Origin of the sequence: Mucilaginibacter sp. PPCGB 2223 (assembly GCF_001705515.1) — a bacterium.
Lineage (GTDB): Bacteria > Bacteroidota > Bacteroidia > Sphingobacteriales > Sphingobacteriaceae > Mucilaginibacter.
Window position 1 is genome coordinate 288357 of sequence record NZ_MDJS01000003.1, and the last position, 115343, is coordinate 403699.

The window sequence follows — 115343 nt, forward strand, 5'->3', positions numbered from 1 at the left end:
GAAGGCAACCTTGGCCCCGTGTACGGCTACCAGTGGCGCAGCTGGCCCAAGCCCGATGGCGGGCATATCGACCAGATAAGCCAGGTGGTAAAAACCCTGAAGAACAACCCGGATTCGCGCCGCATTATGGTTTCGGCCTGGAACGTGGCCGATGTCGACCAGATGGCGCTGCCGCCCTGCCATAGTTTGTTCCAGTTCTACGTACAGCCCCCTAACCCCCTGAAGGGGGAACTGAAAGGCAAGCTGTCGTGCCAGCTATACCAGCGCAGTGCGGATATATTTTTGGGTGTGCCGTTCAATATCGCTTCTTATGCTTTGCTGACGATGATGATGGCGCAGGTGTGCGACCTGGACTATGGCGACTTTATCCACACCTTTGGCGATGCGCACATCTATAACAACCATCTGGAGCAGGCCACGCTGCAGCTGAGCCGCGAGCCGCGCCCGCTGCCGACTATGAAGATCAACCCGGATGTGAAGGATATCTTCGGTTTTAAATTTGAGGATTTTACGCTGGAGAATTATGACCCGTGGCCGCATATTAAGGGAGCGGTAGCGGTGTAGGAGTTTATGGGTATCTGGGCAGCGACAATATCATCAAACGATACTTATGCAGATACGTATTCGGAATTCTTCGACTTGTACAATAGTGGGCTGGAGGTAGCAGAAATTTCTGATAAGCTCGTTGCTAAAAATCAAGATACGATCAATAATCCCGAAGATTGCAATAATTTTTGGTTTGCGTTAGCAAAAGCGCAATGGGAATGTAAACAACTTGATGATGAATTATACTCGAAAGTAAGTTCAATAATTAATGATGATATTGACATTGCGGTTTGGAGAGATCTTGGGGTTACTGAAAAAGAACTTAAAATAAGAAAATTCTTTTTAGACAAGTTTCTTACCGAAATCAGTAAGGAAAGACCTAAAGCTAAACTCCGAAAAAAACCTAAAATCCAAGAGCCTGCATTCGCCAAAGGCGACTGTATAATTTTTAAATTAGATAACGAGAACTATGGCGGGGCTGTTATTTTAGAAGCCATCTATAACACCCAACACGGATGGAATTTGGTTGCAACAACCCGAATAAACCAAGCCATGAAACCAAGCATTAAAGATTTTATTAAAACGAATGTATTAATTCGAAATTTCGGTGCTTATGACGACAAAGCTGCGATAAATTGGATATTGCCAATCAGATTTAAAAACATAGCTCATCTTTTTGAGAAGGTAGGTAGCGTAGACATTGAATTTACTTACAGCACTAAAGATATTACATATGGTTTCGCAGGAGATTATGACAAGTGGATCATTGAGCAAGCTAATATGCAATTTCGATTTGAGGCCGAAGGCAACAAACCTAATCTAACGATGACGTTAAAATCATTTATACAAAAAAGCAAATGGAAGCTGTGGTAATGTGCATTTGAAGACTGTTTATTTGATAACCTGAGCAAAATTTCGTATTTTTATAGAGGCCTGAGGTAGTGAAATAGTTAACAGCGCAGTTTGAAACCGTTCTTAGAGATTGCTTTACCGAAACAAGTTTGGCACAGGCTGTACCTGGCAATAACATGGAGGGAAATGTTTGCGTTAGCGATTGCAGCGGATACCGGCCTGTGGATAAGGCCTGAAGGCGTATGAGCGGAAAGCGCGGGCTCAGATAGCTATCGGAGTAACGCCCAAAATAGAAGAAGCAAGAATCAAGATGCAAGAGTCAAGACAAAAAATGCAAAATGCTATTACAATTATGAACACACATGGGTATACCCATGAACACCCATGTGATACCCATGTGTTTGATGGGTGTTAAAAATGAAAAATGTGGCTATTTGGCTAAAAAACAAAGAAAGTATTAAAAAACTCATAAAAACACCCATAAATACCCATGTGTTTTAGTAGCAAGTATCAAGTAGTTAGTAGCAAGATTGCAAAAATCGTACTTGATACCTGATACTTGCGACTTGATACTATTGTTAAAAATACCGAAGAATACCTATTGCGCTTTACGAGAAGCAAGATGCCAGAAGCAGAAAGCAAAAAGCTTCTAATTTTAAAACATTACAACATTCAAACTTTTCAACTGCTATAATACCCATGCCCAAACATATCACCGCTGTAGTAGCCATCGCCTCCAATTACGCCATCGGCAAAAACAACCAGTTGCTCTGGCACCTGCCTAACGATCTGAAGCATTTTAAGAATATAACCGCCGGCGGTACAGTCATTATGGGGCGCAAAACGTTCGACTCTGTGGGTAAGCCGCTGCCTAAGCGCCGCAATATTGTAATAACCCGGCAGGATATGGCGATTGAAGGCTGCGAGGTGGTAAAATCGATAGACGAGGCGATAGCGCTGTGCAAAACCGAAGATGAAGTGTTTATCGTAGGCGGTGCCGAAATTTACCGGCAGGCCATGCACCTTACCAACCGTATTTATTTAACTATTGTGCACCACAGCTTTGATGCCGACACGTTTTTTCCGGAAATTGACTATAAACACTGGAAAGAGGTTGAGAGAGAGGATCACGAAACCGACGAAAGACACGCATTTAAGTACTCTTTTATCACGCTGGAGCGCATTTAACAAACAATGCATTATTTTGTGTGAATAAAAAATTCGTTTTGCGAAATTTTATTAGATTTGCCGTCTTGTTTAAAAAAGCTATATATAGACTATTAATTACAACATTTTTTGATTTACAATGCAAGGTAAAGGGATTATTAAATTTTTCGCCATACTACTGGCAGTAGTGTGCTTATACCAACTTTCGTTCACGTGGGTGGCGAGTAAAGTTGAAGATGATGCCAGCAAATATGCGAAAGGTAATTTGTTGAAGGAAAAAGCATACCTGGACTCGATGGACAACGTGGCGGTTTACCCCGTGTTGGGTTGGAAGTACCAGTATGTTAAAGAGAAAAAGCTGGCCCTCGGTCTCGACCTTAAAGGCGGTATGGATGTAACCATGCAGGTATCGCTTGTTGAGCTGATCAAGGCTTTGGCGAACAATAACCCCGACCCTGCCTTTAACCAGGCTTTGGCCAGCGCCGAAGAAATTTCGAAAACCAACAGTACCGATTTTGTGGTATTGTTTGTTAGGGAATATGAGCGCATTGCCCCTAACGGAAAATTAGCCGCTATCTTCTCGACCAAGGATAACGAATCGCACCTGAAGTTCAATGCTTCGGATGCACAAGTAACCAGCTACCTGCAGGACCAGGCCGCTGTTGCTGTAACCCAGGCTAAAACGGTATTGAATACCCGTATCGACCAGTTCGGCGTAGTACAGCCAAACATCCAGATACAACACGGCAACCAGATCCTGATCGAACTGCCGGGCGTATCTGACGAGGAGCGCGTGCGCAAGCTGTTACAGGGCTCGGCTAACCTGGAGTTTTACGAAACTTTTGAGAACCCCGACTTTTTCAGTTTCCTGAGCAATGCCGACAAGATATTAGCTGCAAAGCTCAAATCACAAAAAACAGATACCGCCAAAGTTGCAAGTACCGCTAAGGCAACTGCTGCTGCTACTGATACAAGCAAAAAATCACAGGCCTTATCGCTGATAAAGCAAGTGCAGAAAGCCGGTAAAACCGATACCTCGGCTTTAGCAAAGAAAAGCCAGTTTGCCAACCAAAACCCATTGTTCGCCGTATTGCAACCAAACTTCTACCGCGATCAGAACGGCCAGACTTTGCCGACCCCGGGCCCGGTTGTAGGTTACGCAGCACAAAAAGATACGGCAAAGGTTAATGCTTTGCTGAACACCCCGGAGGTTAAAGCCGCCATGCCGCACAATGTTAAATTATTGTGGGATGTAAAATCAAACGGCGATGCCAAGGTGTTCCCATTATATGCCATCAAACTAACCGGCGCCGATAACGGCCCAACCCTTTCGGGTGATGTGATCTCTGATGCCCGTGCCGAGAATAACCAATCGGGCAACCCCGAAGTGATCATGGTCATGAATTCGGACGGTGCCAGCAAATGGAGAAGAATCACAGCCGAAGCATCAAAAGATCCTAAAAACCTGAAATCGATCGCGATCGTACTGGATAACAATGTTTACTCGGCACCACGTGTACAATCCGAAATTCCGGGCGGTATATCAACCATCAGCGGAAGCTACACGACCGAAGATACCAAGGACTTGGCCAACATCCTGAAATCGGGCCGTTTAAAAGCTCCTGTTCGCATTATCGGCGAAGAAGTGGTTGGCGCCTCGCTGGGTGAAGAAGCGATCCACGCCGGCTTAATGTCGTGCGTTATCGGCTTTGTGGTAGTACTCATCTTCATGCTGTTCTACTACAACCGCGCGGGTACCGTGGCTAACGTTGCCGTATTGGTGAACGTATTCTTCCTGATGGGTGTACTGGCCAGCTTAAACGCTGTGCTGACCCTGCCAGGTATAGCAGGTATCGTGCTAACCTTAGGTATGGCGGTTGATGCCAACGTACTGATCTACGAGCGTATCCGCGAGGAGCTCGGTCATGGCAAGTCGATGCGTATCGCGGTTGCCGATGGTTTTAAACACGCCTTATCGTCGATCTTAGACTCGAACATCAGTACCTTCCTTACCGGTTTAATATTATATGTATTTGGCTCGGGCCCTATCCGCGGTTTTGCCACTACCTTAATGATCGGTATAGTTACCTCGTTGTTCTGTTCGATCCTGATCTCGCGTTTGATCTTCGAATGGATGCTGAAAAAGGATATCGAGATCAAGTTATCAAACCCATGGAGCTCGCATACCTTTAAAAACGCCAACTACCAGTTCGTTAAAAACCGTTTCAAATTCTACATTTTCTCGGGCTTGTTCATCACAGCCGGTATCGTTTCAATGGTTACTCAGGGCTTTAACTATGGTGTCGACTTCCTGGGAGGCCGCTCATACGTGGTTAAGTTTGAGCAACCTGTACCCGAGCAAAAGGTACGAGAGGTGTTAAACGCAACCTTCCACAAAGAGCCTGAAGTAAAAACTTTCGGTACCGATGGCCATCAGCTGCGTATCACCACCACTTACCTGATCGACGATAACTCGGCCAATGCCGAAGCTAAAGTAAGGGCAGAGCTAACCAAAGGCCTTTCGCAGTTAGGCCAAACTACCATCCGCAGCTCAGAAAAAGTGAGCCCGACCATCGCCAGCGATTTAAAAACCAAGGCTATCTATGCCGTATTGTTTGCCATTGTGGTGATCTCGGCCTACATTTTGGTACGTTTCCGAAAATGGCAGTTCAGCCTGGGTGCGATGGTGGCAACAGCTCACGATGCCTTGCTGGTATTATCGTTCTTCTCGATATTCAAAAACATCATGCCGTTCTCGCTCGATATCGACCAGGCTTTCATCGCGGCTATCTTAACGGTTATCGGTTACTCCATCAACGATACCGTAGTGGTGTTCGACCGTATCCGCGAGTTCCTCGAACTGCACCATTCAAAAACTGATAACCCTAAAGAGGTGATCAACCAGGCGATCAACAGCACACTGAGCCGTACCATTATTACTGCCTTAACCGTGATCTTCGTATTGCTGGTATTGTTCTTCTTCGGTGGCGATGTGATCAAAGGCTTCTCGTTCGCCTTATTGATCGGTGTGTGCTTCGGTACTTATTCGTCGATCTGTGTGGCTACGCCGGTTATTATCGACTTTGGTAAAAAGGACCTGAGGTAATCAGTTCTTCAGCATAAAGCGAGGCTCCCGGTTAACCGGGAGCCTTTTTTGCTTTTTTAGTGAAACATATCAGTGCCGGTTTGTTACTATGATATGGAAAAGAGCCGATCGAAGTTTCCGAAAGTGGTCGTCATAGGTGGTGGGTTTGGCGGTATTGAGCTGGCCAAGCATCTCAAAGACAAGCCTCTTGATGTGCTGATGCTGGATAAGCACAACTATCACACGTTTCAGCCGCTGCTGTACCAGGTGGCTACCGGTGGGCTGGAGGCCGATTCGATCGCCTTTCCGCTCCGCAAGATATTCGACGGGCAAAAGAATTTCCGTTTCCGCATTGCCGAGGTGACCAAGATACACCCCATCAAACAAACCATAGATACCACGATAGGCGAAATACCTTACGACTACCTGGTGATCGCAACCGGCTCAACCACCAACTTTTTCGGCAACAAGCGGGTGGAGCATTTTTCGATGCCGATGAAAAGCATCCCCGAGGCGCTCAACCTGCGCAGCATGATCCTGCAAAACCTGGAAGAGGCGTTATTGCAACCCAGCCGTGAGCTGCGTGAGCCTTACCTCAATTTTGTGATCGTTGGCGGCGGTCCAACCGGCGTGGAGCTTTCGGGCGCTATTGCCGAACTGCGCAACCATATCCTGCACAAGGATTATCCGGAGCTGAACAAGGACGAGATGCAGGTTTACCTGGTTGAGGGCCTGCCGAAAGTGCTGCAGGTCATGTCGCCGCAGGCATCGGCCAAAGCCGAAGAGTTTTTGAAGGACATGGGCGTAAAAGTGCTTACCAATGTAAATGTAAAGGATTATGATGGCAAACAGATCACCCTGGCCAATGGCAAAACCATCAGCACGCATAATGTCATCTGGTCGGCCGGTGTGCAGGGCCAGGTGATTGAGGGCGTGCCGAAGGACAGCATCATACGCGGCAACCGCATCCAAACCGACGAGTTTAACCGGGTAAAAGGTACCGAAAACATTTATACCATCGGCGATGTGGCTGCCGTCATTACCGGCGAAACGCCCAAAGGCCATCCCGGCGTAGCTCCCGTTGCTATACAACAAGGCAAACAGCTGGCTAAAAACCTGGTGCGCCTCGTCAATAACGAACCAATGCAGCCGTTCAAATATTTCGACAAAGGCTCGATGGCTACCGTTGGCCGCAATAAAGCGGTAGTCGATCTGCACAAATTCCGTTTTCAGGGTTTTTTCGCCTGGCTCACCTGGATGTTCGTTCACCTCATATCACTCATCAGTTTTCGCAACAAGGTGGTGGTGTTCATCAATTGGATTGGCAGTTACTTTAGCTATAATGGCGGTGCAAGGTTGATCATCCGTAAATTTATCCGCGAGGAAATTGTGAACGATGAACATTTACCTAAGGCCGAAGACTGACAATATCTCTTGATGCGGCTATTGCGATAGTACTGGCTTTAACGTATGTTTGGCTAAAATGAAGATAAGCTTATACATTATAGCCGCAGCCTGTTTGCTGCTCGCCGCATGCAATAACGATGATGACGGCAAGGCAAAAGAGATCGACAAGAAAGGCAGTATTGCCATTACGCTAAGCACCGCTCATATCGATTCGCTGCGCGACGAAGTAGTAACCCATTACCAGGTGTGGCGTAAAGGGGTGGTGATCAAAGAATATGATAAGCGCGATACCATCCAGAGTTTAGGTACAGGGGTTACCGAGGGCGAAGACGATAACGGCGATACCAAAACCATGAACGTGCCAAAGGATTATGATTTTTTTGTAACTGTTAAATAGGCCGGTATGAAAAAATCAAAAGCGATCACGCTGGTGCTGGTCACCGGTTTGCTGGGTTGCCATAGCAGTCATCCGCGGCACAGCAGGTTATATATGCGTACCGATACGGTCGGCGGTTATACACCGGCTACGCCGGGCTATTATGGCTACTATGTTTTCAGGGCCTACGGCACTTATTACGATCAGCCTTATTATGGTTCGGGGTATGGCGGTTCGGGAACAGTATACGGCGGCCGTGTCGGCTATATCAGGCAGGGTTATTCAAGTTCGTCGGTTCACAGTTCTGAAGGGTCGGTTTCGCGCGGCGGGTTCGGCGAATCGGGCGGGTTCCATGCTTCATCATCTTAAAACCAACTATGCATCGCCTGAAAATATCGCCGCGCAATAACTGGCAAAGAACCGTCGAAGGGCTGGGTTTCGGATTTCACACTACCGATGTCCCTTATTGGGACGAGTCTGCCTGTTATACTTTCAACCTGCCGCAGATCGAGCATATCGAAAGTGTTACTGCCGAACTTTGGGAAATGTGTGTTCAGGCTGTTCAGCATGTTATCGATAACCATCTTTTTGAAAGTTTCAAGATACCGGAGTTCATCATCCCGCATATCATCCGGTCGTGGAACGAAGATGTGCCCGCCATTTACGGCCGTTTTGACCTGTGGTACGATGGCTTGAACGAGCCCAAACTGATCGAGTTTAATGCCGATACACCGTCCTCACTTTTTGAGGCATCCATCATCCAATGGTTTTGGCTGAAGGATTATGACGAACCTAAGGACCAGTTCAACTCGCTGCATGAGAAACTGATCGAATACTGGCGGTACCTTAAAAGTTACCTTTACGATGACACCTTGTACTTTACCTGTTTAAGGGATACGCTGGAGGATTTTACCACCACCGCCTACATGCAGGATTGTGCCATGCAGGGTGGCCTCAACACTTCGTTTATCTATATCGATGATATTGGATGGGATAGCGGCAGGAAGCAATTTGTCGATCTGGATAATCAACCCATTCGCAATATCTTCAAGCTTTACCCTTACGAATGGATGCTGAACGAAGAGTTTGGCCGTAACATTGTGGCCGACTCGCAAAACGCATTCTGGATTGAGCCTACCTGGAAAATGCTGATGAGCAATAAAGCGATATTGCCCATCTTATGGCAATTGTTCCCTTATCATAAAAACCTGCTTCCGGCTTATTTTACACGGAGTAACCTACGCAACTATGTAAAAAAACCATTGCTCTCGCGCGAAGGAGCTAACGTAAGCCTGGTTGAGAACGAACAACTGATAGCCAGTACCGACGGCGAATATGGCGAGGAAGGGTTCATCTTCCAGGAGCTGTGCAAACTGCCTGATTTTGACGGCAACCACCCGGTCATTGGCAGCTGGATAGTCGGGCAGCAGCCCGCTGGAATGGGCATCCGCGAGTCGGATGGGTTAATCACGAACAATACCAGCCGTTTTGTCCCTCATTTGATTATATGATAATGCCCGGCCCCATTAAACTTACCGAATGCCCGCGCGATGCCATGCAGGGCCTGCACGATTTTGTACCGACCGATATCAAGGCGGTATACATCAACCTGCTGCTTAAGGTAGGTTTTGATACGATCGATTTTGGCAGTTTTGTATCACCTAAAGCCATACCACAGATGCGCGATACAGCCGGGGTTTTAGCCAAACTGGATATGAGCAGTTCGCGGTCGAAATTATTGGCCATTATTGCCAATTACCGCGGCGCCGAAGATGCGGTTAGGTTTGACGAGATCACTTACCTGGGTTTTCCGTTCTCCATCTCCGAAACCTTTCAGCAGCGAAATACCAATTCGAGCATTGCAGAATCTTTCGACACGGTAAAGCGTATCCATGACCTGTGCGGCAATTATAACAAGCAATTATTGGTTTACCTTTCCATGGGTTTCGGCAACCCTTATGGGGATGAATGGAGCACCGGGATAGTAGAGCAATGGGCCGAAAAGATGGTGAACGAGGGCATTGGCATCATTTCGCTGGCAGATACCACCGGCACATCCACACCCGAAAAAATACAGGCCATTTATCCGGCATTGGTTTCACGCTTTCCGCAGACCGAATTTGGTGTACACCTGCACTCCATACCAGCCACAAGCTTTGAAAAGATAAAAGCGGCTTTTGATAGCGGTTGTAAACGTTTCGACAGCGCTTTGAAAGGGTACGGCGGCTGCCCTATGGCAGCCGATGACCTGACAGGCAATATCGCTACCGAAAATGTGATCGGCTTTTTACAAGGTCAGGGTATCGAGTTGGGGTTGGATATGGATAAATGGAATGAGGCAATGGCTTATTCGGGGAAGATTTTTAGGTGATTTTTTGGCAATTAAATAATAGTATATTCGAGAATATGAAACCCACAAAAACATCTCTGTATTTAGGTTTTCTCACCGTACTTATTGCCTTTACTTCTGCAACTTATTTTTTCATTTGGAAGCCCGACACAGGTTATGGTTTCCCAATGCTGATTACTGCTGTTATATTGACATTTCGCGTAATTTACATCTTAATCGTACGCCGTAAGAAGCAGCAGGCCAAAACGCAAACGGCATTATATTAGATGGGAACACACATGACTGTGTATTAACCTATAAACCGCGGGTATTGACTATTTCCTTTTCTCCATCTTAAAATGCTGTATCCCGGCTTCCTCAAACTGCTCACCTACTTTTGCAAAGCCAAAACGCTGGTATAAGGTAACCGCGTCGATCTGCGCGTGCATGTAAACATAATCGGCATCAGCAGGCAGGTCATCCAGCACCGCCTGAACCAGTGCTTGCCCTGTGCCTTTACCACGATAAGGTTTTAACACGGCAAAACGCTCCAGCTTATAACCCTTATCGGTTTTGCGCCAGCGCGATGCCCCGGCGGGTTCACCGTTTACGGTAGCCAAAAAGTGAGTCGATACGTCTTCGTTCTCCCACTCCAGTTCGGGCGGGCAATTCTGCTCACCGACAAAAACCTCACGTCTGATTGCAAATACTTTTTCAAGATCATCCGGATTGCTAACCTTTTTTACTCTGATGTCCATTGGTAGTCTTTTCTATCTTTTTTACTGCAGGGCGCCTGATGTTTTTCGATTTAAACTGGTGGTTATCATCTGCCGCATCTATAGAATGTGTACACCCAAGGTCATCTTCCTGCTTGGCTAAGATAGATATTCTGACATAAAATTTATGCAGCTGGTCGAGTTCGGTTTCTGTAATGTCTTCAATATTCACCATGCGGTTGCTGGCGCCCTGGTGAGCGGCTATCAGCTCATTGAGTTTCAGGTGTATTGCTTTCGAATCCTTGTTTTGTGATTTCTGGATCAAAAACACCATCAAAAAGGTAATGATAGTAGTGCCTGTATTGATAATGAGCTGCCATGTTTCAGAGTATTTAAATATCGGCCCGGTGCCCGCCCATATCACAATAGTTGCCGATGCCAGGATGAACGCGGTAGAGCTACCCGTAGCGTTGGTCGCCCAGTTGGCAAATTTTTCGAAAAAGTTTTTCTTGTGATGCATATCTGTAAAGTTTATTTGCTAACAAAAAAACCACCTTAATGTTATATCGGTATTATAAATTGGGTATAATTGTACTGCTAACAAAAGGCCCCGCTGCTCTCTTTTAACCAATGCTTACCATATCCCAGCTACAAAATCTTTATACCAGCGAGCAGGTGTTGCTGATTTTGCTTTCGCGCTTGTATTTTTCGACATCGGATAAAACTGAGGTAGAAGATTACGTTAAAAACACCCCTATCGACTGGGTTAAGGTTTACAAAATTGCCAAGGCGCATGGTATACGGCCCTTTGTTTATTATAACCTTATCCAACACCAGATCGAAATAGGTAAAAAGGTTGAGCAGGCGCTAAAAAAAGATTATCAAGCCATCCGCCTGAAAAATCTCAAACAGGCGTCGGTCACCGTTAATCTGATCAATGCTTTAAAGCAGCAAAACGTTACCCTGATACCTTACAAGGGCGCTTTTTTTGCGCATAGTTATTACGCCGACCTTGCCCTGCGCGAAAGTTCGGACATCGATTTTTTTGTTTCCGTTGATGATGCCGAAAAGATTGAGAATTACTTTGTCGCCAATAATTTTGCAGCGAAAAAAACGGTATCGCAAAAGCATCTTAAGTTTTACCAAAAGCTATCAAAAGATATTGTTTACACCAGCCCCGCCGATGATATGGGGCATACTTTTTCAGTCGAGATCCATTGGCGGCTGATGGAAAACTTTTCGGGAAATTACCCCGGGTACAATTTTTTTAAAGATCATTTGCAGGATGTGAAATTCGCCGGTTCGGTAACACAAAAGCTGCAGCCTACTTACGATTTCCTGGCTGTAGTGTCCAACCATTTTATAAAGGATGTAAGCTCAAAATTCAAGTATCTGATTGATGTGGCCTGCCTTATAGATAAACAACCCGACCTGGATACCGGCCTGATTTTTTCTGTAGCAAGGCAATACGGTTTTTCGCGCAGGCTGAATGCGGGTTTATCCTTAACCGGCGATCTTCTGGGCATCGGTATCAAAAACCGGCAAACTACCGAACCTTTACCTGGCTTTTATCTGCAAACGCCCATCCGGTTCCCGTTAATAAACACCTATCTTACTGATAAAAACTTCCTGAAACACTCGCTTAGTTTGCAGGATAACCGGGCCAACAAAGTACGTTTTGTGTGCCGGGTGGCACAATATACTTTCATTCGCGGATATGTTGATGTGATGGCATTGAAACTACCCTTATCTTCACTTGTGGCATACTTTGCCAAAGCGCCGTTCAGGTTTGCAGGCAATATACTCAGGCGGAAGAAGTAAAAAAGCCGGTACAAATTGCACCGGCTCTTTAAAGTTTATCTATCCCGATTACAGCTTGCTGTAAACATCAACGCAGTTCAAATCGTCGAACGCTACTTTCAGGCGGCTAACAAAATTTTCTTCGCCTTTGCGCAGCCAAACCCGCGGGTCGTAGTATTTTTTGTTTGGCGAATCTGCGCCGTCAGGGCTGCCGATCTGGCTTTGCAGGTAGCCTTCTTTGCTTTTGTAGTAATCTTTAATACCTTCCCAAAATGCCCATTGCATATCGGTATCGATATTCATTTTGATAGCGCCGTATGATATCGCTTCGCGGATCTCTTCCTGGCTCGAGCCCGAACCGCCGTGGAACACGAAATTGATCGGTTTTTCGGCAGCAAGGTTAAATTTGTTTTTCACATACTCCTGCGAGTTGTGCAATATCTTCGGTTGCAGCTTAACGTTACCAGGTTTGTAAACACCATGCACATTACCAAAAGCAGCGGCTACTGTAAAACGCGGACTAACTTTCAGCAAGTGCTCGTACGAATACGAAACCTCTTCAGGCTGGGTATACAGGCGTGAACTATCCACATCCGAGTTATCAACGCCGTCTTCCTCGCCTCCGGTAACACCTAATTCAATCTCCAAAGTCATGCCCATTTTGGCCATTCGCTCCAGGTATTTGGCAGATATTTCGATGTTTTCTTCAATCGGCTCTTCCGAAAGGTCGAGCATGTGCGATGAGAACAAAGGTTTACCTGTTTCGGCAAAGAATTTTTCGCCGTGCTCTAACAACCCGTCAATCCATGGCAATAACTTTTTAGCGGCATGGTCGGTATGTAAAATCACACCAACCCCGTAGTGTTCAGCCAGTAAATGCACATGTTTAGCAGCCGATACACCACCCAAAATACAAGCCTGCAGTTTTGAGTTATCTAACGATTTACCTGCATAAAACTGCGCACCACCGTTCGATAACTGGATAATAACCGGCGAATTTACCGCTTTGGCGGTTTCCATTACTGCGTTGATGGAGTTGGTACCGATAACATTTACCGCCGGCAACGCAAACTGATGCTTTTTAGCAGCCTCAAAAAGCTCCTGCACCTGGTCGCCGTGCAAAACACCTCTATAATTTTTTATGTCCATGGTTTGATTTGTTTTGTATTTATTTTTGTTTCGAAGTTAGATAAAATACTGATAACATCAATACTTAGTGTATTTTTTACACCATAATTTATTTAACACCTATCACATTTAAAATCACTAATTAATAGTGTAATTTAAACACTATAGGGCTATTTTCAGCCTTGAATTATAACTACAATAAGCAGGGCGTTGCCTACGGCCCGCACTATCCCTGCCCATCCGGCAGGCGGGCGCTCATACTACACAAGGCCTTAGCCGCAAGGCCGGTATCCCTGTCTGCCGACAGGCAGGCGCTACTATCGCTAACGTAAAAACTTCGGTGTAATCAAAAAAACAAATCGGTGCAATCCTATTTCCCCAAACAACTGTTTAATTTTTTTTTGTTTCTTTGCAGGACATTTTGAAAGAGAAAGATAACTGAATGGCTTGGTTTAAAAGAGAATCCCAGGGGATAATTACCACTACCGAAGAAAAGAAAGAAGCGCCCGACGGCATCTGGAACAAGTGCCCGAACTGCAAAAAACCGCTTCACTACTCCGAACAGGTAGAAAATCAATACGTTTGCCACTATTGCGGATACCAGCTGCGTATCGGCTCAAAAGAATACTTTTCGATATTATTCGACGATAACAAGTTTAAAGAGCTTTTCGCCAATTTAACTTCAGGCGACCCGCTCAACTTTGTCGACACCAAAAAATACAGCGAGCGTTTAGAAGAAAGCATGGCCAAAACCGGCCTGAAAGATGCTATCCGCGCCGCGCATGGTAAAATCGAGGGTCAGGATCTGGTGATAGCCTGTATGGATTTCAACTTTATTGGCGGCTCGATGGGTTCGGTCGTGGGCGAAAAGATAGCACGTTCTATCGATTACTGCATCGAAAAAAGGATACCTTTCCTCATGATCTCCAAATCGGGCGGCGCACGGATGATGGAAGCTGCCTTTTCGCTGATGCAGATGGCTAAAACATCGGCCAAACTGGCTTTGTTATCACAGGCAAAAATACCTTACATATCATTATTAACCGATCCCACCACGGGCGGTGTAACGGCATCATACGCTATGCTTGGCGATATCAACATTGCCGAGCCGGGCGCATTGATCGGCTTTGCCGGCCCAAGGGTTATTAAAGAGACTATCAAAAAAGATCTGCCTAAAGGCTTCCAGACTGCCGAGTTCGTGCAGGAACACGGTTTCCTTGATTTTATCGTCGACCGCCGCGAAATGAAAGCCAAACTGGCTTCCTTTTTAAGGATGATGGCGAATTAAGTTGATGAATGGTGAGTGGTGAGTGAACTAATTCTTTAAAAAAACTTGTCATCTCGAACGATAGCGAGATATCTTCTACGTTAGACAGATATGGAAGCAGAAGATTTCTCAGTCGTTCCTCCTTCGAAATGACAAGAGGAGACGATTAAAATATCTTCTTCCGCTTTAAGCGCAGCGAATTACCGATAACCACCACATCCGAAAAAGCCATTGCGAAAGCGCCAACCATAGGGTTTAACAGGCCAATAGCAGCAACCGGGATAGCCACCACGTTATAGGCAAAAGCCCAAAACAGGTTTTGTTTAATAGTGATTAATGTGTGACGGCTTACCTGCAGAAACTTCACCACCGAATGGAGATCGGTGTTTAGCAGCACCACCCTTGCCGATTGTATGGCCACCTGGCTGGCATCGTTCATACTCACGCCCACATCGGCCTGGGTAAGCGCCGGGGCATCGTTAATACCATCGCCTATCATAATGGTTTTGCCCTTTTTCTTACACAGGTCAATAATCGCCAGCTTTTGCTCGGGTAGCTTTTCACCGTAAACTTTCTCGATGCCTATCGCTTTGGCTACCTGCTCACACTTGCGCTGTCTGTCGCCGCTGAGCAGAACAGGCACAATGCCCATTTTTTTCAAAGTGGTAATCAGTTCAGCTGCATCGGGTTTAATGTCATCTTCTATGGATATCTGAGCCAGCAAATTGTGGTTTTGATATAAAAACAGGTTAAAATCAGTTCCCTGTATAGCTTTATCTGATTTTAAAGCAGTACCCAAAAAGTATTTGTTACCATCAACATCTTCGGCACGCATACCCAAACCTTTCTCTTCTGTCGCCGATTTGAGGATTACTTTTTTTGAAGGCAGCGGCCTTAAACCGGCCACCAAAGATTGCGCTATCGGGTGATTCGACCGTTCTTCTATAGCCAGGATGATGCCGCGTACGGTTTCTATATCTTCAATCTCAGCTTTTATCTCCTTGATATTGAACTTACCGGTAGTAAGGGTACCGGTTTTATCAAACACCACATATTGGGTACTGGCTACCGCCTCAATCGTATCTCCGCCTTTGATCAGGATACCGTTTTTAGCCGCCCGGCCTAAACCCACCATCACTGCCGTAGGCGTAGCCAAACCCATAGCGCACGGGCACGAGATCACCAACACGGCGATCGCATTCATCAGCGCTTTCTGGAAGCTCACATCAAACGCATAAAAAGCTACAATGAAAGTGAGCAAGGCGATGCCGATAACAGCAGGCACAAACACCGCTGCTACCCTATCGCCCAGTTTTTGTACCGGAGGTTTAGCCGATTGCGCTTTTTTCATCAGTTCGATGATCTGCGAGAGTACCGTATTCGAGCCTACTTTGGTCGCCATCATGCGGATATTACCGTGCTGAACAATGGTACCGCCAATCACTTTATCATATTTTGCTTTCTCAACCGGGATGCTCTCCCCTGTCAGCATCGATTCATCTATCAAAGCTTCTCCCGATAACACTTCCCCATCAACCGGAACTTTATCGCCCGTATTAACCAACAGCGTATCGCCCGGTCTTACCTCTTTAGCGCTGATCACTTCGGTTTCGCCATTGATAACACGGATAGCATTAACCTGCTGAAATTTGATCAGATCCTTAACAGCCGAAGTGGTTTGGCTCACTGATCGCTTCTCGAACACGTTACCCAGCAACACCAGGGTAATAATAGTGGCACAGGTTTCATAAAACAAATAGTTATCGCCCAAATGCTGTACTGTACCGATCAAACTGTAAATAAATGCCGATGACGAACCTACAAAGATCAGTACATCCATATTAGGCACGCCGCCCCTCAGTGAGTTAATGGCGCTTTTGCCGAAATGCAGGCATCCCAGCACAAAAACGGGCAAACATAAAACAAGCTGAACTATCGGGTTATGTAAAAAATGCCAGGGCAGTACCATATGCAGCAAAAGCGGCACAGTAAACACCAGTGCGAAGAGAAATTTATTTTCGACCTTGTTGTAAAACGGTTCGTGATGGTTATGGATATCTTCAACTACTTTAAAACCCAGCCCTTCAATATCTTTGATCACACCGGGCAATACCGAAACATCCGGTGCGGCAAACTTGACTTCCTCGCTCGCAAAATCAACAAAAATATTTTGCAGGCCCTTTTTTTCCAAGAGCTTATGAACAGATAAGGCACAGTTATTACAGTGCATCCCTGTCACGTTCAATTCCACTAACTGTTCTTGAGCCATCATGTATCAAAAATACACTTATTTATATCCAGTATAAATAATTACAGTAAACACAATGTAATTTTAAAAAGGGTTTGACATTAGCCGGAAGATTTTTACATTTGCACTCTCCAAAACGGTAGGTATAGCTCAGTTGGTTAGAGCACCAGATTGTGGTTCTGGGGGTCGTGGGTTCGAGCCCCATTACTTACCCGCTAAAGTGCTTTTGTGATCACAAAGGCACTTTTTTTGTTTCTGTGCGAATTATCCCGATAAACTTTCATACTTGATGTGTGCACTAACGGTAATAAATTATTAATTTTAGGGTTACTAAGATTTACAGGTTATTGCGGGTAGTGGATGAAGAAATTTCTGCTTTTTATCATATTACAACTTGTTTTAATAAGCCCATCGTTTAGCCAGCTTTCTTTTGATCATGTTTCTGTAAATAACGGGCTTTCGCAAAGTACCGTTCTAACCATCCTGAAGGATAGCCGGGGCTATATGTGGTTCGGCACCCGCGACCGCCTGAATAAGTACGATGCCCGCAACATTAAAACCTACAATTACGATTACCGCGATACCACCAGCATCAGCTGTAACGATTATGTTTTTTTTGTTTTTGAAGACCGGCAGAAAAACCTCTGGATAGGTACCTCAAAAGGCTTGAACAGGTATATCCCCGAAAGCGACTCTTTTGAGCGCATCCTGCATAAAGATAATGATCGCAACAGCCTAACTACCAATAATATTTACTGTACTTATCAGGATCATAGTGGAAAGTTATGGTTTGGAAGCGATAAGGGCCTCAATATGCTAAGCTCCCCCGCTTCCAGAAAATTCACCCGTTTTTTTAAAGCTTCGCCAGGCCATCCGGGATTGTCCGGAAACCAGGTATATGCTATTTACGAAGACCGGGAGCAAAACCTATGGGTGGGTACAACCGAAGGCATAACTCGGATGAGCCTGAAAAACGGGAAATATATTTTCAAAACATTCAACAGTGCCAATGGCCTCGAGGGCAATTTCGTGCAGACCATTACGCAGGATCATGAGGGTAATATCTGTATCGGTACCCAAACCGGCGGGGTTAACATTTTCGACCCCAAAACCGCAACGTTCAGTCATCTCAAACACAACCCATCAAATACCAACAGCTTAATTAACAACGATATCCGAAAAATAGTGATCGATAAGGACGACAAGTTATGGATAGGCACCATGAACGGCCTGGATATTTATGACCAACACAGCAGGCAATTTAAACTTTACCAGCACGATGTCGAGAACCGCAACAGTTTGAGCGATAATTCGGTTAAGGATATCTACTTTGAAGATAACGGCACCGTATGGATCGGGACGATGTTCGGGGGCGTCAATATCATCCACCCCAATACCGTCCCTTTTAATATTTACCAGGCCAGTAAATACAAAAACAGCATCAGCGGCAATGTAGTGAGCACCATTATTGCCGACGCCAAACAAAACCTATGGATAGGCACCGAAGGCAACGGTTTAAATTATTACGACAAGGCTAAGCTCACCTTCACACATTACACCAATAACCCAAATGCGGAAGGGAGTATCCGCACCAATTTTGTGAAGGCAATTTACCGGGATAAGGCTAATAACCTTTGGGTAGGCTTGCATCAGGGCGGCCTCGAGCTGCTCCAGCCATCATCTGGCACGTTTAAACATTATCGTCACAACGATGCCGACCCGCATTCCATCAACAGCGATATCATCAGTTGTATCCTGGAAGACAGTGCAAACAGGTTTTGGGTAGGCACATCAAAAGGGCTGGATATTTTTGATCAAAAACAACAGCAGTTCCGCACCTACCTTAACGATCCGTCGAAGCCTCTTAAACTGAGCAGTATCGGTATCAGGTGTATTTATGAGGATTCGGGGCATAACATCTGGGTAGGTACTTCGGGCGGCCTTAACCTGCTCAAGGCAGGTACCACATCATTTATTTTTTTCAGGGCTAACGATCGTGATGAGAAAAGTATCAAAGCCGGTTACATCAATTGCATCAGGCAGGATAACGATGGTAACATTTGGGTGGGCTCATTTCACGGCGGCTTAAGCAGGTACAATCCCGGCGATGGCTCTTTTAAAACCTATCAGATCAAGGACGGGTTGCTGAGCGACAATGTTTTAAATATCATACCTGCCGATGCGCACGACCTGTGGATAAGCACCAATAACGGTTTAACCAAGTTTAATACCCTTACGCAAAAATTTAAAAACTATACCGTTGCCGACGGTTTGCCTACCAATGAGTTTAACTACAATTCATCGTATAAAGATGCCGATGGTATTTTGTATTTCGGGACATACAACGGGCTGATCAGTTTTGACCCGAAACAGATCAAAGAAAATAAGGTAACGCCGGCCGTTTTGTTTACCGGTTTAAAACTGTTTAACCATCCTGTAAACATATCCGATCAAACGGGTCTGCTCCAAAAACACATCAGCCTGACCAAAGCGATCATTTTCAGATCTGATCAAAACGTTTTCACGCTCGATTTTACCGCTCTGGACTATGACAAACCCGGCGAAAACCAATTTATGTACAAGCTGAAGGGTTTTGAAAAGAACTGGAACGTTGTAGATGTACCCTCGGCCACGTACACCAATTTACCCGCCGGCGATTATGATTTTTTGGTTAAGGCCAGCAATGCCGATGGCTATTGGAACAACAATACAACCGGTTTGCACATCGTGATATTACCGCCTTTATGGCGAACCTGGTGGGCTTATACCTTTTATGTACTGGCTTTTGCAGGCAGCCTCTTTTTAGTGATCCGCTTTTTCCGCAGGCAGGCCCGGCTGGAGCGCGATCTGTACTACGAGCATTTGAATTATGAACGCCAGCAGGAAGTTCATCAAATGAAGCTCGACTTTTTCACCAAGGTATCGCACGAGATCCGCACGCCGCTCACGCTCATCCTCGCACCCGTTGAAAAACTGATCGACACAACGTTGGATAACCCGCTGGTTAGCCGCCAGCTTACCTATGTTAAACAAAATGCCGACCGGCTGCTGCGGTTGGTTAACGAGCTGCTGGATTTCCGGAAAATAGAAACCGGGCACCTGCAACTGCATGTATCCGAACATGATCTGATCCGCTTTTGCGAAGACATCTTCTCCTCGTTCGAACGCACGAGCATACAAAAAAGCATAACATACCAGTTTAAACCGGCTATCGACTCGCTGCCCTTATACTTCGACCCGGCACAGTTTGAAAAAGTGTTGTTCAACATCCTGTCGAACGCCTTTAAATTTACACCGGATGAAGGCACCATCACCCTTTCGGTAACGGCGGATGCGCAATGGGTAAACATCATCATTGCCGATAATGGTGCCGGTATCGCTGCAGAGCAACAGGCACATATTTTTGAAAACTTTTACCAGGCCCGCAACAATACCACTTCGCCCGGCTGGGGTATCGGCCTGGCGCTGGTGAAGAACATTGTCGATCAGCACAAAGGAAAAATAAGCGTCGAAAGCGAATTAGCTACTGATGCTCAGCCCGGAAAAACGGTTTTTACCATTTCGCTGCTCAAGGGCAAGGCTCATTTTGATGCTGCCGATCTTGACGATACTCCGGCTCAAAGCTACGCCATACAGCAGGCCGTTGCCACACCGGTTATGGCAAATACTGAGTCGCTAAGTCCGATTGCCGAAAAGCAAAGTATTTTACTGGTAGAGGATAATAACGAAGTGCGGGGTTTAATCAGAGAATCGCTCGCGACATCATACAATATACACGAAAGCATAAACGGAGCTGAGGGCTGGGAAACGGCTTGCCAGCTTATCCCCGATCTCATCATCAGCGATGTGACGATGCCTGTGATGGACGGTCTGGAGTTTTGCTCAAAAATAAAGACCGACGAACGTACCAACCATATCCCGGTAATTTTGCTAACCGCCAAGGCTGCTTACGATCACCAGGTAAGTGGTTTAGAAAACGGCGCTGATGTTTATATCACCAAGCCTTTTAAGATGCAGTTGTTGGAACTCACCATCCGCAATCTGATGATGACGCGGCAATCCATGCGCGAAAAATTTGGTCAGCAGATAACGCTCATGCCCAAAAACAAAGTGATCGAATCGCCCGACGAAAAATTCCTGAACAAATTGATGACCATTGTTGAAACGCATATGGAGGACTCGGAATTTGATGTGGTCAAGCTGGTCAACGAGATCGGCATGAGCCAGTCTATCCTCTATCGCAAAATAAAAGCGCTCACAGACTTGAGCACCGGCGATTTCATCAAATCGGTAAGGCTTAAACAGGCGGCTTTGTTGCTGGCCCAGCAAAAACTAAGCATAGCCGAGGTGGCCTATGCGGTTGGCTTCTCCGACCGCAAATACTTTAGTAAAGAGTTTAAAAAGCAATTCGGCAAAACACCATCCGAGTATATCGAACAATAATAACTCAGGATCGATTACAGATCATCAAATACCACCCGGGTCATCATTTTGCGCAAATAAACTTGATTTTCCCCCTAAATAAACTTGATTTTCCCCCATCAATAAAGTACGTCACGCTCATATTCGCATTGGTAATAACTGTCATCCAAACATGGGTGAATGGTTTCGATAACCCGGTTATTACAGCTTAAACCTCAAAATACTTTAGTAAAAAATGGAATTGACTATTCGTTCGAAAGGTATGTTATTCAGCATGGCTACCTTGTTATTTCTTCTTACCTGCCTGTCGTTCAAAACGGATCCGCCTATCTACAAAAAAGGATGGATAGATCTGAACAAAAACGGCAAAAAGGATATTTACGAAGACAGCACACAACCCATCGAGGCCCGCATCAATGATCTGCTCAGCCAGATGACCCTGGAAGAAAAAACATGCCAGCTGGCTACTTTATATGGTTATAAACGAATATTAAAAGACAGCCTGCCTACGCCCAACTGGAAAAACGAGATCTGGAAAGATGGTATTGCCAATATTGATGAGCATTTAAACGGTTTTGTTAACTGGGATGTGATATCTAACTCGCCCCTGGTGACCGATACGCGCAAGCATATCTGGGCGATGAACGAAACTCAGCGCTTTTTTATTGAGCAAACCCGCCTGGGCATCCCTGCCGATTTTACGAATGAAGGCATCCGCGGCGTCGAGGCTTATCAGTCGACAGGTTTCCCGACAGAACTAAACATGGGCATGACCTGGGATAAAGCCCTTGTGCACCAGGAAGGTTTGATCACCGGGCAAGAAGCCAGGGCGTTGGGCTATACCAACGTTTATGCGCCCATTTTGGATGTAGCCCGCGATCAGCGCTGGGGCAGGCTCGAAGAAGTTTACGGCGAAGACCCGTACCTCGTAGCCCGCCTGGGCGTTGAAATGGCAAAAGGGATGCAGCAAAATAACCAGATAGCGGCTACCGCCAAACATTTCGCGGTATACAGCGCCAATAAAGGCGCCCGAGAGGGCCTTGCCCGTACCGACCCACAGGTTGCCCCGCGCGAGGTGGAGAACATATTGTTATACCCGTTTAAAAAGGTGATACAGGAAGCGGGTATTATGGGCGTAATGAGCTCGTACAACGATTACGACGGCATACCCATTTCGGGCAGCGATTATTGGCTGATACAACGCCTGCGTATAGAATTTGGCTTTAAAGGCTATGTGGTAAGCGATAGCGACGCGTTGGAGTACCTGTACAACAAACACCATGTTGCGGCAAATTTGAAAGATGCGGTGTTGCAGGCTTTCATGGCCGGCATGAACGTGCGCACAACTTTCAGATCGCCGGATAGCATTATTATTTACGCCCGGCAATTGGTTAAAGAAGGTAAATTACCCATCGATACCATTAACAGCCGCGTACGCGATGTGCTGCGGGTTAAGTTTAAGATAGGTTTATTTGATCACCCTTATGTTGAAGATACCGAAAACAGTGTGAAGACTGTTAACAGCGCTGCACACCAGGCTGTGGCTTTACAAGCATCGAAAGAGAGCATTGTATTGCTGAAAAACAAAAACAATATCTTGCCCCTGTCAAAACTGCAAACGGTGGCCGTAATTGGCCCTAACGCTACCGACGATAAGTACGCCCATACGCACTACGGCCCCTTAGGTTCAAAAAGTATCAATGTATTGCAGGGTATTCAAACTAAAATAGGCGCGCAACGAGTATTATATTCATTAGGCTGTAACCTGGTTGATAAGCACTGGCCCGAAAGCGAAATATTGCCACAAGAACCAGATAACGCCGAACAGGCTATGATAGACAGTGCCGCAGCTACAGCAAAACGTGCAGATATGGCCGTAGTAGTGCTGGGAGGCAACACGCAAACCGCCGGCGAAAATAAAAGCCGCACCAGCCTTGATCTGCCGGGCTACCAGTTAAACCTGATTAAGGCCATCAAGGCTACAGGCAAACCGGTTGTTGTGGTGTTGATAGGCTCGCAACCCATGACCATTAACTGGATAGACAAAAATATCGACGGGATAATCTACACCGGTTACCCGGGAATGCAGGGCGGTACGGCTGTAGCCGATGTTTTATTCGGCGATTATAACCCAGGCGGCAAACTAACCCTCACATTCCCAAAATCGGTAGGCCAGTTACCATTTAATTTCCCAACAAAACCCAACTCAGAAACCGATGAAGGCGAACTGGCGAAAATAAAAGGTTTACTGTACCCGTTTGGATTTGGCTTAAGTTATACCACATTTGCTTACAGCGATCTGAAGATAAGCCCCGAAGTTCAAGATATCGACCATAACGTTACCATAACTTTTAAGGTGACCAATACCGGTAAAATAGCGGGCGACGAAGTTGTTCAGCTGTATTTTCGCGATGTACAGAGCTCTGTAACTACCTACGAAAAAAACCTGCGCGGCTTTGATCGCGTAAGCTTAAACCCCGGCGAAACCAAAACGGTATCGTTTACCCTGGTGCCCGATGATCTGAAATTGTACAACCGCCGGATGCAGCATGTTGTTGAGCCGGGTGAGTTTAAGGTAATGGTCGGTTCATCTTCAGAGGATATTAAACTGACCGGTAAATTTGAAATGAGATAAATAATAAAAGACAGCTACAACAGTATAATGATATAATGAAAAAGGTAAAGAGCAGTTTTACAAGGTTCGGTTTGATGTTTTTATCCGGTCTTTTGATAGTGCAAGGCGTTAAAGCGCAAAAGGCATTATCTGCAAAAGAAGAGGCCGACCGTGTAAAGATGGAGCACGAGCAGATCGGTATAAACGACAATCAAAAATCAACCTATAAACATACCGAAAACCCGGGTGCGCAGTGGTTTCCGCAGGCAGGTTTTGGCTTGTTTGTGCATTGGAGCATCGCATCGATAAAAGAGGTCGACCTATCGTGGCCAATGATGGCGGGCACACAGATCGGCTGGAAAAGGCCCCTGCCCGATTCGGCTATGGTGGCCAAATTTTTAAAAGATGGCGATTATTTCGCAGGTCATCATTGCGAACTGGATAACTCATGCTTAACACCTAACCAGTACTGGGAACAGGCAAGGGATTTTAACCCGCAAAATTACGATCCGGATAAGTGGCTGAAAGCAGCTAAAGCGGCAGGCATGACTTACGCTGTACTCACCTGCCGTCACCACGACGGCTTTGCCATGTGGCCAAGTAAATATGGAAACTTCAGTACCAAAAATTATATGGGCGGCCGCGACCTGGTAAAGGATTTTGTTACCGCCTGCCGCAAATACGGCATAAAAGTGTGTCTGTACTATTCGGGGCCCGATTGGTACTTTAACCAGAATTACCAAAGCTTTATGTACTACGGCGTGGGCAAAAACTATCCCAACGTGCCCGAACTGGATGTAAACCTCCATCCCCGTGCAACCAAACACACCGATGCCGAAAAGCAGGCACATTACGAAGAGGTGGCGAAATACATCAAAGGGCAGGTAACCGAGCTGCTTAGCAATTATGGCAAAATAGATTATATCTGGTTTGATGGTTCGCCGGATATCCCTAAAGGGAACGTCGCCTGGAAGGATTGTATTACGATGGAGCAGATCCATCAGTTGCAGCCCGGTATTATAGTTAGTCCACGCTTTTTTGGCTATGGCGATTATAAAACATTCGAAGGGGATAAAAGTGTACCAACCACCAAGCAGGATGGCTGGGCCGAACTTTGCATGACGGCCGCCAACCCAGGATGGGGATATACCAAGGCTCCGTTAAAAACCAGCGCCTACATGATAGATAAACTGGTAAACTGTCGGGCGTTGAACACTAATCTGTTATTGAACTTCGGCCCTACTAAGGATGGCATATTTACAACAGAAGAATATCAAAAATTCGACGAGATCGCAAGCTGGATGAAAGTGAACAGCCGGTCTGTTCAGGCAACCGAGGCCATCAGCCAAACCGAATCATCTTCGGTACCGGCAACCGCGAAGGACAATTACCGCTACCTTTTTCTGTCGCCCGCAGCAAATGCAAAAAACACAAACTTTAAAGATGAGACGTTAACATTCAAAACAAGCGGCACTCCTAAAAATATTAAAATGCTATCGGCCGGCACTAAACTGGACTATACGGTAAACGATGGCGTTATCACGATCAATGTTCCGGGCAATTTACGCAGCCAATCAGTTGATGTTGTGACGATTGAATTGTAACTACAGAAAACCAAACCGGATTTGAAAAGAAAATAGTTAAATAAAAAGGTAGAAACGGCCAAAACGGCGAATAAATGGTATTCGACTGCATTTTACCCCTAATTAGACCAATATTTCACCCCGGTAAAATCGCAAATAATTTCACATTAGCCTTACACTAATTTAACTATTTAAAGTATGAAAAAAGATTTACCCGGAATCCGAAAGTACAGTAAGCGTCTAAAAACATTTTTGTCTGCACCAACCAAATCAGCCAGGCACTGTAGAACTACTCATTGATCATCCCCAACCAAAAACCATCGTAATGAAACTAAAAATGTTACACACTAACTATAATAAGTATCTTCAGATGTTCCGGCATCCGAAGCTGCTGTATATCTCTTTAATCCTGATCTTATTCTCTTTTACCGCATTTAGCCAGGTAAAAAGCATCAAAATTACCGGTGTAGTTACCGATACGCACAAACAGCCGCTGGTGGGTGTTACCGTTAAAATAAAATTTGGACAAGCAGGCACAAGCACCGATATCAATGGTAAGTATGCCATCACCGTTCCCGATAATTCGGCAATATTGGTATTTGGTTACGTTGGCTTTGTACCACAGGAACAAGCGGTAAAAGGCCAAAGCGTAATCAATATTACACTCGTTGAAAAATCAACCGGGTTGAACGAAGTTGTGGTAGTAGCCTACGGCACATCCAAGAAAAAGGATCTGACAGGCTCAGTTGGCCAGGCTAACCTGACCGATATGACCAAGGCTCCTGTTATTTCTATCGACCAGGCGCTTGCGGGTCGCGTAGCAGGCGTACAGGTCAGTTCGTCCGACGGTCAACCCGGTTCAGCTGTAAACATTGTGATCCGCGGGGCGAACTCTATCACGCAGGACAACTCACCGTTATATGTGGTGGATGGTTTCCCTATAGAGGGCTTTAACCTCAATACTTTTAACCCGCAGGATATCGAGTCGATCGACGTATTGAAAGATGCCTCATCAACTGCCCTTTACGGCGCGCGCGGCGCAAACGGTGTGATCATCATCACCACCAAAAAGGGAAAGATCGGCAGCCCGGTAACTACATTTACCACCACCCAGAGTTTCAGCAAAAATGTTAAAACCATGCAGCTGATGGACTCGTACGAGTTTTTAAAATATCAGTTAGAACTTACGCCCGGTTTGGGAACGGCTTTAGCCCCAACACCTACTTATACCTATTTAACTACTCCCGGCAAAACACTGGATGATTATAAAAACTATCCCACAACCGACTGGCAATCGCCGTTCTTTAAAACCGGCAGCTTACGCAATTATTCGCTGGCTGTACGGGGCGGCAGCAATCAAACATTGTATTCCATATCAGGGTCAATCGATAACCTTGACGGGACTATCCTCGCAACCAACTATGCCCGTTACCAGGGCCGGATAACCCTCGATCAAACCATCAACAGTAAACTAAAAGTTGGCGTTAACGCCAATTACGCCTACCTGTCGCAGGCAGGTAATGCAGTAGCTTCATCAACCAACAGCGGTACAACCAACATACTGTATAGTGTTTGGGGATATAACCCGCTTTCATCGCTTACACTTACCGATCCTATCGATGCCACTACAGCTACTGCGAACGATTATAAGTTTAACCCGATACTAAACCAGGAAAACCTGGTGCGGAACGTTAAAACAAACAATTTAAATGTTAACACCTATCTAACCTATAATATCATTCCAGATCTGACCCTGAAAGTGACAGGAGTGTTGAATAACAGCACTGTTAACAACGAAAACTTTAATAATTCGAACACCATTTATGGCAGCCCGTTAACTAATGGCGGCCAGGCCAATGGCGTAAACGGATCGGTGTCAACATCAAAAGTAAACAACTGGGCCAACGAAAATACCTTGACCTATAACCATGTATTTAACAGCGTACATAACTTTAACGTGCTGGTTGGTTTTACCGAACAAGGCAATACCTCGAGTACTTATGGCTTTGGCGCTAATTTTTTACCTAACGAATCATTGGGTATCAGTGGTCTGGACGAGGGCGTGTTAAACCCGTCGGCTACAAAGGCTGTTAGCTCGTTGTGGAATGCCGCTTCGTTTTTAAGCAGGGTTACTTATAACTACAACTCAACCTACTACGCAACGGTTTCTTACCGGGCAGATGGCTCTTCCAAATTCAGCGAGCAAAACCATTGGAGCTATTTTCCTTCGGCAGCTTTGGCGTGGCGCTTTACCCAGCTTGATGCCTTGAAAAAAGCCAAGTGGCTTTCCGACGGTAAATTGCGGGTAAGCTATGGCAAAACGGGTAATAACAGGGTGAGCGATTTCCCGTACCTGTCAAGTTCGTCCGTATCATCGGCCAGCAGCTACGCGTTCAACAATACTTATGTTTCCAGCATTGTTCCGTTAACCATCGCCAACCCCGATCTGAAATGGGAAACTACCGACCAGTACGATGGCGGTTTTGATATCGCTTTTTTAAACAGCCGGATCAACCTAACGGCCGATGTGTATCGTAAAATAACCAAAAACTTATTGTTGAACGCCACTCTGCCTACCTCAACCGGCTATACTTCAGCCTTCGAAAATATCGGTAGCGTACAAAACCAGGGCATCGAGCTTACTTTAAACACGGTTAATATTGATGCTAAGGATTTTAAATGGTCAAGCAGCTTCAACATCTCATTCAACCAAAACAAAGTGCTGGCACTGGCCAACAACCAGGAATCGTTAACTACCGGTTTGGCCTGGGATAACGGCTGGACCTCAATTCCGGGTTATATCGCCAAAATAGGCCAGCCCCTGGGGCAGATGTATGGCTATATCGGCGACGGTGTGTACCAGTACAGCGATTTTAACAAAACCTCTACCGGCACCTATGTTTTAAAAGATAATGTGCCTACCAACGGCAATGCCCGTACCAGCATACAGCCCGGTGATATCAAGTATAAAGACCTTAACGGCGATGGCGTTGTAAACTCGTCCGACTATACTGTTATCGGCCGTTCACAACCTATCCATACCGGCGGTTTCAGCAACAACTTTACTTACAAAGGCTTTGATCTCAACGTTTTCTTCCAATGGTCGTACGGTAATAATATCCAGGATGCCAACCAACTGGTTTTTAGCGGCAACGGCCTCAATAAAACCAACCTGGAGCAATTTACAAGCTATATCGACAGGTGGACACCTACCAACCAGGGTTCGGCCAATTACCGTGCAGGTGGATTTTTTGGCGGCGGGTATTCGTCAAACACCGTACAGGATGGTTCTTACCTGCGTTTAAAAACAGTTTCGCTTGGTTATAACGTTCCGCAGGACTTATTAAAACGCGTCAAAGTATCATCGCTCAGGGTCTTTGCTTCCGGGCAGAATTTATGGACCTGGACCAAATACACCGGCCTTGACCCCGAAGTAAGCACTTATAACTCGGTACTAACTGGTGGCTTTGATTACAGCGCTTATCCGAGGGCCCGCACTATAGCATTTGGTATTAACCTTACTTTATAACCCTAATTATAAAAAAGATAGATATGAAAAAAGCATTATACATAACCATCGCTATACTTAGTTTCAGCATGGTTTCCTGTAAAAAGTTTTTAGATACTACCCCCACCGATTCGTTGGTACAAACCGATTATTACAACACCCAGGCAAAACTGATGGAAGCCTTGGCAGGCGTTTATCAACCACTGGCTTCGGCCGGGATATACGGCGATAACATGTTCGATGAACTGGGCGCCGCTACCGACGAGGGCTTTTATGCGCGGTCGGCACAAACCACAGGTACCATGGTTTACAACTTTAACTATGGCGATGCCAACCTCAATAACTTCTGGTCGCAATTGTATATAGGCATCGAGAGGGCTAATATCCTCATCCAGAATATCAACATCGCCCCTATGGATGCCACCCAAAGACAGGTGATATTAGGTGAGGCTTTGTTTTTAAGAGGTTATTATTACTTTTTGCTGGTAAGCAACTTTGGCGATGTACCGTTAAAAACAACCCCTACAGCTTCAGTTACCGATGTTAATCTGCCCCGCACGCCGGCTAAGCAGGTGTACGCGCAGATACTGGCCGATATGACCGCTGCCGAAGGCAAAGTAAGCGCTATCACAACTTTAGGTTTTGGCGGGCGTGTATCAACCACAACCGTTGAGGGCATATTGGCACGTGTTTGCCTGCAAATGGCAGGTGCGCCTATTAACGATGTATCAAAATATGCCGATGCTTTGGCCTGGGCCAAAAAAGTACAGGCATCGGGCCTTCACAGCCTTAACCCAAGCTACAAACAAATTTTCATCAACCTTACCCAGGATATCTATGATATTAAGGAAAGCATGTGGGAAGTGGAAAATAAAGGCACCGGTGCCGACGGTATGGGCAATGTTAACCGCCTGGGTAATACCAACGGGATAGCTTACTCATTAAATAATAACCTTCCGGGATATAGTTATGGCTTCATCAACACAACAGCCAAATTATTTAACCTGTACCCCGCCGGGGATATCCGCCGGGATTGGGCTATAGCTCCGTATTCCTACAATACGGCAACTACACCTGTTTCTAACAGTTATTTTACTGCCGCGCAGGTGTACAACCGCAATGCAGGCAAATTCCGCAGAGAGTATGAGCTATCCGCTGTTCCTAGTAAAAACATCACCCCGATCAATTTCCCTATCCTGCGTTATGCTGATGTTTTACTGATGCTGGCCGAAGCCGAGAACCAGGTGAACGGGCCAACCGCGACAGCTTACGATGCCATTAATCAGGTGAGGAGGCGCGGTTTTGGCCTTAACCCCAATACACCGGTTGTTTCAGTTTCGGTTGTTAGCGCGTTAACTTTATCCACTACCGGCAATACAGGCTATCTCACTACAGTTCCCAATATCCCGATCACATTTACCGGTGGCGGCGGCACAGGTGCAACAGGCGTTGCTACAGTAGCGTCTACGGGCAAAATAACTTCGATCGCCATTCTTAACCCTGGCAACGGTTATACCAGCGCGCCGACTGTAAATATCGGTACAGCATGGGCAACTGCTACTGCGTATACCGCGGGCCAGCAGGTTTACAACGGCAATAACTTATACACCGTTACAACAGCGGGCACCTCAACAGCTACCGGCCCAACGCAAACATCGGGCGCATCTGCAGCGGCAACTACCGGGGCTGTGTTTACCTATGCAGGAGCACGGGCTACGGCTACGGCAACTGTTGCCACCACTGCTGTGGATCTGACAGGTTTGAATGCGACCACGTTCCAACAAGCTATACAGGATGAAAGGGCAAGGGAGCTATGCTATGAGTCGCTCAGGAAACCCGACCTGATCCGCTGGGGCATCTGGGTTAGCACCATGAATAATCTGGCCGCGGATATGAAAGCCAATGCCGGTACCACGTTTGCATACAGCGCCCTGGCCGGATCAAATATCACCAACAGGAATTTGCTGTTCCCGATACCTGCTTCCGAAATATCGGTTAATAGCTTGGCTACACAAAACCCGGGTTGGTAATTCATTCATACATCAAAAAGATACTCAAATCAAAAAATATTATGCGAACCAGATATTTAGTTATAGCAGCATTATTACTGGCCTGTGTAGCCTGTAATAAGGATATCGCTGTAAAGCCGGTAACCTTTGATGTTACCAGCGCCAAAAACAACGGTACGGCATCTACAACCTTTTCGACTAAAGACACCGTACAGTTTAACTTTACCGGTAACCCGGATATGATCACCTTTTTCTCAGGCGAACCGGGAAAAAACTATGATTACAGAAACCGTGTTAGTGCAACAGGTACACCGCAACTGCAGTTCAGCACCATATTGGCAAACGGGACGCAATCCGGCTCTTTGTCGTTACTTGTTTCGTCGGATTTTAAAGGGGTAGCAACCAATACCATTTACGGCGTGCTGACCCGCGATACCGCAACCACTAACGCTAACATAGCCGCAGCCACATGGTCGGATATCACCAGCCGCGCCACGCTTTCTACCGGTGGAACCACGGCTGTAGCTTCGGGTATCATTGACCTGTCGGATTTTTTAAAGCAGGGTAAACCGGTCTACATTGCGTTTAAATACACGGCCACAGCAGGCACCATCCAAAATAAATGGACCATTAGCGCTCTGTCCGTAAACAATGTACTGGCCGATGGTACCAGCTATACCATCGCTAACTTAAATGCGCCAACAACCTCATTTACCAATTATGGTAATATTACCTACGGGCCGGGCTGGGCAGTATCGTACGATCCGGCTAAGAATGCCAATAAGTACGCCTGGGTTTACACCGATAAAACATCGCTCGTAATAACCGGGGCTACTACTGCGGCGCTGGCCACCGGACCTGCCGAAGCCTGGGCCATTATGGGGCCGATCGACCTGACAAAGGTAACGCCGGATATGGGCGTCGCCATCAAGGCAATCTCGGCAACGCTATCATCCTATCCGTATAACTATACTACAGCCGGTACTTATAACGCCGTGTTTTCTGCGTCGAACAATACCAATAGCGCAACAAGTTCGGTGGTAAAGAAAGTAACCTTAACCATTAACCCATAAAGATCAACAGGCGGGTAATGGTTTACATCTCATTACCCACCATCATAAATACTCATCTACCATGTTGTTAACCCGATATAGTTTTTATCTGGCAGTGGCTTTATTGCCTGTTATCAAACAGTCGCAGCTTGTTAAAAACGGGCATGCGCAGGCAATAGTCAAGCTATCAGACAGTGTTGATGCCAGCAAGCCTGTTTCGTTACTTCAACCTCTTGATATGCAGCGCGTGGCTGAAGTATCGGCTATGCTGCCTCAAAACCCGCATGGCTTTGGCGACACCTATCACAACCGCCGGGTATGGGACAAGCTGCGCAGCGATCCTAAATATTTAAAAGCGATTAAAACGGCCGAAGGCTATCTGAACAAGCCCTTCCCCGCCTGGAACGACGAGCTATACCTGTTATATTTTACCAAAGGAACAAGGCCCGAGGGCGAAAAAATGATCGGCGCCAGGCAGGCTTGGTTAGCCCCATTGGTTTGGGCCGAATGCCTGGAGAACAAAGGCCGTTTTGTACCTACCATCCAGATGGTTTTGAATGAGCTGATCCATCAACGGTCATGGTCGCTGCCGGCTCATGATAAATACAAGCAAAACATTGAGGGCCGAAATTATACCGTCGACCTGGGCTCGGCCGGGATGGCCCACAACATTGCGCAGGCTGTTTATTCGTTGGATGACAAGCTATCGCCCGAACTGCGTGCTGAAGTTTTGAGCCAGATGCGCAAACACGTGTTCGACCCGGTTTTACGATCGGTAGCCACAGGCAATAAGGATAGTTATTGGCTGACTGTGACCAATAACTGGAATGCTGTATGCCTCGATGGCGTTACCGGGGCAGCGTTGGCTATCATACCGGATAAGCAGGAACGGGCCGAATTTGTAACCATTGCCGAAAGGTATGCCAAAAACAGTATTGCGGGCTTTACCGATGAGGGTTACTGTACAGAAGGCTTAGGTTATTATGCTTACGGATTTAGCCGCTACATATCGTTGCGCGAAAACATATTACAGGCAACAAACGGCGCTATCGACCTGTTTGCCGATCCTAAAGTAAAGCGTATTGCAACTTATGTACCTAACCTCGAAATTATCAACGACGTTTACCCCAATATTGCCGATTGCCATCTGGGCGTTAAAGCACCGGCCAATATCTTATGGTATTGCAACCGCACTTTGGGTTTAGGGCTAAAAAAGTATGATAACCTCTCTTTTTCGGGCGGGACGGGTAACCTAACCGAGGATGTGATGCACGCTTTTCCTAATTCGGCATCCGCCAGTAAAATAAGCGGCAATGTTTCTGATTTAGCTCCGGGCATCCGTTCGTACTTTAAGCAAGCCGGGGTATTGATAGAACGTTCAACTCAAGGTTCAAAAGCCATTTTGGGCGCGGCGCTACAGGGCGGCAATAATAACGAAAGCCATAACCATAACGATGTCGGATCGTTCAGCATAGTAGTTGGTGATGAAATGTTGATGGGCGATCCGGGCGGTCCAAATTTTTATACTGCCAAATCTTTTGGCCCGGAACGGTACACCTATAAGCTGCTTGCATCTTACGGGCACCCGGTACCATTAGTTGCGGGCAAAGAACAGCATGACGGCGCCGATGCCAGGGCAGAGATCTTAAAAACCGATTTCACAGATCAACAAGATCAATTTGCGATGGATATTTCATCAGCCTACCCCGCACCGGCGTTAACCAAACTCATCCGCACATTTACTTACAACAGGGACGAACTGGGCTCACTAACAGTAAAAGACGACTTCGCCTATAAAACCAGCCAGAGCTTTGAGCTCGCGCTGATAACCCGTGCGCACTGGAAACAAATCGCACCCGATCAGATTGAGTTTGACGGGCAAAAGCAGAAGATGATCGCTACCATCAAAACAAAAAACGGTTTCACCATTAAATCAGAAGATATTGAAGAAAACGCGCCGGTATTTACCCGTATCGGCCTGGTGCTGCCTGCCTCGGAAGCCGGATCGGTGACGGTTACTTTCACCCCAATCAAATCCACCAAATAAATGAAGAGGTATTTCAAATTTTTAGCCTTTGTATTATTCGTATCGATAAGCTATAACGGCCTCGCTCAAACCGTAAAAGCAGATAAACACCCGTTTAAGATATACGCTTTTATAGTTTATGGCGGGTATATGCAAAACGGCACCGAGATAAAGGCATCGTACAAACAATTGAGCCAGTACCTGTCGGGCTACGGCATTAAAGGTTACAATCTGATCTATGAGCAAAAGATGTTGGATTATCCCGATGGCAAAAAAGAAAACGGCGTGCCCAATATCAACCGTATCGATTCGCTTGGCCGCGAAGCCTTAGAACTTGCCAATACCCCTGTTTCGTTAGATCTGGAAGGCTGGAAAAGATTCGACACCATCAAGACTCCCCAAAGGATGTTGGAGGTGATCGCTGAGTTTAAAAGAGTTAACAAACAATCGCCGCTGGGCCTGTATGCAACCGTGCCCCAAAACACTTATGCTTATGCAGAAAACATAAATCGTTATGATCAGTGGAATAAGGCATATGCATCAGTAGCGGCGGCGGTGGATTATTTCAGCCCATCGCTGTACAATTATGATGGGCACGATACCGTAGGCTGGAATAAATCGGCTGTGTACAACATGGCGGCCTGCAAAAGGTATGGCTTCCCCGGCAAACCCATCGTCCCATACCTCACACCCGAGGTAACGCAAAAAGGCGGGCCGACCACCATGTTAACATACGAGGAGATGATGAACCACTTACAAACCATTTACAGGTTAGGTGCAAGCGGCTGCCTGGTATGGACAAGCAGCGGCACGCGCGATGCAAACGGCAACAAAATATATATCGATATAAACAGCGGATGGTTAAAGGCGGTGCGGGATTTTATGGCAGCACATTAATACAGTTTGATAATAAATTTTAACTATTAATAAACCAATAAAAAATCCAATTATGAAAAAGAAAAACTACCTTTTTGCACTATTAACAATGGGCGTAGCATTATTTGCCGCATCCTGTAAAAAACAGGAGGTTACCTCAAGTCAGCAGGTTGCTGCCACCACTGTGGCTACTCCAGGACTACAAACATTTACCGTAGCCAACCATACTATCGACAGCGGCATGACCCTGAGCCAGATAAATGCCGTAATTGCGGGTGCAAGTGCCGGCCAAACGGTTTTAGTACACTCGGGTACCTATAATATTACCGGAAAAATCGTCATGAAAGCCGGAGTTTCATTAGCTAAGCTATCATCTACCAACCCCATTTTTGATGCATCTGCCTTAAGTTCTCAATTAAACCTGGCTTACTCAACCGATGTAAGTAACTGTACCTTTTCGGGCATCACCTTCTGGAACATTAAATTCACGGTAACCAGCTCTGTAAAAACAGCATTTAAATACTGCATTTTTGATTACGGTAAACGTAAGGCAAACACCAATAAAACCAATAACCTGAGCGATGCCTATATCAATTTAAACAGCACCGATAGCTCGCTGGTATATAACTGCGTTTTCTGCCACCGCTCTACCGACCCGGGCAGGGGCGTATGGGTAGCCGCCGGTTGTACCAACGATATTGTACGCAAAAACACCTTCGGCAACGGTGGCTCAACAGGTTACTTTGTTTGCGCTATTAACGATAACAGCCAGAGCAACTCCATTATCGATAGCAATACCATTGCCCGTAATACCGCGTTAAATTCGATCGATTCGTTAAGCGATCATGGTTTGTACGCACATAGCTTTAATGGCCTGGTTATCTCCAACAATACCTTCACTTCGGGCTGGCAAACTAACGATAGCGGCGGCGATATCAAAGCGCGCAACGGGCAATACCTTACCATATCAAACAATACCCTTAACGATGCCGGCATATTGCTCTACGAATATGTAAATACACCAGCTTTCCCGTATCTCAAGTATGTTGTGGTATCCAATAATACCATCAACATCAGCAGCCCGGCCAGCGACATGTATCATGGCATAGGCTACTATCGTGATAATACGACCGACAGCGAGTACTCTATCAATATAACCGGCAACAGCCTGCCTAACGGGTGCATTTTCGCGACAAGCAATAACATTGTAGCAGCCAACTTTAACGCAGCGGGCGGCGGCGTTTACACTAATGACACGGCAACAGGTTATGTATTGTTAAGGAGTGGCATTACCAGTTCGGGTAACTATTAATGCCGTTCAACAGATTTAATACGACTATATTTAAATGAAGAACATCCAAAAATTATCAATAATAACATTTTTATTTTTATCGGCTTTAACGGTTAGCGCGTTTGGCGCTAACCATAAAGTCCGGCCTGCCGACAGTGTGTTTAACTTAATGAAAAAGGTGGCCGACTGGCAATGGAACGAATTAGAAACCAAAGGCTGGAAATACCCCAAAACCGACTGGACAAATGGTGTAATGTATACCGGGATGACAGCATGGGCTAAAATTGCCCATAACCCGGTTTATTTTGATAAACTGCTGGCTGTTGGTAAAAGCATAAACTGGCAGATAGGCCCAAACCGCAGCTTTGCCGATGATTATTGTATCGCACAAACGTATACGCAACTGTACGGCATCTATAAAAACCCGCTGTACATTGCCGACTTTAAAAAAATGGCCGACTCATTAGTTGCAGCTCCGCACAGCGAAGACTTGCTGTGGGTTAAGAAGATCCACCTGCGTGAGTGGGCCTGGTGCGATGCCCTGTATATGGGTCCGGCGGGTTTGGCCAACCTGAGCGCAGTAACCGGCGACAGTAAATACCTGGATGAAGCCTGTAAACTGTGGTGGAAAACCAGCGAGTATTTATATGACAAAGATGAACGCCTGTTTTTCAGGGACAGCCGTTACTTTACCCAGAAAGAAAAAAACGATAAGAAAGTATTCTGGAGCCGGGGCAATGGCTGGGTAATGGGCGGCCTGGTGAACATGCTTGCCAAAATGCCGAGAAACTATCCTGATCGCGATAAATTCATCGCCGAATTTAAAGAGATGGCCGAAAAAATAGCCATCTTGCAGCAAAGCGATGGTACCTGGCACGCCAGCTTGCTCGACCCGTCGAGTTACCCATCTAAAGAAACCAGCGGAACAGGGCTGTTTTGCTATGCTTTGGCATGGGGTGTTAATCAAAAAATATTGCCGTACAACCAATATTACCCGGTTATCAGCAAAGCCTGGGCGGCCTTAACATCGTCGGTACATGCCGATGGTAAACTGGGCTATGTGCAGCCCATAGGCGCATCGCCCGATAAGGTTACTGCCGATGATACCGAGGTGTATGGCGTTGGCGCGTTTTTACTGGCCGGTACCCAAATGTTAATTTTACAAAACAGTGCGCGTCGATAGCGGGCCAAGATATACTATGAAGAAGTTTGTTTTTATTTTGTTTGTGATGTTGAGTAACCGGATGATTGCGCAGCAATGCGCAATTATTCCATTACCCGCCCATGTTGAATTGGTTAACGGTAGTTTTAAACTCAATAATGCTACTACCATTGTTTACACCGATGCCGTTTTACAGGGCCAGGCTTATTACCTGCAGCAACAATTGCTAAAATACAATGGGCTTACGCTAAGTATACAGCCATCGGCAATTACATCTTCCATTCAACTCAGTTTAGTTAAGCCCGGCAATAATATTGACGAAGGCGCATATTCGCTCGAAATAAAACCAACCGGTGTAAAAATAAATGCGGCAACGAGTAAGGGTATTTTCTACGGAATAGCCTCTTTACTGCAAATGGCCCGTGTGGGCGAAATGAAAAACAACAGTATCAACATCAATTGCTGTACCATAACCGATCAGCCGCGTTACGCATGGCGGGGTTTGCTGCTGGATGAATCGCGGCATTTTTGGGGCAAGCAAACTGTTAAACAACTGCTGGATTGGATGGCTTTTTACAAGCTGAACAAGTTCCACTGGCATCTTACCGATGAGCCTGCCTGGAGGATGGAGATCAAGGCTTACCCGCTGTTAACCCTAACCGGCGGCATCGGCAACTATACCGATAAAACAGCACCGGCCCAATACTATACCCAGGAGGATATTAAAGAGGTCATCGCTTATGCTAAAAAGCGGTTTATCGATGTGATCCCCGAGGTTGATATGCCCGGCCATGCAACCGCGGCCAACAGGGCTTATCCCGCGTTTAGCGGTGGCGGATCAGCACAGCACCCTGAGTTTACATTTAATCCCGGCAAGGATAGCACCTATACTTATCTGACCAATATTTTGAAAGAAACCGATGCTCTTTTCCCCTCGCAAATGATACACCTTGGTGGCGATGAAGTAAGCTTTGGTAACGAAAAATGGAAAATAAACCCGGGCATCAACAAACTGATGCAAGATCAAAAATTGCCCGATCTGCTGGCCGTTGAGCACTATTTTACCAAGCGCATGGCCGATAGCTTGTTTAAACTAAACAACAAAGTTTTGCTTTGGGACGAAGCCGCTGATACCGACCTGCCTACGGATAAAACTATCATTTTTTGGTGGCGGCACGATAAGCCTGCCCAGTTTAAAAAAGCGCTGAGCAAAGGCTATTCTGTTGTAATGTGCCCACGCCTGCCTTTCTATTTCGATTTTGTACAGGATACCACCCAGCACTTCGGTCGCAGGTGGAACGGCGGCTATGTACCGCTGGACAGGTTATACAATTTTACTGTAGCGGATCAGGGCATCACTGCCGAACAGCAAAAACAAATATTAGGTGTACAAGCCGCGCTGTGGACGGAGAATATCCTCACCAAAGAAAAACTACAATACATGCTCTTCCCACGTATAGCGGCATTGGCCGAAACTGCCTGGACAGCCGACGGGCAAAAGAACCTGCCACAATTTAAAGAGCGCGTAAAACTGCAATTAAAGCTATACCAGCAGGACGGCCTGTATTTTTACGATCCTTTCCAGCCAACCCAAACACCCGAACCTTTGTCGGCTAAAGAACTATCGCTGATCAAAGACCAGATACAAAAACAATGAATATGTCACGACTAAACCTCCTCGAAGAAACACGATTCGAAAAACTGCCGGTAAAAGTATTCCCCGATCAGCTGCAAGCCTGCAAAGTGGTTGCCCGCCGCATTGCTGATGTGATCATCGCCAAACAAAAAAACAATCAAAAAGCCGTTTTAGGCTTAGCCACAGGCGTTACACCCATCAACGTTTATAAAGAGCTGATCAGGCTGCATAAGGAAGAAGGTTTGAGTTTTTACAACGTGGTAACTTTTAACCTGGATGAGTATTACCCCATGCAGGCCGATGCTATCCAGAGTTATGTGCGCTTCATGAACGAGAACCTGTTCGATCATATCGATATCGACCGCTTCAACATCCACATCCCCGACGGCACCCTTAATCGTGAACAGATAGAAGCCTTTTGCCTGGCTTACGAGAAAAAGATAAGCGCTTATAACGGTTTGGATATACAGCTTTTGGGCATAGGCCGCACCGGCCACATTGGTTTTAACGAGCCGGGCTCGGCGCCAAACTCGGGTACCCGGCTGGTTACCCTGGCCGACCTGACCCGCAGGGACGCTTCGCGCGATTTTGGCGGGAAAGAAAAAGTGCCTACCAAAGCTATTACCATGGGCATAGGCACCATATTTAAGGCCCGCGAAATTATCCTGATGGCCTGGAACGAGAAAAAGGCTTCTATCGTGAAAAAGGCCGTTGAAGGTGAATTATCTTCGGACGTACCGGCAACCTTTCTCCAATTATCAGATAATGTTGAGTTTATACTGGATGTCGATGCCGCGTCGGCATTAACCCGCTTTAACACGCCATGGCTGGTAAAAGATTGCCAGTGGACGGATGAGTTAAAGAAAAAAGCCGTGATATGGCTCGCACAAACACTCAATAAGCCTATCTTAAAACTCACCGAAGACGATTACAACAACCATGGCATGGCACAGCTGGCTACCGAACAGGGCCCGGTTTATAACATCAACATCCACATATTTAACCAGATACAGCATACCATAACCGGCTGGCCCGGAGGTAAGCCCAATGCCGACGACAGCCAGAGGCCGGAGCGTGCTGTGCCTGCAAAAAAGAGTTCGATCGTATTCTCGCCGCACCCGGATGATGATGTGATATCCATGGGCGGAACATTTATCCGCCTGGCCGACCAGGGGCACGACGTACACGTGGCTTACCAAACATCGGGCAATACAGCAGTTTGGGATGATGACGCGTTACGTTTCATCGAGTTTTCTATCGACCTTGCCAAAAGTGAAGGTCGCGACACTACCGAGCAGGAGGCCTTCTACCAGCAAACCCGCCTCTTCTTCCAGTCTAAACTGCCCAACCAGGCCGATACCAAACCGATACAAACCATTAAAGGTTTGATACGCAAAGGCGAAGCCATTGCCGGTGCACGTTTCGCCGGTTTGCCCGATAGCAATATCCATTTCCAGAACCTGCCTTTTTACGACAGGATGAAAACAGATAAAAAGGCGAACTTTGAAGACGATATCGTACAAACCATGCAGCTTTTAAATGCTGTAAAACCGCAACAGGTATTTGCCGCCGGTGATTTTGCCGATCCGCATGGCACGCACAAGGTATGTTTTGATATTATCCAACAAGCCTTAGTCCGCCTTAAACAAACCGAAACCTGGGTTAAAGATTGCTGGCTGTGGCTTTACCGCGGTGCCTGGCACGAGTTTGAGATCCACGAAATAGAAATGGCCGTTCCGCTATCGCCGCAGGAAGTGGAACGAAAACGTTTGGCTATATTTAAACATCAGTCGCAAAAGGATCTGCCCGTATTCCCGGGCGATGACGCGCGCGAGTTTTGGGTACGTGCCGAACATCGCACCAGCGAAACCGCCAAAGCCTACGATGGTTTAGGATTGGCCAATTATGAAGCAATTGAAGCATTTAAACGATACAGATTTTAATTAAAAAATAAAGCAATATGGTATCCCAAACCATCCCATCGCCCGTAGCACGTAAAACAAAGAAAGGCTTACCGCCGATACTGATCATCGGTGCCCTATTTTTTATTTTCGGATTTGTAACCTGGTTAAATTCGGTATTGATACCCTATTTAAAAATGGCTTGCCGGTTAAATAACCTCGAATCCTTACTGGTTGCCTTTGCCTTTTACATCTCGTATTTTGTGACGGCCATACCCTCAGCAAAAATTTTAAAATACACCGGCTTCAAAAAAGGGATGGCACTTGGCTTGTTCATTATGGCGGTTGGGGCGCTGATCTTCATTCCTGCAGCTACCACGCGTGTTTATTCGCTGTTCTTGCTGGGTTTGTTTATCCAGGGAACTGGTTTAGCCATTCTGCAAACGGCGGCAAACCCTTACATCACAGTTTTAGGGCCGCCCGAAAGCGCTGCTACCCGTATGAGTATTATGGGTATCTGTAACAAGGTTGCCGGTGCCATAGCACCCTTGGTTTTGGGCGCGGTAACCCTTAAAGGTGCCGATGAACTGAAAGCAAAACTGCTGATCATGAGTTTCGCTCAGCAAGAAGCTGCCTTAAACGAACTTTCGTCGCGGGTTATCCTACCTTATATCTGTATGATCGTGGTGCTGGTGTTACTGGCGGTATTGATCTATTTTGCTGCTCTGCCAGAGATCGATACCGAGCACGAGGATGAAGAGTTGGCCTTGGCCAATAGCAATAAAACCAGTGTTCTGCAGTTCCCCCACTTGCTTTTGGGTGTACTGGCCATGTTTTTATATGTGGGCGTTGAGGTAATGGCAGGTGATACCATTATCAATTATGGAGTATCGCAAGGTATTGCCCTGGCTACAGCCAAATTCTTCTCAACAATTACCTTATCGTGTATGATCATCGGTTATGTGGCAGGCATTGTTTGCGTACCGCGATATATTACACAGGATAGCGCATTAAAGGTTTCGGCTTTACTGGGCGTACTGCTTGCCTTCGGCGCTGTTTTTACACAAGGATATACTTCGGTGCTGTTTATCGCTTTAATGGGTCTGGCTAACTCGCTGATGTGGCCGGCTTTATGGCCGTTGGCTTTGGCCGGTTTAGGCCGGTTCACTAAAATAGGCTCATCGTTGCTTATTATGGGTATTGCGGGTGGTGCTATTTTGCCGCTGGCGTATGGAGCTCTTGCAGACAAATTCGACACCAGGCACGCGTATATCATCATGGTTCCGGCTTATTTGTTCATCTGGTACTACGCGGTCAAAGGACATAATGTTAAAAGCAAAAAAGCATAAAACGATACAGTCGGAGGATAGCAATGGAAAATAAAGAAGTAGCAGCCGGGGTAAAGCAAGTGATAGCCCAGTTTTTGATCGAGGGTAGTATAGGCGCTATTAAACCCTTTGGTTCGGGGCATATTAACGATACCTACAAAATAAGCAATGCTGATAAAAACGCGCCCGATTACCTTTTGCAGCGCATCAATCACCACATATTTAAAAATGTTCCGGGGTTGATTGATAACATCCTGTATGTAACCAATCACATTAAAAAAAAGTTGGCGCAGGTACCCGGCTCAGATGGCGATAAACAGGTGCTTACGCTGATCGGAACTAAAGATGGCTTGTTCTATCATCAGGACGAAAGCGGAAACTACTGGCGCATGTACCGTTTTATGAACGGTACCAAAAGTTATGATGTGGTAACCAACGAAAAACAGGCCCGCGAAGGCGGCAGGGCCTTTGGTAATTTTCAAACTATGGTTGCTGATGTGGAGGTTTCGAAACTGACGGAGATCATACCCGATTTTCACAATATCGTCTTCAGGCTAAGGCAACTTGATGAAGCAATAAAAGCAGATGCCGCTAACCGTGTGAAGGATGTGACCAGCGAGATCATATTTGTGAACGAACGCGCGCACGATATGGCCGAGATCCACCGGATGGGCCAGGCAGGTAAACTGCCGCTACGGGTAACACATAACGACACCAAATTTAATAATGTGCTGCTTGATGAGAATGATGTGGCCCAATGCGTGATCGACCTGGATACCATTATGCCGGGCTATACCGCCTTTGATTTTGGTGATGCCGTGAGAACCATCATCAATTCGGCACCCGAGGATGAGGCCGACCTGGAAAAAATTCAGCTGAACATACCGCTTTTCAGGGCCTTTGCCGAAGGTTTTTTGAGCCAGACCATCAATTATATGGGTGTTACCGAGATCCGGTCGCTGGTAAAGGGCGTACTGTTGCTGCCCTACATTATGGGCGTAAGATTTTTAACGGATTACCTTAACGGCGATGTGTATTACAAGATCAAATCTGCCGGGCATAACCTGAAGCGGGCAAGGGCGCAGTTTCAACTGGTTAAAAAGCTCGAAGAGCATTATACCGAAATATACGCCATCGTTCTGCAAACCGTGAACGAGAATAAAGAGCTGAACGAAATAGATATTAAGATCGACTGATGATGAAACTCAAATTTATTATCCTGGCATTTTTCACCATAGTCTTTGCATGCTTCATCGCGGCGTTTACCTATCCTGATCAAAAAAAAGCAATACCTCCTGTAAAAAAGGCTCCCAATCTACTACTCATTATTGTTGATCAATACCGCGGGCAGGCCCTTGGCCTGCAAGGCAAGGAGCATGTGATAACACCCAACCTTGATGCGCTTGGCCGTAATGGTTATGTGGTTTCGCAGATGGTGGCTAATTATCCAGTTTGCTCACCGTCGAGGGCGATGTTAATGTCGGGGAAATATCCATTGAAAAACCATGTTTATGGCAACGTAAACTCCGAAACGGAGCCTTATGGTGTAGAGCTGCCTAAGGAGATCGTGTGCTGGTCGGACATTTTAAAAGCCAACGGTTATAGCAATGGTTATATCGGCAAATGGCACCTGGATTCGCCCCACAAGCCCTACATCCCGACTTATAACAACGAAGGCGCGGTAGCCTGGAACGAGTGGACACCGCCCGACAGGAGGCACGGTTTTGATTATTGGTATGCCTATGGTACTTACGACAGGCATATGCACCCCATGTATTGGGATACCAAAGCCGTTCGCGATAGTTTTCATTATGTAAACGAATGGGGGCCGCAGCACGAAGCCGATAAAGCCATTGCTTATTTAACCGACACCGGCAATGCTTACCGCGATAAAAGCAAACCGTTTTCGTTGGTTGTTTCCATGAACCCGCCACACTCCGATTATAAAAATGTGCCTCAGCAATATGTTGACCTGTACAAGGATGTGCCGCTGGCGTCGCTGCTAAAAGACCCCAACATACCTGCTGCCGGTACGCCAATGGGCGATGAATACCGCAACAACATCAAATATTACTACGCCTGTATTGCCGGTGTTGATGCGCAGGTTGGTCGGATCCTGAATTACCTGAAACAAAGCAAGCTGGATGAAAACACCATTGTAGTATTTATGGCCGACCATGGCAACTGCCTGGGCAAACACGATGAGATCAGTAAAAACAACATTTACGAGGAATCGCTGCGGATACCATTCATTGTAAGCTGGAAAGGGCATATCAAACCAAAAACTGATACGGAACTGTTAATGAACATCCCGGATATCTATCCCACATTACTGGATATGATCGGATTAAAATCAAAAATACCCGCAGATATTGACGGCAGAACCCTGGCCCAATACATGATGACCGGCCAGGGAAAAGGGTACGACGAGCAATATATCCTTGGCGCTATTAACCCGCCTAATGCCAACTCGGGCTTTAGGGGTGTGCGCACGGCAAAGTATAAATTGGCCTATGTGCGAAAGAAGAATGTAGTGCAACCTTACCTGTTCGATCTGCAAAACGACCCCTTCGAGCTAAATAATATCTACGCCAGCAACGATAGTATTGTTAAAAAGATGCTGCCACCACTAAAGGCCTGGCTACAAAAAACCAATGATACTTTTGTACTACGCTGATATGGTTCCCGCGAGATGAATGAATTGAGTATTCCCTTTTTGCCATCACCTGGCACCGGGTGGACGTTTGATGAGATCGACAGGCAACTGGATGGCTTAGCTCATCATGATATCGATCATTTGTTATGGAGTACAGACGGGTACAAACCGCAGGTACATTTCAGCATAGCACATAACGGATCATCGATATTTTTGAGGTTTACTGTATTAGAAAACCATATCCGGATGGTTCACAATACCACCAACGACCCGGTATACAAAGACACCTGTGTAGAATTTTTTATCGGTATCGAAGATGCCCCCAATTACTACAACCTCGAGTTTAACTGCGCCGGCACCTGCGCTGTGGGGTATGGCAGCAATAAACATGACCGAAAAGATTTGCCCACGGATGTAATCGCGAACATTAAGTCTCAAACTAAACTGTGGCGTATAAACGGTGACTTTGCATATTGTTGGGAATTAACGTTAGTTATACCAACGGACATTTTTGTCTATCACACACCGGTTAACCTAAACGGCCTTAAATGCAGGCTCAATTTTTATAAATGTGGGGATGATCTACCACAGCCGCATTATTTAAGCTGGAGTAACATCGAATCAGCACAGCCAAACTTTCATTTGCCTGAGTTTTTTGGGGAAGCGTTGTTTTTAGAGGAGAAATGACATAAAAAAAGAGCAAGTCATTTTCCTGATCTTGCCCCTTTTATTTTTAATGATTTTATCTTCTATTAAAATGCGACTCCAAAGGCAAGTGCTCCGCCCTGAATGTAATCGTTACCGGGTGTATAGGTACCGGGAGAGATCGACCTATGCCCGTAAACATCAATCTTAAATCTGTTGATCCAGATCTGGATCCCTCCTACCACACCACCGAATACCTGGTTAAGCGTTCCCGGATGGGTAGCATTGGTTTGCCAGTAACCGGCTTCGGGGCCGGCATACAGGTAAATAGCCCGAAACATGCTGTATGTTTTTAATTCGTCGCCTTCTTTTCGTGTCTGATACGTCCAGCTTGAACCTAAATTAGCTTTAAATGTAACGGGCAATGTGTAAACATTCATATAAAAACTATTACCGTTACCGTTATCCATCGAATAATAGCTCCAGTTCAGTTTAAATTCGGCGCCAACGGTAGGCACATTGGTACCCTGTTTCCGGGCCATAAATTCTTTAAATATCGCACCCGAAAAAAGGCCGCCATTGGAGTATCCAGGGAAGCCCGTCATCCCGCCCTGAACAAATCCAAATTCTAAACCGGTGCTTTCGCCAACCTGGCAAACGCCTTGCAGGCCAATAAATAAGCATAAACTTAAAAACAAAAGCTTTTTCATGATAAGAAAGGTTAAAAGGTCAAAAAACTCTGGTAAGTGCCAGATTTATAGGTAATTGATTAGTAGATTAGCTTTGTATATGTAAATATACCAAATGTTTTTCTTTAACTTTACTATCAAAACCTAAATTATATTACAGTTCTGAAAGAACTAACACTCAACTCTTTAAGTTGACCATTCATTCCATCTGTTGTTTTCAATTATAAATGTTCTTTAAAACATTTCGGTCGCCTGTCGACAGATAGCACAAAATAAGCTGTTTAGTATATTTTGAGCGTTTATGACCTGATATCTCAGCTAAGATCGATGACCGGAATAGTGAGTTTACTGATTAAATACTATAAACCTCTATTTAAATTATGATTATGAAAACTTTATCACTCATCTTTCTGCTCATGTGCCCTTTAACCTTAATGGCACAGATCGACGTTACTGTGCAAGGCACTACCTATAAATCACCCGCTATCGGCGAGCTTAAATCGCCCGAAGCATTAAAAAGCGCCGCCGCTACGGCGCAAATGGCAGCACAAGCGTTGACCGGCGAAGCGGCCGGCTTAAATGCATCGGCCAAGGCTACCGAAACAGAAATGAATGGATTAACCGGCAAAACCAAGGACTATACCGAAAAGCTTGACAATTATAACAAAAACGCGTTAGGGCCCTATAAAGAGGACCTTAATCAGTACACCACCAACCTTAATAAATACACATCAATATTAACTACATATAACAACGATGTAGCGGCAAACAATGCCTTACCTGCAGATAAGAGGGACGCAGGAAACGTAGCGCGGCTAAATGGCCGCAAGGCCGACCTGGACGATTGGAAAGGCAAGCTGGATACCTGGAAAGGTAGCCTGGATACAAAAAAAGCAAGTGTAGATCAACAAATGCAGGCAGTGAATGCCGACAGGGAGGTACTGATACAACAATATGCAACCGTGAGAGCAAAACTAAATGATATACAGGCACGGCTTAAACTGGCCTACCAGCAATTACTCAGTTGTAAAACCTATGCCGAACAATGCAATACCGCATTAAAAACCAATTATCCGACCTATACCGGGATAGCCGCTACCGACTGGTTTGGGTCGACTGTATGGAAAGGCACCGTAGGAGACCTGGAAACCGAAATGGAAAACCTGAAGGCATTATCGGGTAAGGTTTTTGGTGGGAATTGACATAGATGTTATATACTGTAAAATGGCGCGCTCTTGCATAAATGCACGGGCGTGTTATTTGTAATTTCACTATTGCGGCCCTATCCACACAAACATTCTACACTATTTTCTGTTATAATCATGATCGTAAATATTTACGATCATGATCAATAATACAAACTTATGAAGTTCCTAAAAATAGCCCCTATCTTATTCCTTGGCGCAGTACTGATCACCAGTTGCGTGAGCAAAAAGGAATATATGCAGCTACAGTCGGAAAACTCCAAGCTGCAGGATGCCAACAAAGACCTGACCACACGTTACGCCTCCACTACGCAAGACCTGAATATAGCCAAGAGCCGTAATGCCAGCCTCGAAGAGCAGATAGCACAGCAAAAATCGGCATTGGCAGCCTTACAGGAATCGCTCGATAAATGTTTGGCAGGCAACAATCAGGGCGGCGCCAATATCGCCAAACTGGTTGATGAGATTAACGTGTCCAATAAATACATCCGGCACCTGGTCGACGTTAAAAACAAAAGCGACTCGCTTAATATGGTTTTAACTACCAATCTAACCCGCTCGTTAAGTGCCGACGAGATGAAGGATGTAGATGTGAAAGTTTTGAAAGGTGTGGTGTATATCTCCTTGTCGGATAATATGCTGTACAAGTCAGGCAGTTATGAGATATCTGATAAAGCCGGCGCTTCGCTGGCCAAAATAGCCAAGATCATCACCGATTACAGCACCTACGATGTTTTAATTGAAGGTAATACCGATAATGTACCTATTTCACAGCCCAACATCCGTAATAACTGGGATTTAAGTGCTTTACGTGCCTCCTCGGTAGTGCAGGCCCTGCAGAACAACTATGGGGTCGATCCGAAGCGTTTAACAGCTGGCGGCCGTGGCGAGTATAACCCTGTGGCCGATAATACCACTGACGCGGGTAAATCAAAAAACAGGCGCACGCAGATCATCATCACGCCAAAACTCGATCAGTTTATGGACCTGATAGGCAAAGCGCCCGAAAAACCACAATAAAATTTAACGATTTTTAACATTACGGGGCGCCGCTCAATACTTGGGCGGCGTTTTTTTATGAGGCTTTCAATCCTGAAAAACAAACCCCCTGTTCCTGGTATAGTTTATCCATAATGAGTCTATCCAGCGGCTTTAGGATATAGAAGTGCGTGTGTTGTTCAACAATATCATCGCGTTTGCCTAAATAAACAAAGGCCTGATCGAACGAATGAAAGCTGAAATGTACCTGGTATTTCAACCTTGGATCTGAGATAACCAACGAAGTTTCGTCGTCTTCAAAATCAAGGCTATAGTCGGTGTATTGCCCGTTCAGCTCACCCGGAAAATAATATTCGAGGCCTGTTCCAAGCGATGGGATACGGGGTATTACAAACAAAGGCAGCGTGCTCCTGGAAGCGTCGCTGGTATCTGCTTCGGCATTAAATGCCAGCCCGAGCGTAGAGTTGGCGCTCCTCGCAAAAACCATCTGGTATACCGGTACTCTTTTCATGTTATACATTTAACCAGATAAAGAGCAATACATCGGTATACTGTACGGATACAATCTTGCGCCAAAGGGCTTTTAGCCGGGCAATGTGATAAGGGTTCATAGATAGCGGTATTGTAATGCTAAATTGCACAACATCACTTTATCAAAAAACCGTGAAAACACCGGAATTCAACCGTAAAAAAACAATTTTCCGGTTGAAACCTTAGTGCAGCCGCTTACGTTTAAGCAAGCCGCCTGTAGTATCTTCGATGCTTTGCTGTACGATAAAGGCCTTGGGATCGACGTTCAGTATCGCATTCTTTAACGCCGGTATCTCCAAACGGGTAGCCACGGTAAAAATAATATCGCGCGGATCGTTGATCTGCCCGTCTTTACCGTAACCGCTTTTACCTTCGTAAATAGTTACGCCGCGGCCCAATTGTTCGGTGATGACCGCCCTGATCTCTTCACTTTTTAAGGATACGATGGTAATGCCGGTGTACTGCTCTATACCGTTCAATATAAAATCGACCATTTTTGATGCAGCCAGATAAGTTAAAATGGAATACAACGCCGGCTCAATACCCAAAAAGAAAGCCGCCGCCGAAAATATCAATACATTCAGTATCAGGATAAAATCGCTTACCTTGATCAGCTGTGTTTTCTTACTCACCAGCAATGCCGCTATCTCGGTCCCATCCAGTACCGCGCCGCCGCGCATGGCAAACCCTATACCCACGCCGATAAAAAAGCCACCGAATACAGCCGTCAACAATTTATCGTGGGTAACATCTGGGTAGTTGATCAACGCCACGCAAAGCGAAAGACCGGCAATGGCCAGGGTACTTTTCACTGCGAACCTGACGCCCAACTTATGGTAACCCAACCACAAAAACGGCACGTTGATGATAAAGATGAGCAGCGAGATCGAGATATGCGTGGTATCCGCAGCAAGCATGGATATGCCCGTAACCCCGCCATCAATAAAATGGCTCGACAATAAAAAGCCTTTCAAGCCCATCCCGGCGCTTAATATGCCCAGCAAAATCAGTGCAGTATCCTTAACTGTATTTTTTAGCCTCATATCCAAAATTAAGCATCCACAGCATAAATGTGTTATTTAATTCGGATTGAATAAATACACGGAAGCATATTCGTTTACATTGCGTAGTTTTATCACCGGTATAGTTTTCTCAGGCTATCATGAATAGGATAATGAAAATATCGGTCTTTGTCATCATTATTTCTGTAGGCGCGGTGCTTGGTATCCGGCACATATCGCATACTGATGAACATGTCAATAATATTCATCGCGTTATGCCCAACGCCCTGAAAAACATGTTCGGCATTAACGCTTACGAGTGGAATTTTTTGCAAAACCCCGGGAATCTCAACGACGCATCGCATGTGTATCCGCCTAAAATTGACCTCATTAAAAGCTTCAGCCAGGTGCGGCATTACCTGGATTGGGAAAAGATAGAGCCTGCCGAAGGCAGCTTTACTTTTAACCCTGCCAATAATGGTGGCTGGAACTACGACGCCATGTACCTGGCTTGTAAGCAAAACAATATCGAAGTGCTGGTTTGTTTAAAAAACTGCCCGCCATGGCTTGTAAAAACCTACCCCGCCGCTCAGCAAGGGGGCGAAAATGTGCCCGCACCTTATGGCTTAGACAGGCTAAAACCGGCTACATACCTGCTGCAGGCTAAAGCGGCTTTTCAGTTTGCGGCGCGGTATGGATATAATAAAAATGTACCTGCACAATTGGTTACCGTTAATACCAAACCACGCTGGACGGCCGACCCGGTGAATGAGGTGAAGACCGGACTGGGATTGATCAGGTACATCGAATGCGACAACGAACGTGATAAATGGTGGAAAGGCAAACAGGCTCAGCAAAGTGCCGAGGAGTACGCAGCCAACCTATCTGCCTTTTACGATGGAGACCAGGGCCGCCTGAGCAAAGATGCCGGCGTAAAAACTGCCGACCCCGGCATGCAGGTGGTAATGGGCGGCCTGGCCAACCCCGATCCTGATTTTGTGCGCCGGATGATCGACTGGTGCAAGATACACCGCGGGTATCGCAAAGATGGCAGCGTCGACCTGTGCTTCGATGTAATCAATTATCACTTTTACCCCAACGATAACCAGGGCAACAGCGATAAACAGGCAACACGCGGCAAAGCTCCCGAACTAACCGAAGCAGCTCGCGTTGCGGATAGTTTTGTGGCTTTAGCCGATGCGACCGCTCACAGGCCCGAAGTTTGGGTAACCGAGTGTGGTTATGATCTGAACGGCCATAGTCCGCAGCGGGCCATTAAGATCGGTAATAAAACAGCCGAAGAAACCCAGGCCGACTGGATATTGCGATCGGCCCTGTTGTTTAACCGGCATGGTATAAAGCGCCTGTTTTTTTACCAGTTGTTTGATGATAACCCAACCAGCACCGTTCAATACGGCACCTCCGGCTTAACTGATGAACATACGCTTAAACGCCGCCCTGCTGCTGATTATATTTTACAAACTGCTCGATTAACCGGTAACTACACTTATACCAAAACTATCAATAATGATCCGCTGGTGGACGTTTACCAATCCGGACTTAAAAAAATGTATGTATTGATGATACCTGATGAACAAGGCCGCAGTGGTCATTTCATCCTGAACCTCGGCACCGCCAACGCAGTCATCCATACCCTTAAAGTTGGTTCCGAAACGATGGTTGATCATACCCAAAAAACCGCAAACGGCAAACTGGATGTGACCGTTTCAGAAACGCCTGTATTTATTGAAGGAATATAATTTAATACTGCCCGCGATAGAACCTGTTATCCCGGTTAATTTTTATGGGATTGGCGTTGTACCACGCATAAAAGGCGTCCCATTTAGGCTTATTGGCTTTATACCAGGTGCTAAAACCCGCTTCGTCGCCCTTCATTAACAGCCAATGATTATACGCTTCAAAATGCCCGGCTTTTATAATCTCATCCTGGTAATTGAACAAAGCGTTAGGGTACAACTTGTCGTAACCCATTTTATGATACGATCTGATAAAACCTGTACGGATATTGTTCAGTGATTCCAGGTCGATGGTTTTTGGGGCGCCAACGTTCATTAACACCGGTAAGCCATACGCCAGGTTAAACGGCATTTTAAACTTCGAGATATCTTCTTTAGGGTCGACATTAATGGTATCGCGCTTACTAAAATCAACACGTACCTTACCGCCGTCGCCAATAGTAATACTGGTTTTGTAAGTATCAAAAAGCAGCTTGCTTATCTCATCCCGGCGCTTGCCGCTACGCTCCAGGTTCATAAATATTTCGCCGTATATCAGGCCCCAAACGGTTTCGCTTGTGGCGCAGTAAATACGCGAGGCCCAATAATAATTTGATGCAAAAGCAGGGTCGGCTTTGATACCTTGTTCGCAAAAATCAAGCGCCTTAACAAAATCCTGTTTACCTATCCGGATCACTGCCGATTCGAGGTACAGCTCGCCCGCATCGGGGAATAGCTTAAGCCCGGCCTCATAGGTTTCAATAGCTTTATCTTTCATCCCGGTATCATCATAACTATTGCCAAGCAACTGGTAAACCCGGGCAAAAACATCTTTATAGCTTTTTAATTTGAGCAGTATTTCGATAGCGCGTTGATAGTCTTTAGTACTGTAATAGCAATACGCCATCTCGTAAGGGTAAATGGCGCTTGCAGGGTCGAGCTTTTGGGCGTCGGCTAAAAGGTTAAGTGCTTCCATAAACCGACCCTGATCTTCGAGTGCAACTGCCTGGCGGCCCAAATCTTTGGCCTTTAACAGGTTGCTTTGTGCGGAAGCAACATTTACGACAAAAAATAGCAATAAAAAGATGGCCGATTTAAGTGTGTGATACATTGCTCATTATACTTTGCGATAAAAGTATATATCAGGATTTTATATACCCTTATAAGTGCTGTATAATTAACAAACATTAACAGATGATGTGCAAAAATGCTTTTCAGGTTTTATCTGCACATTTTTTCATTTGCACATTCATCAGGCAGGTTTTACCGGGCTGCCTACCCAATCAGTACCCGGCGAAAGGTTTTCGCCCTTCATTACCAACGATAGTGCACTGATATTGGTATCGTTACCTATCTCACTATCGTACAATACAATGGTGCGCGACCCTACGCTGCTCCTGTCGCCTATTTTAACCGGGCCAATCTTCATTACCCTGTCTTCAAACAGGTGTGTTTGCGGGCCGCAATCCTCATTCAGCTCCACATCGTCGCCCATCGTGATCATATCATGTTCGGTAAAGTCGGTAGTGTTCAACCAGGCACGCTTACCGATTTTTACGCCCATTAGCTTCAAAAACAATGGCAACCAGGGCGTACCGCGCAGATAGTCCAGTAAAAACGGTACAGCCAGTGCCTCATAGGTTGAAGTAACGGCTTCGCTGCGCCAAACCATCCAGGTCCACATAGGTTTTTGCCTCGCCCGGTATTTGCCGATGAAGGCCCATTTTAACAACAGCACTAATAAAAATGCCGGTATACCCATAAACCTCAGGTAATACACCGGGAACAATACGATCACCTTCCACATTGGTTCGTCGATAACCAGCGAGTGCGCATAAGCGATGAACAAAATAGTAAAACAAATAATTGCGCTTTCGGGTAAGATGATGCGTATAAACTCGACCGTCCCGCGGGCCAACCTGCGCCCCCATTTCGGGGTAACCGTTAACTCGGGCGGGTAAACCGTACTCCCCTGCCGGCGCGGCATAGCTATGGCCGGCGAGCCGAACCAATCGCGTGCGGTCTCGGTTTCCAATTGCTCTGCGCTTGGCGGAGTTGATAACACACCTACCAGCATATCGCCGGGCAAATGATAGCCCTGCGGTATCAGGGCGCTGTTACCCACAAAGCTGTTGCTGCTGATAACCGTCTTGTCCAGTATCAGTTGCTGGGCACGGATATCGGCCTCGCCGAGCGTAACCGCATCGGCAATAAAGGCTCCGTCGCCTATCTCAAGTAGTGGGTGGGTAACATTACTGGCTGTGGATACCTCGGTATTCTTACCGATCTTCGCGCCAAGCGCTCTGAAGAACATTGATACAAAAACGGTTGCATAGATAGGATGTAATACGATCAGGCATAACGATATCAGCTGATCGGCAAACCATTTGCGCATATAAGCCAGGCTGTATATGGGGTATTTGCCGGGTTTAAGCCTCCATTGCAAAGCCCGGGTTAACACAATAGTTTCGCATGCAAAAAGCACGATGTAAATTGTTGCCAGTATTGGGATACGCCACATGTAGGTAAAATCCCAGGGGTCGGCGTTGTTATCGAGGTTGTTTACCGCGATAATGATCGGGATAAGCGGCAACAGGATAATAAAAGGAAATACCGCTACCGATACCGCAAAGGCAAACATGTACCGTTTGCGTTTAGCTGGGGGCACCGGCAAAGGTTGTGGAAGTTCGTCAATAGCTTTGGTCTCTTTTAACTGTGCCGGGCTACCGTACCAGATCTCGCCGGGGCGAATGGTTTTCCCCTCCTGCAGGTGGCTCAGGTCCTGGAGTTCGCTCCACTCTTCCATTACAGCACCGCCCGCTATGACGGCGCCGCTGCCGATATACGCGTGATCGCCTAAGGTTATCTTTCGCAATTTGAGCATACCATCCTCAACCCAGGCGTTATTGAGCATCACATCCGAGCTGATGCTCACATCGCGGCCGATACTTACCAGATCTTCGGCCCCGATACTAAACTGGCTGATCTGCGCATCGGCTTCCACCTTAACGCCCAGCATCCGTAAAAAGAAGGGATATAGCGGCGTACCGTTCAAAAACTGCATCGGCAGCAACCTGCTGATCGTCCGCACAAACCACCAGCGGAAATAGTAAGTGCCCCACAGCGGATAATCGCCCTCTTTCATTTTACCGATGACCAGCCATTTTGATAAAACAATGGTAGAGGTGTACAGAGGTGGGATGAAACAGAAGAATACCAATGCCATCAGCAAGGCAAAGGCGCGGGTCTGATCATCCTGCTCAAAGTAATAATAAGCCAGGTAGGGCGAAAATATCTCCACGGCAAACAACCCGAAAATGATACCCAGCGACACTGTTTGGGCCGCCCAACAAGCTAAATAGCGTATCAGCCGCACTTTGTTAAAAGTGCGCTCTTTCTTTTCGGTTTTAGCGTGTGTTTCCCACTCCTGCACCAGTGAACTTAACGGCCGGTGCAGGTAAATATCCTTTAACGATGCCTGCGGGATGCCCGCATCGCGGCGAAGGCGCGATACCAAAGCAGCCGCAAGCAAAGAGTGGCCGCCCAAATCCTCAAAAAAGTCCATCGACAGGGTGACGGTTTTATTGGGAAAGGTTTTATTCAGCACGGCCAGCAAACGGTCGGCAAGCGGTGCATTCAGATCGAGCGTATCGGTTGGGTCGCCGCTGGTGGCCAATAATATATCGGGCACAGGTAGCGCTTTGCGGTTGATCTTTCCGCTGGGCATGCGCGGCATTTCGGGTAACCCAACAATAGTACCCGGTACCATATAGCCTGGTAATACTTTCAATAGCTCGGCGCGCAGCACAGCTTCGTCGACTTGGGTATTATCTTCGGTAACTACGTAACCCACCAATTGGTCCTGTTCGTTGCTGTCCTTTTTAACGGCTACCGCTGCCGACATAATGCCCGGCAGGCCATTCAGTTTAACTTCGATCTCACCCAGTTCGATGCGATAGCCACGGAGTTTGATCTGGTCGTCAAAGCGGCCCTGCAGGTCGACGGTTCCATCCTCGTTAATGATGCAGGCATCGCCGGTACGATATATCCTGTCGCCCGGCATATCCGCCAGCGATTCGGGTTTATCTACAAATTTTTCCCTGGTTAGCTCGGGCAGTTTAACATACCCGGCGGATAATCCCGGCCCGCTGATTACCAGTTCGCCGCGTTCGCCCCGGGGCAGCAGGTTCAATTGCTCGTCTACCACGGCCAGGTTATAATTCGGCAATGGGTCGCCTATGGTTATCGGGTCGCCGGGCTGCAGGTGTGCTATCGTAGCGGTAACTGTTGTTTCGGTTGGCCCGTAACTGTTGTAAAATTGCCTGCCCGGTTTAGCCCACTTAGCCAGTACCTGCGGGGTACAAGCTTCGCCGCCGGCGTTCACCAGGCGTATCTTGGGGTTATCCTCATCAATCACTGCAAGCAAACTCGGTACAGCATGCAATATGGTTATATTTTGTTTTTTTAAAACGTCGCCCAACTCGTCGATAGCTTTCGAAGTAGTATTATCGGCTACCCAGATGGTGGCGCCTGCCAGATAGCTTACCCAGGTTTCCTCGCACCACATATCAAACGAAACAGAAAAGCCCTGGTAAACACGATCGCTGCTATTGATATGGAAAATGCTTTGTTCGGCCCGCACCAGCTGGCATATCTGTCGGTGACCGATCGGTATGCCTTTGGGTTTGCCTGTACTGCCCGATGTATATAATATATAAGCGCAATTGTCCGGTTCCGGGTGCTGGGTCAGCTCAAAAGTTTCACTTGCTTGCGGCTGCGCCGGTACGCTCAGCATCGGGCAGGTTACGTTTAATTGCCCGGCACTGAAACAGGCATCGGCTTCGCACTCGGTTAAAACGGTCTCTACCCTTTCGGCAGGCATTTCCCGGTCGACCGGTACATAGGTCGCTCCCGCTTTAATGATCCCTAATACCGCCACATGCAACTCTAACCCACGCTTCCACCATATACCCACTTTTGCGCCGCGCTTTATTCCTTCGTGCTCCAGGTAAGCGGCAACCTTATCGCTCCAATGATCGAGCTGGGCATAGGTAAGCGATTCATCCCCAAAGATGAGTGCGGTATGATCAGGGTTAATTTTAGCAGTATGAGCGAAGATATCGGCCAGGGTTTCATTGCGCAGCAGATCGGGACGATCAGCTCCTTTGATGATGCTGACAGAGTTAGCGACAGATAAATCAGGGTACACTTTAGTAGGTTATATTTTGGCTATAAACACCAATTTGACATACAATGATAGGCATAGTTTATTGGTTATTTATGGGTAATTAAAAATTTACAGGGCAGTGTTCGAGTGCTGTATTTAAACTAAATTTTGTGCCCGATTGTTCGGTGAATATAGAAATATATTTTACCGGGTAAGCACGTTTACCTTCGCTTATACTATAGATATATCTTAAACGTCGTCCCGCGCCCTACCTCGCTGCTTACCACAATTTTGCCGCCCATGGCTTCCACCTGGCTTTTGGTGATGAACAGGCCAATGCCTTTGCCATCGCTGTTTTCGTGGAAGGTTTTGTACATGCCGAAAAGCTTATCGGCATTTTTTTGCAGGTCGATACCCAGGCCGTTGTCCGTAATTTCTAATACCTGCTGCCCGTCTTCGGTGTAACTGCTTACCACAATAATGGTTTGCTTACCCGGGTCGCCGTACTTTACCCCATTCGACAAAAAATTAAATAAAATACTCTCGATGTATGCCGGGTTGTATTTGATCTCGAGGCTTGGAGCTACTTTATTAACAATAAGCGCATCGCGGTAGCTCGAATTATTTTTCAGTTGTAATATGGCCTTCTCAACATAGGTAAACAGGTTAAGCTTGGTACGCTCTAAACTGATGCTGGTTTGTATGGATACAACCTCATTAAGGTGCATAATGGTTTCGCTCAATTGGTCGGATACTTTTTCGAGGTGTCCCAACAATATCTGTTCTTCTCCCCGGTTTTCGGCCTCCTGTAACAGTTTAACCAGTATTTCAAAATTGCCGGAGTGTGTTCGCAGGTTGTGCGATATGATGTATGCGAAATTAATAAGCCTGTTGTTTTGCTCGGTTACCAGGTCGAAGGCATTTTGCAATTCTTGTTCCCTGGTCTTTTTCTCAGTTATATCCGTTACGTAACCGTGCCAAATCACGCTTTTATCGGGTTGTAATTCTGGCCGCGATGAACCATGCAGCCATTTAACCGGCTGCCCGGGTATGGACAGCCTGAACTCGTGTTCCCAGCGCGTAAGTGTATTGAACGATGTAATAACCGAGCGGTAAAATGCGGCAAAATCGTCCTGGTGTATCCGGTTAAAAACGGGTGTCGAATCGTATCTTAATTCATCGGGCGTCAAGCCAAACAACTCAACAGTACCACCACTGGCAAACGGGAAGCACGATCGGCCGTCGGGGAAAAACTGGAACTGGTAGATCACTCCGGGTATCTGCTCGGATAATTTGGTTAATAAGGCGTCGCGCTCCTTCAGGGCATCCTCGGCTATTTTGCGCTCACGAATATCGCGCATACTGCCTTCAAACCCGCAAAAAGTACCATAGTCGTCAAACAGCAAATGCGCATTGATAGATGTATGCACAATCTCGCTGCTGCTGGTTTTTAACCGCACCTGGAAATCGTTTACCTTGCCGTGTTCTTTCAGCAGGTCGACCAGCTTCTGCCGGTCTTCGGGGTAATAATAAAAATCTTCTACATGGCTGCCGATGATCTTCTCCCGCTTGTAACCCGAATAGTTCTCAATAGACGGGCTGATCTCGGTTACGATCCCATTGACATCGGTCTGATAGAAAACGTCTTGCACGTTTTCAAATATTTTGCGGTATTTGGCTTCGCTTTCGCGTAGTTTTATTTCGGCGCTGCGGCGCAGCGTGATATTCTCTATCTGTGATACAAAATGAAGGGGTTTACCTGCATTATCGCGCACCAGCGATACGCTCAGTAACGCCCAAATAATATTCCCGTCTTTGTGGATATACCTTTTTTCGATCTGATAGTTGTTAATCTTACCTTCAAGTACCTTCACCACCATGCCTATATCATGCTCCAGATCATCAGGGTGTGTTATATCCTGGAAGGTTAGCCCCATCAGTTCGTCGCGGGTGTAACCCAGCAAATCGCATAGTACATGGTTTACTTTCATCCATTTACCGTCAAGCGATACCAGGGCCATGCCGATAGTAGCATTTTCAAACGCGCTCCTGAACTGCTGTTCGCCGATCTCGAACTCCTCACGCATCCTTTTCTGGCTGTCGATATCCTGAAAAGTGCCGTATAGCCGTTTACAGGTTCCACTCTCAAACTCGGCATGGCCGATAATGCGCGTCCACAGCTCCTTACCGGTAGCCGTGGTAATCTTGATTTCGAGATTATATGATCTCCCGCTTTTTATCGCTTCGTTCGTGGCATCATCTATCAGTTTGCGGCTGGCCTTATGCAAAATAAAACCCGAACCTTTGCCGGTTATGATATCGTACTGCGGTTCGTAATCGTAAGGCACTTCGTATATCTGCTTAACTACTTTTGACCATCTTGCCTTTTTCCTGATCAGATCAACCTCCCAGCCGCCTACACGGGCTACCTGGTTAGTCAGATCGAGCAGGTTTTCTGCTTTTGTCAGCCTGTCTTCAGTATTTTTTTGGTGAGAGATATCAATTACGCAACCCGACATTTTAAGCGGTTCGGCACTTTGCCCGCGGGTTGTTATCTCACCTGTGCACCGCAGCCACAGCAGCGAGCCGTTTTTATGCCGGTAACGGGCCTCGTTTTGGAAGGGTATTTTGCCCTGGCTCTGCGCATGCTGCTTATAGTTTTCCAGTATAACTTGAAGGTCATCAGCAAAAACCAGCAGTTCCCATTTAAATGGCATCTGCTCCCGGCTACTGCTATCGTAACCGAGCATACTTTTAAAAACGCTGCTTAGCTGTATTGCCCCTTCGGGAATATTCCATTCCCAAAAACCAATACCTGCGTTTTCAAATACGGCCGGACCAATAGCATCCATAGTTTACGGGAGCAAATGTGGTTAATAATATAAACTGTACGGTATTAATTTACGTAAATTGGTTGAATGAATTTACAATCTATTTTATTATCCGCAAAATTAACAGGTATGAAACAGGTTAAGCCTTTACAATAATTGTTTCGGATAAAATTTTATTCTGAGCGCATTAACAGGAGTATTATTATTAATTAAATTTCGACGATTAATTGTAACTTAAAGTTAATCCGGACGTAAAAACGCGCATGGCACAAGCCCCGGTTACTCAAAATGGGTAATCAGGTACACAGTATAAATTTTATTACCCGGTAAACACCTACGGTATATGCCTGTTAAACATCAAAACATTTATTTAAGGTTAAACAATCATAACAAACCGGTAATTTTTTGACAAATATCAATTTGGTACAGCTTGTGCATATAAACTTTTACAAAAACATTTTTAATTATTATATTTAGGTATCTTTAGAAAAGATTGCATTAAAGACAACCGTACATTAAATTTTACGTATGTAAACGGGAAGTATTATATTATTCTCTCCCTAAAAACTCTTTAAGTGAATGAAGACACAAATACTTGTAGTAGACGATGACCTGAGCATTTTAAAGCTGTTAAACTTTATATTGGCAAAGGATTATGATATCATTATAAAAAACAGCGGCCTGGAAGCGTTAAGCTGGCTCGAAGAGGGTCACGATCCGGCCCTGATCATATCCGATCTGCAAATGCCCTACCTCGACGGGCAAACATTTGTACGCAACCTCAAAATAAGCGGTTTTTATAAGGATACGCCGATAATCGTATTATCGGGTACCGATAACCTGGGCGAACTGGTTGCCGATATGCCTTACAATATCGATTCGTACCTGCACAAGCCATTTAACCCCACTTCATTAAAAGAAGCGATCACCAAGGTTTTAAATTTACACGATGCCTAATATGCAAACAAGTTGGGATAACGCTATCCAACAGCAAAACAAGGTGGCCTATGTTAGCTCGGGGCCCGAAGACGAATTGGTTAACGAGCTTAAACATCATTTTGCCGTGCGGCATGTTTTAACATTCAATGCTTTTGAAGATTATCTGTCGGAACAATCGCTGCTAACCCTGCCCGATATTTTGTTGATGGAGATCGATGAAGCCGAATATTGCTTTACCCTTGTCGAAAAAATAAAGAAAAACCCTATGCTGCATGGGTTGCTGATTGTATTGCTTGCCAGAACACCCAACAGTGAATGGAAAGCCAAAGCCATGCAGCTCAAGGTGAATGATTTGTATAACTATCCGCTGCCAATAGATTACCTGTGCGAGCGCCTTAACTTTTTAATCAAGTTTAAGCTCATCAGGCCAAAATTATCGGAACTATTAAACCAGGTTGACGTTACCTACAAAATGCCTTTCAGCAAAAGGTTTTTTGATATCGTATCATCGGGCTTCGCTATCTTACTGGCATCTCCTATTATGCTGGTAGTGGCCATAGCCGTTAAATTAGATTCGAAAGGCCCGATCATCTATAAAAGCAAACGTGTCGGCACGGGTTATAAAGTGTTCGATTTTTACAAATTCCGTTCGATGCGTACCGACGCCGACAAGATGATCGCGAGCTTATCTGACCTGAACCAGTATGCAGCCGAAGAGGAAGGAAGTAAAAAAGCGGCGTTCGTTAAAATTAAAAACGATCCGCGTATCACCAAACTCGGTAATTTTATTCGCAATACCAGTTTGGATGAACTGCCTCAGCTTTTTAATATTTTAAAAGGCGATATGTCGTTAGTAGGTAACCGACCGCTGCCTTTGTACGAAGCCGAGATGCTGACATCGAACGAGTGGTCGATGCGCTTTTTGGGACCAGCCGGCTTAACAGGCCTGTGGCAGGTAAGCAAGCGCGGGAAAGAGGATATGTCTGAACGCGAGCGTAAAAAACTGGATAATTTTTATGCGCAAAATTATTCGTTCTGGCTCGATCTGAAGATTTTATTAAGCACATTTCCTGCCTTGTTCCAAAAAGAAAAAGTTTAATTTCGCGAATGAGAAAATCTGTAATACCTGTTTATATACTGCTGCTGTTTATACTGTCATTATCAAAGAGCTACGCACAGGAAAGTATTATGAATGATATTTCGTACCCCTTTCTGGATAAGCTTATTGCTACTGCCAAACAGAACTATCCGCAGGTAAAAATTAAACAGGAGCAGGTATTGATCGCCAAAAACACCTATTCGATATCTAAAAAATCGTGGTTCGATTTTCTATCGTTCTCGTATATCTACAGCCCGCAAACCAATATTAACCTTGCGGCTACCAACGTATTCGCCAGTATATTTCAGGGATACCAGATAGCGATCTCACTAAACGTCAAATCGCTGTTTGAAAAACCTTTCCTGATCAAAAACGCTAAAGAGAACCTTTACATAGCACAGCTCGAACAGCAGGATTTTAACCTGAACATTGAGCTGGAAGTAAAAACACGTTATTTTAACTATATCAGGCAGTTAGGCATACTCAGGCTCAGAACCCGCACCAGCCAGGATGCCGAAAGCCTGATAAGCCAAACCAAACACCAGTTTGAAGCCGGCTCAGAAACGATGGAAAACTATACCAAGGCCACTACCAGTTTTGCCGAAAATAACCAGGCGAAATTAGATGCCGAGGCCTCGGTATTAATTGCCAAGGCCTCGCTCGAACAGATTATTGGTAAAAAGTTAGAAGAGGTACGATAAATGGAGCCTACAAATTTTTTCTCTCTTGTAAAAAAGTCGAAACTGGTATTAATTACGATACCGATAGTAACGGCTGTTGTAACCTATTACCTGGTACGCAATCTGCCCGATACCTATAAATCCAAAGCGCAGATCTCGACCGGAACTGTGGACAGGTCGCAGCAATCGGTAATGACCCAAATCGCGGCCGAATCTCAGGTAAGCCAGGAATTCAGTAACATGATGGCGGTGATGCAGATGAAAAAGGTTATCGACCAGGTTTCGTACCAGCTTATCCTGCACGATCTGACCGGTTCGCCTGCCAATATGTTTCGCAAACCAAGCAAGGATTTTAAGAACCTGAACCCCAGTGCGCGCCAACATGCCATAGAAGTATATACCCGTTTATATAACAACCACCAGGCACTATCATTATGGGACCCCGACCAGAACGGGCTAAACCGGGTACTGGCTTCGATGGGCTATGATTATGGTGCGATAACCTCAAAACTGGTATCCTACAGGTCGGAGTCGAGCGATTTTATCACGGTTGAATACGAATCGGACAACCCGCTGCTATCGGCATTTGTAGTTAATACGGTCATCACCGAGTTTATCAATTTTTATACGTCGCAAAATAAAGACAACGAGCTCAGAACCGTTGCGTTTTTAGATACGGCGGTACAAAAGAAGAAAACGGTTTTGGATAGCGCCGTTAAAAAACTGGAGGAATATAAGATCAGGAACCACATCCTTAACCTGAACGAACAAACCAAAAGCTTATACACCCAAATCTCGGATTTTGAGAGCCGCAAGCAGCAGGCTGAGAAGGATATTGCAGCTTACGGGGGCACCATCAAAAACATAGATAAAAAGTTCGACCCGAACGACCGCAAATATTTTGAAAGCAGTTTAACCAAGATCAACAACGAAATTGTTAACCTTACCTCGCAACGCAATGCCTTAACCGATGCGTTGATACAAAGCAACTATAACGACGTTTACAAGCAAAAGGTCGACTCGGTACAGCGGCTCATCAACGAAAAGATGAACGAATCGTCCGACAAAAGTATCTACAGCCCGCTGGCAACCAAGGCGTCGCTGATGAATCAAAAGCTGCAGTTGCAGCAATCGCTCGATCTTGCTAAATACAGCATCGGTTCGCTCGACAGGGAAACCGCCCGCCTTAAGGCTAAACTTGATGTTTTGGTTCCTCACGAGGCCGTAATTCAGTCGCTCGAAAACGCTATCGACGTAGCGCAAAAAGATTACCTGGAAATGCTGCAGAAGGATAACCAGGCAACCATGCAATCGAGCTTTGCCCCTAAGCTGCACCAGGTTGATATAGCTATGCCGGGCGGCGCACAGTCATCAAAAAAGATGCTGCTGGTTGTAGTTTCGGGCATCGTTAGCGAAACGTTGTGCCTACTGGTGCTATTTGTGCTGTTCTATATCGATAACTCGATTAAAGACCCTAAAACATTAGCCAATAAAACCGGCCTGCCGGTATTGGGTTATCTTACAACTATCGAGGGCGAAACCCTCGACCTGAAAAAACTTTGGGATGTTGAGAACCGCAATAAAATGCAGCAATTTAAAGATCTGCTGCGGTCCATCAGGTTTGAAATAGACCAGGAGCTGAGAGCAAGTAAAATATTGGCTGTTTCGAGCCTCGAGCCTGGCGAGGGAAAAACCTTATTGGCTATAAGCCTTGCCTATTCATACTCCATTATCAATAAAAAAGTATTGCTGATAGACGGCAACCTCGAAAACCCATCTATCAGCGAAACCGTTCAACCGAAGATTTTCATCGAAGATTTCTTCAGGGATGATAGCATTTCGAGCGAGCTGTACCGCGGCGGTATGAGCGTGCTTGGTAACCGCGGGACAGACATCACTTTGCTTGAGATTGAGAACGAAGATATCATCCGCGAGAAATTTACCGGTCTTAAATCAAAATACGATATCATTATCATCGAAGTGCCCGCCCTCAATGCAATGAACAAAGCCAAAGAGTGGATGCTTTTTGCCGATAAAACCATTGCCGTGTTTGAAGCCAACCAAAGCCTTAACGAGGAAAAAAATATGAGCATCAGATACCTGAAGTTTTTGGGGCCAAAATTTGGCGGCTGGGTGTTCAACAAAACAAACAGTAAAAAAGCCTGAAAAAAGGGCAGGCAGGTTAAATAACTATTTTGTTATCTGAGTTTAATAAACATGAGTAACCTACTTTCAATTATATGGATCATTATACAGGTTATCATTGGCTTTAACCTGGTGTTTCCGTTATTGCTGTTTTTATTCTATGGCATCCGCAAAAGCGTTGTCTCACCAAATAAAGAGGGCGTTTTGTTACACGACCCCGATTACGGCATTATTGTAACCGCTTACGAGCAGACAGACAATTTGCCGTCGGTAGTTAAATCACTCTTGCAGCTGCAATACAGCAATTACCTGATCTATATAGTTGCCGATAAATGCGATATCAGCAACCTGAACTTTAACGATGAAAGGGTAATATTGCTTCGCCCCGCGGAGACGCTTGCCAGCAATACGCGTTCGCACTTTTATGCTATAAACCGTTTTGTTCGCCCGCATACGCATTTAACCATTATCGACAGCGACAACCTGGTGAAGCCCGATTACTTGGCACAGCTGAATGAGTATTTCAACTATGGTTTTAAAGCTGTGCAGGGCATACGCGAGGCAAAAAACCTCGATACCACCTTTGCCTGCCTCGATGCAGCCCGCGACATTTACTATCATTTTTACGACGGCAAGGTGCTTTTCGGCGCCGGCTCTTCGGCAACGCTTGCCGGCAGCGGTATGGCTTTTACAACCGAGCTGTATGTGCAATGCCTTGGCCACCTCGATATTACCGGCGCAGGATTTGACAAAGTATTACAATCCGAAATATTAAAACGCGACGAGCGCATTGCCTTTACCGAAAAAGCCATTGTATACGATGAAAAAACATCCCGGTCGGATCAGCTGGTCAATCAGCGGGCACGGTGGATAAACACCTGGTTCAAATATTTCAAATACGGTTTCAGGATGATAGCCAACGGCATCACCCGGTTCAGCCTCAACCAGTTTATATTTGGTTTAGTGCTCGTAAGGCCGCCCTTATTTATGTTTTTGCTGCTTTCGGTTGTATTTATGGGTATCAATATCGCGATCGGGCACCTGATGGCAGGCGCATTATGGGCTGCCGGATTATTGATATTTGTTGCCGGGTTTGCCCTGGCACTGGCCCGGTCTGAAACCGATAAACGTATCTACCGGTCGCTTATTAACATCCCCAGGTTTATGTTTTTACAGGTACTGTCGCTGCTGAGGATATTTAAGCGGAGCAACAAGCAAAATATCGCAACAAAACATTACGCCGGTACACAGATCGACGATATAAAGGATAAGCAAAGTGAGAATTAACCCGGTTGAAAAAACACAGGAGGATCCTTTTAAGTATCTGACAAAGACGCAAAAAGTGACCCGTAAAATTGCGATAGCGGTTGCTTTTGCCGGTGTTTTTATCTGGTTTTTAAAAGTGGTTTTCGGTATACCATCGTAAAGGTGCAGAAATGGAACTGGCAGATACCCGACACGAAATAAATAACAGAACCAGGAACAGCTCACCAGGTTTTTGGAAGAGCATCGTATTGAATAAGCTTTCGGCGCCGCCTGTTTATATTGGTTTGTTTGCCCTGTCGCTGTTATGCGCCGTGCTCATCGGCACCAAAGGACTTGTACCGGGCATATTGATCCTCATCTTTTTGATAGGCGTACCGGTGGTTTATGGCGTAGTAGCGCATCCGCAGTTCGGCATAACGGTGCTTTTTGTAGCGGCCTACCTGCTTTTCATCCCCATGAAGATGGATACCGGCGGTTTCCCATTAGGTACCGTAATGGACATATTGGAGTACCTGCTTATCCTTGGCTTCTTCGTCAAACAAAAAACCGATACCAACTGGAGCATTTTTAAAGACAGGTTAAGCTATTTTACCATGGCCTGGATAGCCTACAATTTTGCCGAGGTTGGTAATCCGTCGTCGATATCGCCGCTGGCATGGGTATACACCATCCGCACCACCGCCGTGGTCATCACCATGTATTTTGTTTTTGTTTATCAGATACGCGATCAATCGTTCATTAAACTGATTTTTAAGATATGGATAGCCTTAGCTATCGTAGGTGCTGCGGATGGTTTTAAACAGGAGAACTTCGGGTATTTTCAATCTGAGCACGATTACCTGTACGGCGACCCGGGCCGGGTAGCCCTGTTATTTATCGACGGGCACATGCGTAAATTCTCCATTTTTTCCGATCCGGTGGCCTTCGCCTATAACATGGCCTCGGCAAGCGTGCTATGTATCACGCTCATGTTCGGGCCCATCAAAGTGTATAAAAAATATATCTTAGGTGTAATAGTTGCCTTCCTGATGTTTTGCATGCTCTACTCGGGTACGCGCGGCGCTTTCCCCCTGGTTCCGGCTTCGCTGCTGATGCTGGCCATACTGAACTACAATAAGACGGTGCTGAAGTTTGCAATTGCTGCAGCTATATTTTTCGTCGGGTTGATCTTCGTACCAACCAGCAACCCCAGCATTGTACGCTTTCAAACAGCATTCAGGCCCAATAACGATCCGTCGTTCAACCTGCGTAAAATGAACCAGGCGCGTATACGGCCTTTCATCCTGTCGCACCCATTGGGCGGCGGCCTGGGCTCGACCGGCGTTTGGGGGCAAAAATTCGCACCAGGTTCAATGCTGGCCAACTTCCCGCCCGACAGCGGTTACGTACGTGTAGCCGTCGAGTCGGGCACGATCGGTATTTTACTGCTTTGCTCGCTGGTTTTCGTGGCCCTGTTAACTGGCATTAACAATTTTTACCTCATCCGCGATCCGGTACTTAAAAACTATAGCCTGGCGGCAACGCTGGTGGTATTTACCTACAATATAGGTAACTATCCGCAGGAAGCTATCGTACAATTCCCATCAAATGTTATATTTTTTTTGTGTATGGCCTTAATTACGATTTGCCGGAGGCTTGACCGCGAAAAACAAAACTTAGCTGTACAATGAAGAATGACCTGATAACCGGCCGTGATATTGTTGTTGTTGGCCAGCAACCCTGGGATGTTGAGATTGGCAGCAATAATAAGAACCTTGCTATCGAGTTCAGCAAAAATAACCGTGTATTGTATGTAAACTCGGCGCTGGATACTATAACTCTTTTTAAAAACAAGCAGGATCCGAAAGTACAGATGCGCCTGGCCGTTATCGATAAAAAACAGGACGGACTGATCGAAATCAGCAACAACCTGTGGACCTATTATCCCGATATCACTATCCGCTCGATAAACTGGATAAAAAGCAACCGGATATTCAATTTTTTGAATAAAAACAACAACAAACGTTTTGCCGAATCGATAGCTAAAGCAATCAAAAGGCTGGATTTTAAAAACATCATCCTCTTTAACGATTCGGACATTTTCAGGAGCTTCTATCTCAAAGAGTTTTTAAAACCTGCGGTAAGCGTATACTATTCGCGCGATTACTTACTGACCGTTGATTACTGGAAACGTCACGGCAGCATACTCGAGCCGCTGCTTATCGCGAAAAGCGACCTGTGTACCGCCAACTCAACCTACCTGGCCGATTACTGCGCGCAGTACAACCCCAAATCGTACTACGTTGGCCAGGGCTGCGATTTGAGCTTGTTTGATAACAGCAACGGCTTTGATATTCCTGAAGATATCAAGCCTATTAAAAGGCCGGTTATAGGCTACGTTGGCGCTTTACAAAGTTTAAGGCTGGATATCGAACTGCTGGAATATGTTGCCAGACAAAGGCCCGGCTGGAGCATTGTATTGGTTGGCCCCGAAGACGATGTATTTAAAGCAAGCGGTTTGCACCATATCGGCAATATCCATTTTTTAGGTTCGAAGGACGCTTCGATGCTGCCGGCATATATCAATGCATTTGATGTTTGTATCAATCCGCAGATGATCAACCAGATCACCATCGGCAACTATCCTCGTAAGATAGACGAATACCTGGTAATGGGTAAACCCACCGTGGCAACTGCAACCCGGGCCATGGAGATTTTCGGCGGGCATGCTTACCTGGGCAAAAACAAAGAAGAATACATTACGCTTATACAAAAGGCGTTAGACGAGGACTCGCCCGAACTGCAAAGCAAGCGTAAAGCATTTGCCACTTCGCACAGCTGGGAAAACAACGCTAAGGAAATTTATAAGGCCATTAACACTTATAATCAATAGTTATGGGTTTAGCAGAGCAGATCAAATCGAAACCGGCATTTAAAAAACTGGCCCTGTGGATGATGATCCCGAGCGGCGAACACAGGCCGCGCCGCTGGATAAAATGGTTTGTAAACCCTTTTAAACACAAGCGTGGCAAAAAATCGATCATCCGGTGGCGAACACGTATCGACGTTTTCCCGTATAATAAATTCGAGCTGGGTGAAAGCTCGGTGGTGGAAGATTTTGCCACAGTTAACAATGGTGTCGGCGATGTGATCATCGGCGACCGTACCATCATCGGCATCGGTAACGTCATTATCGGTCCGGTCAAGATCGGTAACGATGTAATGTTCGCGCAAAACATCGTAGCATCAGGGCTTAACCACGGTTACGAGGATGTAAGTTTACCGCCAAGCGTGCAAAAAGTAAACACCAAACAGATCACTATCGGCGATAACGTTTGGATAGGTGCCAACAGCATCATCACCGCGGGCGTTACAATCGGCAAACATGCCGTCATCGGCGGCGGCAGCGTGGTGACGAAAGATATTCCCGATTATACTGTTGCAGTAGGAAATCCTGCCAAAGTGGTAAAAAAATACAACTTTGATTTAAACAACTGGGAAAGAGTATAGTATATTTACTAATCCCTTAAACCCAATTACGTTACTATTAATTTAGCGCTTATGCCTCACATGTTCAGTCTCCCGAAATGGATAGAACCGCATCTGTTTACTGGGAAAAAATTTAGCGACCTGACGGCTGCCGAGCTGGCCGATCTGCAAAACAGGATCAGCAAATTCAGGCATGAGCAGCCCGATGTTTCGGTGATGATACCCGCATGGAACGAGGAGAACAATATTTTCCGTACGCTTTCGTCATTATCAGCAAACGAAACCAACTATAAAGTCGAAATCGTAGTGATCAACAATAACTCGAAAGATAATACCCAGGCAGTACTTGATCAACTGGGCGTACGCAGTTATTTACAGCCAGAACAAGGCACTCCCCATGCCCGCCAGATGGGCCTGGAGAAAGCACGCGGCAAATACCATCTATGTGCCGATTCGGACACGTTCTATCCCCCGAAGTGGATCGACCTGATGGTGAAGCCTATGGTTGATAATGCCGAAATTGTAGGTGTTTATGGCCGGTACTGCTTTATACCACCCGAAGGCCAGGGCCGTTTCGGCTTATGGCTGTATGAACTGATGACAGGGGTACTAGTACAGATACGAAAAAGGAAACGCGAATTTTTAAACACCCTGGGCTTTAATATGGGCTTTGTAACCCAGGTAGGCCGCGATACCGGCGGCTTTAAGGTGAAGCAGGTGCGCAAGTTTGATAATGCCGCCGGCAGTGATTATTTTGTAGATGAAGCCGAAGACGGTACAATGGCTGTTAACCTGAAAAAGCAGGGCCGTTTAAAATTAGTTTTAGACCACAAGGCGCGGGTTTTCACTTCACCGCGCCGTCTAATGTACGATGGTGGTGTTTGGGCCGCATTTAAAAACCGTTTCAAAGGGCATGGCAGCGGCATGGGCGAATATATTACCGGAAAAAGTAAAAACTCTAAACAATAAAATGCCGTATGTAAACACATTGTTTAACACACCCTAATTGTAATTAAATGAAAATCGCACACCTCATCCTGGTACATAAAGATCCGGCGCAGTTAGCCCGGTTGCTGGATAAGCTCAGTCATCCCGACGCGGATATTTATGTGCATATCGATCGTAAAACCCCGGTTGAAGAGTTTGTTAAGGTGTGCAAGAGGCCTAACGTGTACATGATCAAAAACCGTATCAAAGTACACTGGGGTTCATACAGCATTGTTCAGGCTACGCTTAATGGTTTTAAACAGATCCTTTCGGCAAAAAAGGGTTATGGTTATATCAACCTGCTCAGTGTGAGCGATTATCCCATCAAAAGCACAGCCGAGATCCACGATTTCTTTAACAAACATCCGGATAAGATCTGGATGGAATATTTAACCGAGGAATCTGATTGGTGGCAAAAGATCAAAACCCGCGTTACCAAATACCATCTTACCGACTACAATTTTAAAGGCAGTTATACCCTGTCGACCTTGCTGAATAAATTTTTCCCCGACAGGACGGCACCCGATAACCTGGAGTTTGTAGGCCGCTCACAATGGCTAACAGTTACCGAAGAAGCGGCCAGGTACGTAATTTATTATCTGCAGGAAAACCCTAAGGTAGAGAAGTTTTTTAAGCTCACCTGGGGCGCCGACGAGGTGATCATACAAACCATTTTATACAACTCGCACCTGAAGGACAAGATCGTGAATAACAATTTGCGGTATACCGACTGGAGCGAGGATAAAGACAGTCCGAAAGTGCTGACGATGGCCGATGCACCCAAACTGCGTATCTCGCCGCATTTATTTGCACGTAAATTCGATATGGCTATCGACAAGGAAATATTGGATTTTCTGGATACGGTAACCGCAAGCAAGCCTGCAGCAAAATAAAATCCAAGCTTTTATATGAAGAAAGTTTCTGTTATCACCGTAAACTTTAACCAGCCAGTGGTTACAGAAGCCTTGTTCAGCTCTATTGAAGCGACTAATACCTACAGCAATATCGAGATCATTACGGTTGATAACGCCAGTAAGGAGAACCCCGTTCCCGCCTGGGAAAAGAAATACCCTGATATTAAATTTATCCGTTCGGAGGTAAACCTTGGCTTTGCGGGGGGGAATAATCTCGGTATTAAGGAAGCTGCAGGAGATTACCTTTTCCTGGTAAATAACGATACGGAGTTTACCCCCGGCCTTATCCAAACGCTGATTGATGTGTTCGAACAACATCCCGAAGTCGGGATCATCTCGCCCAAGATCAAATATTTCCAGACGCCCAACATATTGCAGTACGTCGGCTTTACACCGATGAACTACTTTACCTGTTCAAACAAATGCGTGGGCCAGTTTGAAGAAGATAAGGGCCAGTACGACCATCTTACCGCTCCTACCGGTTTTTGCCATGGAGCGGCAATGATGCTGAGAGCCGATGCCATAAAAAAGGCGGGGTTGATGGCCGAGAACTTCTTTTTGTATTATGAGGAGATGGACTGGAACGAACACATCAAACGTGCGGGATACGAAGCATGGGTTTGTACCGATGCGCTGATCTATCATAAGGAGTCGGTATCCGTCGGGCAAAAAAGTAAGCTCAAGGAATACTTTATGAACCGTAACCGCATCCTGTTCATGCGCCGTAATGCACCCTTTTTTAAGCGGCTGATATTTTATACTTATTTTATGCTGGCAGTGTTTCCGCGCAATATTTTAGTGTATATTAAGGACAGGAATTTTGATTTTATACCCGTGTTGTTCAAAGCCGTATGGTGGAACGTGACACAATCAAAAAATAGCACTAAATTAGGTTACCCATTAAAATAAGCGTATGAAAATAGCATTATGGCTCAGCCTTTTTATTGTGGTTTACACTTTTGTGGGATACGGTATTTTACTGTATTTCATCATCAAACTTAAACGCATCGTCAAAGGCAAACCTAAAGAGGTGGTTGCCGATATGGATAACCTGCCGACCTGTACGCTGGTAGTTGCTGCTTACAACGAGGAAGATTTCATCAGGCAAAAAATTGCCGATACGCTGAAGCTGAAATACCCCGAAGGCAAGCTGAAGCTGCTTTTTATTACCGATGGCTCTACAGATAAAACACCGAAAATATTAGCCGAATACCCGCAGATAGAACTGATGCACCAGGACGGCCGTGCCGGTAAGATTGCAGCCATACACCGCGCCATGCATAATGTGCATACCGAAGTTACGGTATTTACCGATGCCAATACGTTTTTGAATGCCGACTCGCTCATCAACCTGTGCAGGCACTATGCCGACCCTACCGTAGGCGCCATAGCGGGCGAAAAGCGTGTCCATATCGACGAGAGTGCCGATGCCAGCGCGGCCGGCGAAGGTTTTTACTGGAAGTATGAATCCGTCTTAAAAAAATGGGATTCGGAGCTTTATTCGGTAGTTGGAGCCGCGGGCGAATTGTTCAGTGTACGTACATCGTTATACCAGCCTGTCAGTCCGGATACTTTACTCGACGATTTTATGATATCGATGCTCATAGCGCAGCAAGGCTACCGCATAGTTTACGAGCCTGCGGCTTACGCTACGGAGTTATCGTCGGCAAACATTACCGAAGAGCTGAAACGCAAAGTGCGTATTGCCGCGGGCGGCATACAATCGGTTATCTGGCTCAAAAACCTGCTGCTGCCTTTCAAATACCCGGTATTGTCGTTTCAGTATGTTAGCCATCGCGTGTTGCGATGGACGGTTACCCCGTTTTTACTGATACTGGCATTTATCCTCAACATTTTCATCGCTCTACAACCCGGCGAAACTTTTTACCAGCTACTGCTAATTGCGCAGGTGCTGTTTTACGGCATGGCAATTTTAGGCTGGATGATGGAAAGCCGCAAGATCAGGGTGAAGATACTGTTCATCCCCTATTACTTCTGCGTGATGAACTATGCCATTTTCGCGGGTATTATCCGTTATTTCCGCAAGGCACAGAATGCTGCCTGGGATAAAGCACAACGCAAGCAGGATTGATTTTTGAGGCGAAAGGTTAAAGGCAGAAAGCTTAAAGTTGAAAAGAGTAGCTTTACGTTAGGGAAGCGGATACCGGCCCCGTGGCTAACGCCTGTGCAGTATGAGCGGATAGCCCGGCCGCAGGCAACGCCCAAAGTGGGAACAAGAACCAAGGTCATAAGCTAATGGCAACGAGGAAATTCAATATTATTTCAGCTAAATTCAATAGGATGAATCTTAGTCGGCGTAATAAATTTTTGATAGTTACTGCATCATTGGGATTTTTGATATATCTGTTTTTTTGCTTCAAAGAATACAATGATACAGAGCGCCTGCAATTTGAAGGAACTGTCCAGGATATCCATTATGATATCAAAGGCGATATAACGGTTACCATTCAAGGTAAAGTTTACACCCCAATATCTAACAATTGGGCTTTTCGCGGCAAAGTTCAAAAAGGCGATTCTTTGATAAAATATAAAAACTCACTTGTTATTAAACTTATCAAACAAACAACAAAAGAAGTGATCATATTCCGGTAAGTTGGAATATAATTAAGTACAACGCTAATTCCTCTTACTCCCCGTGCCAATCACGCACAACCTAATGTAAATATAATATTCACAAAATAATTTATTAAACCTAAATTAGGGCTGTTTTTGAACACTGACTAAGCTTGAAAAAACTATCCATCATTATCCCGGCCTATAACGAGGGGGCTACCATTACACTGATTTTGCAACGGATTTTCGACGTGGTGATGCCCTGCGGTATCAGCAAGGAGATCATCGTGGTTGATGACTGCTCGAAAGACAATACCATTGAGCAGGTTAAGGCGTTCAGCGATGAGCATGACCTGGGCATCAATATTATCAAACAACCTGTTAACCAGGGCAAAGGCGCAGCTATACGCCAGGGTTTTGCGGTGGCAACCGGCGATTACTGCATTGTACAGGACGCCGATTTAGAGTACGACCCCGAGGAATACGCTATCCTGATCAAGCCGGTATTAAAGGCAGGCGCCGATGTGGTTTACGGTTCGCGTTTTATGGGCGATCAGCCGCATCGTATCCTTTTCTTCTGGCACAGTATAGGCAACGCGTTTCTGACTTTCTTATCGAACATGTTTACCAACCTGAACCTGACGGATATGGAAACCTGTTATAAGATGATCCGCACCTCTATTTTGCGCGAGATTGTACTGAAAGAGAACCGCTTTGGCTTTGAGCCCGAAATTACCGCCAAGATTGCGCGTATACCCGGTATCCGGATTTACGAGGTGGGTATATCGTACTACGGGCGCACCTACTCCGAAGGTAAAAAGATCAACTGGAAAGACGGCTTCCGTGCGATATGGTGCATATTGAAATACAATGTTTTCAGAAAAAGATAAGCAACACCGCAGCATCCTGATAGCGTTAGGATGTATCACGATTGTGCTGGGCATCCTGTTATTCCTTTCGCCGCCCAGTATTTTCCCTGATCCGGGATGGGGTTTTGAAGTAATGCGGTCGATGCAGCGTGGCGGTGGTTTCAACAACCTCATTTCGCCCGACCCTGCCAATATCGCGCACGATAAAAGCAGCTTTCTGTCGTGGTGGTCGCCAGGGCAGTACCTTGTTCCTTACTTTTTCCAAACGGTGTTGCAGGTCAATACCGGTAAAGCCGTAGCGGTCACTATCTTTTTATGTTCGATACTCGGCCTGGCCGGCTATTATCAACTTTTCAAAAAACTGGGGTTTACGCCTGGGCTTTCGGCTATAAGCGTGGCATTTATAGCCAGCCAGAACTATTTTATCCTGCCCTACATGTTCTACCCGGGCGGCGAGGTTTTGCTATTTGCGTTTATGGGCTGGTACTTGTATGGCTGTTTCGGCATAAGCAAGCTTAACTGGCAGGCTTTGCTTTTTTTGTTTGCTGCCGGCGTTACCGGCTTTGTTTGCAAATCATCGTACCTGTGGATGTACGCAGCGGGTTTGGCCTGCGTGTGGATCAATCTTTCGCGCGGTAAAAAACTGCAAGCCTGGCTGCTCAACGGTATTACGATAGGCATTCCGGCGGTGGTTGCCCTGGCTGTGATCTATCGCGGTTACTTGTCACAAGGTGCAAACCCATCGGACGCAACAGGAAATTGGCTGATCAAAGCCGAAACCTTTACTTATCCGCTGGCATCGCCGCTGCTTTCGGGCCTTTCGGTCGACGAGATGTTTAACGGGCTGATCTATCACTCCGAAGCACCGCTTATCTCATACGGCTTGTCCATAGCCGTCATCATTGCCCTGGCAGCGGGCAGTTTACTGTTATTGAGAGCTATCCTCCGCAAACTACCTAACGAAGAGTATAAGCTGGTTTTTGCTGTATTTTATGCAGCAGCTACTGTATTTTTTAGCTATCTGTACCTCAAACAGGCATCGGTAAGTTATGAGGGCCGGCATTTCAGGATACTTGGTATGCTGGCTATTCCGGGGCTGGTATATCTTTTGCAAAAAACCAGGATCACCCGTATCGCGTTCATGGTGGCATGGCTTGCTTATTTTGGCTGGGAATCACTGTATTTTGGGTACGGCTATACCGTCAATCACAAAGTGCCGCATGGCCCTTCGGGGTTGGCACAGCAAGCCTATGATCAGCAAACTTTAGATACCATGGTCAGCCTCGACGCTCAACATCCGAACAACGCTGTTTTTGTGATTAATAGCCCGGATATCGGCGCCGAGATTATCCATAACCGTGTGCTCACACTGGATATAGATGATATGGATACCGACGACCTTGCCGAATTGCACTACGCGGGCAAAGCCGGTACTATTTACATGCTGATGCCGCAGGTTTATGTAAAGAACGGCATAGCTGCTAAGATAGCTAAAAGCTTTACCGGGTACCACCAGTTTGGCATCAAACAGTTAAGCAAGGATTTTTACCTGTATTCGGCAAGTAATTAGGCCGGGCGTTCAATTGCTTTCCAAAGCATATCTTTTAGTTCGGTCAGGCCCTTTTGCGCGACAGATGAGATAAATATTGCCGGGATACCTTTTGGAAGCTCTTTAGCCATTTCGGCCTGCAGTTCATCATCCAGCATATCGCTTTTGGTAATAGCCAAAATGCGCGGCTTGTGAGCGAGTTCGGGATTGTACTCGGTCAGCTCGTGCAGCAGAATACTATATTCTTCCTGTAACGAGCGGCTGGTATCGGCCGGTATCATAAACAACAATACCGAGTTGCGTTCGATATGGCGCAGGAAACGGAAGCCTAAACCTTTACCTTGCGACGCACCCTCAATGATACCCGGTATATCGGCCATCACAAACGAGCGGTTATCGCGGTAAGCTACAATGCCCAGGTTGGGTACCAGCGTAGTAAAAGCATAATCGGCGATCTCGGGCCTGGCAGCCGATACTACCGAAAGCAAAGTTGATTTGCCCGCATTAGGGAAACCTACCAAACCAACATCGGCCAGCACTTTCAGTTCGAGGATGTTCCAAACTTCCTGCCCTTCTTCGCCTGGCTGCGCAAAGCGCGGGGTCTGCTGCGTTGCCGATTTAAAATGCCAGTTACCCAGGCCGCCGCGGCCGCCTTTGGTGAGCACGCGTTTTTCGCCATCCTGAGTTATTTCGAATAAGGTTTCGCCGGTTTCGGCATCACGGGCAATAGTACCCAGCGGTACTTCCAATATTTCGTCGCGGCCACTTTTGCCGGTACGCAGCGAGCTGCCCCCGCTTTCTCCATCGCCTGCAATAATATGCTTGCGGTATTTGAGATGGAGCAATGTCCACAGTTGGGCATTACCTACCACGATAATATCGCCGCCCCTGCCGCCGTCGCCACCATCCGGTCCGCCTTTTGCCGTTAAAACGTCGCGGTGTAAATGTGCAGAACCGGCACCTCCGTGGCCCGAGCGGCAACAGATCTTTACATAGTCGACAAAATTTGAACCTTGAGACATTTGATTTCGAATTTCGGATGTTCGATTTCGGATTTGTTCGCCCGGTTTGTGATTTAACGGGAATTACAAACGAATCGTTACTTTAAGCTATCATACCGCAGAAGATTTCTCTCTTCGTTCGAAATGACAAGGGTTAGTATCTTACCTCAAACTATCCAAAACACCTACAATAGCGTTAAAAACATCGTCAACTTCGCCGATGCCGTTCACACTTTGCAGTTTGTTCTGATCTTTGTAAAATTCGCCAACTATTTCGGTTTTGCTGTGATATTCTACCAGGCGCTTTTTGATAACTTCAGGGTTGGCATCATCCGGCCGGCCGGATTCTTTTCCTCTTAACAGTAAGCGGTGCATCAGCTCTTCGTCATCAACCACGAGCTTAACCATCACCGAAATCGATTCGTTCTTAGAAGCGAGTAATTGATCCAATGCTTCGGCCTGTGCGGTTGTACGTGGAAAGCCGTCGAAAATAAAACCTTTAGCGCCTTTGTTGGCATCCAGTTTATTGCTGATCATGCCGTTAACTACGGCATCGGGGACTAATTTTCCGTCGTCCATCAGCTTTTTCGCCTCAAGGCCCAATTCGGTACCTTGTGCAATTTCGCTGCGCAATAAATCGCCTGTTGAAAGATGGATTAACTGATACTTGTCGATCAGCTTTTTAGATTGAGTTCCCTTACCTGAGCCGGGTGCTCCAAACAGTACTAAGTTCAGCATCCTGTTATTTAAAAGTTGAAAGTCCTCCTGTTTTTGCAGAAAGACTTTTAGATTGAAGTGCACTCGAAGGGAGTCGAACCCCTAACCTTCTGATCCGTAGTCAGATGCTCTATCCAATTGAGCTACGAGTGCAGTTTTATTCAAAACATTCTTTCTACCTGTTTAAAGGTACGAATGCATTTCCCGTTTCGGGACTGCAAAAATATGATTTCTTTTTAATGCGACATAAAAAAATTTAAATTACTTCAAATGTTTTGCAATCACTTCAAAATCAGGTAAATCTGTAGCCACATCCAGCACCTCGGCATAAATCACTTCCTGGTTTTCGTTCAAAACAAAGGCTGCACGTTTACTTACACCTTTTAAACCAAGGATAAATTCGTCGTAAAAAGCGCCGTAAGCGGTCGATACCTCTTTATTAAAGTCGGACAGTAATGTAAACTGATATCCCTGCTCTTCCTTAAATTTCTTGAGTGAAAACGGTGAGTCGACCGAGATGGCCAGCACTTCTGCATTCACGCCTTCATAAAAGCCAAAATCATCGCGTACAGTGCAAAGCTGCGTGGTACACGTGCCCGTAAACGCAAACGGGAAGAAATGGATAACTACCTTTTTGCCTTTAAAGTCGGAAAGGCTGACCATGATACGGTCGGTTGACGGGAGTGTGAATTGCGGAGCGGGCTGGCCGATGGTGATAGACATAGTATAATGATTGAATTATTTAAAACATGGGTAAATATGGGTATTTTATAAATAGTTGAAAAGTTGGAGTGTTGCAATGTTTAAAAGTTCCACTTCTCTCTTGATTCTTGATTCTCAATTTTGTCATTTTCATAATAAACCATGACGTAAACGTCATAAACATATGGGTATTTATGGGTATTTTTTGCTTTATTTTTCAGTTCCATTGCCAAATTCATAATCACAATAATGGTTGTATCGGCAAAGCAAACAGGGTGGTATTTGTCGGTATTTTTCAATTAGTTTTTTGTCTTGATTATTCACATCATTATTTGTTTTTAGCTGAGTGAATGAGCTTGCTAAGGCTCGGTTCTTGCATCTTGTCTCTTGATTCTATTTTCAGGGCGTTGCCTGCGGCCGGGCTATCCGTTCATACACCTGCAGGCATTAGCCACGGCTCACACTCGAATCCACCACACGGCCGGTATCCACTGCTATCCCTAACGCAAATACCGTAACAAACTAAAACATTTAGGCTCACCCCCGTCGGCAAACAAGCTTCGGCCGAAAGCGGTGAGAAAAAAGCAGGCCTTGAGTGGTGGCAGGGGCCTTACAGATCTTGATATGTGGGCTGGAAAAAGCCGCGGATCAAGAGCTGTACCAGCCCGTGTTTTCTTAGCGCTTTGCAGGGCAAAGGCCTGTGCGGCAAAGAAGCCTTTTGCCGACAAGCCGTTTTTGGATACTTTTTGCGGCTTCAAAAAGTATCAAGCCCCCGCGGCGAATGAGCGGACATCGGTTGCAATTCAATCATGCGCAGCCATCGCTTTCCGCCGTTGTCGGTGTCCTCACCGACAACTTTTTCCTGATCCCGCTAACCCTACAATATACAAAAAATCCCCCGCATTCGCAATTACCGGGATACTAAAAAAACACGCATTGTCTTATCCTGTTTATTCAGTACATTCACTACAGCAAATGAAAGCCATTATCATTACCCAACCCGGCGGACCAGAAGTATTACAACTGGCCGAAAGACCCGTGCCCGGGCTTAAACCCGGCGAAGTACTGGTAAAAGTAGCAGCAGCGGGCGTTAACCGCCCCGATGTGGCGCAGCGCAAAGGCAACTATCCGCCCCCGCCCGGTGCTTCGACAGAAATACCGGGACTGGAAATTGCCGGGGCTGTGGTTGAGCTTGGCGCTGATGTTAATCGCTGGAAAACCGGCGACCAAATTTGCGCGCTTGTTACCGGCGCCGGATACTCCGGATATTGCGCCGTGCCTGCCGGGCAATGCTTACCCGTCCCTGCAAATCTCACTTTAACCGAAGCTGCGTCGCTGCCCGAAACCTTTTTCACCGTTTGGAGCAACGTGTTCGATCGCGCAAAACTGCAGCCGGGCGAAAGCCTGCTGGTGCACGGCGGCTCGGGCGGTATAGGCGTAGCTGCCATACAAATGGCCAAAGCTATGGGCTGCACAGTTTATGTGAGCGCAGGCAGCACCGAAAAGTGCGCCTTCTGCGAGGGCTTAGGTGCCGATGAAGCCATCAATTATAAAACCCAAAACTTTAAGGACGAGATATGCCGCATAACCAACAATAAGGGCGTGGATGTAATATTAGATATGATAGGCGGCGATTATACGCCCGATAACCTGTTATGCCTCGCCGATGAGGGCCGCCTTGTGCAGATCAACTCGATGAAGGGACGGGAAGTAAAAATCGACCTGGCTCTGATCATGCGCAAACGTATATCCATCACCGGCTCTATGCTCCGCAGCCGCGATGTGGCTTTCAAGTCGGCTATCGCGCAAAATCTCGAAAAGCATATATGGCCTTTTTTGGCTTCAGGGCAGATCAAACCCATCATTTACAAAACTTTCCCCGCGGCACAAGCCGCCGAAGCCCACCGGCTAATGGAAAGCAGCGATCATATGGGTAAAATTATACTGACTTTTTAAACTAACCGTAACCTTATGACCATGAAAAAATTCTTAGCCGTCATTTTAGCAGCGCTGTTATACCTGCCGGCATTTGCACAATCGGACAAGGATGAGATCGTACTGCATAACCTCACCTGGGATGCCAACGCCCCGGCAGGCTTTGAAGAATTGAACATTGTTTCGGGCGGGAGCTTATTGCAGGGCTTTATGTATAAACCCAATGGCAAACAAAAGCATCCTACCCTGCTCCTGCTGCATGGCTATCCGGGTAACGAGCGCAACCTCGACCTGGCGCAGATAGTCCGCGCGCACGGCTGGAACGTGATCTATTTTGATTACCGGGGCTCATGGGCCAGCCAGGGCGAGTTCAGTTTTCAGCATTGTGTTGAGGATGTGGTGAATGCGGTAGCCTGGTGCAAACAAAACAGCGAAAACCTGCGCATCGATACCAGCAATATCGTACTGTTCGGCCATAGTATGGGCGCTTGGATCTGCCTGCAGGCATTGAAACGCTTACCCAACATCAAAAAGGGTTTCGCTTTATCAACCTGGGATATTTACGGTGAGTTTAAAGGCATAAAAACCAAAGCCGAAATGGTGGCCAAAGTTAAAACTGATGGTTCCGAGCCGTCGTTCGTATTAAACAAACCGCTCGAAGACATTTTTGAGCCGGTACTGAAAAACCCCGAATTGTTCGACCTGAAAGTAAATGCTGAAGCTTTCGCTCATAAGCAGATCATCATGCTCGATGAGCATCACGAAAATGCGCCTATCGCCAACACCATTAAAACCCTAAACACCAATTATTTTGATTATGAGGTATGGCAAACCGATCATCCTTTCACCAATAAGCGGGTATCGCTCATGAAAAAGGTTTTGGAGTTTTTAGACAGGTAAACTAAAAAGCCCGCTTTCGGTAATCGAAAACGGGCTCAATCAAATCAAACCTTCAAACAATTAAAAGTATTTTTATGGGAATATGACCCCGTTATAAGCCGAAACGTTAGCCAGCGGGATGCTCGACCCGTAAGTGCTGTTTATCGCTGTAATAAACTGGTTGGCAACGATCGAATAGCCGCGTGGGGTTAAATGCACACCATCCAGCGAGAAAATACCGCCGCTGATATAGTTGGAGTTGAGGTTAAGGCCATTGATCACATAACCAGAAGCCTTGATATTGGTTAAGAAAGTAAACGCATCAAATACAGCCAGGCCTTTGCTCGCGGCAATGGTTTTAATAGTGGTATTGTACGAGTTTACTGCGTTTTTTACCAAAGTTTGCTCGTTGGCGTCGAGCACGTATTTAGATTCGATAGGGTTACGAGGATCTAAACCATAAGGATACGTGCCGACCCCTGCCGTGGTTGAGCCTAAAAGACTCGTAGGGAATGTCAATACAAAAAGATCATTAGCAGTAGCTGCCCGTGGCGCATAAGTTTCGGTTGCACCTGTAGCATCGGTAGTATTGGTGGCAGCGTTGATATATAATGCCTGTACACTCGGCACTGCTTTTTGAACACCTGCCAAAACCAGTGGATAAGTTACCGTAGTAAAATAGGGTATGGTAGTTACATCGGGTATGGTAGCGCAGGCGCCCTTCGCACCGTTAGCGGTAAGCGTAGTTATAAGCAATGTATAAAGCTGGCCGAATGTTGTCGGATCGGTCAGCACGTCGGCCCCGGTATAACCGCCACCGCCGCCTGTAGCGTAACCCAAAGCATCATTGTTACCTAACCAGTTGGTAAAAAAGGTAAACGATTTGGAAGTAATCAGGCTTAAATAGGTAGTGGTATTATTAGGCGATGTTGTAGTTAACATCCTGTCGAAATACGGATTGACATTAGGGTAAAGAGTTGATGTTAAATGCAGCAACTTAATGCCCGGAACACCATAATTATCAAGATTACCGGTGTATTTTGCCATCAGGTTAACTGTACCGAAGCCCGGTACAGTTGCCTGGCCAACATAAGCTAAATTGCTCGTTACCGTCGATGTTACAGGGTTGCCGCTTGCATCAAAACCGGTAAGTTTCAGATAACCCGAGCCGTTGGCCTGCGATGAAGCGAACAAGGGCTGGTTAAACGTCAGGCTGCTGTTTACGCTCGTCATTTGCTGCGCTATGATGCTTGGGTACGAATTGAGTTGCCCGTTCAGGTACAAGCCGCCATCGGCATACCCTGCGGTGAGCGAGTTACCTACCGAGATGTAACGGGTCAGGTCGAGCGAACCTTTGCCTGGCGCCGGGTTGCTGTTAAAATTGGGTTTACAAGCCGTTACAAAAACCGCAGCGGCCAGGATGTATATATAATTCTTTAAATTTTTCATCGTGACAATATTTTAAGGTTACCAGTGGTATGATAAGGAAATACCAGGGATGTATACATTAGTTTTAAACGTGCCTGACAGTTGGGTCTGTATCTCGGTTTGGGTACGGCTCATCACGTGCTCGTACTCGAACGACAGGTCGAGATCGAGATTTTTGGCCAGTTTGGTCCCTAAACCCAAAGTACCGTAAACACGGTCGGCATCGGGTGCTTCTGGTGTTACGTAGCCATCCTGCACGGCTGTTGTTGCATAACCACCGCCAAAGCGGACAGCTATTTTAGGCGAAGTTTTATACTCGGCCCCCAGCCTCACATCGTAAGCATCCTGGTAGTTACGTGCCAGGCTGGTATTTTGCAGCGATGAGGTGGTTTTGCCATAAGTAAAATCCAGCGATTTGTACACCGACCAGTGCACAAATTCCATATCAAAACCGATGGTCCATTTATTATCGGGCATATAGCCTAAACCAAGCGATGTGGTTGAAGGCAATGGTATTGACGATGAGAAGGTGTTAGGCGATGGGAAACTCGAAGCTAACGATGCAGGCACGGTAAAAAGAGCATCGCCATTTTCGATCTTGGTATCCACCTGCGAACGGTAGGTTAAACCCAAAGACACTTCATTGCTCGGTTTAATAAAAACACCCAAATTATAGCCTAAACCATGCCCGCTGCCTTTTAACTCGGCCTGCCCGTCCTGGCCCGATGAGCTCGAAAGAGGTAAAGCTTCGGTCAGATCAACACTGCCGTAATTATATACAAAACCAGCACCTATACTAACGGTATTGCTGAGTTTATAGCTCAAAGTCGGCTGAAAGTAAATAGCCTTAAGATTAAGGCTCTCCAGCGAATATTTACCCACCCAGGTATTGCCCCAGTTGGTCAATCCGCCGAAAGGCGTATAAACCCCCAGGCCTATCTTCCATTTCGAGCCGGTTGGCCCCCAAACGGCATAAGCCGTAAAAGGCGTGGCAACCTGATTGGTATTATTATAGGTGACATTTGAACCAGTACTTTGAAAAGCCGATTTAAAAAACAGGGGACTGATGCCTGCCTGCAGGTAATTTTGCGGCAGCATGGCCACCGCGCCCGGGTTAAAAAGTACCGAAGCGCCGTCCTGCAATAAGCCTGTACCGGTATGCCCCATACCTATCTGCTTTTGCCCGTGCAGGTTAACCTGGAACCCTTGCGCCATAGCCATAGCCGGAAACAGGGCCATAGCCATTAGTAGTAATCTTCTCATAATTTGTTTTTAGGTTTTAACGGATTGGTTTTACTATGCAAACATAGTAAAAAATACTATGCTAACATAGTAAATAATTATTTTTTTTAGTTTTTTTCCACGTTGATAATTTCTTTCATCGAAGTATTTGATTATCGGATAGAAAGCTTAATTTTGCAACCCGAAACAATAAGGTATAAAAACGCAAGTTGTTTGCGATAATTTAAAAAAGAATTACCCATAGCAGTATGCCAAACATTGGAAAAATAGCCCAGATCATCGGTCCGGTAGTTGACGTTAGCTTTGCAGATGATGCCGAGCTGCCCCGTATCTTTGATGCATTAGAGATCACAAAAGAGAATGGTCAGAAAATCGTTCTCGAAGTTCAACAACATTTAGGTGAAGACCGTGTACGTGCCATTGCGATGGACTCGACCGACGGCTTATTACGCGGTATGCCAGTACTGGATACCAAATCGGCTATCAAAATGCCAGTTGGCGAAGGAATAAAAGGCCGTTTATTGAATGTTGTAGGCGACGCTATTGACGGTATCGATCAGTTAGACAACTCTAATGGCTACCCTATCCACAATAAACCGCCAAAATTCGACCAGTTATCAACCGAGACCGAAGTACTATATACAGGTATCAAAGTAATCGACTTGCTGGAGCCTTATGTAAAAGGTGGTAAGATCGGTCTGTTCGGTGGTGCCGGTGTAGGTAAAACCGTATTGATCATGGAGCTGGTAAACAACATCGCGAAAGCATATGCCGGTTTATCGGTATTTGCCGGTGTGGGCGAGCGTACCCGCGAAGGTAACGACTTACTGCGCGAGTTTATCGAATCGAACGTAATCAACTACGGCGATGCCTTTAAACACTCGATGGAAGAAGGCGGCTGGGATCTGAGCGTTGTGGATAAAGAAAAATTAAAAGAATCAAAAGCTACCCTGGTGTTCGGCCAAATGAACGAGCCGCCGGGTGCACGTGCACGTGTTGCCCTTTCGGGATTAACCGTTGCCGAATATTACCGTGATGGTGAAGGCGAAGGCCAGGGTAAGGATATCCTTTTCTTCGTTGATAACATCTTCCGTTTCACCCAGGCAGGCGCTGAAGTATCGGCTCTGTTAGGCCGTATGCCATCGGCGGTAGGTTACCAGCCGACACTGGCTACCGAGATGGGTTTGATGCAGGAACGTATCACTTCAACAAAACGCGGTTCGATTACTTCGGTACAGGCCGTTTACGTACCTGCGGATGACTTGACCGACCCTGCGCCGGCCACAACCTTCGCCCACTTGGATGCCACAACCGTATTATCACGTAAAATTGCCGAGTTAGGTATCTACCCTGCGGTGGATCCATTGGATTCGACTTCACGTATTTTGAACCCTGTTGTATTAGGCGATGAGCACTACAACACCGCTCAACGTGTTAAGGAAACCCTGCAACGTTACAAAGAGCTTCAGGATATCATCGCCATCTTAGGTATGGATGAGTTAAGTGAGGAAGATAAATTAGTAGTATCGCGTGCACGCCGTGTACAGCGTTTCTTATCACAACCTTTCCACGTTGCCGAGCAGTTTACCGGCTTAAAAGGTGTACTGGTTGATATTAAAGATACCATCAAAGGCTTCAATATGATCATGGACGGCGAAGTTGACGAGTACCCTGAGGCTGCTTTCAACTTAGTTGGTACTATTGAAGATGCCATTGAAAAAGGTAAAAAACTGAACGCTGAAGCAAACGGATAGTATTGAGATATGCGTATTGCGTATTGAGACTTTAAAACCTCTATCGCAATACGCAATACCCACTACGCAATACGCAAAAGATGAATTTAGAAATATTAACCCCCGACAAAAAGGTTTTCGAAGGCGAAGTTCGTTCTGTAACGGTTCCTGGTTCGATGGGATCGTTTGAGATATTGAATAACCACGCCCCTATCATCTCTACGCTGGATGACGGAAAACTGATCGTTCGCGGCAGCGGGCACGAAGACGTTTACCTGGTAAAAGGCGGCGTTGTTGAAGTGCTCGATAACAAAGTAGTTGTTTTAGCCGAAGGCATCGCCCAACGTGAAGGCAAGTAAGCTTTAATAATTTTTTATTGAAAAGCCCGGGATGTAAACATCCCGGGCTTTTGTTTTTCATACGCGCTTATTTCTCCATGTCATTGCGAGGCACGAAGCAATCGCACGGAGAAAGGCGAACTTGCATAGCTGCTCTGTATAGCAAGAGATTGCCACGCTATCGCTCGCAATGACACATTAGTTTATATGGGTCGCAGATCAAAAAATCCGAAATCGAAAATCTGAAATCTCAAAGGCTTTCCCTAAACTTCTTCATCCGCCTTTCCGCGCGCTTCACATTTGGATCAGGCTTGGCCGGCATCAGTTTCAATGCAGCTATATAGTTAGCCGGCAAATTTTGCATCGCAGCCAAAGTCACCAGTTTTTCTTTATACCAATCATATGGCAGTAAATATTCGTTAACGGCGTGCGGCAGCGATATAAAAACGTGAGCCGTAACCAGGTTACCCTGCACATCCACGCATTGCATGGGCTTTAATTCCATGTGCTTATGCCAGTCGCCTTTATCAAATATCCTTGCATCTTCATCATTAAACTCGAGCAGCACTCCCCACACCGGCACATCGGGATTATCTACCGGCATCACATTAGCCTTTGATGATCGGTCCTTCGCCGTTTTATTAAATACAAAAGCATGTCCCGGAAGGTAGGCATTACCTAATTTACGGGCCGAAGGTAACGACCGTGTAAAGTCGGTTACGTTCATGTTCGAGGCATAAGCAAATAGTATCATCACTGTCCGTTTTTTGTGCTGCTTTTCTACCCTGAAAAACACACCTGAAATTACACAATTTTTGAGCCAGTCGGGCAATTTCAGGCAGAATTTTGGCCGGTTACAAAAATCTGACAAATCGCATACCGTATACCGAAATTAACTTTGGTATACGAGACACCATTATAAATTCTACAAATACAAATAATTCAATATTTTATACTGAAATTTTATATTAATCAAAATAATATACTTATTTCAAAAAACAACGATAGGGTATTGCCAGTTAAAACTGAACTCTCTATCTTACAGATATAGAATTTTGATATCTAATGAACCTGATCTCAACAGCAAATTTAAACCTTTTAAGAAGCCGGATCCCGGTCATTCTTAATGGTATTCTGCTCAGTGTTCTGGGTATTCAAATTCAGCTGCTGGTGCTGGCACCGGTACATCAATGCGGGAAGCGTTTTAAACTATAATAAATCCCAACAACCAAAACGCCTTCCCAATAAAATGAGAAGGCGTTTTTTTTAAAGACCGATCTAAAAAAATATATGAGTACTACTACAAATACCGTCGAACTAAACAAGTACAGCAAAACACTAACACAGGACCCTACCCAACCGGCGGCCCAGGCCATGTTATATGGCATTGGCTTAACCGATGAGGATATGAAAAAGGCGCAGGTGGGCGTGGCCAGCATGGGTTATGATGGCAATACCTGCAACATGCACCTTAACGATCTGGCTAAGATCGTAAAACAAGGTATCTGGGATGAGGAGTTGGTGGGCCTGATATTTCACACCATTGGTGTGAGCGATGGTATGAGTAATGGTACCGAAGGCATGCGCTACTCGCTGGTTAGCCGCGATGTGATTGCCGATTCGATAGAAGCTGTTTGCGGTGCGCAATATTATGATGGCCTGATCACCCTGCCCGGATGCGATAAAAATATGCCAGGCTCATTAATGGCTATGGGCCGTTTAAACCGCCCGTCTATCATGGTATACGGTGGTACTATTAAGCCCGGCCATTGGAAAGGCGAAGATTTGAATATCGTATCAGCTTTCGAGGCTTTAGGCAAAAAGATAGCCGGGCAGATAGATGATGCTGATTTTATGGGCATCATTAAAAATGCCTGCCCAAGCGCCGGTGCCTGCGGCGGTATCTATACCGCTAATACTATGGCTGCAGCTATCGAGGCTTTGGGTATGAGTTTGCCTTACTCCTCCTCAAACCCAGCCTTGAGCCAGGAAAAGAAAGACGAATGTTTAGCCGCCGGTAAAGCTATCAAGGTATTGTTAGAGAAAGACATCAAACCGTCGGATATCATGACGCGCCAGGCTTTCGAAAACGCTATTGTTACCATTATGGTACTGGGCGGTTCGACCAACGCGGTATTACACCTCATTGCCATAGCAAAAAGTGTTGATGTTGAATTGACGCAGGATGATTTTCAAAGCGTGAGTAACCGCATCCCGGTTTTAGCCGATATGAAGCCAAGCGGCAGATACATGATGGAAGACCTGCACAACATTGGCGGTGTACCTGCTGTTATGAAATACCTGTTAAAATTGGGATGGATAGATGGTAGCTGCTTAACCGTTACCGGGAAAACACTGGCCGAAAATTTAGCCGACGTTCCGGAACTTAACTTTGATACCCAGAAGATCATTTTCCCTAAAGAAAACCCGATCAAAGCCACCGGCCACCTACAGATATTGTACGGTAACCTGGCCTCTGGCGGCAGCGTTGCCAAGATCAGCGGTAAAGAGGGCGAACGTTTTGAAGGCCCTGCCCGGGTATTTGATGGCGAGTTCGAGCTGATCCACGGTATCCAAAGTGGTAAAGTAAAAGCCGGCGATGTGGTCGTGATCAAAAATGTTGGCCCTAAAGGCGCGCCGGGTATGCCCGAAATGCTAAAACCAACCTCGGCCATATTTGGCGCCGGTTTAGGCGCTTCGGTAGCGTTAATTACCGATGGCCGTTTTAGCGGTGGTACACATGGTTTTGTAGTTGGCCACATTACTCCCGAATGTTACGATGGCGGTTTACTGGGTTTGGTTAACGATGATGATAAGATCATTATCGATGCCACCAAAAACACGATCGATTTAATAGTAAGCGACGAAGAGATCGCGGCACGCCGCGCGGCCTGGAAACAGCCACAGCTCCGAGTCAGCAAAGGTTTGTTATATAAATATGCCAAATCGGTATCAACAGCAGCCGAAGGTTGCGTAACCGATTTATAGAGCTGGAAGCGAAAAGCACAAAGCTAAAAGCGGTCAAAACAACGAAAAAGACAAATCGGTGAAATCATCAAAAAATCGGTGAGATCACAAAAAAATAAGATTATGGAAGTTGCACAGCAAGACATAACCATCGAACAGACAAAAAAAGAAACGGTTAACATTACCGGTTCCGAAGCTTTGTTGGAAGCATTGATAGCCGAAGAGGTTGATACCATATTCGGTTATCCGGGCGGCGCCATCATGCCGATATACGACGCCCTTTACGATTATAGCGATAAGCTAAACCACATCCTTGTTCGCCACGAGCAGGGCGGCATCCATGCAGGCCAGGGCTACGCGCGTACCTCGGGTAAAGTTGGCGTGGTATTCGCTACCAGCGGCCCGGGCGCTACTAACCTCGTAACCGGCTTAGCCGATGCGCAGATCGACAGCACACCTTTGGTTTGCATCACCGGCCAGGTGTTTGCGCACCTTTTAGGTACCGATGCCTTCCAGGAAACCGACGTGATCAACATCACTACCCCGGTTACCAAATGGAACTACCAGGTTACCGATGCTACCGAGATCCCCGAAGTTATCGCCAAAGCGTTTTACATCGCCAAAAGCGGTCGCCCCGGTCCGGTTTTGATCGATATCACCAAAAACGCACAGATCCAGAAGTTTGATTTTGAAGGTTATGTGAAATGTAACCACATCCGCAGCTACAAACCAAAACCGGTGGTTAGGCATCAATATGTTGAGCAGGCTGCCGAACTGATCAATAAAGCAAAGAAGCCATTTATCCTATTCGGGCAAGGTGTAATTTTAGGCAGCGCCGAGCAGGAGTTTAAAGCCTTTATCGAAAAAAGCGGTATCCCATCGGCATGGACAGTTCTGGGCGCAGGCGCTATCCCAACCGATCACCCTTTAAACGTAGGTATGCTGGGTATGCACGGCAATTACGGTCCTAACGTTTTAACCAACGAGTGCGATGTTTTGATCGCTATCGGGATGCGTTTTGACGACCGTGTTACCGGCCGTTTAGATAAATACGCCAAACAGGCACAGGTTGTCCACCTGGATATCGACCCTGCCGAGATCGACAAAAACGTAAAAACAACCGTACCCGTTTGGGGCGATTGTAAAGAAACATTGCCTTTATTAACCGCTTTGGTTGAAGAGAAAAAGCACACCGAATGGTTAGCCCGGTTTGCAGAATATACCAAACAGGAAGTTGAAGCAGTTATCGAAAAAGAACTTAACCCAACCACCGAAGAAATGACCATGGGCGAGGTGATCAATCAGCTCAACACCTTAACCAAAGGCGAAGCGGTTATTGTTACCGATGTTGGCCAGCACCAAATGGTGGCCTGCCGTTATGCTAAATTTAACAACACGCGCAGCAACGTTACCAGCGGTGGTTTAGGCACCATGGGCTTTGCCCTGCCGGCAGCCATCGGCGCTAAGTTTGGCGCACAGCAACGCACCGTTGTAGCCGTTATCGGCGATGGCGGTTTCCAGATGACTTTGCAGGAGTTGGGCACTATTATGCAAACCGGTATCGAGGTGAAGATCATCATCCTCAACAACCGTTTCCTGGGCATGGTTCGCCAGTGGCAGGAGCTGTTTAACGAGCGCCGTTATTCGTTCGTCGATATCCAGAGCCCCGATTTCGTGACCCTTGCAAGCGCTTACGGCATTGCCGGTAAAAGCATCGATCAGCGCGGCGACCTGCAGTCGGCATTAAAACAAATGCTCGATCACAAAGGATCTTTCCTGCTCGAAGTAATGGTAACCAAAGAAAATAACGTGTTCCCGATGGTACCGCAGGGTTGCAGCGTAAGCGAGATCAGATTGAAGTAAAAGGGGCAAGAACCAAGAGTCAAGAAGCAAGAGACAACAATGGAAAAGCAAGAATTTAACATTACCGTTTACACCGAAAATCAGATCGGCCTGTTAAACCGTATCGCCATCATATTTAGCCGTCGTAAGATCAATATCGACAGCCTCAATACCTCCCCGTCGGAGATCGAAAGCATCCATCGCTTTAATATCGTGATCACCGAAACCGAAGACGTAGTACGTAAGATCTGCCGCCAGATCGAAAAGCAGGTCGAAGTATTAAAAGTATACTATCACACCAACGAGGATGTGATCTGGCAGGAACTGGCGCTGTACAAAGTATCGACAGATGTTATCGCCGAAAAGGTAAGCGTTGAGCGTTTACTCCGCGAAAACGGTGCCCGCGCGGTTGTGATCCGTAAAGATTACACCGTGTTCGAAACTACCGGCCACCGCGAAGAGACAGATAACCTGATCGCGATATTGCAGCCTTACGGATTGATAGAATTTGTTCGCAGCGCCCGTGTAGCTATTATTAAGGACAGCGACGGCTTTAACCGCAAACTGCGCGAATTTGAACAGCGCGAACCAGGCGAAGAGGTATTTGAGAACGAGTACCTGAACAAAGGCGAAAAGGTGTTTACGATGTAGGTTGCAAAGTCAAAAATTAAAAAATCAAAATAAAACAAATCAATAAAACCCAATAATCGGTGTAATCAAATAAACATCGGTGTAATCAAAAACAATAATCAAATGGCACAACTAAATTTCGGCGGCACAGTAGAAAATGTAGTAACCCGCGAAGAGTTCCCGTTAGCTAAAGCTCAGGAAGTATTAAAAAACGAAACTGTAGCAGTTATCGGTTACGGTGTACAAGGCCCCGGTCAGGCGCTTAATCAAAAAGACAATGGCATCAACGTAATCGTTGGTCAGCGTAAAGATTCAAAAACCTGGGATAAAGCTATCGCTGATGGCTTCGTTCCGGGCGAAACCCTTTTCGAAATCGAAGAAGCTTTACAGCGCGGTACCATTATCTGCTACCTGTTGAGCGATGCTGCACAGATCGCTTTATGGCCAACCGTTCAAAAACACTTAACTCCGGGCAAAGCATTATACTTCTCTCATGGTTTCGGTATCACTTTCAAAGAGCAGACCGGTATCGTACCTCCTGCCGATGTTGATGTATTTTTAGTAGCGCCAAAAGGTTCGGGTACTTCACTGCGCCGTATGTTCCTGCAAGGTCGTGGCTTAAACTCAAGCTTCGCTATCTTCCAGGATGCTACCGGTAAGGCATGGGATCGCGTTATCGCTTTAGGTATTGCAGTAGGCAGCGGTTACCTGTTCGAAACCGACTTCAAAAAAGAAGTATTCAGCGACCTTACCGGCGAGCGTGGTACTTTGATGGGTTGTATCCAGGGTATCTTTGCCGCTCAGTACGAAGTATTGCGCAGCAAGGGCCATACGCCATCTGAAGCTTTCAACGAAACTGTTGAAGAGCTGACCCAATCGTTAATGCCATTGGTTGCCGAAAACGGTATGGATTGGATGTACGCCAACTGCTCAACCACCGCACAACGCGGCGCGTTGGATTGGTGGAAAAAATTCCGCGATGCTACCAAACCTGTGTTTGAAGAGCTTTACGAAAGTGTAGCGACCGGTAAAGAGTCGCAACGCTCTATCGACAGCAACAGCCAGCCAGATTACCGTGTAAAACTGGATGCCGAATTAGCAGAATTACGCAACAGCGAATTATGGCAGGCGGGCAAAACCGTACGCAGCTTACGCCCTGAAAACCAGCCGGTAGAAGCATAATTATAGTAGCAAGTAGTTAGTATCAAGTAGCAAGACAAAAAATCTTAATACTTGATACTCGCTACTTGATAACTAACTACAGGGACAGAGAATCTTGATACTTGATACTCGCTACTTGATACTAACAAAATGAAATGGAACGCTGAACTATATGACCAAAAACACGCTTTCGTATACCAATACGGCGAGAGTGTATTGGAATTGCTGGATGCACAACCTGGCGAGCGTATCCTTGATCTGGGTTGCGGTACCGGTTATTTAACACAACAGATCAATGATCTGGGTGCCGATGTGGTAGGCATCGATTACTCGCCCGAGATGATACAAAAGGCCAAGGAAACTTATCCCGAAGTATCTTTCAGCGTTGCCAATGCATCGAAATTCAGTTTTACCGAACCGTTTGATGCCGTATTCAGCAACGCGGCCCTGCACTGGGTGCAGGATCACGACAGCATGATGCGCTGCGTTTACAACAACCTTAAACCCGGCGGCCGCTTTGTAGCCGAAATGGGTGGCAAAGGCAACGTGCAGCAATTAATTGCCGCAACAAAACAGGTACTGTTAAAGTACGGCTACAGCAAACAAGCCGAAATTATGTTATGGCGTTTCCCGGGCTTGGGCGAATATACCAGCGAGTTGGAAAGCCATGGTTTCCGCGTAACGTTTGCCCTGCATTTTGACCGCCCTACTGCCCTGCAGGATGGCGACGAAGGCGTAGCCAAATGGATAGCCATGTTTGGCGAACAATATTTTGAAGGCGTGCCTTCAGAGCAAAAACAGCTGATGCTGAAAGAAATTACCGAACTGCTGCGCCCTACTTATTATAAAGACGGGATCTGGTATTCGGATTATAAAAGATTGCGATTTATCGCTTTTAAGGAGTTGTGAGTTGTCAGTGGTCAGTGGTGAGTTAAACCATTGTAAATTGAAAAAACCAACGAATAAAAGCCAACATAAAAGAAACTGAAAACTGTCAACTAACAACTGACAACTAAATTAAAGACTATGTTACACGATCCAAACCGCGTTTATGTTTTTGATACCACGCTCCGCGATGGCGAGCAGGTGCCGGGATGCCAGTTGACTACTCCCGAAAAGATCGAGATAGCCCGCGAACTGGAAACGCTGGGCGTTGACATTATCGAGGCAGGCTTCCCTATCTCAAGTCCGGGCGATTTTCAAAGCGTTGTCGAGATATCCAAGGCAGTTAAAACCCCTACCGTTTGCGCGCTTACCCGTGCCAACAAAGGCGACATCGATGCCGCTGTTGAGGCTTTGCAATACGCCAAACACCCGCGTATCCACACCGGCATAGGCTCGTCGGATATGCACATCAAACATAAATTCAACAGCACCCGCGAAGAGATATTGGAGCGCGCTGTTGAAGCGGTTAAATACGCCAAAAAATCGGTCGAAGACATAGAGTTTTACGCCGAAGATGCGGGCCGTGCCGATATACACTACTTGGCTCAGATGGTGGAGGCGGTCATCGCGGCAGGCGCCACCGTTGTCAACATCCCCGATACCAACGGCTACTGCCTGCCCGACCAATATGGCCAGAAGATCAAATTCCTCAAAGAAAACGTTAAAAATATAGATAAGGCGATTATCTCGGTACATTGCCATAACGACCTTGGCCTGGCCACCGCCAACTCGGTTGCAGGCTTACAAAACGGCGCCCGCCAGATCGAGGGCACCATCAACGGTATCGGCGAACGCGCGGGCAATACCTCTATCGAAGAGGTGGTCATGATCCTGAAAACTCACGCTTCGCTGGGCTTACATACCAACATCAACACCAAAAACTTTTACGAACTGAGCCGCATGGTAAGCACCCAAATGCGCATGCCGGTACAGCCCAACAAAGCTATCGTAGGCGGCAATGCATTCGCGCACAGCTCTGGCATTCACCAGGACGGTTTTTTAAAGAACCGCGAGAACTACGAGATCATCCGCCCTGAAGACGTGGGCTTCCCGAGCGCGAGTATCGTATTAACCGCCCGCAGCGGCCGTCACGCTTTAAAGTTCCATTTGGAGCGCCTGGGCCATAACCTGGATAAGGAACAATTAGCCGATGCTTACCATCGTTTTCTTACCTTAGCCGATAGTAAACTGGATATTAACGACGATGATTTAACTTTGCTGATGAAAGCCGTAAAACAAACAGCATAAACCAATCACCCGATAAGAATATAGATATTAATAAGAATAAAAATGAGCAAGACATTATTTGATAAGGTGTGGGACAAGCACGTGGTACGTAAAATAGAAGGCGGCCCCGACGTATTGTTTATCGATCGTCACCTTATTCACGAAGTAACCAGCCCGGTAGCCTTTTTAGGTTTAAAAAGCCGTAACATCGGTGTTTTATATCCAAACCGTACATTCGCTACGGCCGATCATAACACGCCAACCATTAACCAGCACTTACCAGTTGCCGACCCACTTTCGGCAAACCAGCTGCAAGCTTTAGAAACCAACTCTAAACAATATGGTATCAGCCACTGGGGTTTGGGCCATCAAAAAAATGGTATCGTACACGTTGTTGGTCCTGAGTATGGTATCACCCAGCCCGGCGCTACCATTGTTTGCGGCGACAGCCATACCTCTACCCACGGCGCATTTGGTGCGATAGCTTTTGGTATCGGTACCTCCGAGGTGGAAATGGTTTTGGCAACACAATGCATTATGCAGCCTAAACCTAAAAAAATGCGCATTAATGTAAACGGCAAGCTGGGCAAAGGCGTTACGCCGAAAGATGTGGCCTTGTTCATCATCTCACAATTAACAACTTCGGGCGCTACAGGTTATTTTGTGGAGTACGCCGGTGATGTTTTTGAGAACATGACCATGGAAGGCCGTATGACTGTTTGTAACCTGAGCATCGAGATGGGTGCCCGCGGCGGTATGATCGCTCCGGATGAAACCACCATCAACTATGTAAAAGGCCGCGAGTTTAGCCCTAAAGGCGAAGCCTGGGATAAAGCCTTAGCTTACTACAAAACTTTAAAAACCGATGCCGACGCGGTTTTTGATAAAGAATATACTTTCGATGGAGCTTCTATCGAACCGATGATCACCTACGGTACCAACCCTGGTATGGGCATGGGCATCTCGCACGAGATACCTGACGCTGCACATGTTGAAGGCGGTGCCGCCACTTACGAAAAATCGCTGGGTTATATGGGCTTCCACGAAGGAGAAAGCATGATCGGTAAAAAGGTTGATTTTGTATTCGTGGGCAGCTGTACCAATGGCCGTATCGAAGATTTCAGGGCGTTTACTTCCCTTGTAAAAGGCAAGCACAAAGCCGATGACGTTACGGTTTGGCTGGTACCCGGCTCACACATTGTTGAAAGCCAGATTAAAGAAGAAGGCTTGCTGGATATCTTAACCGAAGCAGGTTTTGTTCTGCGCCAGCCAGGTTGCTCGGCTTGCTTAGCTATGAACGACGACAAAGTACCTGCGGGCAAATACGCGGTGAGTACTTCGAACCGTAACTTCGAAGGCCGCCAGGGCCCGGGTGCGCGCACCATGCTGGCCAGCCCTCTGGTTGCCGCAGCAGCAGCCGTAACCGGCAAAGTAACCGACCCGAGAACGTTAATTGAAGAATTAGTTTAAAAAAAAAGACCATAGACCATGGTCGATAGTCCATAGACATTTTTTGCTATGGACTATGGACCATCGACTATAAACTAAATAAAAATGGCTTACGATAAATTTACAGTATTGCGGAGTGCAGCAGTCCCGCTTCCGATAGAAAACGTGGATACCGACCAGATCATTCCCGCGCGCTTTTTAAAAGCTACCGAGCGTGTTGGTTTTGGCGATAACTTGTTCCGCGACTGGCGCTATAACGCTGATAACACCCCAAAAGCGGACTTTGTATTGAACAACCCAACTTACAGCGGTAAAATACTGGTTGGCGGTAAAAACTTTGGTTCGGGCTCATCGCGCGAACATGCAGCCTGGGCAATTTACGATTATGGTTTCCGCTGCGTGATCTCGAGCTTTTTTGCCGATATCTTTAAAAATAATTGCTTAAACATCGGTGTATTGCCGGTACAGGTTAGCCCGGAATTTGCCGAAAAGATCTTTACCGCCATCCACGCTAACCCTAAAACCGAAATTGAGGTTAACCTGCCCGAGCAAACCGTTACATTGGTGAGCACCGGCGAAAAGGAAAGCTTCGACATTAGCCCGTACAAAAAAGAAAACCTGATGAACGGTTTCGACGATATTGATTACCTGTTGAACATCAAATCGGATATTGAGGAGTTTGCATCGCAACTGCCGCTTTAAAACATGATCATTAAAAAAGCTAAAAGCGTTTCATAGATCATGAAACGCTTTTACGCTATATAACCGCTGCCACACCGCAGCATAAATACTATCCATTAAAATGGAACGAAGGAAAATAGAGATAATGGACACGACACTCCGCGATGGTGAACAAACCTCGGGCGTATCGTTTTCGGCATCCGAAAAATTAACCATTACGCAGCTCTTGCTGGAAGAGCTGCATGTCGACCGCGTGGAGATCGCGTCGGCCCGTGTATCCGAAGGTGAGTTTCAGGCCGTAAAAAGTATTTTAGACTGGGCCGAAATTAATGGGTATGCCGACCGTATTGAGGTTTTAACCTTCGTTGATAACGGCGTTTCGATCGACTGGATGGTAAAAGCAGGCGCCAGGGTACAGAACCTGTTAACCAAGGGTTCCATGAATCACCTCACCCACCAGCTTAAAAAAACACCTGAGCAGCATTTTGCCGAGATAGCGCACGTGATCGGCCTGGCCGCGAAGAGCGGTATCGCCACCAACGTTTACCTGGAAGACTGGAGCAACGGCATGCGCAACTCGCCCGATTATGTGTTTGAGTTTTTGGATTTTTTAATCAAACAACCCGTAAAACGGATCTTACTGCCCGATACTTTAGGTGTGTTAACTCCCGAAGAAACGTACAAATACCTGTCGCAGATCAGGGCTAAATACCCCGAAACACACTTTGATTTCCATGCCCACAACGATTACGACCTGGGCACCGCCAACGTTTTGGAAGCCGTAAAGGCTAACGTAAACGGGCTGCATCTCACCGTTAACGGCATGGGCGAGCGTGCCGGTAACGCACCCATGGCCAGCGTGATTGCCGTTATCAAAGATTTTGCAAAAGATGTGGATATGCGCCTTAAAGAATCGTCGATCTATTCAGTTAGTAAACTGGTAGAAACTTTTTCGGGCATCCGCATCCCGGCTAATAAACCGATCGTCGGCGAAAACGTGTTTACGCAAACCGCTGGCATCCACGCCGATGGTGATAACAAGCACAACCTGTATTTTAACGATCTGCTGCCCGAACGCTTCGGCCGCAAGCGCGCTTATGCTTTAGGCAAAACATCGGGCAAGGCCAATATCGAAAAGAATTTGCAGGAACTGGGCTTAAAGCTGAATGATGCCGACCTGAAAAAAGTTACCCAGCGTGTTATCGAACTGGGCGACCGTAAGGAAACCGTAACCAAGGAAGACCTGCCCTACATCATTTCCGACGTGCTGGACAGTAACCTGTACGAAGAAAAGGTTAAAATCGAATCGTACGTATTGATGCATGCCATGGGTTTCCGCCCGTCGGCAACCATCTCGGTAAAGATAGACGGTGAAAGCTTTGAAGAGAATGCACAAGGCGACGGCCAGTTCGACGCTTTTATAAACGCATTGAAGAAAGTGTACAACAAAAAGAAGCTCCGTTTGCCTAAACTGATCGATTATACAGTACGTATAGCCCCAGGAAGTAGCAGCGATGCCTTGTGCGAAGCCGTAATTACCTGGGAAACGGAACAAAAGAAGTTCATCACCCGCGGCCTCGACTCGGACCAGGCGGTTTGCGCCATAAAGGCTACGCAGAAGATGCTGAATATCATTTAGTCGAGAGTCATGAGTCGAAGAATGACTCCTGACTTATAACTCTCAAGACTCTCGACTAAAACGCGTTAGGGATGGAAGCGGATACCGGCCTTGTGGCTAAGGCCTTGTGCAGTATGAGCGTACAGCCCGGCCCGCAGGGAACGCCCACAAAAAGAAGCAAGAAACAAGCCTCAGGAAGCAAGATTTGATCTTTGAGCAAAAAATAAGATAAAAACAACTAAATAAACCTTTCCTTAGCGTTTACGCGCCTTTGCGTGAGACCGTTTGAGAAAGACCATAATCAACAAAAACAATGAAATTAAACATCGCCCTTTTGGCAGGAGACGGCATCGGTCCGGAAGTTATCGACCAGGCCGTTAAAGTATCAAACGCTGTAGCAAAAAAATTCAACCACGAAATTGTATGGACATCGGGCCTCACCGGCGCCGCCGCTATCGATGCGGTTGGTGAGCCTTACCCCGACTTAACCCACGAGATCTGTATGGCTGCCGACGCTGTACTGTTCGGCGCTATCGGCCACCCGCGTTTTGATAACGATCCTAAAGCAAAAGTTCGCCCGGAGCAAGGTTTATTGAAAATGCGTAAAAAATTAGGCTTGTTCGCCAACGTGCGCCCTACGTTTACTTTCCCATCGCTGATCGATAATTCGCCTTTAAAACGCGAGCGCATTGAGGGTACCGACCTGATCATCCTGCGCGAACTGACCGGCGGTATTTACTTTGGCGAGCGTGGCCGTAAAGATGATGGCGATACCGCTTTTGATACCTGTACCTACACCCGCGAAGAGGTAAAACGCCTGGCCAAATTAGGTTTTGAAATGGCGATGGCACGCGGCAAAAAACTATGCTGCGTAGATAAAGCCAACGTGTTGGAAACCTCACGCTTATGGCGCGAAACCGTGCAGGATATGGAAAAAGATTTCCCCGAAGTAACCGTAAGCTACGAGTTTGTTGATGCCGTGGCCATGCGCCTGGTACAATGGCCGAACAGCTACGATGTGCTGATCACCGAGAACCTTTTCGGCGATATTTTGACTGATGAAGCATCGGTAATTTCAGGTTCGATGGGCCTGATGCCGTCGGCATCTATCGGCGTGCATACTTCGTTGTTCGAGCCTATCCACGGTTCGTACCCGCAAGCTGCCGGCAAAGATATTGCCAACCCATTGGCTACCGTACTTTCGGCCGCTATGATGTTCGAGGATGCATTTGGTTTGAAGGAAGAAGCCGCCGCTATCCGTGCCGTAGTTAACAAATCGTTAACCGAAGGCATAGTTACCGAAGACCTTGCAGGCAAAGAAGCCAAAGCCTACAAAACCAGCGAAGTTGGTGACTGGCTAGCTAAGAATATTTAAGCTGAAATTATATAACACATTACGAAAGCAGCTCAATATGGCTGCTTTTTTTGTTTAAATACGCAACGCGCATTAGGGATTGAAGCGGATACCGGCCCGTGGCTAATGCCTGTGCAGTATGAGCGTAAAGCCCGACCCGCAGGGGAATGCCCAAAACTCATTAAGATTTTCACGCAAAGACGCGAAGGCGTTAAGAAATAACTTAAAAAACTTTGCGTCTTAGCGCCTTTGCGTGCGAACCCGCTTGCCAATCGTGCTGGGCAAACCAAACATTTCATTAGGGATATTTTGATTTTTTTAAGTACTTCGCCCTCAAATTTGATCCCCATGCTAAAGAGAGTTGTAGTAACAGGTATTGGCGCGCTCACCCCGCTGGGCAACGATGCCGAAACGTTTTGGAGCAATATTGTGAACGGCAAAAGCGGCGCCGCAAACGTAACCCGTTTTGATGCGACCCCTTTCCGCAGCCATATGGCCTGCGAGTTGAAAGGTTTTGACGCGACCACCGTGCTCGACCGTAACGATATTAAACGCAACGACCTGTTTACCCAATACGCCTTAGCAGCTACCGACCAAGCTATAGCCGACTCGGGCTTCGAATTCGAAAAAATGTCGCCATTTGATGTGGGTGTGATTTGGGGCTGCGCGCACGGCGGCACCATCACCTTCGAGGAGCAGATGAAAGAATACATTAAAGGCGATGGTACACCGCGCTTTAACCCATTCTTTTTGCCTAAAGTACTGGTTAATATGGCTTCGGGAATGATCTCGATACGCCATGGCTATATGGGGCCAAACTATACCGCAGTTTCGGCCTGTGCCAGCTCGAATACCGCTTTGATGGAAGCATCCAACAATATCCGCTTAGGCAAGGCTACCATTATGATCACCGGCGGCTCGGAAGCGCCCATTACCGAGTCATCTTACGGCGGTTATTGTGCCTTAAAGGCCATGTCGGCACGTAATGACGACCCTGAACATGCATCCCGCCCGTTTGATGTGCACCGCGACGGCTTTGTCATCGGCGAGGGCGCAGGCGCATTGGTATTAGAAGAATATGAACACGCCAAAGCTCGTGGCGCCAAGATATACGCCGAACTGGTAGGTACAGGCGCTACAGGCGACGCTTACCATATGACAGCGACACACCCCGAAGGTTTGGGCGCGATTCGCGCCATGCAAATGGCTTTAAAAGAAGCCGGATTAAGTATAACAGATGTGGATTATATCAACCCCCACGCTACTTCAACGCACGTAGGCGACCTATCCGAAACCAAAGCAATCGCCGCGCTTACCGGCGATCAGAAAACAAAACTGCATATCAGCGCCACCAAATCCATGACGGGTCACTTGCTCGGCGCTGCCGGCGCTATCGAATCGATCATCTGTTTACTGGCTATCCGCGATGGTGTAGTACCACCAACCATCAACACCGAAAGCATAGACCCGGAGATACCGCAGCATTTAAATATTGTGCTAAAAGAAGCCTTACAGAAAAAGGTAAACGTAGCCATGAGCAACACCTTCGGCTTCGGCGGGCATAATGGTATTGTGGTGTTTAAGGGAGTGTGATGGTGAATGGTGAGTAGTCAATAAAAAATACGTCATGCCGAACTTGTTTCGGCACCCCATCATAAAGGTATACGCCATACAAGACAACGCAATATAATTCAACAAGAAAAGCAATGTCATTATACAAACAGGGGCACGTGTACATAATGACAAATAAATACCGCACTGTATTTTACATTGGTGTCACAAACGACCTACGTACCAGAGTATGGCAGCACATCAATGGAGAGGGATCCGCCTTTGTAAAGAAATACCGCTGTTTCGATTTAGTTTATTACGAACACCATATACGAATAACGGATGCTATTGATCGTGAAAAACAATTAAAGAACTGGCATCGGGATTGGAAAACTAATTTAATACAATCGATGAATCCGGAAATGAAAGATCTAAAGGAGGAAATAAATAGCTAACGTGCTTTAGATGTTCCCTATTGATTGTCCTCAGGTTTGTCCTGTGGGGTGCCGAAACAAGTTCGGCATGACTTCAATCTGTTAACTCACCATTCACTATTTCCATTGCCCGTACTCAAAATGCTTTTTGATACGGATACTTACCGGCGTACCAACCGGATATTTATTGAGCTCGAGATTTAATACACGCAATTTTACATCCTCTTTTTCAACAATTACATCCTCAAAAAAGCCTTTAAATAAAACCTGCACTACCGTCCAGTCTTTCTTTTTACCCCAGGTATTGGCTATCTCTACATTTTCGGGGTTAATCGCCACCGTACCGCGCTGGGCAGTTATGCCGCATACCTTAGCTTCTTGGTTAGTTAGTACCGAGCAGTGCGCCAGTATTTGCGCCGTATACAGCATACCGGGGTTCTGATACAATTCTTCCGGCGTTCCTGCCTCAACAATTTCGCCCTGTTTTAAAACGATCAGGTCATCAGCCATTGAAAGCACTTCGGCCGGGTCGTGCGATACGAGTACAACCGTCAGCCCGGTTTCTTTTACGATGTTGCGGATGTTTTGCTGCAAACCTTCGCGAAACGAGGCGTCCACCTGGTTAAAAGGCTCATCCAAAAACAACACCTCAGGTTTGGTGATCAACGCCTTGGCAATAGCCACACGCTGTTTCTCGCCACCGCTCAGATCCGTTACACGCTGGTCTTTCAACTCATAAACTTTAAGCTGTTTTAGAGCAGCCGCGGTAGCTGTTTCTTTATACTTCAGATCGGTATTGGGCAGCAGCGAAGCCACATTCTGCCAAACGGTGGCAAACAGGTTCAGGTCGTCGGTATGCTGGGTTACCATCTTCATCCGGTCGTGGCCGGGTATCAGCTTTTCTTCGGGGCCGATGACACGGTCGCCTTTAAAGAACACTTCGCCTTCTTCGGGACTTAACAACCCGTACAGCAGCTTAAGCAAGGTACTTTTACCGCTGCCGCTTTCGCCGACTATGGCGGTTATTTTACCCTGTTTAATGGAGAGAATAATATTATTTACGCCCGATTCTTTATCGTCGCTATAGTTTTTAGTTACCGATACCGCGTCTAAATACGATGGGTTTGACATGCCGGTAAATATACAATAAAACAAAAAATCCCGGATGTTGGTCCGGGATCACATTTGTTAACATTTTTTCTTAGAAGCCAAACTGAAGGCCGAAGTTGAAGTTCTTCAATCCTTTCTGATCGGGCGTGTTCACAAACATATCGTTAAAGAAATATTTGGTAAAGATGCCGAAGCTGCCATAACCTATCTTGGCAAAACCGCCGTACTCAAAACGTGTGAAGTGGAAATCGTTGAAATTTTTTGTTTTACCGTGTTCGCTGCTGATCTGTTTCTGCATACCGTCTATCAAAAAGCCAACTTCGGGGCCGGCGGCGAAATGGAAGCGGGTATTGTGCTTATCGGGCGATGAGCGGAAATCGAACGCCAGCGGCAGCACCAGGTAGTTCGACGAAAAACGATTCTTCGAATAATGATTGGTGGTGTTTACTACATAGGTTAGTGTAGGGACGTCGGGTACTATATCGATGTTTTTTTGCAGGCGTATTAGTGTCCAGTCAAAATCGGCTGTCATGTATATCTTAAAGTTATCGGTAAAACGGTACCCGAATTTAAACACGCTGAAACCTACATAACTGGTTTTAGCCTGGCTGTAGTTCAAAAAATCATTTTTAGGCGACAAGGTAAAGCTGCCGTTATCAACCAGTGTGGCAAAGCCCAGGTGAAAATCATCCAGCGTAAGCCCTATCGAAAAACCTGTTTTGGGCTTTGTTTCGGTTTTTACCGAATCCTTGTAACTACGGTTATACCAGGTATGGGTTTTGTTTTTATGCTTAATGATGATGGTATCTGATGTGCCTGGATTTGATGCTGATGTTGTAGCCGATGTGTTTTGCTGTGCAAATACGCTCCCCAGCATACCGCAAAATATTGCGGTAATAATTAAACGTTTCATAATATTTATGTGATTTATTTTAGACTGAAATTAATTCTGTTTTTTAACTTTTAACGGCCCAAGGTTTACTCCGGTAACGTTCAGTAACTCGTCTTCATCGTCATCGTTCTGGCCAAACTGTATGATCTTGTTATCCCGCTTATCCACTTTGGCTATCACTACGTTGAGCAGGTCGCCCAGGCTGTGTATCTTTTTCTTTTTAACCGCCTCGGTAATTTTCATTGCCGGTATATTGTTTGCCGTTAAAGCTTTTACCTGGTTGCCAGCTGGTTCGGTTTTAGGCGTTACGCTGGCAATGGTGTTGGCTACCGGAACCAGTTTAGTAACATTTTCCTGATGCTCTGGCTTGCTGATATTCACCACTTTAGGGACAGCTGAAACTATTGCACTATCAATCGGGCCAGCCACAATACCGCCCTTAGTCTCTGGTTTATCTGCCATGGTACGCGTAGCCGCCAATACGTTTTGCGGCTGCGGTGTTGCCGGCTGCCCTGCTGTTAAATCGGGCATATCTCCGGTAACCGATGGTCGTTGTGTAACGGCAGCAACCGCATCGTTAATGGTTTGCTGCGGGTCGTAATTGCCGTGCAGCTCCAGTTTTTGGGTGTGCGGCATAAATAGCAGCCCCGCAGTAAGCAATATCACCAAAGTTGCCGCTATACTCAACATCGGCGCCAGGCCCGAACCTGCTTTGCGGCTGCCCGGTATTTCGGGTACTATCTTATCCCATAAGCCCGCCGATGGCTCCATCTCCAGGTCGTTTAACTGGGCGCTGAATAGCTGGTCAAATTCTTTATCCGACATTTTCATATCTCTTTCCTTCCAATTTTACGATCTGTTCCTTTAATATTGTCCTTGCCCTCGATAACTGCGATTTCGACGCGCCTTCGCTGATCGTCATCATCTCGCCTATCTCTTTGTGGCTGTAACCTTCAATAGCGTATAAGTTAAACACCATGCGGTACCCTGGCGGCAGCTGCTGTATCAAAGCCAGCAGGTCCTTCACACCTAAGTTCGATGCCGCCAAAGGGTCAACCCCGTGCACGTCGTGTGCGGTATCAATATCTACCACCTGCATCATTTTGTGATGTTTACGGTAATACTCGATCGACGAATGCACCATGATCCTCCTCACCCAACCTTCAAACGAGCCATCGCCCCTAAAATCGTCCATCTTGTTAAAAACCTTAATGAACCCATTCTGCAGCATATCTTCGGCTTCCATTTTATCGGCAGCGTAGCGCATGCAAACGCCCAGCATTTTTGACGCAAGGAGTTTGTACAGCCCTTCCTGCGCCTTACGCTCGCCGTTACGGCAGCCTTTTACTAATTGCTCTATGGTAAGGTTGTGATCCAAAAACATCATTTAAAGGTAAGATGAAATGTTTAAGCGAATGGTTGCATCGGATAAAAATATTTTTTACTGATGCGGGAAGAAATAAAAAATACAGGCCTAATTCAAATGCCGGTATTCGCTGGGCGATTTGCCCGTTTTGGTCTTGAATATCTTGGTAAAATGCGAGGGGTGCTCAAAACCGAGCGCATAAGCTATCTGGCTGATGGAATTATCGGTACCCCACAGTTGCGATTTGGCTTTGTCAATCATCTCCAGGTGGATATGCTCCTGCGTGGTTTTGCCGGTAAATTTATTGAGCAGGTCCGAAAGGTAATTTGGCGAGAGGTTAAGCCGCGATGCAAAATAGCCCACATTAGGTAAACCTGCATCAATCAATGTGCTTTGCGCGAAATAACCTTTTAACAGTTTTTCAAATTGCTGCACTACATCCGAGTTCACTTTTGCCCGGGTATAAAACTGCCGGTCGTAAAAGCGGTTACAATAGTTCAGCAAAAGCTCGATATTGCTTACGATGAGCCCTTGTGTGTGCTTATCCATGTTTTGCGAATACTCTCTTTCTATCTTGGCAAGGCAATCTTCGAGTATTTGTTTTTCTTCTTCCGAAATATGCAGGGCCTCATTCGTTTCGTAATTAAAAAACGAATACTCATGTATCTTTTTACCCAAACTGGTGCCATGGATAAGATCAGGATGAATAAACAGCGCCCAGCCTTCGTCAACCACCACATCGGGGCCTGGAGCAATTACCTGCCAGGGGGCGGTAAACATTAACGATCCTTCGTTAAAATCATAATGCCCCTTGCCGTACTTTAAAGTCCCCTCAAACTTTTTGCACGAAATAGTATAAAATCCAAAGCGATAAAGGCCATCATACTTTGGTGTTTTGGCATAAAAGTCGGCATGGTCTATCAAACTTACCAGCGGGTGTTTGGGCGATGCGTACTGCACCAATTTATGCAAGTCGCTGATGGATTCAAGATCGGTATATTGTGTTGACATGGTGATATAAAGTTAAGCAAAACAATGGCCGCCTGGTTTATGGGCGGCCATTTAATTACAAGCCTGTTTGTGCGGCCATCATCTTTTTAAAATCAATGTCATTCAATTGCTGCCTGGCCTGTACCACCTGCTCGGCATCGCTGCCGCTGAGGTAACGTAGCCTTTCGGTGCCATCTGTGGCAGCCTCATAAATCACCTCGGCTACTTCGGCAATATTCGCCGACATTGGCCAGTTATCAATCATCCCCATAAACTTTTTAAACGGTGCGCTGTATTCAGCCAGTTCGCCGGCATCCATAACGTCCATCGATCGGCCGGCAAATTCTGTTTTATAACCGCCCGGCTCAACCAGTTTTAAACGGATGCCCAAGGGGTTAAGCTCATACTGCAGCGATTCGGTTAAGCCCTCAACCGCAAATTTGGTAGCATGGTAAAGCGATGAGAACGGGAAAGTTAACCTTCCTCCTATCGACGATACGTTGATGATAACGCCCGACTGCTGCGCACGCATACCCGGTAAAACTGCTTTGGTCGTTTCAATTAATCCAAACAGGTTAACTTCAAACTGTTGCCTTATCTGGCTTTCGCCGGCGGTTTCGAGTGCGCCCATGGCACCGTAACCGGCATTGTTCACCAGCACATCGATCTGGCCAAATCTGGCAATACTTTGCGCTACGGCGTTTTGTATGCTCGCGTTATCGGTCACATCCAATTTGGTAACCAGCACATTATCCAACGCTGTTAATTCGGTTTCTTTTTCGGGCGAACGCATGGTTGCTGCCACGTTCCAGCCTTGTCGGCTAAATAATTTTGCTGTTTCACGGCCAAAGCCTGATGACGCTCCTGTTATCAATACTGTCTTTTTCATTTTGTATCTGTTTTAATTTGTTAATACAAAGTTCCGTCGGGCGGCCTGCGCGGGCTTATACCTTTCTACGCATTGCTTATACATTTTAAGGTTGCCGCAAATTGCTATATTTATAAACCATGAAATATTATTCAGCCTTAATGATAAGCCTCTTCATTGGCTTCTATACCGATGCGGCTCCTGCCGATACCGCCATCCTATTCAAACCCGACCGTGTTTTCGACGGGAAGGAAATGCACCCCGGCTGGTGGGTACTGGTGACCGGCAACCATATCGAAGCCGCGGGCGAACCTGCAATAATTCATCCGCCCAAACTGGTAAAAGTAATTTCCCTTCCGGGGATGACGCTGCTGCCGGGCCTGATCGAGGGCCACTCGCACCTCTTCCTGCACCCATACAACGAAACCACCTGGAACGACCAGGTGCTCACTGAGAGCCGTGCCGAGCGCACCGCCCGGGCCGTTACCCACGCCTGCGCTACGCTGATGGCGGGCTTTACCACCACGCGCGATCTCGGCACCGAAGGAGCAATGTACGACGATGTCGGGCTGAAGACCGCGATCGAAAAAGGCCTTATCCCCGGCCCGCGTATGCTCGTAGCCACCCGGGCCATTGTGGCTACAGGCAGTTACGGGCCAAAAGGTTTGGTAAGCGAGGCCACTGTACCCAAAGGCGCCGAGGAAGCCGACGGTACCGACGCGCTTACCCGCGCGGCACGTACCCAAATAGGTAATGGTGCCGACCTGGTGAAAGTATACGCCGATTACCGCTGGGGCCTGAACGACGCTCCCGCCCCTACTTTTACCATCGAGGAGTTGAAAACGGTGGTCGACGTGGCGGCCAGCTCCGGCCGCATGGTTGTTGCCCATGCCGGCACCGCCGAAGGGATGCGCCGCGCCATTTTAGCGGGCGTAAAAACCATTGAGCACGGCGACGGCGGTACACCCGAAATATTTGCGCTGATGAAAGAACGGGGCGTAGCCTATACCCCAACCATAGCCGCTGCCGAGGCCACCACCGCTTACAAAGGCTGGCACAAAGGCATCGACCCCGACCCGGAGCGCATCATCCAAAAACATAAAAGCTTTACCGCTGCCCTGCAAAGCGGCGTAACGATATGCTTCGGCGGCGATGTGGGTGTGTTCGCTCATGGCGATAACGCCCGCGAAATGCTGCTGATGGTAGAGTACGGCATGCAGCCCGCCGATGTACTGCGCTCGGCCACATCGGTAAATGCCGAAGTATTCGGCCTGCACAACCTGGGCAATATCAAACCCGGCTACCTTGCCGACTTAGTTGCCGTTTCCGGGAACCCTACCAGCGATATTAAACTTATGAAACAGATGCGTTTGGTGATGAAGGATGGGGTGGTGATGAAGAAAGAGTAGATTAGTCGTAATACTTATGTGACACAAGCCCGCGTTAGCGATTGCAGCGCCTGCCGGCAGGCAGGGATACCGGCCGTGTGGCAGGCTAAGGGCTGGCCGTGGCTGATGCCAGTGTAGTATGAGCGGAAAGCGCGGCCCAAAGGGAAACGCCCTAATCAAAGCAAAAGTTGAAACAATTTAAGGTTCGTTATACTTTTGCTTTTTCCTCGGCTTTCTTTCGTAATTCCTTCGCGTCCCATCAGCATTCCAAAAAGGCTTTTGGCGAAACATAGGAATAAATACAACCAAGCCAAAAAGTATCAGAATACCAAAGATCATTAATATCTGCATTGGCCCCAGGTCTGATCTGTAAATCCCGCCGTATTTATCATACATTACGCTGCTTGCGCCAAATCCTCCCCATAAACCTAAAGTTCCATATAAACCAAAAAGTATGGTGGTTATACAGTAAACAATAAAAAATAGCTTTTCTACCCTGTTTGGAAAAAGCCCCATCTTCCTACACCTTAACCGCCTGCCTTGCCAGTAAATGCCAGCTGCCGTGGCTTTTTTGCCAAACCAGCAATATGCCAAGGTGTACGGCGCCGGGTCTGCCGCTATCGTTGGTTTTGGCCGATAAGATATGCCTTACAATGGCGGTATTACCAACCACTTTAATGGTTTGCTCGGTAAACTCGAGCGTTACAAATACCGATGCCCCGGTAGCAAAACTGCTGATGAACTCGTTCTTGTTTTGCAGTTTACCGCTGCTGTGGCCGTAGCTCAGCTCGTCCATAGCAATGTTTCGTAACTGTACGGTATCGGCCTTAACCATGGCGGTACGCAGGCCCTCAACGGCCCGGGCCACTTCCTTTTCGTCTTTGCTTTGCGCAAAGGATGCCAGGCTCATCAGGCTAAAACCAACGGCCAATAGGGTGAATAATAAGGTGCGGATGTTTTTTACAGGTCTTCTCATACTCAAATATCTTTATTGTGCAACGCATTTGCAATAGGTTGCAACAATAATAGGCGTTGTACGTATAAGTGCGCATAAACCGCCCCGGTTTAATTTAACAGTATGTATATTTGTAATTGCGTTGAATGATGATGATGTGGGAAGAAATGACAGGTGTTGAAGCAAAAGCGGCGCAAAGCGAAATGGTTAAAAAATTAGGCAAGCTTGAACTTACGCTAAGCAAAGCGCAGCAACTGATGCACTTTGGTACCTGGGAGCTCGACCTGGAGACCATGATCCGCTATTGGAGCGATGAGGTGTACGACATTTTGGAGATAGACCCCGATAAGCGGACATACATTGCCGACCCTTTTAAATATTACTCGCCCGACTCCATTACACTCGTGCAAACCACCATGGCTAAATCGATAGCCGATGGCACCGCCTGGGACATCGAAGTTAAAGTGATCACCGAAAAGGGCAACGAGCGCTGGGTGCGTGCCTGCGGCGATGTAACCATGAAAGACGGCAAAGCCGTGAAACTATTTGGTATTATACAGGATATCAATGAGCATAAACGCGCCGAAGAGAACCTGAAAGTGCTGTTCGAGCATTCGGCCGATGCCCATTTGCTGTTCAACGAAAACGGGCTGATAGATTGTAACCATGCCGCGGTAGAGATGCTGCTGCTTAAAAACAAAGCCGAGCTGTTATCATCGCACCCGGCTAAGTTTTCGCCCGAGTACCAGCCCGATGGCCGCCGGTCGGACGAGAAATCGGTTGAGATGGACCGCATAGCCCGCGAAAAAGGCATCCACCAGTTTGAGTGGATACACCGCAGGGCCAACGGCGAAGATTTCCCGGTACAGGTTACGCTAAAGTCGGTAACTGTTGGCGATAAACCGGCCCTACTGGTTGTTTGGCACGATATTACCCAGCGCAAACGCGCCGAAGAACGCTTAAGGCAAAGCGAAGCCATGCTCACCGAATCGCAGCAACTAACGCACAGCGGCAGTTGGGAGGCTGATCTGGTTACGGGCAAAAACTACTGGTCGGCCGAAGCGTTCCGCATTTTCGGGCTCGAGCCCGATAGCACCGGCCCGGCTACCGACCTGTTTTACAAAATGATACACCCCGATGATAAGGAGTTGTATAAAACCCGTGTAAACGAAGCAATTAATAAGCAAACGCCTTCGAGTTTCGACTTGCGCATCATCCTGCCCAGCGGTAAGGTAAAATTCATCAGGGCCATAGGCAAACCCTTTGTTAATGCTGCCGGTAAGGTTACCAAACTGTACGGGGCCATACAGGATATCGACGACCATAAACGCTCCGAAGCCGAACTGATCAAAGCTAAAGAGCTGGCCGAGCAGGCTGCTGTGGCCAAATCGCAGTTCCTCTCGACCATGAGCCACGAGATACGCACGCCCATGAACGCCGTTATAGGCTTTACACACCTGCTGCTCCAGCACGACCCTCGGCCCGATCAGCAGGAGTATCTCAATATCCTGAAGTTTTCGTCGGAGAACCTGCTGGTGCTGATCAATGATATCCTTGATTTTAATAAGATAGAGGCTGGTAAGCTGGAGTTTGAGGAAGTTGATTTTAACCTGAGCCGGCTGATAGATAACATCCGCCTGGCGCAGTTACAGCGTGCGCAGGAAAAAAACATCAAGCTCAAGCTGATGATGGACGAGGACCTGCCCAACGCCGTCATCGGCGATCCTATCCGTTTGGGGCAGATATTGACCAACCTCATCAGCAACGCGGTTAAATTTACTAAAGAGGGTAAGGTGGTGATATCGGCCACGCTGGCCGAAACACAAAAAGATCATACTATTATTGATTTTGAAGTTGCTGATACAGGTATAGGCATCGCACCTGATAAGATCGATTCTATTTTCGAAAGCTTTACCCAGGCCAGTTCGGATACGACACGCAAGTTTGGCGGCAGCGGCCTGGGCCTGACCATATCCAAGCGCCTGCTCGAGCTGATGGGTAGCAAAATAAGCGTAAAAAGCGAAGTGGGCCAAGGCTCTGTTTTCAGTTTCAGCCTCAAGCTTAAGATCAGCAGCAAGCAACTGGCTCCGGTTTTAGAGAATATCCAGGATATCAAAAGCTTGAAAGGCACACGTTTGCTCATAGCCGACGATAACCAGATCAACGTATTGCTGGCCAAACAGTTTATGAAACAATGGGACGTTGATTGCGACGTGGCCGAGAACGGCGTAATTGCCTACCAACTGATACAAACCAACAACTACGACATGGTATTGATGGACCTGCAAATGCCCGAAATGGATGGTTACCAAACCACCGAAAAGGTACGGCAACTGCCAGACGAAAAATATGCCAGCCTGCCTATTATTGCTTTAACAGCTTCGGCTATGCTGGATATCAAGGATAAGGCATTTGAATCGGGCATGAATGATTATATCAGTAAGCCTTTTAACCCCGACGATTTGTACCGCAAGATAGCTACCTACTCGGGCCGCAGACTTAATTAAGCAGAAAGTAAATTATTGCTGTAAGAAAATTTAGTAGCATCGTGATCTTTTTATGGCGATGTTTTTGTAGTTTTGTGTATACACAAACAACAACTCTGTAAACTCCAATTAATACAATCATGCCAAACTCTACTCCCCAGGTTTTTAATCCAGATACCATTATACAACGTAACGAAAGCCGGTTCTTAGCCAGCCAGCTTGGCACCGAAACCGTGATGATGGATATGGACAGCGGCGATTACTTAGGTATCAACAGTGTAGCATCGGATATGTGGGCTTTATTAGAGCAGCCAATTAAAGTTGAAACATTGATCAAAAACATGGTTGAAATGTATGATGTAAGCGAGGAGGTTTGCAGGGCCGAGGTTGATGCCTTTTTACCAAAGATGTTTGCCCAAAATATGCTTATCGTTAAGGATGCAGCATAAAAACAACCCGGATGCGCAATGAAGATACTGCGTAAATTCAAAACATTTGTTAAACTGCCGGCACGTACCAAACTGCTGTTTGCCGAGGCTTTTTTTACATCGGCATGGGTTAAAGCAAGTCTCAAGTTCTTCCCGTTTAAACGGGTAATGGGTTGGTTGGGCGGCATACAGCAGGAAAGCGATGCCGAAGCCGATCCCAACACGCTGGAGTTACGCCGTGAGGTAAAAGCTGCATTAAGCCTGTGCAACAAATATGCGCCATGGCCTACCGAATGCTATACTTTATCGCTAACGGGCAAACTGTTATTAAGGCGCCGCCGTATTAAAAGCACCCTTTACATCGGTTTTATGAAAGATGAAAACGGCAAGTATAAGGGGCATGCCTGGCTACGGGCAAACGACCTTTACATATCGGGCATTAAGGAAGCCCGCGGTTACCAGATCCACTCGCGCTTTAGTTGATCAGTGTATTATATCCCTCTTTTGTTTATCCTTTTTGTTCCGAAGTTTCGGTAGATATTTCGGGCATCTCTGTCGGGTAGCCATATTTTTCCATTACGGTTTTGTGATGAGTAATAACGGATCGTATTTGTTCGGCACTTAGTTCTTCTTTCCAGCCGCCTGATTTTCCTTTGCGGAAAAACGATTCGCTCTTAATGTTCTTTTCGCCGAAACCTTTCTCTTTCTCTTTTTCCTTCAGCCGCTCAAAATTACTGGCTTTAATGGCCTTTTCTACCTGGCCTGGCTCTACCTCAATGCCCATAAACTCTACTGCTTTAGTAAAGGTCTCTAAACCATTGTGCAGCATATCTTCATAACGAAGCACCAGTACCGGGAAAGGCACTTCGGGTGCGGTCCAACTCTCAACATGGCCGCTCCAGCTAAACATCAGCTGCCTGAACTGGTTATTCACATTAAAGTTATTCTTCTGCCTGGCTAAACTGCCATTGGGTTTATTCATAATATGTATAGCCTCGTCAAGCGTACCGTTATTATGATTGGCAAACGATGCCACAACATCAAGCGGGTTACGGATAAAGTATACAGCACAGCGGGTAGGTTCGGTGGGTACGATTGGATTATTTTCTGTGTTAAATGCGTACGCATCGTGGATCTTTATAAACAGGTTCTTCTTTAGATACCACCCGGCCATATCACAAAACACCTCGGGGATAATATCTTTCACCTCTTCATCGTACAAATAGGTCGAATCGAGATCGGTACTGTTATCAAATATAAAACGCGACGAAAAAATACCGTCGGTTTTCATTTGGTTGATGTCTATTTCGCCATCGTTAAGCAATGCTGTTAAAAATGCCCTGAACCAGGTATTTCCGCTTTTTGGGTACGATGCCAGCCAAACTATTTTTTTTTGTTCGGTTGCTTCTCCGTTATTCATTTGGCTGCAGTACGTTAGTTATTAATTCGATTACCCTTGTTAAAGTATTCTCGCCCAATGGCCTGCTTATTCTGTAAATAGGCGCTGCATTGGTTAAGCGGGTTATCGCTGCAAAATGCTGATTACGCTTTTGCATGGCGTTCATTTGCACAGGGCGATAGGTATTACGTTGCAATTGAGCAAATGCAGCTATCGATGCCAGGGGTTTAATTGATACCTCGTCTATAGTATTGTTCGAATCGAGTAAAAATATGTATTTAACCGTTTTGGGCAAGATATCGAACTCATCGTGGTAAAACCGTGCAAATTTGGGTAATTGCGGGCGTATCTTTTCTTCCTCGGTGGCCATATCCAGGCCTGCTTTATGAAAGGTATCGGCCCAAAGTTTAATCATGGGATATGATGGCACCGCAGTAACCTGGTCGCCGTCAACTTTCAGTACGCAGACATCGTCCGAAAATACCTTGTAACCCTTTTGCTGAAGCATGGTGGCCGTGGTCGACTTACCTGCTCCGGATGGGCCGCAGAATATAGCGATACCTTCATCGAGCATCACCGCCGACGCATGCAAAGGGATAGAGTTACGCTGGTGTAAAACGGCTGCCATGGCATTGCTCAGCAAAAAAAGGCGGATACTTTTTTCGTCGGCGTCTGGTTTAGGCTCAACAATGATCTGATTACCGTTAGCAACGTAATACGTGGCTACAGGTAATTTTTGCAGGTATTCGGTAGCCGTTATAGATACCTTAACTTTTTTAACAACTCCTTCGGCGGTAAGTTCGGCAGGCACGGCGCCTAAATTAATTGTCAGGTCCGGCGCTTCTGTAAACGCAAATGGCAGAAATTCGGGGAACTCAATTTCGGAAGATATCAGTAAGCCAAAGCCCCAGTATTGGTGCATCAATAATTAGATTTAGTAATAGAGTAATGTATTGCAAATAACCAAAAAAATGCGGGATATAAAAATTGAATTTTTAATTAAGTGACTGTCCAGATGATAACGGGAATGCAGAGCCCGCGCCTACCAGTAATCTTTGACGCATCTTAAACTCAAATAATCATCCCGATCTGTTACATCGCGGTAAACGCCTGTTTTATCCTTTCTTATCTCGTGGTAAGCTATCGGCAAGCCATAACCGGTGCTTGTCCAAAAATAAGCGCTGGCCGCTAACCCGCTAAAATGGTTATGATGCTGGCGGCCTGCATACAACGCGTCGAAACCGCTCAAACCACCCACTAAAAACTTGCCTGCAATATTGCCGCGGCTACCCACCTGGCCGGCTTCGGCGTAGGCCAATCCCAGATCTCGCTCCAACAACATCCATTC

The 115343-nt window shown here is 46.4% G+C and carries 93 protein-coding genes and 2 tRNA genes (2 of these 95 cut by a window edge); 67 read left to right on the plus strand and 28 right to left on the minus strand.

The annotated features are described in order from the left end of the window. The 9 genes from BEL04_RS16065 to BEL04_RS16105 form a co-directional block, all read left to right on the plus strand. Nucleotides 1–564: the 3' portion of a thymidylate synthase gene (locus tag BEL04_RS16065; protein ID WP_066005806.1), read on the plus strand. Its footprint begins 258 nt before the window's first position; 564 of the gene's 822 nt are visible here — the last part of the coding sequence; its start codon lies off the left edge, out of view; the stop codon is at nucleotides 562–564. Between the two features lie 6 nt (nucleotides 565–570). Beyond that, complete coding sequence (locus tag BEL04_RS16070) at nucleotides 571–1419, plus strand: hypothetical protein (RefSeq protein WP_066005807.1); 849 nt, start codon at nucleotides 571–573, stop codon at nucleotides 1417–1419. A 678-nt stretch (nucleotides 1420–2097) separates the two neighbouring features. After that, on the plus strand, nucleotides 2098–2586 hold the full coding sequence (locus BEL04_RS16075) for a dihydrofolate reductase (RefSeq protein ID WP_066005808.1): 489 nt from the start codon (nucleotides 2098–2100) through the stop codon (nucleotides 2584–2586). 118 nt (nucleotides 2587–2704) lie between these two features. Next, a complete protein-coding gene (secDF, locus tag BEL04_RS16080; protein ID WP_066005809.1) occupies nucleotides 2705–5671 on the plus strand; it encodes a protein translocase subunit SecDF in 2967 nt (988 codons plus the stop codon). 93 nt (nucleotides 5672–5764) lie between these two features. Further along, a complete protein-coding gene (locus BEL04_RS16085) occupies nucleotides 5765–7075 on the plus strand; it encodes an NAD(P)/FAD-dependent oxidoreductase (RefSeq protein ID WP_066005810.1) in 1311 nt (436 codons plus the stop codon). Between the two features lie 58 nt (nucleotides 7076–7133). After that, nucleotides 7134–7454 (plus strand): hypothetical protein, encoded by a 321-nt coding sequence (locus tag BEL04_RS16090; RefSeq protein WP_066005811.1) that lies wholly within the window; start codon nucleotides 7134–7136, stop codon nucleotides 7452–7454. A gap of 6 nt (nucleotides 7455–7460) precedes the next feature. Beyond that, nucleotides 7461–7802, plus strand: coding sequence for a hypothetical protein (locus tag BEL04_RS16095; RefSeq protein WP_066005812.1), 342 nt, complete (start codon nucleotides 7461–7463; stop codon nucleotides 7800–7802). Nucleotides 7803–7810: 8 nt separating this feature from the next. Beyond that, a complete protein-coding gene (locus BEL04_RS16100) occupies nucleotides 7811–8944 on the plus strand; it encodes a glutathionylspermidine synthase family protein (RefSeq protein ID WP_066005813.1) in 1134 nt (377 codons plus the stop codon). A gap of 2 nt (nucleotides 8945–8946) precedes the next feature. After that, nucleotides 8947–9804 (plus strand): hydroxymethylglutaryl-CoA lyase, encoded by an 858-nt coding sequence (locus BEL04_RS16105; protein ID WP_066005814.1) that lies wholly within the window; start codon nucleotides 8947–8949, stop codon nucleotides 9802–9804. Between the two features lie 293 nt (nucleotides 9805–10097). On the opposite strand, the gene BEL04_RS16115 is transcribed toward BEL04_RS16105, so the two are convergent. Together BEL04_RS16115 and BEL04_RS16120 are read right to left on the minus strand one after the other, a co-directional pair. Next, nucleotides 10098–10520 carry a GNAT family N-acetyltransferase gene (locus tag BEL04_RS16115; protein ID WP_066005816.1) on the minus strand — a complete coding sequence of 141 codons (423 nt, stop codon included), beginning with the start codon at nucleotides 10518–10520 and terminating at the stop codon, nucleotides 10098–10100. After that, the gene (locus BEL04_RS16120) at nucleotides 10495–10998 is read right to left on the minus strand and encodes a low affinity iron permease family protein (protein ID WP_066005817.1); all 504 of its coding nucleotides are present in this window, start codon (nucleotides 10996–10998) and stop codon (nucleotides 10495–10497) included. The genes BEL04_RS16115 and BEL04_RS16120 overlap by 26 nt, the downstream gene beginning before the upstream one ends. Nucleotides 10999–11108: 110 nt before the next feature. Between BEL04_RS16120 and BEL04_RS16125 the strand changes: the two genes are divergently transcribed. Further along, nucleotides 11109–12299 (plus strand): nucleotidyltransferase family protein, encoded by a 1191-nt coding sequence (locus tag BEL04_RS16125; protein ID WP_066005818.1) that lies wholly within the window; start codon nucleotides 11109–11111, stop codon nucleotides 12297–12299. 48 nt (nucleotides 12300–12347) lie between these two features. On the opposite strand, the gene fbaA is transcribed toward BEL04_RS16125, so the two are convergent. Next, nucleotides 12348–13427 (minus strand): class II fructose-bisphosphate aldolase, encoded by a 1080-nt coding sequence (fbaA, locus tag BEL04_RS16130; protein ID WP_066005819.1) that lies wholly within the window; start codon nucleotides 13425–13427, stop codon nucleotides 12348–12350. 161 nt (nucleotides 13428–13588) lie between these two features. On the opposite strand from fbaA, the gene BEL04_RS24415 reads away from it, so the two are divergent. Both BEL04_RS24415 and accD read left to right on the plus strand, forming a co-directional pair. Next, nucleotides 13589–13738 carry a hypothetical protein gene (locus BEL04_RS24415; RefSeq protein ID WP_175404098.1) on the plus strand — a complete coding sequence of 50 codons (150 nt, stop codon included), beginning with the start codon at nucleotides 13589–13591 and terminating at the stop codon, nucleotides 13736–13738. A gap of 110 nt (nucleotides 13739–13848) precedes the next feature. Beyond that, complete coding sequence (accD, locus tag BEL04_RS16135) at nucleotides 13849–14694, plus strand: acetyl-CoA carboxylase, carboxyltransferase subunit beta (RefSeq protein ID WP_066005820.1); 846 nt, start codon at nucleotides 13849–13851, stop codon at nucleotides 14692–14694. A gap of 145 nt (nucleotides 14695–14839) precedes the next feature. Here accD and BEL04_RS16140 read toward each other — a convergent pair whose 3' ends face one another. After that, nucleotides 14840–16945, minus strand: a complete 2106-nt coding sequence (locus BEL04_RS16140; RefSeq protein WP_066005821.1) for a cation-translocating P-type ATPase — start codon at nucleotides 16943–16945, stop codon at nucleotides 14840–14842. Nucleotides 16946–17060: 115 nt separating this feature from the next. Between BEL04_RS16140 and BEL04_RS16145 the strand changes: the two genes are divergently transcribed. The 17 genes from BEL04_RS16145 to BEL04_RS16225 all read left to right on the plus strand — a co-directional run bounded on the left by BEL04_RS16145 (nucleotide 17061) and on the right by BEL04_RS16225 (nucleotide 45672). Beyond that, nucleotides 17061–17134: transfer RNA gene (locus BEL04_RS16145), tRNA-His, on the plus strand. Between the two features lie 147 nt (nucleotides 17135–17281). After that, the gene (locus tag BEL04_RS16150; RefSeq protein ID WP_066005822.1) at nucleotides 17282–21364 is read left to right on the plus strand and encodes a two-component regulator propeller domain-containing protein; all 4083 of its coding nucleotides are present in this window, start codon (nucleotides 17282–17284) and stop codon (nucleotides 21362–21364) included. Between the two features lie 214 nt (nucleotides 21365–21578). After that, entirely contained in the window at nucleotides 21579–23978 is a 2400-nt protein-coding gene (locus BEL04_RS16155; protein WP_139113073.1) for a glycoside hydrolase family 3 C-terminal domain-containing protein, read from the plus strand. A 35-nt stretch (nucleotides 23979–24013) separates the two neighbouring features. After that, nucleotides 24014–25561, plus strand: a complete 1548-nt coding sequence (locus tag BEL04_RS16160; RefSeq protein WP_066005823.1) for an alpha-L-fucosidase — start codon at nucleotides 24014–24016, stop codon at nucleotides 25559–25561. Between the two features lie 304 nt (nucleotides 25562–25865). Then, nucleotides 25866–29069 (plus strand): TonB-dependent receptor, encoded by a 3204-nt coding sequence (locus tag BEL04_RS16165; protein WP_083227958.1) that lies wholly within the window; start codon nucleotides 25866–25868, stop codon nucleotides 29067–29069. A 23-nt stretch (nucleotides 29070–29092) separates the two neighbouring features. Next, nucleotides 29093–31078 (plus strand): RagB/SusD family nutrient uptake outer membrane protein, encoded by a 1986-nt coding sequence (locus tag BEL04_RS16170; protein ID WP_066005825.1) that lies wholly within the window; start codon nucleotides 29093–29095, stop codon nucleotides 31076–31078. Between the two features lie 41 nt (nucleotides 31079–31119). Beyond that, nucleotides 31120–32130, plus strand: a complete 1011-nt coding sequence (locus BEL04_RS16175) for a DUF5017 domain-containing protein (RefSeq protein WP_066005826.1) — start codon at nucleotides 31120–31122, stop codon at nucleotides 32128–32130. Between the two features lie 61 nt (nucleotides 32131–32191). Further along, on the plus strand, nucleotides 32192–34156 hold the full coding sequence (locus BEL04_RS16180) for a heparinase II/III family protein (protein ID WP_066005827.1): 1965 nt from the start codon (nucleotides 32192–32194) through the stop codon (nucleotides 34154–34156). Then, nucleotides 34157–35032 (plus strand): hypothetical protein, encoded by an 876-nt coding sequence (locus BEL04_RS16185; protein WP_066005828.1) that lies wholly within the window; start codon nucleotides 34157–34159, stop codon nucleotides 35030–35032. It abuts the gene before it with no gap. Between the two features lie 52 nt (nucleotides 35033–35084). Beyond that, complete coding sequence (locus BEL04_RS16190) at nucleotides 35085–36323, plus strand: hypothetical protein (protein ID WP_066005829.1); 1239 nt, start codon at nucleotides 35085–35087, stop codon at nucleotides 36321–36323. A 34-nt stretch (nucleotides 36324–36357) separates the two neighbouring features. Next, entirely contained in the window at nucleotides 36358–37485 is a 1128-nt protein-coding gene (locus tag BEL04_RS16195) for a glycoside hydrolase family 105 protein (RefSeq protein WP_066005830.1), read from the plus strand. 16 nt (nucleotides 37486–37501) lie between these two features. Then, nucleotides 37502–39121 carry a beta-N-acetylhexosaminidase gene (locus tag BEL04_RS16200; protein ID WP_066005831.1) on the plus strand — a complete coding sequence of 540 codons (1620 nt, stop codon included), beginning with the start codon at nucleotides 37502–37504 and terminating at the stop codon, nucleotides 39119–39121. A 2-nt stretch (nucleotides 39122–39123) separates the two neighbouring features. Beyond that, a complete protein-coding gene (nagB, locus tag BEL04_RS16205; protein ID WP_066005832.1) occupies nucleotides 39124–41043 on the plus strand; it encodes a glucosamine-6-phosphate deaminase in 1920 nt (639 codons plus the stop codon). Between the two features lie 17 nt (nucleotides 41044–41060). Then, a complete protein-coding gene (locus tag BEL04_RS16210) occupies nucleotides 41061–42350 on the plus strand; it encodes a sugar MFS transporter (RefSeq protein WP_066005833.1) in 1290 nt (429 codons plus the stop codon). 23 nt (nucleotides 42351–42373) lie between these two features. Beyond that, nucleotides 42374–43525, plus strand: coding sequence for a phosphotransferase enzyme family protein (locus BEL04_RS16215; protein WP_066005834.1), 1152 nt, complete (start codon nucleotides 42374–42376; stop codon nucleotides 43523–43525). Beyond that, complete coding sequence (locus tag BEL04_RS16220; protein ID WP_066005835.1) at nucleotides 43525–45006, plus strand: sulfatase; 1482 nt, start codon at nucleotides 43525–43527, stop codon at nucleotides 45004–45006. The genes BEL04_RS16215 and BEL04_RS16220 overlap by 1 nt, the downstream gene beginning before the upstream one ends. A 15-nt stretch (nucleotides 45007–45021) precedes the next feature. Further along, on the plus strand, nucleotides 45022–45672 hold the full coding sequence (locus BEL04_RS16225; RefSeq protein ID WP_066005836.1) for a carbohydrate-binding family 9-like protein: 651 nt from the start codon (nucleotides 45022–45024) through the stop codon (nucleotides 45670–45672). 65 nt (nucleotides 45673–45737) lie between these two features. Here the strand turns inward: BEL04_RS16225 and BEL04_RS16230 are convergent, their stop codons facing one another. After that, the gene (locus BEL04_RS16230) at nucleotides 45738–46340 is read right to left on the minus strand and encodes a hypothetical protein (RefSeq protein WP_066005837.1); all 603 of its coding nucleotides are present in this window, start codon (nucleotides 46338–46340) and stop codon (nucleotides 45738–45740) included. Between the two features lie 365 nt (nucleotides 46341–46705). On the opposite strand from BEL04_RS16230, the gene BEL04_RS16235 reads away from it, so the two are divergent. Both BEL04_RS16235 and BEL04_RS16240 read left to right on the plus strand, forming a co-directional pair. Beyond that, the gene (locus BEL04_RS16235; protein ID WP_139113074.1) at nucleotides 46706–47521 is read left to right on the plus strand and encodes a hypothetical protein; all 816 of its coding nucleotides are present in this window, start codon (nucleotides 46706–46708) and stop codon (nucleotides 47519–47521) included. A 162-nt stretch (nucleotides 47522–47683) separates the two neighbouring features. Next, nucleotides 47684–48544 (plus strand): OmpA family protein, encoded by an 861-nt coding sequence (locus BEL04_RS16240; RefSeq protein ID WP_066005839.1) that lies wholly within the window; start codon nucleotides 47684–47686, stop codon nucleotides 48542–48544. A 55-nt stretch (nucleotides 48545–48599) separates the two neighbouring features. Here the strand turns inward: BEL04_RS16240 and BEL04_RS16245 are convergent, their stop codons facing one another. Further along, entirely contained in the window at nucleotides 48600–49034 is a 435-nt protein-coding gene (locus BEL04_RS16245) for a hypothetical protein (RefSeq protein ID WP_066005840.1), read from the minus strand. 202 nt (nucleotides 49035–49236) lie between these two features. Beyond that, nucleotides 49237–50097, minus strand: a complete 861-nt coding sequence (locus tag BEL04_RS16250; RefSeq protein WP_066005841.1) for a YitT family protein — start codon at nucleotides 50095–50097, stop codon at nucleotides 49237–49239. A 131-nt stretch (nucleotides 50098–50228) separates the two neighbouring features. Here BEL04_RS16250 and BEL04_RS16255 point away from each other — a divergent pair, with 131 nt between their 5' ends. Then, nucleotides 50229–51815: a hypothetical protein gene (locus BEL04_RS16255; protein ID WP_175404099.1), complete on the plus strand. Its 1587-nt coding sequence runs from the start codon at nucleotides 50229–50231 to the stop codon at nucleotides 51813–51815. A 1-nt stretch (nucleotide 51816) separates the two neighbouring features. Here the strand turns inward: BEL04_RS16255 and BEL04_RS16260 are convergent, their stop codons facing one another. The 3 genes from BEL04_RS16260 to BEL04_RS16270 form a co-directional block, all read right to left on the minus strand. Next, nucleotides 51817–52902 carry a lipopolysaccharide assembly protein LapB gene (locus BEL04_RS16260; protein WP_066005843.1) on the minus strand — a complete coding sequence of 362 codons (1086 nt, stop codon included), beginning with the start codon at nucleotides 52900–52902 and terminating at the stop codon, nucleotides 51817–51819. 141 nt (nucleotides 52903–53043) lie between these two features. Further along, nucleotides 53044–57000, minus strand: a complete 3957-nt coding sequence (locus BEL04_RS16265; RefSeq protein WP_066005844.1) for a Pls/PosA family non-ribosomal peptide synthetase — start codon at nucleotides 56998–57000, stop codon at nucleotides 53044–53046. 194 nt (nucleotides 57001–57194) lie between these two features. Then, nucleotides 57195–59810, minus strand: coding sequence for a PAS domain S-box protein (locus BEL04_RS16270; RefSeq protein WP_066005845.1), 2616 nt, complete (start codon nucleotides 59808–59810; stop codon nucleotides 57195–57197). A gap of 558 nt (nucleotides 59811–60368) precedes the next feature. Here BEL04_RS16270 and BEL04_RS16275 point away from each other — a divergent pair. The 15 genes from BEL04_RS16275 to BEL04_RS16345 all read left to right on the plus strand — a co-directional run bounded on the left by BEL04_RS16275 (nucleotide 60369) and on the right by BEL04_RS16345 (nucleotide 76300). Continuing rightward, complete coding sequence (locus BEL04_RS16275; RefSeq protein ID WP_066005846.1) at nucleotides 60369–60746, plus strand: response regulator; 378 nt, start codon at nucleotides 60369–60371, stop codon at nucleotides 60744–60746. Between the two features lies 1 nt (nucleotide 60747). After that, entirely contained in the window at nucleotides 60748–61827 is a 1080-nt protein-coding gene (locus BEL04_RS16280; protein ID WP_139113075.1) for a sugar transferase, read from the plus strand. An 8-nt stretch (nucleotides 61828–61835) separates the two neighbouring features. Next, nucleotides 61836–62528, plus strand: coding sequence for a TolC family protein (locus BEL04_RS16285; RefSeq protein ID WP_066005848.1), 693 nt, complete (start codon nucleotides 61836–61838; stop codon nucleotides 62526–62528). Further along, complete coding sequence (locus BEL04_RS16290; protein WP_066005849.1) at nucleotides 62529–64673, plus strand: exopolysaccharide transport family protein; 2145 nt, start codon at nucleotides 62529–62531, stop codon at nucleotides 64671–64673. A 51-nt stretch (nucleotides 64674–64724) separates the two neighbouring features. After that, complete coding sequence (locus BEL04_RS16295; RefSeq protein ID WP_066005850.1) at nucleotides 64725–65939, plus strand: glycosyltransferase; 1215 nt, start codon at nucleotides 64725–64727, stop codon at nucleotides 65937–65939. A gap of 149 nt (nucleotides 65940–66088) precedes the next feature. Then, the gene (locus tag BEL04_RS16300; protein WP_083227960.1) at nucleotides 66089–67588 is read left to right on the plus strand and encodes an O-antigen ligase family protein; all 1500 of its coding nucleotides are present in this window, start codon (nucleotides 66089–66091) and stop codon (nucleotides 67586–67588) included. Continuing rightward, complete coding sequence (locus BEL04_RS16305; RefSeq protein WP_066005851.1) at nucleotides 67585–68790, plus strand: glycosyltransferase; 1206 nt, start codon at nucleotides 67585–67587, stop codon at nucleotides 68788–68790. Before BEL04_RS16300 ends, BEL04_RS16305 begins: the two co-directional genes overlap by 4 nt. Nucleotides 68791–68792: 2 nt before the next feature. Beyond that, a complete protein-coding gene (locus BEL04_RS16310; protein ID WP_066005852.1) occupies nucleotides 68793–69407 on the plus strand; it encodes a DapH/DapD/GlmU-related protein in 615 nt (204 codons plus the stop codon). A gap of 60 nt (nucleotides 69408–69467) precedes the next feature. After that, nucleotides 69468–70355, plus strand: a complete 888-nt coding sequence (locus BEL04_RS16315) for a glycosyltransferase family A protein (protein WP_066005853.1) — start codon at nucleotides 69468–69470, stop codon at nucleotides 70353–70355. A gap of 47 nt (nucleotides 70356–70402) precedes the next feature. Beyond that, on the plus strand, nucleotides 70403–71266 hold the full coding sequence (locus BEL04_RS16320) for a beta-1,6-N-acetylglucosaminyltransferase (RefSeq protein ID WP_066005854.1): 864 nt from the start codon (nucleotides 70403–70405) through the stop codon (nucleotides 71264–71266). Nucleotides 71267–71281: 15 nt separating this feature from the next. Continuing rightward, nucleotides 71282–72196: a glycosyltransferase family 2 protein gene (locus BEL04_RS16325; RefSeq protein ID WP_066005855.1), complete on the plus strand. Its 915-nt coding sequence runs from the start codon at nucleotides 71282–71284 to the stop codon at nucleotides 72194–72196. Nucleotides 72197–72200: 4 nt separating this feature from the next. Next, nucleotides 72201–73379: a glycosyltransferase family 2 protein gene (locus BEL04_RS16330; protein ID WP_066005856.1), complete on the plus strand. Its 1179-nt coding sequence runs from the start codon at nucleotides 72201–72203 to the stop codon at nucleotides 73377–73379. A gap of 164 nt (nucleotides 73380–73543) precedes the next feature. Next, nucleotides 73544–73900, plus strand: a complete 357-nt coding sequence (locus BEL04_RS16335; RefSeq protein WP_139113076.1) for a hypothetical protein — start codon at nucleotides 73544–73546, stop codon at nucleotides 73898–73900. Between the two features lie 134 nt (nucleotides 73901–74034). After that, nucleotides 74035–74751 carry a glycosyltransferase family 2 protein gene (locus BEL04_RS16340; protein WP_066005858.1) on the plus strand — a complete coding sequence of 239 codons (717 nt, stop codon included), beginning with the start codon at nucleotides 74035–74037 and terminating at the stop codon, nucleotides 74749–74751. Next, nucleotides 74732–76300, plus strand: a complete 1569-nt coding sequence (locus BEL04_RS16345; protein ID WP_066005859.1) for a hypothetical protein — start codon at nucleotides 74732–74734, stop codon at nucleotides 76298–76300. Before BEL04_RS16340 ends, BEL04_RS16345 begins: the two co-directional genes overlap by 20 nt. On the opposite strand, the gene obgE is transcribed toward BEL04_RS16345, so the two are convergent. From obgE to BEL04_RS16370, 5 genes are all read right to left on the minus strand, one after another. Then, nucleotides 76297–77301 carry a GTPase ObgE gene (obgE, locus tag BEL04_RS16350; protein WP_066005860.1) on the minus strand — a complete coding sequence of 335 codons (1005 nt, stop codon included), beginning with the start codon at nucleotides 77299–77301 and terminating at the stop codon, nucleotides 76297–76299. The genes BEL04_RS16345 and obgE overlap by 4 nt on opposite strands. A gap of 141 nt (nucleotides 77302–77442) precedes the next feature. Then, on the minus strand, nucleotides 77443–78018 hold the full coding sequence (locus tag BEL04_RS16355) for an adenylate kinase (protein ID WP_066005861.1): 576 nt from the start codon (nucleotides 78016–78018) through the stop codon (nucleotides 77443–77445). A gap of 58 nt (nucleotides 78019–78076) precedes the next feature. Then, nucleotides 78077–78150 (minus strand) — tRNA-Arg (locus tag BEL04_RS16360). Nucleotides 78151–78258: 108 nt separating this feature from the next. Then, complete coding sequence (locus tag BEL04_RS16365) at nucleotides 78259–78720, minus strand: redoxin domain-containing protein (protein ID WP_066005862.1); 462 nt, start codon at nucleotides 78718–78720, stop codon at nucleotides 78259–78261. A gap of 80 nt (nucleotides 78721–78800) precedes the next feature. Continuing rightward, nucleotides 78801–78998: a hypothetical protein gene (locus BEL04_RS16370; protein WP_066005863.1), complete on the minus strand. Its 198-nt coding sequence runs from the start codon at nucleotides 78996–78998 to the stop codon at nucleotides 78801–78803. Between the two features lie 676 nt (nucleotides 78999–79674). On the opposite strand from BEL04_RS16370, the gene BEL04_RS16380 reads away from it, so the two are divergent. Both BEL04_RS16380 and BEL04_RS16385 read left to right on the plus strand, forming a co-directional pair. Further along, the gene (locus BEL04_RS16380; RefSeq protein WP_066005865.1) at nucleotides 79675–80655 is read left to right on the plus strand and encodes an NAD(P)H-quinone oxidoreductase; all 981 of its coding nucleotides are present in this window, start codon (nucleotides 79675–79677) and stop codon (nucleotides 80653–80655) included. Nucleotides 80656–80676: 21 nt separating this feature from the next. After that, nucleotides 80677–81534 carry a S9 family peptidase gene (locus tag BEL04_RS16385; protein ID WP_175404100.1) on the plus strand — a complete coding sequence of 286 codons (858 nt, stop codon included), beginning with the start codon at nucleotides 80677–80679 and terminating at the stop codon, nucleotides 81532–81534. Nucleotides 81535–81606: 72 nt separating this feature from the next. On the opposite strand, the gene BEL04_RS16390 is transcribed toward BEL04_RS16385, so the two are convergent. Beyond that, a complete protein-coding gene (locus BEL04_RS16390; RefSeq protein WP_066005867.1) occupies nucleotides 81607–82962 on the minus strand; it encodes an SGNH/GDSL hydrolase family protein in 1356 nt (451 codons plus the stop codon). Nucleotides 82963–82980: 18 nt separating this feature from the next. Further along, entirely contained in the window at nucleotides 82981–84204 is a 1224-nt protein-coding gene (locus BEL04_RS16395; protein ID WP_066005868.1) for an OmpP1/FadL family transporter, read from the minus strand. Between the two features lie 227 nt (nucleotides 84205–84431). Between BEL04_RS16395 and atpD the strand changes: the two genes are divergently transcribed. Next, on the plus strand, nucleotides 84432–85937 hold the full coding sequence (gene atpD, locus BEL04_RS16400; protein ID WP_066005869.1) for a F0F1 ATP synthase subunit beta: 1506 nt from the start codon (nucleotides 84432–84434) through the stop codon (nucleotides 85935–85937). Between the two features lie 80 nt (nucleotides 85938–86017). Further along, nucleotides 86018–86275 carry an ATP synthase F1 subunit epsilon gene (gene atpC, locus BEL04_RS16405; RefSeq protein WP_066005870.1) on the plus strand — a complete coding sequence of 86 codons (258 nt, stop codon included), beginning with the start codon at nucleotides 86018–86020 and terminating at the stop codon, nucleotides 86273–86275. 229 nt (nucleotides 86276–86504) lie between these two features. On the opposite strand, the gene BEL04_RS16410 is transcribed toward atpC, so the two are convergent. After that, complete coding sequence (locus BEL04_RS16410; protein WP_139113077.1) at nucleotides 86505–87008, minus strand: gamma-glutamylcyclotransferase family protein; 504 nt, start codon at nucleotides 87006–87008, stop codon at nucleotides 86505–86507. A gap of 536 nt (nucleotides 87009–87544) precedes the next feature. On the opposite strand from BEL04_RS16410, the gene ilvD reads away from it, so the two are divergent. From ilvD to BEL04_RS16470, 12 genes are all read left to right on the plus strand, one after another. Beyond that, the gene (ilvD, locus tag BEL04_RS16415; protein ID WP_066005872.1) at nucleotides 87545–89242 is read left to right on the plus strand and encodes a dihydroxy-acid dehydratase; all 1698 of its coding nucleotides are present in this window, start codon (nucleotides 87545–87547) and stop codon (nucleotides 89240–89242) included. Nucleotides 89243–89344: 102 nt separating this feature from the next. Next, on the plus strand, nucleotides 89345–91084 hold the full coding sequence (gene ilvB / locus BEL04_RS16420; RefSeq protein ID WP_066005873.1) for a biosynthetic-type acetolactate synthase large subunit: 1740 nt from the start codon (nucleotides 89345–89347) through the stop codon (nucleotides 91082–91084). A gap of 39 nt (nucleotides 91085–91123) precedes the next feature. Then, a complete protein-coding gene (ilvN, locus tag BEL04_RS16425) occupies nucleotides 91124–91714 on the plus strand; it encodes an acetolactate synthase small subunit (RefSeq protein ID WP_066005874.1) in 591 nt (196 codons plus the stop codon). Nucleotides 91715–91816: 102 nt separating this feature from the next. Continuing rightward, nucleotides 91817–92875, plus strand: a complete 1059-nt coding sequence (gene ilvC / locus BEL04_RS16430; RefSeq protein ID WP_066005875.1) for a ketol-acid reductoisomerase — start codon at nucleotides 91817–91819, stop codon at nucleotides 92873–92875. A gap of 129 nt (nucleotides 92876–93004) precedes the next feature. After that, nucleotides 93005–93763 carry a trans-aconitate 2-methyltransferase gene (locus BEL04_RS16435; protein WP_066005876.1) on the plus strand — a complete coding sequence of 253 codons (759 nt, stop codon included), beginning with the start codon at nucleotides 93005–93007 and terminating at the stop codon, nucleotides 93761–93763. Between the two features lie 117 nt (nucleotides 93764–93880). Next, nucleotides 93881–95047, plus strand: coding sequence for a 2-isopropylmalate synthase (locus BEL04_RS16440; RefSeq protein ID WP_083227961.1), 1167 nt, complete (start codon nucleotides 93881–93883; stop codon nucleotides 95045–95047). A 42-nt stretch (nucleotides 95048–95089) separates the two neighbouring features. Beyond that, nucleotides 95090–96496, plus strand: a complete 1407-nt coding sequence (gene leuC / locus BEL04_RS16445; protein ID WP_066005877.1) for a 3-isopropylmalate dehydratase large subunit — start codon at nucleotides 95090–95092, stop codon at nucleotides 96494–96496. An 84-nt stretch (nucleotides 96497–96580) separates the two neighbouring features. Beyond that, complete coding sequence (leuD, locus tag BEL04_RS16450) at nucleotides 96581–97177, plus strand: 3-isopropylmalate dehydratase small subunit (RefSeq protein ID WP_066005878.1); 597 nt, start codon at nucleotides 96581–96583, stop codon at nucleotides 97175–97177. A 100-nt stretch (nucleotides 97178–97277) separates the two neighbouring features. Next, a complete protein-coding gene (locus BEL04_RS16455) occupies nucleotides 97278–98795 on the plus strand; it encodes an alpha-isopropylmalate synthase regulatory domain-containing protein (RefSeq protein WP_066005879.1) in 1518 nt (505 codons plus the stop codon). A gap of 292 nt (nucleotides 98796–99087) precedes the next feature. After that, nucleotides 99088–100149, plus strand: a complete 1062-nt coding sequence (leuB, locus tag BEL04_RS16460; protein ID WP_066005880.1) for a 3-isopropylmalate dehydrogenase — start codon at nucleotides 99088–99090, stop codon at nucleotides 100147–100149. 327 nt (nucleotides 100150–100476) lie between these two features. Then, a complete protein-coding gene (gene fabF / locus BEL04_RS16465) occupies nucleotides 100477–101721 on the plus strand; it encodes a beta-ketoacyl-ACP synthase II (protein WP_066006245.1) in 1245 nt (414 codons plus the stop codon). 113 nt (nucleotides 101722–101834) lie between these two features. Then, nucleotides 101835–102134 (plus strand): GIY-YIG nuclease family protein, encoded by a 300-nt coding sequence (locus BEL04_RS16470; RefSeq protein WP_066005881.1) that lies wholly within the window; start codon nucleotides 101835–101837, stop codon nucleotides 102132–102134. 96 nt (nucleotides 102135–102230) lie between these two features. Here BEL04_RS16470 and BEL04_RS16475 read toward each other — a convergent pair whose 3' ends face one another. The 6 genes from BEL04_RS16475 to BEL04_RS16500 all read right to left on the minus strand — a co-directional run bounded on the left by BEL04_RS16475 (nucleotide 102231) and on the right by BEL04_RS16500 (nucleotide 107360). Next, nucleotides 102231–103244 carry an ABC transporter ATP-binding protein gene (locus BEL04_RS16475; protein WP_066005882.1) on the minus strand — a complete coding sequence of 338 codons (1014 nt, stop codon included), beginning with the start codon at nucleotides 103242–103244 and terminating at the stop codon, nucleotides 102231–102233. 70 nt (nucleotides 103245–103314) lie between these two features. Then, nucleotides 103315–104136, minus strand: coding sequence for an outer membrane beta-barrel protein (locus BEL04_RS16480; protein WP_066005883.1), 822 nt, complete (start codon nucleotides 104134–104136; stop codon nucleotides 103315–103317). Between the two features lie 30 nt (nucleotides 104137–104166). After that, the gene (locus BEL04_RS16485) at nucleotides 104167–104940 is read right to left on the minus strand and encodes a hypothetical protein (protein ID WP_139113078.1); all 774 of its coding nucleotides are present in this window, start codon (nucleotides 104938–104940) and stop codon (nucleotides 104167–104169) included. Continuing rightward, nucleotides 104930–105499 (minus strand): RNA polymerase sigma factor, encoded by a 570-nt coding sequence (locus BEL04_RS16490; protein WP_066005885.1) that lies wholly within the window; start codon nucleotides 105497–105499, stop codon nucleotides 104930–104932. The genes BEL04_RS16485 and BEL04_RS16490 overlap by 11 nt, the downstream gene beginning before the upstream one ends. Before the next feature lie 90 nt (nucleotides 105500–105589). After that, nucleotides 105590–106492 carry an AraC family transcriptional regulator gene (locus BEL04_RS16495; RefSeq protein ID WP_066005886.1) on the minus strand — a complete coding sequence of 301 codons (903 nt, stop codon included), beginning with the start codon at nucleotides 106490–106492 and terminating at the stop codon, nucleotides 105590–105592. Between the two features lie 55 nt (nucleotides 106493–106547). Then, entirely contained in the window at nucleotides 106548–107360 is an 813-nt protein-coding gene (locus BEL04_RS16500) for an SDR family oxidoreductase (RefSeq protein WP_066005887.1), read from the minus strand. A 119-nt stretch (nucleotides 107361–107479) separates the two neighbouring features. Between BEL04_RS16500 and BEL04_RS16505 the strand changes: the two genes are divergently transcribed. Beyond that, the gene (locus tag BEL04_RS16505; RefSeq protein ID WP_066005888.1) at nucleotides 107480–108748 is read left to right on the plus strand and encodes an amidohydrolase family protein; all 1269 of its coding nucleotides are present in this window, start codon (nucleotides 107480–107482) and stop codon (nucleotides 108746–108748) included. Between the two features lie 499 nt (nucleotides 108749–109247). On the opposite strand, the gene BEL04_RS16515 is transcribed toward BEL04_RS16505, so the two are convergent. Next, nucleotides 109248–109703: a nuclear transport factor 2 family protein gene (locus BEL04_RS16515; protein ID WP_066005890.1), complete on the minus strand. Its 456-nt coding sequence runs from the start codon at nucleotides 109701–109703 to the stop codon at nucleotides 109248–109250. Between the two features lie 125 nt (nucleotides 109704–109828). Between BEL04_RS16515 and BEL04_RS16520 the strand changes: the two genes are divergently transcribed. The 3 genes from BEL04_RS16520 to BEL04_RS16530 all read left to right on the plus strand — a co-directional run bounded on the left by BEL04_RS16520 (nucleotide 109829) and on the right by BEL04_RS16530 (nucleotide 113079). Further along, complete coding sequence (locus BEL04_RS16520; protein ID WP_066005891.1) at nucleotides 109829–112189, plus strand: ATP-binding protein; 2361 nt, start codon at nucleotides 109829–109831, stop codon at nucleotides 112187–112189. Between the two features lie 119 nt (nucleotides 112190–112308). Beyond that, complete coding sequence (locus BEL04_RS16525; protein WP_066005892.1) at nucleotides 112309–112617, plus strand: PqqD family protein; 309 nt, start codon at nucleotides 112309–112311, stop codon at nucleotides 112615–112617. An 18-nt stretch (nucleotides 112618–112635) separates the two neighbouring features. Next, on the plus strand, nucleotides 112636–113079 hold the full coding sequence (locus tag BEL04_RS16530; protein ID WP_066005893.1) for a lasso peptide biosynthesis B2 protein: 444 nt from the start codon (nucleotides 112636–112638) through the stop codon (nucleotides 113077–113079). A gap of 25 nt (nucleotides 113080–113104) precedes the next feature. Here the strand turns inward: BEL04_RS16530 and BEL04_RS16535 are convergent, their stop codons facing one another. The 3 genes from BEL04_RS16535 to BEL04_RS16545 all read right to left on the minus strand — a co-directional run. Then, complete coding sequence (locus tag BEL04_RS16535) at nucleotides 113105–114016, minus strand: sulfotransferase domain-containing protein (RefSeq protein WP_066005894.1); 912 nt, start codon at nucleotides 114014–114016, stop codon at nucleotides 113105–113107. Beyond that, nucleotides 114009–114917 (minus strand): serine kinase, encoded by a 909-nt coding sequence (locus BEL04_RS16540; RefSeq protein WP_066005895.1) that lies wholly within the window; start codon nucleotides 114915–114917, stop codon nucleotides 114009–114011. Before BEL04_RS16540 ends, BEL04_RS16535 begins: the two co-directional genes overlap by 8 nt. 120 nt (nucleotides 114918–115037) lie before the next feature. Beyond that, a protein-coding gene (locus BEL04_RS16545) for an FISUMP domain-containing protein (RefSeq protein ID WP_066005896.1) crosses the window boundary here: on the minus strand, nucleotides 115038–115343 show its final stretch. 378 nt of this gene lie beyond the right edge of the window; only the last 306 of its 684 coding nucleotides appear in the window; the start codon falls outside the window, past its right edge; it ends in the stop codon at nucleotides 115038–115040.

Coding starts and splice junctions, on each gene's coding strand:
- BEL04_RS16485 (WP_139113078.1), bottom strand. CDS start 104,940: ATGTCGGATAAAGAATTTGACCAGCTATTCAGCGCCCAGTTAAACGAC.
- BEL04_RS16455 (WP_066005879.1), top strand. CDS start 97,278: ATGGAACGAAGGAAAATAGAGATAATGGACACGACACTCCGCGATGGT.
- BEL04_RS16165 (WP_083227958.1), top strand. CDS start 25,866: ATGAAACTAAAAATGTTACACACTAACTATAATAAGTATCTTCAGATG.
- ilvD (WP_066005872.1), top strand. CDS start 87,545: ATGAGTACTACTACAAATACCGTCGAACTAAACAAGTACAGCAAAACA.
- BEL04_RS16325 (WP_066005855.1), top strand. CDS start 71,282: ATGAAGAAAGTTTCTGTTATCACCGTAAACTTTAACCAGCCAGTGGTT.
- BEL04_RS16180 (WP_066005827.1), top strand. CDS start 32,192: ATGTTGTTAACCCGATATAGTTTTTATCTGGCAGTGGCTTTATTGCCT.
- BEL04_RS16075 (WP_066005808.1), top strand. CDS start 2,098: ATGCCCAAACATATCACCGCTGTAGTAGCCATCGCCTCCAATTACGCC.
- leuD (WP_066005878.1), top strand. CDS start 96,581: ATGGCTTACGATAAATTTACAGTATTGCGGAGTGCAGCAGTCCCGCTT.
- BEL04_RS16230 (WP_066005837.1), bottom strand. CDS start 46,340: ATGAAAAAGCTTTTGTTTTTAAGTTTATGCTTATTTATTGGCCTGCAA.
- BEL04_RS16090 (WP_066005811.1), top strand. CDS start 7,134: ATGAAGATAAGCTTATACATTATAGCCGCAGCCTGTTTGCTGCTCGCC.
- BEL04_RS16540 (WP_066005895.1), bottom strand. CDS start 114,917: ATGCACCAATACTGGGGCTTTGGCTTACTGATATCTTCCGAAATTGAG.
- BEL04_RS16475 (WP_066005882.1), bottom strand. CDS start 103,244: ATGTCAAACCCATCGTATTTAGACGCGGTATCGGTAACTAAAAACTAT.
- BEL04_RS16500 (WP_066005887.1), bottom strand. CDS start 107,360: ATGAAAAAGACAGTATTGATAACAGGAGCGTCATCAGGCTTTGGCCGT.
- BEL04_RS16275 (WP_066005846.1), top strand. CDS start 60,369: ATGAAGACACAAATACTTGTAGTAGACGATGACCTGAGCATTTTAAAG.
- BEL04_RS16100 (WP_066005813.1), top strand. CDS start 7,811: ATGCATCGCCTGAAAATATCGCCGCGCAATAACTGGCAAAGAACCGTC.
- BEL04_RS16085 (WP_066005810.1), top strand. CDS start 5,765: ATGGAAAAGAGCCGATCGAAGTTTCCGAAAGTGGTCGTCATAGGTGGT.
- BEL04_RS16155 (WP_139113073.1), top strand. CDS start 21,579: ATGGAATTGACTATTCGTTCGAAAGGTATGTTATTCAGCATGGCTACC.
- fabF (WP_066006245.1), top strand. CDS start 100,477: ATGCTAAAGAGAGTTGTAGTAACAGGTATTGGCGCGCTCACCCCGCTG.
- BEL04_RS16120 (WP_066005817.1), bottom strand. CDS start 10,998: ATGCATCACAAGAAAAACTTTTTCGAAAAATTTGCCAACTGGGCGACC.
- BEL04_RS16105 (WP_066005814.1), top strand. CDS start 8,947: ATGCCCGGCCCCATTAAACTTACCGAATGCCCGCGCGATGCCATGCAG.
- BEL04_RS16200 (WP_066005831.1), top strand. CDS start 37,502: ATGAAGAAGTTTGTTTTTATTTTGTTTGTGATGTTGAGTAACCGGATG.
- BEL04_RS16390 (WP_066005867.1), bottom strand. CDS start 82,962: ATGAAAAATTTAAAGAATTATATATACATCCTGGCCGCTGCGGTTTTT.
- nagB (WP_066005832.1), top strand. CDS start 39,124: ATGTCACGACTAAACCTCCTCGAAGAAACACGATTCGAAAAACTGCCG.
- BEL04_RS16235 (WP_139113074.1), top strand. CDS start 46,706: ATGAAAACTTTATCACTCATCTTTCTGCTCATGTGCCCTTTAACCTTA.
- BEL04_RS16190 (WP_066005829.1), top strand. CDS start 35,085: ATGAAAAAGAAAAACTACCTTTTTGCACTATTAACAATGGGCGTAGCA.
- BEL04_RS16160 (WP_066005823.1), top strand. CDS start 24,014: ATGAAAAAGGTAAAGAGCAGTTTTACAAGGTTCGGTTTGATGTTTTTA.
- BEL04_RS16070 (WP_066005807.1), top strand. CDS start 571: ATGGGTATCTGGGCAGCGACAATATCATCAAACGATACTTATGCAGAT.
- BEL04_RS16310 (WP_066005852.1), top strand. CDS start 68,793: ATGGGTTTAGCAGAGCAGATCAAATCGAAACCGGCATTTAAAAAACTG.
- BEL04_RS16220 (WP_066005835.1), top strand. CDS start 43,525: ATGATGAAACTCAAATTTATTATCCTGGCATTTTTCACCATAGTCTTT.
- atpD (WP_066005869.1), top strand. CDS start 84,432: ATGCCAAACATTGGAAAAATAGCCCAGATCATCGGTCCGGTAGTTGAC.
- BEL04_RS16210 (WP_066005833.1), top strand. CDS start 41,061: ATGGTATCCCAAACCATCCCATCGCCCGTAGCACGTAAAACAAAGAAA.
- BEL04_RS16520 (WP_066005891.1), top strand. CDS start 109,829: ATGATGATGATGTGGGAAGAAATGACAGGTGTTGAAGCAAAAGCGGCG.
- BEL04_RS16490 (WP_066005885.1), bottom strand. CDS start 105,499: ATGTTTTTGGATCACAACCTTACCATAGAGCAATTAGTAAAAGGCTGC.
- accD (WP_066005820.1), top strand. CDS start 13,849: ATGGCTTGGTTTAAAAGAGAATCCCAGGGGATAATTACCACTACCGAA.
- BEL04_RS16095 (WP_066005812.1), top strand. CDS start 7,461: ATGAAAAAATCAAAAGCGATCACGCTGGTGCTGGTCACCGGTTTGCTG.
- atpC (WP_066005870.1), top strand. CDS start 86,018: ATGAATTTAGAAATATTAACCCCCGACAAAAAGGTTTTCGAAGGCGAA.
- BEL04_RS16435 (WP_066005876.1), top strand. CDS start 93,005: ATGAAATGGAACGCTGAACTATATGACCAAAAACACGCTTTCGTATAC.
- BEL04_RS16260 (WP_066005843.1), bottom strand. CDS start 52,902: ATGTATCACACACTTAAATCGGCCATCTTTTTATTGCTATTTTTTGTC.
- fbaA (WP_066005819.1), bottom strand. CDS start 13,427: ATGGACATAAAAAATTATAGAGGTGTTTTGCACGGCGACCAGGTGCAG.
- BEL04_RS16345 (WP_066005859.1), top strand. CDS start 74,732: ATGTTTTCAGAAAAAGATAAGCAACACCGCAGCATCCTGATAGCGTTA.
- BEL04_RS16240 (WP_066005839.1), top strand. CDS start 47,684: ATGAAGTTCCTAAAAATAGCCCCTATCTTATTCCTTGGCGCAGTACTG.
- BEL04_RS16380 (WP_066005865.1), top strand. CDS start 79,675: ATGAAAGCCATTATCATTACCCAACCCGGCGGACCAGAAGTATTACAA.
- BEL04_RS16150 (WP_066005822.1), top strand. CDS start 17,282: ATGAAGAAATTTCTGCTTTTTATCATATTACAACTTGTTTTAATAAGC.
- BEL04_RS16320 (WP_066005854.1), top strand. CDS start 70,403: ATGAAAATCGCACACCTCATCCTGGTACATAAAGATCCGGCGCAGTTA.
- ilvB (WP_066005873.1), top strand. CDS start 89,345: ATGGAAGTTGCACAGCAAGACATAACCATCGAACAGACAAAAAAAGAA.
- leuB (WP_066005880.1), top strand. CDS start 99,088: ATGAAATTAAACATCGCCCTTTTGGCAGGAGACGGCATCGGTCCGGAA.
- BEL04_RS16285 (WP_066005848.1), top strand. CDS start 61,836: ATGAGAAAATCTGTAATACCTGTTTATATACTGCTGCTGTTTATACTG.
- BEL04_RS16225 (WP_066005836.1), top strand. CDS start 45,022: ATGAATGAATTGAGTATTCCCTTTTTGCCATCACCTGGCACCGGGTGG.
- BEL04_RS16330 (WP_066005856.1), top strand. CDS start 72,201: ATGAAAATAGCATTATGGCTCAGCCTTTTTATTGTGGTTTACACTTTT.
- BEL04_RS16385 (WP_175404100.1), top strand. CDS start 80,677: ATGAAAAAATTCTTAGCCGTCATTTTAGCAGCGCTGTTATACCTGCCG.
- BEL04_RS16125 (WP_066005818.1), top strand. CDS start 11,109: ATGCTTACCATATCCCAGCTACAAAATCTTTATACCAGCGAGCAGGTG.
- BEL04_RS16245 (WP_066005840.1), bottom strand. CDS start 49,034: ATGAAAAGAGTACCGGTATACCAGATGGTTTTTGCGAGGAGCGCCAAC.
- BEL04_RS16250 (WP_066005841.1), bottom strand. CDS start 50,097: ATGAGGCTAAAAAATACAGTTAAGGATACTGCACTGATTTTGCTGGGC.
- BEL04_RS16170 (WP_066005825.1), top strand. CDS start 29,093: ATGAAAAAAGCATTATACATAACCATCGCTATACTTAGTTTCAGCATG.
- BEL04_RS16505 (WP_066005888.1), top strand. CDS start 107,480: ATGAAATATTATTCAGCCTTAATGATAAGCCTCTTCATTGGCTTCTAT.
- BEL04_RS16195 (WP_066005830.1), top strand. CDS start 36,358: ATGAAGAACATCCAAAAATTATCAATAATAACATTTTTATTTTTATCG.
- BEL04_RS16515 (WP_066005890.1), bottom strand. CDS start 109,703: ATGAGAAGACCTGTAAAAAACATCCGCACCTTATTATTCACCCTATTG.
- secDF (WP_066005809.1), top strand. CDS start 2,705: ATGCAAGGTAAAGGGATTATTAAATTTTTCGCCATACTACTGGCAGTA.
- BEL04_RS16305 (WP_066005851.1), top strand. CDS start 67,585: ATGAAGAATGACCTGATAACCGGCCGTGATATTGTTGTTGTTGGCCAG.
- BEL04_RS16535 (WP_066005894.1), bottom strand. CDS start 114,016: ATGAATAACGGAGAAGCAACCGAACAAAAAAAAATAGTTTGGCTGGCA.
- BEL04_RS16355 (WP_066005861.1), bottom strand. CDS start 78,018: ATGCTGAACTTAGTACTGTTTGGAGCACCCGGCTCAGGTAAGGGAACT.
- leuC (WP_066005877.1), top strand. CDS start 95,090: ATGAGCAAGACATTATTTGATAAGGTGTGGGACAAGCACGTGGTACGT.
- BEL04_RS16495 (WP_066005886.1), bottom strand. CDS start 106,492: ATGTCAACACAATATACCGATCTTGAATCCATCAGCGACTTGCATAAA.
- BEL04_RS16470 (WP_066005881.1), top strand. CDS start 101,835: ATGTCATTATACAAACAGGGGCACGTGTACATAATGACAAATAAATAC.
- obgE (WP_066005860.1), bottom strand. CDS start 77,301: ATGTCTCAAGGTTCAAATTTTGTCGACTATGTAAAGATCTGTTGCCGC.
- BEL04_RS16185 (WP_066005828.1), top strand. CDS start 34,157: ATGAAGAGGTATTTCAAATTTTTAGCCTTTGTATTATTCGTATCGATA.
- BEL04_RS16280 (WP_139113075.1), top strand. CDS start 60,748: ATGCAAACAAGTTGGGATAACGCTATCCAACAGCAAAACAAGGTGGCC.
- BEL04_RS16255 (WP_175404099.1), top strand. CDS start 50,229: ATGAAAATATCGGTCTTTGTCATCATTATTTCTGTAGGCGCGGTGCTT.
- ilvC (WP_066005875.1), top strand. CDS start 91,817: ATGGCACAACTAAATTTCGGCGGCACAGTAGAAAATGTAGTAACCCGC.
- BEL04_RS16270 (WP_066005845.1), bottom strand. CDS start 59,810: ATGGATGCTATTGGTCCGGCCGTATTTGAAAACGCAGGTATTGGTTTT.
- BEL04_RS16525 (WP_066005892.1), top strand. CDS start 112,309: ATGCCAAACTCTACTCCCCAGGTTTTTAATCCAGATACCATTATACAA.
- BEL04_RS16300 (WP_083227960.1), top strand. CDS start 66,089: ATGGAACTGGCAGATACCCGACACGAAATAAATAACAGAACCAGGAAC.
- BEL04_RS16365 (WP_066005862.1), bottom strand. CDS start 78,720: ATGTCTATCACCATCGGCCAGCCCGCTCCGCAATTCACACTCCCGTCA.
- BEL04_RS16290 (WP_066005849.1), top strand. CDS start 62,529: ATGGAGCCTACAAATTTTTTCTCTCTTGTAAAAAAGTCGAAACTGGTA.
- BEL04_RS16530 (WP_066005893.1), top strand. CDS start 112,636: ATGAAGATACTGCGTAAATTCAAAACATTTGTTAAACTGCCGGCACGT.
- BEL04_RS16315 (WP_066005853.1), top strand. CDS start 69,468: ATGTTCAGTCTCCCGAAATGGATAGAACCGCATCTGTTTACTGGGAAA.
- ilvN (WP_066005874.1), top strand. CDS start 91,124: ATGGAAAAGCAAGAATTTAACATTACCGTTTACACCGAAAATCAGATC.
- BEL04_RS16215 (WP_066005834.1), top strand. CDS start 42,374: ATGGAAAATAAAGAAGTAGCAGCCGGGGTAAAGCAAGTGATAGCCCAG.
- BEL04_RS16410 (WP_139113077.1), bottom strand. CDS start 87,008: ATGATACTATTTGCTTATGCCTCGAACATGAACGTAACCGACTTTACA.
- BEL04_RS16175 (WP_066005826.1), top strand. CDS start 31,120: ATGCGAACCAGATATTTAGTTATAGCAGCATTATTACTGGCCTGTGTA.
- BEL04_RS16395 (WP_066005868.1), bottom strand. CDS start 84,204: ATGAGAAGATTACTACTAATGGCTATGGCCCTGTTTCCGGCTATGGCT.
- BEL04_RS16295 (WP_066005850.1), top strand. CDS start 64,725: ATGAGTAACCTACTTTCAATTATATGGATCATTATACAGGTTATCATT.
- BEL04_RS16115 (WP_066005816.1), bottom strand. CDS start 10,520: ATGGACATCAGAGTAAAAAAGGTTAGCAATCCGGATGATCTTGAAAAA.
- BEL04_RS16140 (WP_066005821.1), bottom strand. CDS start 16,945: ATGATGGCTCAAGAACAGTTAGTGGAATTGAACGTGACAGGGATGCAC.
- BEL04_RS16480 (WP_066005883.1), bottom strand. CDS start 104,136: ATGAAACGTTTAATTATTACCGCAATATTTTGCGGTATGCTGGGGAGC.
- BEL04_RS16440 (WP_083227961.1), top strand. CDS start 93,881: ATGTTACACGATCCAAACCGCGTTTATGTTTTTGATACCACGCTCCGC.
- BEL04_RS16335 (WP_139113076.1), top strand. CDS start 73,544: ATGGCAACGAGGAAATTCAATATTATTTCAGCTAAATTCAATAGGATG.